Here is an 81739-nt window from a genome sequence, read left to right on the forward strand (position 1 = left end):
TCGCGCAAGCGGCCTTTTTTCTTTTCTATCGTTGAGTTTTTCACGGCCCAGGGCCTTGTACCGGTTATATTTAATGTTCCGGAGTAATCCCATCCGGGAGTTGTGCAGTACAAACCGCACATTCATTAATTGGAGATAACCAATGGCTAAACGCATTCTCATGGTGATGACTTCTCATGATATTCTAGGCGATACGGGCAAGCCTACTGGCTTATGGCTGGAAGAGTTCGCTTCCCCTTACTATGCTTTCCTTGATGCTGGCTATACCCTAACACTTGCCTCTACGTTAGGCGGACAAGTACCTGTTGATCCTGTTAGTCTTACCGATGATGCCCTGACAGCAGATACAAAGCGCTACGCTGAAGATGAAGCTGCGCGATCGGCATTAAGTGCTACAATACCTCTTGAAGATGTAAAAACCGACGAGTTCGACGCGGTGTTTTATCCCGGTGGTCATGGCCCTTTGTGGGATCTCTCCGACAATGCTCATTCAAAAATGCTTATCGAATCCATGTTGGGGGCAGGGAAACCTGTTGTGGCTGTTTGTCACGCACCGATCGTACTGAAAGACGTGAACGATAGCCAAGGGCAACCGTATATAAAAGGGCGTGCGGTAACAGGCTTCTCCAATTCCGAAGAAACGGCAGTAGATCTCATCGACGTGGTGCCTTATCTGGTTGAAGATGAACTGGTTAAACGAGGTGGAGAATTCACGAAAAAAGGTGATTTTGAACCCTACGTTGTTGAATCTGGTCATCTCATCACTGGGCAAAACCCCGCAAGCTCACGGCCCGCCGCACAAGCCTTAATGAAGCGTCTCGAAGGCTAAACAGCAACACCTCACCTGTGCTCCCTTCGCTGTGAAAAGGGAGTACTTTACTCACTCTCTATTGTGTTGAAATAACTGTACTTCCATACGGTTATTTGCGTGTTCCGTTTCACGTAATGTATGTGTAGCTAGCTGGTTTAGCTTGTGTAAACCGCATTCTACACAGAGGGCATTACGATGGCATTGCACATTACTCTTTTTCGAAAGCCTCAGAGATCGCGTCTTTGGGAGCTGAGTTTTCGTTCGCGTTATGTACTAATGAGCGTTGTGTTCACGCGTTTATCTGGTATTGCCCTGAACTAAGCACATGGCGAATTTATTCAGAAAAGAAGCGATTGCCCACCAAAAGCAGAAGCTAGACGGCGAAGTGACCATTGTGACGCACTTTTCCTTCAACGTTATTCTGGCTATTATTTTGTTTACCGTTGCGGTGGTGCTGATATTTCTTGCGTGGGGGGAATACCATCGCAAAGAAGTGGTTGCAGGATACCTCAGACCGACAGCGGGCCTAACAAAAATATATCCAGTGGCCCCCGGTATTGTCGATAAGGTCTATGTCAAAGAAAATGAAAACGTGCGGCAGGGGCAAGCAGTAGCACGTATAAGACTGGACCGGCAGCTTTCAACAGGTGTCGCGCTGAACGAATCTATCACGCAGGAATTGATAGTACAGAAACACCTGCTGATGGCAAAAATAGACAATCAGCGCGCATTATATGCGGTAAGCCGCGAACAACACACAGAAAGTATATCTAACCTCGAGTTAAAGATATTCCAGCAAACTAACCAGCTTAATACCCTGGAAGAGCGCATCGCACTGCGTCAAAAAAAGTTAACTAAACTGGCGCGGTTGTTTGAGAAGGGCTACGTTAGTCAATTGGATATGACAGAGCAAAAAGACAGCTTACTAGCCATCCGTCAGCAGCGGGATGATTTGCAGATGGCAGTAAATAGCAGTAAGGCACAACTACGGGAGTTACAGTTTCAGCTCCAGCAATTGCCTATTGAGCTAGATAGTGAAATGGCACAACTGGATGCCGAACTCTCTGGTATCAAACAAAGCTTGGCTCAAGCTGAAGCTCAGCGTAGTTTTGATGTGGTGAGTCATCGCGACGGTGTTATCACTAACATATTAACTACCGATGGTACTATGGCCAGTACCAACAAACCCATACTTACCGTACTTCCCTTAGATGCATCCCTTGAGGCTGTGTTATTTGTTCCTACCCGTGCCTTCGGGTTTGTGGCGCCAGGACAGCATACACGCATCCGCTATCAGGCATTCCCATACCAGCGCTTCGGCATTTACCGCGGGGTGATTAGCCGTGTGTCGAAGTCGGTGATCCTACCCACAGAAACGTCCGCGCCCGTGGCAATACAAGAGCCGGTTTATCAAGTGGTGGTGCGATTAGAGCAGCAGTCCGCAAAAGCATATGGCACTGCAGTGCCGTTGCAAGCGGGGATGTTACTGGAGGCCGATATTATCATAGACAAACGCAGCTTGTTGGAGTGGTTTTTTGAACCCTTGATCAGCTTGAAAGGGGGCGTATAGATGGAGAACGCAAGTGACTTACTTCGCTTTGGCGGGATGAAACGTTTGCCCGTTATTCTGCAAACGGAAGCGGCAGAATGCGGGCTGGCATGCCTTGCTATGGTGGCAAATTATCATGGGTATAAAACCGATCTGGCCCATTTTAGGCAAACCTTCGCGTTGTCTTTGAAAGGGGCAAGTCTTGAAGCATTAATGAACATGTCAGATAAAATGCACCTTCAGGCCAGGGCGCTCAGACTTGAACCCTCTGAGCTGGCAAAACTTCAGACGCCGTGCATATTACACTGGGATCTCTCCCATTTCGTGGTATTGAAAAAAGTGAGGAAGGGGAGTGTTGACATTCACGACCCGGCGCTGGGCGCCCGTACATATACCCTTGATGCATTTTCCAAACACTTTACCGGGGTTGCACTTGAGTTGTTACCAACTCGCGCTTTTCGGTCGAAAGACAAGCGTATAAAAATTGGCTTGTCAGATTTTTACACAGTAATTAGCGGGCTTAAATCTGCACTGGCTAAGGCCTTTCTTTTATCCCTGTTACTACAGGCTTTTGTCATTGCTGGCCCTTACTACATGCAACTGGTAGTCGATGAGGTGATATTAACTCACGATAAAAACTTGCTCCACGTACTGGCTATCGGGTTTGGATTACTCCTTGTGATCGAAATGATCACCAGTGCGGTGCGAAGTACGTTGCTTTTACATTTTGGCAATCTAATGAGCATCCAACTGGGTGCAAACCTGTTCCATCATTTGGTGCGTTTGCCCCTACAGTATTTTGAAAAACGTCACATGGGTGATGTGGTGTCGCGGTTTGGTTCTCTTCAACAAGTGAGACAATTATTAACTGAAGGCATTATTGAAGCGATGATTGACGGCGTTATGGCCATTACGACGCTTGTAATGATCTTTTTGTATAGCCCTCTGTTAAGTGCAGTAGTATTGATATCCATTTTTCTTTATGCAGGGTTTCGCATTGTAATGTTTCGTCCTTTGCGTCAATTGTCGGAAGAAATGATTGTAAGCCAAGCCAAAGAGCAGTCGAACTTTATGGAAACAGTTAGGGGGATTCAAGCCATAAAACTGTTTGGAAGGGAAGTTCAACGCCAGGGGATTTGGCAGAATCGATTTGCTGACAGCCTCAATGCCGCAATTAAGGTTGGGCACTTGAACATTGGCTACGACACCTTCAACAAACTGGTGTTTGGTATGGAAAACGTACTTGTGGTGTATTTGGCTGCCTTACTTGTGATGGGGGGAGATATCACGGTGGGTATGCTCTTCGCTTTTATGTCTTACAAGAGGCAATTTACCGAAAAAACCGCTGCGCTGATAGAAAAGGTGATTGAATTTAAAATGATCGGTTTGCACTTAAATCGATTGGCCGATATTTCGCTGGCAAAGAAAGAGATTAATTTAAGTGGTAATGTACCAACTCATTCACTGACAGGCGCACTGACGTTAAATAACGTGTCGTACCACTACAGCGAAAGTGAGCCACCTGTAATTAAACGCCTCCGACTTGACGTTCGCGCCGGCGAATCTGTGGCAATTATCGGTCCGTCCGGAGGTGGAAAAACGACACTGTTGAAACTGATGCTTGGTTTATTTACCCCTCAGGAGGGAAAGATAGAAGTTGATGGCGTGGACATCAGGCACATAGGGTTAATTCAGTATCGTCAGCAAGTAGCAGCGGTTATGCAAAACGATCAACTACTGTCGGGGTCGGTGGCCGACAATATTTGTTTTTTTGAGTCGGTACCAGATATAGAGAAAGTTGCATGGGCTGCCTCTGTTGCCGCAATACATGCAGACATAATGGCGATGCCTATGGGCTATAACACATACGTTGGAGATATGGGCGCGGCGCTTTCTGGTGGGCAGATCCAGCGTATACTGTTAGCCAGGGCGTTATATCGTCAACCCAAAATTCTCTTTATGGATGAAGCAACCAGCCATCTTGATACACAGTTAGAAGCGTCGGTAAACAGGGCGATAAAGGCGCTGAATATTACCCGAATAATTATTGCACATCGACCGGAAACCATTGCCAGCGCTGACCGCGTTGTTGCTTTGGTGAATGGTGAAGTGGCAGCATTGCCCGAACATGAAAGCACCATGTCTGCGAGCAGCACATATGCGGCTAACAGTCAGGTTTGTTAGCCGCTATAGGTTTTTATACGTTTTCGAATAAATCCTCAACGCGTTGTCTTAGATCTTCAATTTCGCTCACGTCAGCCGGGGCAATAAATATGGTGTCATCACCGGCAATCGTGCCGAGTACGCCATCTTTTTGACTCAGTGAGTCCAGCAGACGCGCGATAAGCTGCGCAGCGCCCGGGCTGGTTCTTATGATTACCATCACATTATTGTGTACAATGTCCAGAACGAGTTGCTTAAGTGGGCTTTTGGCGGTTGGCATGCCAAGCTCAGGCGGTAGGCAATACACCATATCGCCTCTGGCATTTCGGGTACGCACAGCACCAAATTTGCTCAACATACGGGATACTTTTGATTGGCTGATGTTGTCAAAGTTCTGAGATTTTAATGCATCGACGATTTCACCTTGAGAGCCATAGCATTCTGCTTTTAGGATCTCTTTAAAGGCTTTGATCAGTTTTTCTTGTTTTAAATTGGCCATATTTTCCTGTCGTTATTGGTGTTAACGGGTACTTAACGTTATTATTGTGCCGTAGCCTTCAGTTAATCGCAATCAAAATGCATATTCATTCATTAAAATGCATAAATTTGCGGTGAATACCCGATATTCATGCATAAGACCATTGTGTGATTGAGTTTTTACGAGCGTTGATTTACTGTGACGCTCCGTTTTTTGACGAGTATATATCCATAGGAGAAATGGTATGAAAGTAGCCGTGTTAGGTGCTGCCGGTGGTATTGGTCAAGCGCTGTCATTGTTGTTGAAAACACAATTGCCAGCAGGTTCTGAGCTAGCGTTGTACGACGTTGCACCAGTTGTTCCTGGTGTTGCCGTTGACCTGAGCCACATCCCCACCGCGGTGAAAGTTACCGGTCATGGTAAAGATGATCTGGGTGGCGCACTGACTGGTTGTGACGTGGTTTTAATCCCCGCTGGTGTTCCGCGCAAGCCGGGTATGGATCGTTCAGACTTGTTTAACATTAATGCAGGTATTGTAAAAGCGCTTATCGAAGGTGTTGCCGACCACTGTCCTTCAGCGTGTGTGGGTATTATTACTAACCCGGTAAACACCACAGTTGCCATTGCTGCTGAAACATTGAAAGCCAAAGGCGTGTACGACAAGAACAAACTGTTTGGTGTAACTACCCTTGATGTAATTCGTGCGGAAACCTTCGTTGCGGAGCTTAAAGACCTGGACGTTTCCAGCGTTCACGTCCCTGTAATTGGTGGTCACTCCGGAACTACTATTCTTCCTCTCTTGAGTCAGGTTGAAGGTGTTACTTTCTCTGATGAAGAAGTTTCCAGCCTGACTACTCGCATTCAAAATGCAGGCACTGAAGTTGTCGAAGCGAAAGCCGGTGGCGGTTCCGCAACCCTGTCTATGGGCCAGGCGGCTGCGCGTTTCTGTCTGTCTTTGGTTGCAGCAATGCAGGGCGAGAATGTCGTTGAGTACACTTATGTACAAACTGACGAGAGTGAAGACGCTGCGTTCTTTGCTCATCCCGTTCGTTTAGGGCCGAATGGCGTTGAAGAAATATTGCCGTATGGCGAACTGAGTGATTTCGAACAAAAAGCGAAAGAAGACATGCTGGAAGGCTTACGTGGTGACATCAAAATTGGTGTTGAATTCGTAAACGGCTAAGGCAAACAGGTCGTATTTGTAAAAAACCGGCGTAAGCCGGTTTTTTTGTGCAAGCTTTAAAGAACCGGTAAGGGTGTTAGTATATGTCTCTGTGATAACGGTGATGATCAGTCAGCATTTGTAAATCATCATCACCCAGAATATCAATAAGCGTCGCATGTACGCTTTCTCCCATACCTGCATAACTGCCGCACACATAAATTTGCAGGCCCTGCATTATCAACTGCTTTATTTCTTCTGCGTGCTGTCGAAGTTTATCCTGTACGTATTGGGGGTTATCAGGGCAACGTGAAAACACACTGTCGACGCGAATATTATCGTTGTGACAGTTTGGAATAGGCAGGGTAGCTATCGCTATGTCATCGTGGAGCGGATCCCGTTCGCCATATATCACCCATAACAGTGCCGGCTTTATTGCTGATCGTGTATCGGTAAACTTTGCGACTTGTGCCCTGAGTCCGGCTATTCCACTGCCAGCGCCAATGAGAAGAAGCGGCCCATTTCCTACCGATAAATGGCAAGCCGGATTAACTCTTATTCTGCCTTGTATGGCCGAGTGTTCCTCGGCAAATGCCGTTAGCCACCCTGACGCAATCCCGGGGTTGTTTCCATCGCGCATATGGCGCCGGACAATGAGAGTTATTACACCCTCTTTAGGAATGGATGCGATAGTGTAGCTTCTTGTAGCCAGCCTCGGTAGTGCGGTCAATGTATCCGAGAGGCAGGCGTCCGGACCCGGCGTATTGAGTTGCCTTGTTGCCAACCACTGGCGGGCAGTCCAGTTCTGATTATTGATTTCAAAAGTATAGCTGCCGTCTATATCGTGGCTTTGCAGCCATGTTTCGATAGCATCAGCGCTGTTCTGAGGCATGACATCAAGAATGTCGCCAGCTTGCCAGTCACTATTTCCTGGCGTAAGTGTGATCTCAAATAGCGGATGTGCTGTGCCATGGTTCAACTGCTGTCGGGACGACAGCACAAATTCGTCTAACGGGCTGTGGTTGCGTTCTGTGTCATCTTGCAGCCCGTCTTCTCCTTTGGCGTGATCTAAGCGGGTGATGGATGATGCCGGTATTGCGCCCCATACTTGCAACTGTTTATACAATTGCTCGCCAAATGCACAGAAGTGGGGGTATTGGCTGTCGCCTAGAGCCACAACATCAAAGACAAGAGATGACAAACAGCCGGGTTCCTTATTTGTTTTTCTCAGCATGCGAAAAAAAGAGCGGCCGTTGTCCGGCGGTTCACCGTGACCATATGTACTAACGACGAATAACGCCCGTTTTGCCTGTTGTAAGCGCTCCAGGGTGACAGACGACAACGGCAATAAAGCAACGTTGTGGTGTTGTGCTTTCTCGTTGGCATGCATTTCAGCCAGTGCACGGGCGTTGCCTGTTTGACTGGCATAAGCAACGAGAAAATCTGTTTTGTCAGTATTACCTGGCCGCAAGCCAGGTTTATTGTGTTTCCAAAGTAGCACGCAAACCCATAATATATATAGGGTTAAAAGCGCCAGTGCCAGAAGTAGGCGGTCTAATTCAGTCACAGTGTACTGCCCTCACACTCAATGAATAAAAACCAGCATGATGAAAACCGGTATGAGAAGTCCCAGTGCGGTCACAGGCCAGGTTGAAGCCTTATGTGGCGCTTGTTTGATGAGCAACTGCAGGCCGGTAACGGTAAAAATAATAACAATCACCGAAAAAATATCTAAAAACCACTGCCAGAATACGCCGGTGTTGCGGCCTTTATGGAGATCATTGAAATAAGCAATCCAACCTCTGTCGACGCCTTCGTAAATCATTTTGCCGGTTTCCCCATCTATGGCAAACCAGTGATCCTGTCCCGGTCCGGGCCAGGACATATACAATTCTACGCCGTCCCATTCCGCTTCTTTATTTGAAGGGGGGTTAATACTATGGCTGTTTACCAGCCAATCAGTTAGTTCCGACGGTAAACCGGCGTTGCCTTGCGGCAGTAATGTCAGACTTTCCAGTACATTGGCAGGTAGTGTAGCCTCGATGTTTCGGGTCTCAGGCTCTACCTCTATATCGGCGGCGTGATTCAGCGTAATGCCGGTGACAGCAAACATGAGCATGCCAGCTAAACATATTGCTGCGGATATCCAGTGCCATTGGCGGGCACTGCCCAGTGAAATTCGCATGTTTGTCCTAATAGCGCGTATATTGCTTTAAAATAACTAACTATGATAATAGGAATTATTTCTTTTTAGAAGAGCGACCAGCCCGGAATGCAGTCTGGTCGCCGGATTCTCAGAATGTGTAAGAGATATAAACGCTGGCACTTCGGCCTGGCTCAGAAAAACGTTGATATCCATTGTCACTTACCCCAGAAAAGAAACCGCCGTTACCTGCACGAAGGTTTTGTACCACACTCCAGCGATAATATTCTTTGTCTGTCAGGTTGTAGATAGCGCCGGTTAACCTGAGGTTTTCAGTGATATCGAAATAGGCCGTTAAATCGAACACGGTATAACTAGCGGGATAATAGAATGGTCCGCTGCCGTTATTCAACGACGTAAAGCTTTTCTGCGTACTCTTGTTTACACCATCAGAATACACCATGTGGGCTTCAATGCCCCAGTCACGATCATCAGACCGGTAACCCAGTGATACAACCGCGGAATCTGGCGCCAGGGTTTCAAGATCATCTCCTTTGTCGTAAAAATCGAAGTCTGCCTCTGATGCGGGGGTGTATTCAGACTCGTACTCGCCATTGAGCGACGAATAGCTGAACCTGCCAGAAACATTGGGGGTGAAAAAATAGCTACCACTCACTTCAATACCCTGAACAGACACTTCTCCGGTATTTTGCGCTTGCGTGTAGGTATCGAGGGTTGTTATTTCGGTGACGCATTCTCCGGTAAATGCACTACAACTCTCTGTGGTTACATCGGTGCCGTAGGGAGTGGAAAAGGTTTCGCTTTGAATTAAGTGCTTGTAGTTGGTTCTGAACACGTTAATACTCAACTCTCCGTGTTCAAATTCGCCGAGATATCGCACCTCATAACTTACAGATTCTTCTGGATCGAGGTTTGGGTTAGCAACTTCGTCCAGATCGGCGTAGGTCAGCCCAGTTACGCTGTCGGTAATTTCCTCTCCCGAATTGGTACCAAAATAAAGCTCTTGCATGGTAGGCGCTTTGTAGCCCTGAACGGCCTTAGCGATCACCTGATGACCTTCTGCAAATTCATAACTGATACCTACTTCACCAATGAGGGCGTTAAACGACGCATCGGAAACACTCTGCCCGGTGGGGTCTGAAAACCCCTCGTCGAGTTCAGGTTCAAATTTCGTGCTGTCATAGCGGCCCCCGAGACGCAGATTAACCTGGTCAGTGATAGATATCGTATCTGCAAGGTAAACAGAGAATAGGGACTTGCCGGTTTTAGGTACAAACCCCTGATCCCGAATGGGATAGCCATCGACAATATCCGCGTCTGAAGTCTCGCCGTTATAACGACGGTCGTACATGATATTCTCAACGGCAGTATCTTGATAGTTAAAGCCGTATTCCACTACATGGTGAAGACTACTGTGGAAGGTTTTAGTCAAATCGGCGGTAACGTTCAGTGTATCCTGCTCAAAATTTCTGTCTTCAGCACGAAGAATTGCCGGGCCACCTCGGGAATATAAAAAGTCTGTGATGCCAGATGTATATAATTCCTGATAGTCGATGGCAACCGACAGTGAGTCGTAAAATACCTGGTTTGCGTTATCTTGTTTTAAAAACACACCGAAGCGTTCACGATTGTTTTCGTCTTTGGCGCCGAAATTCCAGTAACTGCCACTTTCGCCTTCATTTGGCTCTCTGGAAAGGGGAGAGCCGTCGTTGCTGCGGTCAGACTTCTCATACACAACACCCATTTGCGTTTGGTCATTTACGTGGTAGGCAAGCTTAAAAAGCAAGGCGTTTGACGTGATATCAAAAGGGTCTGCCTGCCCCCTGGCTGGGCCGACAATATCTGCACCATTGTTATGAGCCTGGGTTTCATTACCCTGACGACGGGTAAATTGCAAAAGTGTTTCTAGCTGGCCTGTCCGGTTGGCCACTGAGCCGTGAATGAGCCATTCATTTGACCGGGAGTCAAAACCAGTTTTAACCCGACCTGCAGTATCGTCACCTGTTGCAGATACAAAGTCTGCCGCGTCGTTTGTGACATAAGTGACGGCTCCTGCCAATGCTCCTGAGCCATTATCAACTGCACTGGGGCCACGGGAGATAGTCACGGTTTTGACGTGTTCAACCTCAACGTCACTGCGGCTTGAGCCGAACATGCCATATGCTGCGAACGATGCGGGATTTAAGGTCTCTCCTTGTGCCACACCATCTACTGTAACGGCTACTGCATCTCCACTGAAACCGCGAATATTAAAACCGTCACTCCCAAACCGATTACCAGTGTCATTTACCTGGATACCCGCTACGTAGCGCGCGGTGTCTTCAATATTGGTAATGGAAGCTTCCGATAATGCTGTTGCATCCATGGTTTTTTCGTTGGCGGGAATTTCCGCTGATGCTTCGCTTTGAACCTTTGTCGTGTCTAACTCCGCCTGCGCCTGCGCCTGTGCCGACGTGCTCAAAGCGAAAAGGGTAGAAAGGGAAACAGATAAAGCAGAATGCCTTACATTCATGTGTGACTCCATATCAATAATAAAAGTGCTAATGATTAGTATTTTTATCTGTGTGGTGAGAAAAGGCGGGAAATACTTAGTAAAAAGCCGATCTATAACAACCCTTCCAATCAGATTTGACAACAATGATATTGATAATGATTATCGTTTGCAATATTATCCTGTTAACTTTTACTCGGATATTTGGTCACCATGAATAAAAAAATATTCTTCACTACCGGTGTTTTACTACTGGTCTCAACCTTGTCTCATGCTCACGTACCGTATTTGAAACCGCTAAGCTTTGAGCCAGCGGGGCGCGATATGATTACATTGGATGCCTCTTTTGCGGAGCAATTTTTTGTTCCGGAAGTCGCTATCAGCAAAGCCCTATTTGATGTCGTTGCGCCTGATGGTGTGAAATCTGATGTTGAGACTGTGGTTAATTTAACTACCCGAAATGTCCTTGAACACGAGCTTGATCAGAATGGTACCTATCGATTTTCTACCGGCAATCGCAAAGGCGCTATTTTTCGCGTGTACGAATTAAACGGAGAGCGAGGCTCGGTGCGCGGCAATGATGAACCTTTACCGGAAGGTGCCGAGCTTAAGTCTCATTTTCAATCGGTAACCAGCGCAGTGACTTATGTGACCAAAAAGGGACCTACAAATCAAGCGCTTAAAGCAACCGGGGTGGGGTTGGAAATGGTGCCTGAAACACACCCAAACAGCCTGTTTACCGGTGATACCTTCACCTTTACGCTTACGTATGATGGCGTACCCGTTCCGAATCACGACATAACGCTTTACCAGGGCCATGACCAGTTCTCTGAAGAGTCTGATTCGCAAAACTTAACCAGTGATAACAACGGTAAAGTGTCTGTGACCTTGTTGACGCAAGGCGTATACCTTGTGATGGCCCGTTTGCGTGCTGATTCTCCCGAGGGCGCACCAGTACCTGCTTACAGCTATACCACTACATTAACGATTGAAGCATTCTGAGGATCCCATGTTTAAGAAAATACTTACCGTATCCATCGTTGCCATGGCATTTAATGGTTACCTGGAAGCTGCCCCCCACAGTGCCAGTGGCATTATTCTTACCTATGACTTAAATAGTGATGAAACGCTGTCGATGGAAGAATTTGTAGCCGCCAGACGCGCGCGGTTTATCGCCACCGATACCAACAAAAACGGCACTATAGAAGAAGGTGAATATGTGTACGAATGGGAGGGAACGCTTTCTGCACGCATGGCGGCTGACAGAAAAGCATCAGTGAAACAGACGCACATCCGGTTCAATGCCATTGATAAAAATGATGATGGTTTTATTGCCAAGTCCGAGCTGGATGCTGTAGGTGAAAAAGGGTTTACCCGTCTCGACAAAGACAAGGACGGAGTGATTCGCGCAACGGATCCTGATCCGGAAAACACATCAACCAGCGACAAACCCAGGCTGGAACAAAGGGCCATGCTACGCATGCCTACCACACATAATGTGGCCGGTTTTATGGGCCTTTACGATACAAATGGCGACGATGTTGTGGACAGCGCCGAGTTTCAGGCCGTCAGAGACGCACACTTTCAGCGCACAGATGAAAATGGTGATGGCAAACTTACCGAACAGGAATACGTACTTGAGTTTGAAGATCGCCTGGATAAACAGTACGAAAAAACCTACGACCGTCAGATTAAACAGACCTATGTGAGGTTTGGCGTGTTAGACACCGATGAAAATGGTCGTATGACGTTCAATGAGTACATGCGTTCAGGCATGCGGGCATTTATGCGTTACGACACTAGCGGGGACGGTATACTATCTCTGGCTGACCCTGCGCCTGTTAGAAAAGCCCCAGTTGATACGGCCAGCGATCCTCGACAAACCAACACAGCACAAGTGACGCGATGACGGGCGGAAAGTATACCTGTCTGGTCATTTTGTTGTGTCTGTCATTTGTCGTACAGGCAGGCTCGGCAGAGGATTCGGTATCCGTGCCATTCAATGGTCAAACGTTGTATATCGACGGCGATGCAACGTTTTTGCGTACTGTAAATGTACCTCAGATAGAAGCACTTTGGCGTGATACCCAGGCTGAACTGACTGGCGACAAGGCAGAGAGCGCAGTAGCCCTGCTCAATGAAAAGGGCGTTGCCATCCTTTCTCCATGGCTATTTCAAGCCCTAAGCTTGTGCGAAAAATGGTTTGCACGAACAGAGGGTAAAGTGAGTTGTAGAAACGGAGCGTTACTCAGTTATTGGCAACAACACATTTACGACGATGGGCCAATGGAGCGCAGGGAAGCGCGGCGATTAGCTCGTCAGTCAAGAGTGGCCAAAGTGCAACTGGACAAGACAACACTCACCGCTAACGTGCTCTCAGGTGAACAATTGATATGGAACCTCACTTTTCTGAACGACGGTATCGTACTGGATAGAATTTATCAGTACTTAAGTAGTCTCGGTGCGCCCACTGGTCTCCGTTTACGCCTTAACGGATTGACGGTGAATTTGCAGGAGAGAGGGGCAGAAAACGGCAAGGCAGAAGAACGGCAAATTATATTCGCCGCTTCCCTCAACGGACGTGCCCGGAAGATAATGCCAGGCGCGGCGCAATTCGGTGTGCTCGATCACAGCGACGGTTGGCCAGTGTCGGAACGGGATGTCCGCGGGGTGGCCAACTCGGCTACGGAAGCTGCGATGGTGGCGTATCTTGGTGCTGTAGCCAGTACGCGCGAGTTGGCGCAATTCGCAGACGAAAAGTCGCAGGTATACATTCAGACTATTGATCGACAAGAACGGGTATTTGCTACGCCGGGATATTATTCCAAGGTGGGCATGGCGAATGAGACCCGCAGTTTTGATATGACAATGACATTGCCTGAATTCAATATTCCCAATTACCATGGCCCGTATGTCGCAGTTTGGTTGACGAACAACAGACTGGAAATAGTGAAGCATCTTGCCATTCGCGGTAATAGTGAACGTTGGCTCAGTGAGTTGCGTACCTGGTGGCGGAAGGTCGGGCGGATGAACAGTGACTTGATCGACGGTTTTGCAGGAGCAACGAGAAAGAATCACTCTCTGACACTGCACTGGGATGGTTATAATGAAGCTGGAAAACCAGAACCCGACACCCTTTTAGTCTTGCACATTGAGGTGGCACGGGAAGAAGGGGGGAGGGACTACATTAAAGTGCCGCTTGATTTGTCGGCTCCGTGGCAAGATAAAATCGTCATAACCGGTACCGGCGAAATTGGCACAATAGCACTTTGGCAATGAATGGATAGCAATAAAAAAAGGCCTTAAAGGCCTTTTTTATTGCGGTATTGTGTATTGTTACCCTGTATTGCGCATACCAATGGCAATTCCGGCGATGGTTACCATCATGGCGCGTTCCAACACCGGGTTGTGAGCGTCGTCGCCTGCTTTTCTAATGCGGTCGAGCAACTCAATTTGCAAATAATGCAAAGGTTGCAGATAGCCGGCGCGAATGTTCATTGATTCCTTGCCTTGGGGGTCCTTGTCCATAATGCTTTCCTGGCCAGTGAGGGCGAGCAGCGAGTTAATGCTCTCTGTGAGCTCTTCTCGCAAGGCTTCTCCGAAGTGCTTTAACTCATCGGGAACAAGACGGTCATCATAGGCCTCACTTATCCTAGGGTCAGACTTTTGGAATACCATGTCCAGCATAGACAACCTTGAGCGGTAGAAGGGCCATTCAGTGAACATTTCTTCCACTACTTTCTGATCGCTTTTTGCCTTAACCGAGTCGATGGCACGCATTACACCCAGCCATGAAGGCAATACCAATCGAGTTTGCGCCCAGGCAAATATCCATGGAATGGCGCGCAAACTTTCTATTCCACCTGACGGCTTGCGTTTAGCAGGTCGGCTGCCCAATGGCAATTTACCCAGTTCTTGTTCCGGTGTTGCCACTCTAAAATAAGGCACAAAGTCCTTGTCGTGGCGAACGGTATTGCGATAGTTGTCACGGCCTTCTGCTGCCATTCTGGTGATGAGATCACGCCACTCTGGTTTTGGCTCAGGGGGCGGGAATAACATGGCTTCAATAATGGCAGAAGCGTAAATGCCTAAGCTGCGTTTCGCCAGTTTAGGCATGCCAAATTTGTAGCGAATGGTTTCGCCTTGCTCGGTTACGCGAAAGCCACCTTCCAGCGAACCTGGAGGTTGAGAGTGAATGGCGGCGTGAGCAGGCAAGCCGCCGCGGCCGATAGTGCCACCGCGACCGTGAAAAAGAGTCAGCATAGTTTCAAATTCGTCAGCCACTTTCACCAAGGCTTCCTGAGATTCGTATTGAGCCCAGCCCGCAGCCAGCGCACCAGCGTCTTTTGCAGAATCAGAATAGCCAATCATGACAAACTGACGACCTTTGATGTAACCGCGGTACCAGTCGATAGAGAGCAATTTGCGCATCACCGATGGTGAGTTGTTTAAATCGTCCAGTGTTTCAAACAGAGGTGCTACTGGCATGGGCCAATCTACACCTGACTCCTGCAACAATAACTGCACAGCAAGAACATCGGAAGGCTCGCTGGCCATCGAGATAATGTAAATGCCGAACCCTTCCTTGCGATGCTGAGCGATGACTTTACAGGTATCGAGAACTTCTTTTACATCGTCCGATGCATCCCATTGAGCCGGGAAAAGCGGTCGTTTGGAGCTGAGTTCACGAAGCAAGAAGGCCTGTTTGTCGGCCTCACTCCATTGTGCGTAGTCGCCCAGTCCGAGGTAGCGGGTAATTTCGCTAAATACATCTGCATGGCGCTCGGAATCCTGTCGAACGTCGAGGCGTAACAAATGAACACCGAAGCATTTTACCCGACGTATGGTGTCAAGAAGCAAACCATTTGCCGTGACTTCCATTCCGCACTCAACCAGCGATTCATAACACAACAGCAGAGGCTCAAGTAATTCGTCGTTGCTTTGTATCCATTCTGACTGGTCGACTTTTTTGCCCGACAGATAATCAGCAATACCGTCTCTGGTGACGCTACAACGTTTGACCAACGGACGCAATAAAGCGCGATATGGTTCGTTTGCGTCGTCGCCGGCAACGCTGCGAAGAGCGTCGCTGCAATCGAACATTGAAAGCTCAACCTGCAAACGGTCGAGGTCGGAAGCAAAGAGTTTAGCTGCACGTTTGCGCGCTAACAACAATACTTGTTCTGTGACTTTGGCGGTAACAAACGGGTTTCCGTCGCGATCGCCACCCATCCAGGAGCTGAACTGAACCGGTGCAGCATCGAGAGGCAGACCTACGTCATAATCGTTTTTAAGACGGTTATCCAGCTCACGCAGGAAATCAGGTACCGCTTCCCACAGCGAGTTTTCGATAACAGAAAAACCCCAACGGGCTTCATCGACCGGTGTGGGCCGCACAGAACGGATTTCTTCAGTATGCCACGCTTGACTTATCAGGTCGGCAATTCGGGTTTCAATGCGCTCGCGTTCGTGGGCGTCAAGACTTTCCTGATGAATACTCTGTAAACACTGAGCCAGTTCTTTTTGCTTGTGGATAAGTGTGCGTCGGGTTACTTCCGTTGGGTGGGCGGTAAGTACAAGATCAATATTGAGCTTTGACACCGCTTTTTGTACGTTGTCCGCCGAAAGTTCGGCTTTGTCGAGATGCTCAAAAAGTGCATCCATGGATGCATCCACACTCATCGCACTGTTGTATTCCTGCTCGGCAATATTCCCCAGGGTGAGGAACTGCGCAAAAGCTCGGCCAACTGTCAAAAGATCAGAATCTTCCAGTTTTTTGAAAATTTCTTTCAGGTTTTCACTTTTGGTATTGTCGCCTTGATAAGAGGCTCTCCCGTCTTTTCTGATCGTTTCAATACGCTCAAGCCACTCTTCGCCTAATTCAGCTTTAATGGTCTTGCCCAGGACTTTTCCCAGGTACCGCACTGTGTCTCTCAGTTCGGCGTCATAGTGTGATTGCATAGCATCCTCCTATATTGTATGGCCATAACCTTACTCCATTATGATTTAAATTGTCTAACCACTTTCAGTTATAAATTAAACCTTAATGAAAAGTTCACTTAACGGAAAGTTAAGCCCCAAGCATGTTTGCGAGGGATATGATACACTGCGCCACAGCAAAATTAGCATACTGTTAATTCGCTCTTTGTCGTTCAATTTTTGAACGTATCTCGTAATTTAATTTCAGGAGTCAATGTGTCTGACAAATTTACCAGCGTAGAAACGCAAGCAAGCTATGGTGTTGGTTTCCAAATGGGAGAGCAACTAAAATCTAACCCTTTCGAAGGGCTCTCTCTGGACGCTGTAGTTGAAGGACTTCGCGATGCGTTTAACGGTGAAGCTTCGCAGGTTGACACCGACACGCTGCGTAATGCGTTTGGCGAAATTCATCAGCGTATGCAAGCGGCTAAAGCCGAAGAGAGCAAAGCCGTAATCGAAGAGGGAAGTGCGTTTCTGGCGAAAAATGCTGAGCGAGACGAAGTGTCCGTTACAGATAGTGGTTTGCAATACGAAGTGATTGAAGCCGGTGAAGGCGACAAGCCCGCTGCTGACAGCACTGTACGTGTACACTACCACGGTACACTCATCGATGGCTCGGTGTTCGACAGCTCATACAAGCGCGGACAACCTGCAGAGTTTCCTGTAAATGGCGTTATTCGCGGTTGGACAGAAGCCTTGCAAATGATGCCTGTTGGCGCGAAGTGGAAATTGTACATTCCACACGAGCTGGCATACGGCGAACAGGGTGCTGGTGGCGCAATTGCCCCTTATAGCACCTTAGTGTTTGATGTTGAGCTACTCGACATTCTGGGGTAATTTCCCTTCCGATGGCAGTGCACACTGCCATCATTAAATTTTTTTGTCTTACACCATCTGCTCAGAGTTGTTATCCCGGATGACACAATTACAATACCCGCATTGTTTATGAAGGAAAAAGAATATGGTTATCAAGCCTAAAGTGAGAGGCTTTATCTGCACAAATGCGCACCCTGCTGGCTGTGCTGCTTCAGTTGCCGAACAAATCCGCTATATCAAAAAACAAGGCGACCTGGGTAAGGGCCCGAAAAACGTATTGGTAATTGGCTCTTCCACAGGGTATGGCCTTGCGTCCCGAATTACAGCAGCGTTTGGCTATGGCGCGAAAACCCTGGGCGTTTGTTTCGAAAAAGCACCCACAGAGCGTAAAACCGGCACTGCCGGATGGTATAACACAGCCGCGTTCCACAGAGAAGCAGCAGAAAGCGGTTTATATGCGCAAACACTCAATGGCGACGCCTTTTCTGATGAATTGAAAGACGAAGCGATTGCGAAAATTAAAGCAGACCTCGGTCAGGTTGACCTGGTTATTTACAGCCTTGCTTCACCCCGCCGCACTGACCCGGTTTCCGGCGAGACTTTCAAGTCTACCTTAAAGCCTGTTGGTCAGTCGTACACCACGAAAACCTATGACACAGACAAAGACAAAGTTCACGATGTCACACTGGAACCCGCTTCAGACGATGAAATTTACAACACCATAAAAGTGATGGGCGGTGAAGACTGGGAACGTTGGATGGATGCCTTGGCTGATGCTGGTGTATTGGCTGAAGGCTGTAAAACCACAGCATATACGTACATTGGTAAAGCCCTGACCTGGCCAATTTACGGGCAGGCGACCATTGGGAAAGCGAAAGAAGATCTCGACCGCGCTGCCGCAGCGATCATTGGCAAGCATACTGACTTGCTGGTAGAGGCGCATGTTTCTTCGCTAAAAGCGCTGGTGACACAGGCGAGTTCTGCTATTCCCGTTATGCCACTTTATATCTCTCTCATATATAAAGTGATGAAGGAAGAAGGCACTCACGAAGGTTGTATTGAACAGATATATGGTTTGTTTAATCAGTGCTTGTACGGTGATACACCAACATTAGATGAAGCAAATCGCTTTCGCATGGATGGCAAAGAAACCAACGATGCCACACAGGCTAAAATTCAGGCGCTGTGGGATGAAGTGACGCAGGAAAATTTCCACACGCTGAGTGACTACGCAGGCTATCATCACGAGTTCCTCAAGCTGTTCGGCTTTGATATTGAAGGTGTGGATTACGACGCCGATACAGACCCAATGGTCAGCTGGTAAATAAAGAGTACAGAAAAAAGCCGTCGATGAAGTGACGGCTTTTTTACGCCAGTAACATTAAATTGAACCCAGGTTGTGTGCTGTGCAGCAAAAAAATGTGATAAAATCCTGCCGCGCTGGTGTTCGTCAGCCCGGCAGCAGTGTCCGAAGAGGGTTACGCGTATGGGTTACGCGGTTGGAATAAATAAGGGTACTGCCGCTCAGAGACTGGCCATGTAACGAATTGTTTGCGAAAAATGGGTTTCGGTTATTTTAACTATTAACAAAAATTGTGATTAATCCATTATTTGCATAGCCTATTTCGCGAAATTGGTGCTAAAATCCCGTAGTTAAGTGGGGGAGTCGCCTTCTCCGCTTTTGTTGTTCTACGGGTTAACAGTCTTGAAAGGTCCGTCGGCCAGACAGCAATTCAACAATAATTATATTCTTGGCACGTTTAGTACGGGCAGGTTCGAAAACCGACCAGAACGCTGCAACGGAAAATCTAAACAGGGAATTGATCCTGACAAAGAGCGCTTCTGCATGCAGGCAGCGATGCTGCAGTTATGCATAAGGGTTCTTCTATTAGAGTAGTGCGATTACGTATGATAAAAATCAAGAAAGGTCTCGACCTCCCTATCAAGGGAGCGCCGGAACAGCAGATCTCCGATGGAGCTGCTGTCACGCGCGTTGCCATTCTGGGAGAAGAATATGTTGGCATGCGTCCTACCATGCATGTCCAGGTTGGTGACAAAGTGAAGAAAGGTCAGGTTCTTTTTGAAGACAAAAAGAACCCCGGCGTTAAATTCACCGCGCCAGCTTCAGGCGAAGTGGTAGAAATTAACCGCGGTGCCAAGCGTGTTCTTCAATCTGTAGTAATTAAGTCTGAGGGCGGCGAAGCTGTCACTTTCGACAAGATTGCAGCAGACCAGATTGCCAGCGCTTCAATTGAACAACTGCAAACCACACTGGTGGAATCTGGATTGTGGACAGCGCTCCGCACCCGCCCATTCAGTAAAGTTCCAGCCGTTGGTTCATCACCTCGTTCCATTTTCGTCAACGCGATGGACACCAACCCGTTGGCCGCAGACCCAACCGCCATTATTGCCGAACGCAATGAGGACTTCGTTGCCGGTTTGAAAGTGCTCAAACGGCTTACCGAAGGCAAGGTCTACGTTTGTAAAGCGGCAGGTGTATCTGTGGCAACAGGCGATGCCCAGGTAGATGTCGCTGAATTCGCAGGCCCGCACCCAGCAGGTCTTCCCGGCACGCACATTCATTACCTCGACACGGTGGGTGCAGGCAAAGTCGTATGGACAATCAATTACCAGGACGTGATGGCATTCGGTGCCACAATCACTTCCGGTGAGCTAGATGTACGTCGCGTCGTTTCTCTGGCGGGCCCTGCGGCGAAGCAGCCTCGTTTGGTTCGCACCGTTGTCGGCGCTGACATCGCAGAACTAACTGCCGGTGAGTTAGTAGAGGGCGATGTACGTGTAGTCTCTGGCTCTGTGTTAAACGGTACTACTGCACAAGGCGTACACGGTTTCCTTGGACGCTATCACTTACAAGTTTCCGTTTTGAAAGAAGGGCGTGAGAAAAAGCTGTTCGGCTGGATCACACCTGGTTCAGATAAACACTCGGTGACACGGGCTTATCTCGGTCACCTGGGCAGCAAAGAATTCGACATGACAACGACAACCAACGGTTCAGAGCGCTCCATGGTGCCAATTGGCAACTACGAGCGAGTGATGCCGCTGGACATTCTTCCTACGCTATTGCTGCGTGACCTGATTTCAGGTGACACGGATAGTGCTCAGGCAATGGGGTGTTTGGAATTGGACGAAGAAGATTTGGCTCTGTGTACTTACGTATGCCCTGGCAAATACAACTATGGTCCAATTTTGCGCAGTTGTTTAACTACCATTGAGAAAGAGGGTTAAGTCATGGGTTTGAAGGCATATTTGGAAAAAATCGAACCAAATTTCGAACCGGGTGGCAAATACGAAAAGTGGTATGCGCTTTACGAAGCAGCTGCAACCATTTTCTACACACCTGGTAAGGTGAATAAAGCCGGTACACACGTTCGTGACAGTATTGACCTGAAACGCATCATGATCATGGTCTGGATTGCGACCTTTCCAGCCATGTTTTTTGGTATGTACAACATTGGTTTACAGGCACAGGATGCGATAGCAGCTGGCGCAGGTACTGTACCTGATGCTTGGCAGGCTGCGCTTTTCTCGGCGCTTGGTGGTGATTTGGCTAATGCTGGCACACTGGGTCTGTTTTTCTACGGCGCCTGTTTCTGGTTACCAATCTATGCAGTTACCTTTGCAGTTGGTGGTTTCTGGGAAGTGCTTTTTGCATCGGTGCGCAAGCACGAAGTGAACGAAGGCTTCTTCGTAACGTCAGTTCTGTTTGCTCTGACATTACCAGCCACTATTCCACTGTGGCAGGTGGCGTTAGGTATCACCTTTGGGGTTGTTATTGCCAAGGAAGTGTTCGGTGGTACGGGGCGTAACTTCCTCAATCCGGCTCTGTCTGGCCGTGCGTTTCTATATTTCGCATACCCTGCGCAAATCTCAGGCGATCAAGTCTGGGTAGCTGCCGACGGTTTCTCTGGTGCTACGTCGCTAAGTCAGGCGGCATCCGGAAATCTGGATTACAGCAATATGGATCAGTGGATGAGCAGCTTCATTGGAACCATTTCTGGTTCTGCTGGTGAAGTATCAGCACTGGCAATTATGATTGGTGGTTTGTTCATCATGTATATGCGCATTGCAAGTTGGCGTATCGTTGCCGGCGTTGCAATCGGGGTTGCTTTCTTCGCCACCTTACTGAACATGATTGGCAGTGACACCAACCCCATGTTTGCTATGCCTGCACACTGGCACTTTGTCATCGGTGGCCTGGCATTTGGTATGTTCTTTATGGCAACCGACCCGGTTTCAGCGTCATTCACCAATAAGGGTAAATGGGCTTACGGTATCTTCATCGGTTTTATGACGGTCCTTATCCGCGTCCTCAATCCGGCCTTCCCTGAAGGTGTAATGCTGGCGATTCTGTTCGCTAACTTGTGGGCGCCACTGTTCGACTATTTTGTCGCGCAAAGCAACATCAAGCGGAGGGTAGCACGTGTCGGCTAAGAAAGAATCATTAGGAAAAACAGTCGGCATCGTTGTCGCCGTCTGTCTGGTTTGTTCTATTGTGGTATCTGGTGCGGCGGTAGGCTTGCGCGAACTCCAGCAAACCAATGCAAAACTCGATAAACAGACGAATATCCTTGTTGCTGCAGGTCTATACGAGACTGGCATGAGCAACGATACCATCGAAGCAAAGTTCGAAGAGTTCGTTGTACCCCGTTATGTCGATTTGGATTCTGGTGAGTTTACTGAAGCACCTTCGCCTGACTACGATATGTACAAGGCGGCTAAAGTCACTGAAACCAGCACGCCTGTAACCAATAGCAATGTGGGTTTCCAGCGTCGCCCTAACGTAGCCAGTGTATATTTGGTACGCGACGAAGCTGGAAAAGTAACACGCGTAGTTCTGCCCGTTCACGGCAGTGGGCTGTGGGATTTGATGTACGGTTTTCTGGCTGTTGACGCCGATGGCAAAACAGTAAAAGAACTTATCTACTATCAGCAAAAAGAAACGCCAGGGCTGGGCGGTGAAGTGCAAAACCCTGCATGGCAGGAAAAGTGGGACGGCAAAAAGTTGTATGAAAACGGCGAAGTTGCTATCAAGGTTAAGAAAAATGCTAACCCTGACAACCCACATTCAGTTGATGCACTGTCCGGCGCAACCCTAACCAGTAATGGTGTTCAAAACACCATACAGTATTGGGTAGGTGAGCAGGGCTTCGGTCCTTTCCTTAAGAAACAAGCATGGCGTTCATAAAGGGGTTTTCTCGTGGCTGACACTAAAGAAATGAAAAAGGTCCTCTTTGGACCGATTTTAGATAACAACCCGATCGCCCTGCAGGTACTGGGTATCTGCTCTGCGTTGGCGATCACCACTAAGCTGGAAACGGCCTTGGTTATGTCACTCGCGCTGACAAGCGTTGTGGCGTTTTCCAACCTGTTTATTTCGGCTATTCGCAACCAGATCCCATCGAGTGTGCGTATCATCATTCAGATGACGATCATCGCCTCTTTGGTAATCGTCGTTGACCAAATCCTGAAAGCTTACTCCTATGAGATTTCAAAACAGCTTTCGGTATTCGTGGGACTGATTATTACCAACTGTATCGTAATGGGTCGTGCAGAAGCGTATGCGATGAAGAGCCCACCGCTGATGAGCTTCCTCGACGGCATTGGTAATGGTTTGGGTTACTCTTTCATTCTGATTTGTATTGGCACAGTCAAAGAACTGTTCGGTTTCGGTACCATACTGGGTTTCGAAATTCTGCCGTTGGTACAAAACGGTGGCTGGTATCAGGGCAATGGCCTGTTGATCCTGCCATTTAGCTCATTCTTCCTGATTGGCGGTATGGTATGGATTATTCGTACTTTCCGTCCGGAACAAGTAGAGCCTAAGGAGTAATTCATGGAACACTATTTGTCTTTATTCGTTCGTTCGATTTTTATCGAAAACATGGCGCTGTCTTTGTTCCTGGGGATGTGTACTTTTCTGGCGGTATCCAAGAAAGTAAAAACCGCCATGGGCCTGGGTGTTGCTGTTGTGGTGGTATTGGGTATTTCCGTGCCGGTTAACCAGGTCATCTATGTAAATATTCTTGCTCCTGGTGCATTGGCCTGGGCGGGTTTTCCTGATACAGACTTAAGCTTTCTGAACTTCCTGACGTTTATCGGTGTTATCGCAGCGTTAGTGCAAATTCTGGAAATGACGCTGGATAAATTCTTCCCTGCTTTATACAACGCATTGGGTATATTCCTGCCGTTGATTACCGTTAACTGCGCCATCTTCGGTGGTGTGGCGTTTGCGGTCCAACGGGAATATAACTTCACCGAGAGTATTGTTTACGGTGTTGGAAGTGGTCTTGGTTGGGCGTTGGCAATTGTATTGCTGGCCGCTGTACGTGAGAAACTGAAGTACGCCGACATGCCAGACGGCGTTCGCGGCCTGGGCTCGGTGTTCATGATTGCAGGTCTGATGGCATTAGGTTTCCAGTCTTTCACTGGTATAGCACTGTAATAACGCAAAGGAGCATAAAATGAATGTAGAAATGTTACTTGGCGTTGGCATGTTCATTGTCATCGTACTGGCGTTGGTGTTTATCATCATGTTCGCCAAATCCAAGCTGGTACCGAGCGGTGATGTCACTATCATGATCAACGGTGATCCAGATAAAGCCATCACTACGCAGCCTGGCGGCAAACTGCTGGGCGCATTAGCCGAAGCAGGCATTTTTGTATCGTCAGCGTGTGGAGGCGGTGGCTCTTGTGGTCAGTGTCGGGTAGATGTTAAATCTGGTGGCGGTGAAATTCTGCCTACCGAACTCGACCATATCACTAAACGCGAAGCCCGTGAAGGTTGCCGCTTGTCATGTCAGGTTGCTATTAAACAGGACATGGAAATTGAACTGGAAGAAGAAATCTTCGGTGTTAAGAAGTGGGATTGTGAAGTTATTTCTAACGACAACAAAGCTACTTTTATCAAAGAGCTGAAGCTGAAAATTCCAAATGGCGAAAGTGTACCTTTCCGCGCTGGTGGTTATATTCAGATTGAGGCGCCACCTCATCACGTGAAGTACAAAGATTTCGATATTCCTCAAGAGTATCGTGCTGATTGGGAGCGTTTCGGTTTCTTCGACATCGAGTCAAAGGTAGATGAAGAAACTATCCGGGCGTACTCCATGGCGAACTACCCGGAAGAAGAAGGCATTATTATGCTGAATGTGCGTATTGCTACGCCGCCGCCTAATAATCTGAGTCTGCCAGCAGGCAAAATGTCATCGTATATCTGGAGTTTGAAAGAAGGTGATAAAGCCACTATTTCAGGCCCGTTCGGTGAATTCTTCGCGAAGGATACTGAAGCTGAAATGGTATTTGTTGGCGGTGGTGCAGGTATGGCACCTATGCGTTCACACATTTTCGACCAGCTTCGCCGTTTGAAAACTAACCGTAAGATCACGTTCTGGTACGGTGCGCGTTCGCTTCGCGAAATGTTCTATGTTGAAGACTTCGACGAATTGGCGGCAGAAAATGATAACTTTGAGTGGCATGTGGCGTTGTCTGATCCACAGCCGGAAGACAACTGGGAAGGCTACACTGGCTTTATCCACAACGTGTTGTTAGAAAATTATCTCAAAGACCATCCGGCGCCAGAAGATTGTGAGTTCTACATGTGTGGGCCTCCTATGATGAACGCTGCGGTTATTAACATGCTGAAAGATCTTGGGGTAGAAGACGAAAATATCCTGTTGGATGACTTTGGCGGTTAATAGTGAAAAGGTATAATTAAAAAAGGGGGCACAGCCCCCTTTTTTGATAACTGAGGAATACAAGTGATAACACACGTTTTGCGAAGCAGTATTGTTCTGTTGTTGCTTCTTGTCGTCAGTGGTTGCGCCCGAGAGGCCAAGCAGGTTGCTCATTTGCATGGCGAAACCATGGGCACCACTTATAACGTAAAATACGTGGTTGACGAGCGCGGTCAAATTGACGGCTTACAGGAAGCCATTGACGAACGACTTGTTCACATCAACAAACTGATGTCTACTTACGACCCAACGTCTGAATTGTCTCGCTTTAACCAGCGTCGCTATACAACGCCTTACACACTTTCAGATGAGACGGCCAAAGTTGTGAAAGAAGCCATTCGGCTGGGTAAATTGAGTAACGGTGTGTTAGACGTTACCGTTGGGCCGTTGGTAAATATGTGGGGCTTTGGCCCCAACAAACGGCCGGAAAAAGTTCCATCAGCAGAGCAAATTGCCGATGTACGGAAATACGTCGGTCTCGATAAGCTCACCTTGAATGGCAATGCGCTGAGTAAAACTCATCCTATGCTATATGTTGATTTATCTACAATAGCAAAGGGCTATGGGGTTGATCAGGTGGCTGATATAATGGAATCACGAGGTATCAGTAACTACCTGGTGGAGATTGGTGGAGAAATGCGTGTGAAGGGCGAACGGGGCAACGGGGAAGCATGGTTAATTGCTATTGAAAAACCCGTTACTACGGAACGCGCAGTGCAAAAAATTGTCTCAATAGGCACCAATGCGATCGCTACGTCCGGTGATTACCGCAATTATTACGAGGTGGATGGCAAGCGGTATTCTCATTTGATCGATCCGCGAACTGGGCAGCCGATTACGCATAATTTAGTTTCAGTTACAGTCGTTCACCCTTCGTCGATGACCGCAGATGGTCTTGCGACAGCGTTTAATGTTATGGGGTGGGACGAAGCAATAGCACTGGCCAAACAGGAAGGGTTAGCCGTGTTTCTTATTAAGCGCACTGAAGATGGCTTCGAGGAATATGCGTCGCCGCATTTTGAAGACATCGTGAGTGTTAAAGATTAGGAGAGGTCATGTCTACTTTTATTCTCGCGTTTGGTTTTTTTCTCACCATGGTCTTGGCTATGGCCATAGGGTATGTAGTTCAGAAAAAGTCGATTTCCGGTAGTTGTGGTGGCTTGGGAGCGTTAGGTATTGATAAGGCCTGTGATTGCCCTGAACCCTGTGATCGCAAAAAGGCGCGCACTGAGCGGGAAGAAGCCCGTCAGAAACGCATTGCTGAATGGAAAGACAACCAAATCATGTAATTAGTATTAGCGCGCTTTGGCGCGCTTTTTCATTTTATTGCAACCTGCCTCAACCCCTGCAAATTTGTCATGTGACTTTACTCCGTTTTATCGTAAAATGCTGTTTGAATATACAGTGTTGGCTATGTAGTGAAAAAAATTATTCACGTTGATATGGATTGCTTTTACGCTGCGGTTGAGATGCGTGACAATCCATCGTTAACCCATAAACCCATCGCTATCGGCGGCAGCGCCGACAGGCGAGGCGTGATCTCAACCTGTAATTATCCCGCCAGAAAGTTTGGGGTGCGCTCAGCCATGGCGACGGCGTATGCCAAGCGGTTATGTCCGGATTTAATTTTACTCAAAGGGCGAATGGAGGTTTACGTTAAAGAAAGTCAGCGGATCCGAGAGATCTTTGCCGACTACACGCACCTGATTGAACCCTTGTCCCTAGACGAGGCTTACCTCGACGTCACCAATACTCAATTGTTCAATGGCAGCGCAACACTGATTGCAGAAGACATACGCCGACGCATTAAAAGTGAGTTAAATCTGACCGCATCGGCGGGAGTTGCACCCTGCAAGTTTGTTGCTAAGGTCGCCAGTGATGAAAACAAGCCCGATGGCATTTGTGTCGTGACACCTGAGTATTTAGACACCTTTGTGAAAGCTATGCCTCTGGGAAAAATACCCGGCGTGGGCAAGGTAACGCAACAAAAGTTACAACGCATGGGCTTGCAAAATTGTGCCGACGTCAGGGCATATCCTTTTGAGAGGTTGCAAAAAGAGTTGGGCAAGTTCGGTACTGTATTGTGGAATCGCGCCCACGGCGTGGACGAAAGAGATGTAAATGTAAGCCGGGAAAGAAAATCCATTGGCGTAGAGCGAACATTTAGCGAAGATTTACACACGTTAGAAGCGTGCCGGGAAGTCATGCCTATGTTGTGGGATAAGCTACAGGAAAGGGTAGCGGGATACCTGGCAAAGACTGGTGCTAAACGTTGTGCCATTCGCTCGCAGGGTGTGAAGCTGAAATTCAGTGATTTTCAGCAAACCACCGTCGAGCACCGGCATCACGATATTGACGAAGGTTTTTTTCACACGCTGCTTGACGAGGCCTGGATGCGGGCCCGGGGCCGGGGCGCCAGGCTGGTGGGTATTCATCTTGGGCTGGCCGATGATGCGCCTATTCAACAACTTACACTTCCTCTGGAGGATTAACTATGACTAACGATGTAAAGCCTGGACGGTATCAACACTACAAAGGAAACTACTACACCGTATTGGGAGTGGCAACGCATTCTGAAGACGAATCGAAACTGGTGGTCTATAGGCCAGAGTATGGCGAGAAAGCGCTTTGGGTCAGGCCGTTAGATATGTTTTGTGAAACAGTCATCATAGATGGAACAACCGTGCCTCGTTTTGCCTTCATCGATGAATAATTACCCGCTTTCGTCATAGTATAGATCTTACATTCCCTACGCGCATAGCGTTTTGTTATTCCTCTTCTTGTTGAGTAACATTAGGTGGTTGAAGTAAGTAGTCGGTCTGCCATACTTCCTGCATCGTGGCCTGACTTATGTTACCCCCGGTAAGGATAACAACAGCGGTTTGTCCGGGAGGGGAATTTACGGCCCAAGACGCAACAGCGGCCATACTCATGGCGCTGGTGGGCTCAATATGCAGTTTTAATAAATGTTGTAGCCATTGTGTCCAGTAGGCGATTTGTTCTTCATTTACTTCGTAAAAATCGTCGAGCTGCTGCAATATTGGAAAGGTATTCCTACCAACTGAAGGCGTAGCAGCACCATCAGCCAGTGTGGTTGGGGTGCCGGCAAGGGATTCAATAATTCCACTTTGCAAAGAGCGTGATGCGTCATTAGCGTTCAAGGGTTCTGCGCCGATCACCTTTGCGTTGGGCTGCAAATGGCGGGCAGCGATGAGTGTGCCACTGAGTATTCCACCGCCGCCACATGGGGCAAATACCGCCTCTACGCTTCCGGCGTCTTCAAGGGCTTCAAGACAGGCGGTACCTTGCCCGGCGATAATATCCGGGTGATCAAACGGTGGGATCCATACTGTACCTGGTGTGTTTGCCGCTTCTTTCACTGCAGCATCAGCTTCAGGGCGAGTGGGGTAAAGCGCAAGCTGTGCGCCATAAGCTTTGGTGGCTGCGGCTTTTACCGGAGAAATAGACTCGGTTGCATAGATGCATGCGGGAATGCCAAATTGACTAGCTGCATAGGCGACAGCCTGAGCGTGGTTGCCCGAGCTGTTGGCGACGATACGTTCGGGCAATTCACCTTTCTCCTTAAGGCGAATAAGAAAGTGAGTTGCCCCCCGCAATTTAAAAGCGCCTGTTCTCTGTAAACACTCGGCTTTAAATAAAATACGTTGACCCAGCCATTGATTTAATAAGGTACTTTCCAATAGTGGGGTTCTGGCAACACAGCCATCTAGTCGTTTAGACGCGGCGTAAATATCATCAAAAGTGGGCTGTGCAGGGATGTTCAAAACAAGGTCCTTACCGATAGAGCACTACAACCGCATACCCTACCATTCTTTTAGGGCCCCGGCGAATTAATAAAAATGTCATATATCATTACTAAAATGGTAGGTATTTACTACATTAGTCGCCCACATGCCCCGAGAGAAAAAGAACAGAATTTATCTTTTGCCGTTCGTTCTGTTCACAATGTTAAGTGGCGTTTTTGTCGTCGCTGGTGCGTTTCTCATTCAGGACGACCTCGATTCCCGTGTGTCGAAAGCGGCATCGCTGGCCCGTCAGGTTGAGAACAGCATGTCGCTGTTTGCCTCCGAGCGACGGCAGGCTATGATTAATCTCATGCAAAGTTGGCCTGCATTTTCCGCCAACGATATCGATTGGTTTAATGCCCAAGCCGTTTCTCTAATGAACATGCAGTATGGGTATACATCGTTAGCGGTTACCGATGAACAAGGCAGTATCCGTTGGATAACATTACCAAACAGCCAGGGAATATCCAGCACGGGTTTCTCTATGATGAGTACTCCGTTGCAAGATTTAGGGATTACATCATTTTCTGTCTCCGATGACTTCCATAGTACGTTAATTCAATCCGGAGAGGGCGGTCACTACTACTTAGTCTACTCCCGGGCTATCAGCCCTCAAGAGCCTCATTTTGGTTTTCTTATTGCTAGCTTTGATGTTAGCGAAATTCTGGACATGATCATCGGTGATTTGGTGGGGCCGCAGTTTAATTTCATGATCCTGGACGGGCAGGCGCACTTACTGGAAGAAGGTGAATTTGAAAATGATGGCTCTACTGTCACCACTGAGGGGATAGATTTTCTTGGTCGTCAGTGGACATTACACATTCAAAGTCAGCCGGGAAGGTTCAATGCAGGTTGGTTGATTGCCATAGTGGGCATTGCCATGTCGCTGTTGGTGAGCTGGGTGTTACACAAACAGCTGAAAAGTGCTCTCAACCTAGTGTTGAGCCAGCGTCGCTATCAAACCGCCAGTGACGCGGCACTCGATGGACTCATGATTTACAAATCCGCTGGCGATGATTTTCTCTTGCTGGAAGCAAACAAAGTTAGCTATCAGCTATTTCCACGTCTGGGTAATCAACAAAGCGAAAAGTCGTTAAAAGTTCACCTCGATTATCTGGGCCACAGCGCACTCTTGGAAAAAGCGTTTGAGGTGGCAAAAACCGGTGAACATCACGAAACTTATCTGCATACAGAAAGCGATGCCACAGAGGCGGAATGGCTAAAAATACAAATGGTAAAGGCGGAAGAAACCCTGGCAATGACCGTCAGGGATGTGTCTGAGCGATTTCGCGCTCGCATGGCCCTGCAAAGAAGTGAAGAACGCTATCGCCGGCTTGTGGATAACATGCACAGGCACTTTGTATACACTAAAACCCCGGATCATCAGTTTGTATACGTCAGTGCGGGGCTACAAACTATTCTCGGGATCAGTGAGGCCGAGTTTTGTCGTCGGTCGTCGCAGATGGTATGTCAGGTGCCTGACAATTATGGAGAGATCACCGAGCGAATTCAGAGAGGTGAGAAGCCAGAGCCTTACTTCGTTCATTTTAAAGGCGCTGACGGCAAAGTATTTATTATCGAATTTACCGATACACCTATTTGCTCGCAAACCGGTGAATTGGAGGCAGTGGAAGGTATCGCCCGGGACGTAACAAAGGAACAGGTACTGCAAGATGAAGTGGCTTATCAGGCCAGTCACGATCAACTCACCGGATTGATGAATCGTTACGCCTTTGACAATGAATTGCACTTGTTGCTGGAGAGCGTGGAGCGGGATGAGCAGTTTGGGGTAATGTGCTTCATCGATATGGATCGTTTTAAGCTGGTAAACGACAGCTGCGGGCATCCGGCTGGAGACAAGTTACTCAAAGAAGTGGCCGATTTATTCCGCCAACAAGTGACTGACCAGGAACTGTTGGCTCGTATCGGCGGGGATGAGTTTTGTATTATATTCCGCAATCAGAAACTGACTACGGTCACGGCCAAGCTCGACAACATGCTACAGGCGATATCAAACTACCGCTTTATTCACGAAGACAGGTTGTTTTACGTGGGCGCCAGCATTGGTGTGATCCCGGTAGAGAAAGGAAGCGGTACTGCTGCAGAGCTTATAAAAGCGGCGGACAATGCTTGTTACCAGGCGAAATATGAAGGGCGAAACCGCTACTACGTTCACCGAGGCAACGGGGATACCGAGGGCCTATCTAGCGAGAGCAATGTATTAAACGTCCTGAATACAGCAGTACAGAATGGCAAGTTTGAGTTGTTCAGCCAGTCGATAATGCCGATGAAAGCGGGTAAAAACGATTTGCTCCACTATGAAATATTGCTTCGTCTTCCCGATGGCAACGGTGGGCTTATCAGCCCCGCCTTGTTTATTCCCCTCGCGGAAAGACATGGTTTGATGAACAAAATTGACTGGTGGGTGGTCGATAAAACACTCACTATACTGGAAGCTCACCCGGCTCATATCAATCGCTTGGGGAAAGTCGCCATAAACCTATCAGGCCTCACACTCGGCGACAATTCGCAATTGCAGAAAATTGTCGACCGGGTCGTGCGTTCGACTGTACCGCCAGAAAAAATTTGTTTTGAAATTACCGAAACCACGGCAGTAACCAATATCGGTGCGGCGAAGCATTTTATGGAAACGTTAAAAGACAAAGGTTGTCGATTTGCTTTGGATGACTTTGGCGCTGGTATGTCTTCCTTTACGTACCTGAAAAATTTAGACGTGGATTATGTCAAAATTGACGGCTCTTTTGTAAGAAATATGGCCCGTGACAGTATTGATCATGAAACAGTGAAAGCCATCAGCGCCATTGCACACAGTATGGGAAAACAAACTATCGCGGAGTTTGTCGCAGATCAGGAAACGTGTGACGCGTTGCGAGAATTACGTGTGGATTACGGCCAGGGATATGCGCTAGGGAAACCTATACCATTGATGAATCGCCTCGCACCGGTTAATAATGTTACTCTGTTGCGAGCTTAATGATTACAAGGAACTATTATGGGTTTATTCGATGCATTATTAGGTAACGCAAGCGAAACGGATACGGCTGTGGTGGCTGAAGAGCTGGCACCTGTACTTTCTTCGAGTGAGGAGGTTGTGAGTGCTTACAAACTTGTCAGAGATTTGGTTGTGTTCACGACCGGTCGGATGATTCTTATTGACAAACAGGGTATTACGGGGCGCAAGGTTAATTATCACTCTGTTCCGTATAAATCGATAACACAATTCGTTGTGGAAACCGCCGGTCACTTTGATACTGACTCAGAGCTCAAAATTTGGGTGTCTGGTCAATCTCAAGCTATCGAAATTGAACTTAGTAAAAACGCAGCACAAGGGGTTCAGCAAGCCTTAGCGACACAGTTATTTGGCTAATACCGGATTAAACAAAAAGGGCTGAATTCACAGCCCTTGTTGACAAGGTAAAGGTTACTCTTTTTCAGGATGCAAATTGCGATTGAAAAAGCGAGTAATAGTTTTGTACAGATGAATGCCTGTCTGTTTTCCCCTAATACTGTGTTTTTTACCCGGATAGTCCATGGTTTCGAATGGAATTGCCATATCCTGTAAATGCTTGTAAAGCTTGGTACTGTGTGTAAACAGCACGTTGTCGTCAGCCATTCCGTGATAAATAAGTAGCTCACCTTTCAAATTCTTCGCGTATGGGAATACACTCGAGGCCGTATATGCGTCGTCATCGGTGCCAGGGTTACCCATGTAGCGTTCGGTGTAATGGGTATCGTATAAACGCCAGTCTGTTACCGGCGCTCCTGAGACGCCAGCCGCGAAATAATCACCAGCCTTAAACATACTCATGAGGGTCATGTAACCGCCATAACTGTGGCCATACACGCCGATGCGATTGCCATCAACGTAGGGAAGGGTGCGCAGGAATTTCACCCCAGCAACCTGATCGCTGACTTCTATGCTCCCCATTTTTTTGAAAATAGGATCTTCAAATGCCTTGCCGCGATAGTTAGAGCCCCGATTGTCGATACTGAACACCACATACCCCTGATCTACCCAGTATTGCATAAGCAGACCGCGATTACCGCCCCAGCTGTTCGTCACTACCTGTGCGTGGGGGCCGCCATATAAATACACGATAACCGGATTTTTTCTCTTCATGTTCTCAGGTTTGTACAAACGGTAATACAAGGTAGCATTGTCGTCGGTGGTGATAGTGCCAAACTCGGGTTTGGTCCAACTATCCTGATAAACATATAATGGATGTGATTTATTGATTGCGTTTTCTTCGAGCCACGTGATTTGCTCGCCACTGGCATTGTGAAGGCTTACCTGTGGTGGATTGTTGGCGGTTGAAACCGTATCTACGTATATAGACGCGTCACTGGAGAATGCAATGCCGTGAAAACCGGGTTGCTCGGTAACTTTGGCAATCGTGCTGTCGTGTAAATCCACACTGTATAGATGCCTTTCCAGTGGTGTGTCTTTGCGACCGGTAAAAAAGAGCTTGTTGGCTTTCAGGTCAACAGCTTCTAATTCGTCGACGACCCACTTGCCTTTCGTGAGTTGTTTTACCAGCGAACCATCGTTGTTATACAGGTATAAGTGCTTAAAACCATCCCGCTCAGATGCCCAGATAAACTGGTTCCTACTGGGTAAAAATGTCAAATCATCATGAAGGTTTACCCAGGTATTGCTGGTTTCTGACAGCAGCAATTGTTGGGTTTTACTTTCGAGGTCGTAAGCGCGTAGTTCGAGTTTTTGCTGGTTGCGGCTTTGCCATTGATAAGTGAATACACCGGCAGACATCCATTGGCCACGGGCAAAATAGATGTCTTTTTCTTTCCCTAAGTCAATCCATTCTCTGGCACCCGTTTCAATGTTTTGCACCGCCAGTGTTATTGCTACATTGGGGGTGCCAGCTGCAGGGTATTTTTGCTCGATTGTTGTAATGCTGTCAGCATAAATTTCTGAACGGGTAATAATGTCTACCGGTTTTTCATCAACACGGGTAAACGCGATGTGGCTCTCATCGGGTGACCACCAGTAACCGGTCATCCGGTTCATTTCTTCTTGCGCTACGAATTCAGCCATGCCGTATTTGATGTCGCCACCGCCATCTTCTGTAATAGCGATTTCTTTTCCGCTAGTGATGTGTTTGATATACAGGTTTTGATCGCGAATGAATGAAATGTAGTTCCCTTTAGGCGATAATTTAATGTCGGTTTCAAACGCCTCGGTATCTAGTAATTGTGTTGCGCCACTTTTGCCCAATTCGTGGTAAAACACGTTGCCACCCATGGGAAAGAGCAGTGCTTTGCCATCTTTAGACCACTGGTAGCTGACGATACCGGAGCCAGATAGACGCATACGTTCACGACGTGCTTTTTCTTCGTCAGATAATTCGCTGTTGCCTTGTTGTAAGGCAGCAGAGTCGAATAACATACGGGTTTCACCAGATGCTATATGGTATTCCCATAAGTCGAGCTGGTCGTAATCTGTTTTTTTACCTTTTAGGAAGGTAACTCGCTGCCCGTCTGGTGACACTTGCAAATTTCGGGGTGCATCACCGTCGAGAGAGGGAGAGTCAAAGATCCGCTCTATAGTGAGCTCTTTGGCGTGTAGTACAGAACTGAGCATAAAGGCTCCGAATAGCAGTGTTTTTTTCATTGTGTTCTAAACGTTTTCAGGTTGTCAGTTAGGTGAATGAACAGGGTGTCACAAGGTGAGTCGTAATAAAACCGCTTTAGTTTTAGGTGCAACCGGCCTCGTCGGCAGGGCGCTTATACAGCAATTACTCGTGGACCCAAGGTATGATGCCATCACACTGTTAATACGCAAGCCCTTGCCGTCCCGTTTGTTTGTCGATCCGTTGAAAAAACTGGTGCCTATTGTTATCGATTTTGCGCATTTTCAGGATTATCAGGGGTATTTCGGCGTGAATCACGTTTACTGTTGTCTGGGTACCACCCCAGGGCAAGCCGGCTCAAAAGCTGCCTTCAGGCAGGTTGAGTTCGAATATATACACGTTGCGGCACAACTAACCCGTGCCCAGCGAGCGGATAGCTTTGTGTGGATTTCATCTGTAGGGGCAAATGCAAAAAGCAGTAATTTCTATCTCAAGGTGAAGGGGGAATTGGAAAACGCCTTAATGAGAATGCCCCAGTTGCACAATGCCTCGGCGGTTAGACCTTCTTTACTTCTGGACGAGAGGGCTGATTTACGGCCATTGGAATATATTGCTAAAAAATTTGCGCCTGTGTGGAGTAGGGCCATGCGTGGTCCTTTGGCTAAATACAAACCCGTCCGAGCTGCTGAGGTGGCGAGAAAGATGATGTCACTACAGGTGTTTTGATGGCAAGAGGATTTCAGTGCAAACAGTTTTTTGTAGCCCAGGACAAGTGTGCCATGAAGGTGGGTACCGACAGCCTTGTTTTGGGGAGTTGGGCGCAAACGGGACACGCATCTAACATACTGGACATCGGCACTGGAACGGGCATTCTGGCGTTAATGATGGCGCAAAAAAATAAATTGGCACACATTACGGCCATCGATATTGATGATGACGCTGTTCGCCAGGCTAAAGCTAATGTCGCTGGTTCGTTATGGTCACATCGCATTGAAGTCGTGAAGGCGGATGTTGCCGCATTCCAATCACAGAAGGCCTTTGATGTTATTATTAGCAACCCGCCGTACTTCCATCACGCGGCATCTCCAACCAATGCGTTTGACAACGCAAAAGATAAGCGTTTAACGGCGCGTCAGGACGAGACACTTACGCCTGGAGTGTTATTTTTCAACTGTAGCCGATTATTGAAACCGGTGGGCCAAATCTATTGCGTTTACCCGGCTACTCGTCATAGAGAAGTTGTCGATGCTGCAGCAACCCAAGGTTTTTATCTCAGCGCCTGCCTGGAAGTAACAGCAGCGCCCGGACGCTCACCTTATTTACACGGGCTTTGCTTTAGTAGCTCTGTGTCAACCTTGCGCCATGAGCAACTCGTGGTAAGAGATGAGAACAACGTATATACGCCGGAATACAAGCGGTTATGTGAAGCTTTCTATTTGAATTTTTAATGTCCTGCAGATTACATCACCGGTAGTTATGTGGCCTTGCCAGGTGTATTCGACGAGGCAGGCTGGTGGGCAGACAGAAAAATAAGGTGAGTATAACAATGGTAAAAGTTTGGCAGGTGGTTAGCGTAATTGTTTCCGCGTTGCTGATTGTGGCGTGCGCTGAGAAGCCCCTCTCGTCGTTCGATATTGCATGGCGTCAATACAAAGCGCGTTTCTATGAAAACGGGCGTATTGTCGATACGGACAATGCTGATGTGTCCTGCGCCGAAGGACAAGGATACGGCATGCTGTTTGCCGTCGCAGCGGATGATCAGGCACAATTTAGTCGCTTGTGGACATGGTCGCAGACTGGATTACAGCGTGAAGACAGGCTCTTTCGCCGGCTATCCCGGCCGTGTTTGGTCAAAGATAGGGGCTGTGTGTATAACCGCTACAGCGATACCGGGGGGGATATACTCATTGCATGGGCGCTGTTAAAAGCCGCACATAAATGGAATAAACCAGACTATCAGCTCGAGGCAATGGCGATTATTCATGCCCTGAGTAACCATATGGTCATCTCTCGTCATGGCGAAACACTATTATTGTCTGGTGGCCCTAAGGGAGTATTTTCTAACGGCGACGTGCAGGTAAATCTGTCGAATTGGGTGTTTCCAGCATTACAGGCTTTCGCAGAGGCTACCGGAGATGAAATATGGGATGACATAGCGGTGTCAGGTATCGCACTTATTGCGCAAAGTGAAAGTAAGTGGCAGCTCGTCCCCGCCTGGCTTCGCGTTAGCCGACAAGGAGTGTCACTTAACGGGGTGGTTTCTCCCGAGTTTGATGCTGACGCCTATCGCGTGCCGCTGTATTTGGCATGGCAGGGAGTCAATGTTTCTTTGGTCGCGCCATTTCTGCGGTATTGGAATGAAGGTCGCGCACCGGCTACCTGGAATTTACTCTCCAATGAAAAAGCTGGATATCCAATGACCGCCGACATGCTGGCAGTAGAAGCTGCGGTGAGGACGCTCTACCGGGTTAACGGAACTCGGGACGCGGCACTGACGAATACATTGGTCTTGCGGGATGATATGGATTATGTTTCCGCCAGTTTAGTGATGCTGAGCTTACTGGCCGTTGGTGAGGGGATCAGGCAATAGCGCTTTGGCTTAAATGTACCGAGTCATTTATTTAAAACTGGCACAAAAAACGCGGCAATTGCCGCGTTTTAAAAACTCAAAGCGATAGTGAAAAACTCAGGCGTCTTTAACCAGTACAGAAATTTTTTCGATACCTGCAATTTTTACCTGGTTCATGACTTCAACAACAATACCGTGTTCAGTATCCTGATCTGCCTGAATAGCTGCAGAATCCGTGTTGTTTTCAGCAAGAAACGTTTGCGCGTTGGCTACAACACGACGAATGTCAACTTCACGGCCACCCATACTGATAATACCATTCGCATCAATGCGAATAGACAGGGATCTTGAAGGCTGATTGTTATTCGACTTGTTATCCTCCGGCCGGTTTACGTCCAGACCTTTCTCTTTCACAAAAGAGGTTGTAACAATGAAGAAGATCAACATGATGAACACGATGTCCAACATGGGGGTCATGTCAATCTGTGCCTCGTCATCGGCACTGGTATGCTTTTTTCTTTTCATCTCGTAGTCTTTCTTCTCTTTAAGTTCGAGCACCCTAGTATACTGTTTGTTATCAAAACTGATAGCATTTTGTAAGAAACAGACACCGTTATTAACACTTGTTGGTGGCTTTTTGGCCACTATCACCGGAGAGTATCGTTATTGCGGTGATTTTTTCGTCAGGGCAACCCCGAGTTGGTAAAAATACAACATTAACGAATCATTAAGCTGTATACGCAAATTACCATGAGGATAAATACCAAGTCTAGCCTCTGCAGACTTTTTTGTTCCCTGAACAAGAAAGGCGTTCTTCAATGGGTTGTCCTGAATGCATGCTTCAAAAGCCCGGGCAGCCATTTCCTGAGGCGTAGCATAATAATACATTTTTAACGCGCGATCAGCTTCAATTGATCGCAAAAGGTACGTGCTGGGGTTATTTTGATCGTTCAAAAACATCAGTTTAAAACAATCGCATAGCACGTCATTCAAGGGGTGAGAGCGAATGGGGGCATTGTCTAACCACGCTTTTGAAGCAAAGGATCCCGTCGGTAGATCATCGAAAACGTAAGATGCAATGTAATGATCGAAAGCGTGAAACCACTCGTGGGCTAATGCGCCGCCGCCTGCGTTTTTAGCCAAGGCGAGTTGGCGCTTCGCACTGTTGTAATGGGCACTGGCGTGTTTCTGACCGCCACTGCCAAATGCCAGTGAAAGGCTACCGTTTAGCGAAACAACCTGTTCGCTAACATGTAAGATCTCTGCCAGATCGTACAATGCATCGAAAAATAGATTTGCCGCTAATTGTTGCTCTTGTGGAGTAACCCATTTTCCTACGGTAATACTCGCGAAGTTAAAGAGCTTGCGAATATCCTGAAAGCTCACGTCGGCTCCGTCGCGGTGCGATGGGCCATTGCGAAAATACTCCCGATGAAGCCTGCCAGGTTTGTTGTTATCCGAGTTCATCTAAGAGTTGGTGACACCAGGTTTGAATGCGATCATCGGTAAGATCGTACTGATTTTCGTCATCCAGGCTAAGCCCAACAAAATGACGTTTATCTTCCGTAAGCCCTTTGGATGCGGCAAAATCGTAGCCCTGATTAGGCCACAGCCCGATAAACTCGCAGCCGGACTCCGATAGTGCGTCGTGCAACATACCCAGCGCATCCTGAAACCAGTCTGCATAACCTAGCTGATCACCCAGTCCAAAAAGAGCGACGGTTTTATCTTTCAGGTTGAGTTGGTAAACGTCTTCCCAGCTTGATTCCCAATCTTCCTGAAGCTCGCCAAAATCCCATGTGGAAATACCAAAGACGATAATGTCGAACGCTTCGCACTGCTTCAGCGCAGTCTCTTTGATGTTGAACACACTGACAACAGGCGCTTCAAAGAGCGCATCTAGCTGAGCCTGAATTTTTTCTGCCGCCATTTCGGTGTAGCAGGTTGTAGACCCATAAAACAACCCGATAGACAGACCTGCGTCACTCATTCATCACCTTTCTTATCTTCCTCGCGGGGAGGGAATTCTACCGTATCTCCATTCCCGCACAATGCTCTGCACGTAACAGTGGTGTCATTTTCCCTTAAAACAAGTTGTCCAATGGCAGAACAGTTGAGCAGCGCCTTTCTGCCCCTGCCATTGGGCGGGCGTGAACGCACCGCCATATTTCGTCGTCTGGTAAAGACGTTTAGCGGCGACTTATGACCATAGAACCAGCGATTGAGGCGTTCCAGCCATTTCAGTAAGCCCGGGGGAAATGTGTTTTTAATACCGCTACAGGTAAATTGTGTGATGTGCGGGCTATTTCGCCTAAACCGCAACCGCACATCGTAAACGAATGAGTAGTGCACATCACCTGACAATATAATGAATTCAGGCGGCGTTTTGTAGTGTCTGAAAATATTCAGAATGACGTTGGCAGTGCCTTTGTGTGCCATCCAGTTTTCGGCATCAACTGTCAGTGCCTTCCCAAAGAAGGTAAATACTTTTTGAATGGCTTCTATCATTTTTACCCCGTAAATTGGCGCCGCAGACACAACAATAACGGCATGCTGGCCAATCAACGCCTGTTGAAATTCACACAGGGCTTCCCAATCCATGAGCCCGGACGGCTTGTTTAAGCTCGATTCTGAACGCCAACGACGGGTTCGCGTGTCCATGACATAAACCGGTGGGGAGGTGTTTAGGCTGTAGTGCCATTCTTCAAAATCAAACAACGTGCTGATGAAAGTGTCTTGCTCAACCAGACCTTCTGAGGTGAATACCGTGCGTGCCTGCTCTTCAATATGAATGAATTTGTCGGGTTGATTTCCCCAGCCCTGGCAAAGCCAATAGCCAACCAGTGCGTTGCCTACCATTCGTCGGGAGAGCGGATGACCGTATACTTCCTGCTCCCATCCCCGGGTCAGATTCCAATCGTCGGTAACATCGTGATCGTCGAAAATCATGTAAACAGGGATGTGGGCTAATGCCCGTCGAATCCTGGGCAGGGTTTCGACAAACTTTTGAATGACCGTTTGTTCCCGCTCGAACTGCTGTTTGTACTCATCAGGTACTTCGTCGACAGACAACCGGATACAGCGCCACAATGACGGCGACCATACCAATAAATACATGGCGAGTATTTCCGCCAGACTGATCAGGTGATTTTTGGCATTCACCGATGTGAAAACGGGTTTTTGCTTGGCGCCGAAAAACAGCTTTGACAATGCAGTATTAGTGGCAATACTGGGAAGGATGCGGTCGCGCTGGTAGTAGTTTAACGGGTGATCCGCTAAGGCACTGCTGTGATCGATAATTGCCCCTTCCAAGGGTTCAGGATGAAGTTCAAGGAGACTTATGACTTTTTGAATGGCTTGAAGAGTAGGGCCTGCCACGTCGTCGCTATAAACCTGGTCTCCGGTGAGCAGTAATATATCTGGCCGTGTCAGGCCGCCGTTTAGCTCTTCAGCTATCAGTTTGTCTACTCTGGTGAGCGCATCGGTTTCAGGGTGATGGGGTTTGCGACACGAGCCGTGGAGTACGTTGTTGAGTGTGGGTTGCCAGTAAAACGAAAAGGCGTTTTCATCGGGATAGCAAAATTCTGCTTTTTCACGGTCCCAACGGCTTTGTTGATCGGTGGCGGAAAAGGTGAGGTCATAACTGTATCGCTCACCGGCTGAGAGCCCGCTTTCTGGTGTCGCTGTAAGCAAATAGACAAAGGCCTTTTTTCCAATACAAACTGTGTGTACAGATGTTGTGATGCGCTCGCCGTTTAGGGTAAGTGACGGGGTACATGCTTCCGTGCTCACGCACCATACGGTGAAACCGTTGTTGTCGGTATGTCGCAGCAGCGGCCCGGCTATGATCAGGGGAAGCAATGACATCTGTTTGTAACGCTCCTTTGCGATAAACGTGAAACGTTTTGCACATTGGCCCCTTGCCTGGCCACTTGCAATACGCGATGATGGGAATTATTTCTGAATTCCTCAATCAGTTAAAGGAAAACAATGAAACAAAATATTGTTTTAGCCATCTTTGCTTTGTGCGCATTGATCGCTTGCAGTGAAGCGCCAGAACACATTGATGTTCAGTCTATCCAATCGTCTTTAGCTGTCGAGGGAAAATGGATTAAAAATAATCAGGGTGAGATTATGGCCGATCCACAGACCTCTGGTCTGACCCTGTGGAACGGTCAGTTGGTGACGCTTTCCGATGCCAGTGCCACAGAAGATATGCAGCGCAAACTCCACTATATTGATGCAGAGCAAGCGGTATTCTCCAGCGACAGTGAAAAAATGCGCATGGCCAATATTGTTCGTCGCAGTTGTTTTAGTGCTTATTTGGCGGATAAACCTGATTTGGAAGCGCTGGTAGCGGATCCGAATCAGCCTGGCGTGTTTTACACGGTGACAGAAGACGCTACCCGAACCGGAGCACTGTCTGTGCGCTGTCAGCAGAAGTACCAGGAGACAGGATCTACCGATTATCCCACGTTGTTGGTTCGACTGGAGAAAACTGAATTTGGCACCACTATGACAGGCGTCAGGCCCATTCAGTTTGATATGGCTATGCAAGTAGGTGATTTTCCTAACGACGGCATTGAAGGTATGGCGATGAACGAGGAAAGAACCTTGTACCTGGGCCTTGAAAAAGATGCCAACGGGCAACCGCGTATTTTTTCTGTGCAATTGGATGACGGGTTTTGGGACAGCACAGATTTTGTGGCCGTGAGCGAACCTGCCTTAGCTTTACCAGCTTTTAGCAGTGGTAATCATCCCATAAATGGTTTGGCTTACTACAAACATGACGATGAAAAAGGGTATTTGTTGGCAGCGGCGCGCAACGATAACGAATTGTGGATCATTCCTGAGGACGGCTCGCCCTTCAGACGCATTCTGATGCACTTTACGGCACCGGTGGACAGCAAAAGTTCAGCCTGTCAGTCGCCTGAAATCATGGACAATGCCTCTATCGAAGGGCTTGTCGTTGTGGATAATACGCTGTGGATGCTGAATGACCCCTGGAAAGAAAATTATTTAAAGAATATTCGTTGTGAAGCGAACAAAGGACATTATGAAGCCATGGCGCCGTTGTTGTTTTCCACTCCCCTGCAATCGGCTTGGTTTAACGATTAATCGTACTTACCGGTGTGCTCTGTGCACACCGGCGGGCAGGAGAAAGCACTATCTCAGGCGTTCTGCAAAGGTCTTTTTAAATTTAGCCAGTTTAGGGGCCACTACCATCGCGCAGTATTGATTTTCAGGATTATTTTTGAAATAACTTTGATGGTAGTCTTCCGCCGGGAAGTAGTTATTTATTTCGGTGACTTCGGTAACGATGGGGTCTGGCCAGACTTCATCATTCGTCATTTCCTGAATGATGTTCTGTGCTTCCCGCTTTTGATCATCGTTGTGATAAAACACCGCGCTTCTATACTGAGGGCCTACATCGTTGCCCTGTCTGTTAATCTGAGTGGGATTGTGTAGCGCAAAAAAAATCTCCAAAATTTCCCGGTAGCTAATTTTGCTGCTATCAAAATCGATCCTGACAACCTCTGCGTGCCCGGTATCACCTTTGCAAACCGCTTCGTAACTGGGGTTGTCGACATGGCCCCCAGCGTAACCGGATATAGCACTTTCCACTCCATCGACACTGTTAAACGCCGACTCTATACACCAGAAGCAACCACCGGCAAGGGTGGCAGTTTGTGTTGTTGACATGGTTTATCCTTACAATATTCTGATGACTATAATGTGGTCATACAGACCGTGTTCTTCAAGGGAAGCTTACACATTTTTAATTATACAATGGCACAGAAATCGTAAACTGTAAGTAGTAAGCGACAACGCAACCATCAACAAGCGCCGAGGCGATGATATGAAAATCTTTTACGACAGTACATGCCCGTTGTGCTGCGCCGAAATGCGGCATTTAAAGAATCGGGACGGCGACAATGTGATACAACTGGTGGATATAAACGGGGCTGATTTCCCGCGACAATATCCGCAATTGGATTGGCATGCACTGAATGCCCGTATTCACGTGATGCTGGAAAACGGGCGTCTGGTGTCTGGGCTCGATGCTACTCACGCAGCTTGGAAAACGGTGGGCAGGGGGTGGTTCTATGCCCCTTTGCGCTGGCCGTTAATTCGCATTCTAGCCGACCGTGCTTATGAGCTTTTCGCCAAACACCGCTATACCATTTCGTTTTTACTTACGGGCAAACGCAGAGACTGTAGTAGCGGCCAGTGCGTCACAACAATGAAAAGTGGTGGGAAGCGCACTGATGAGCGAAGTTAAGGCCGCACATTTGGTTATCGGGGCCGGCGGTGCCATTGGCAAGGCCGTAGTTGAAAAACTGTTGGAAGATACGCCGGAGACCGTTATTTATGCGGTGTCCAGAAAGCACATAGACAGCCAGAGAGAAACTGGCGTCGTATATGTGGAACTTGATACGACGGACGAGCAGGCCGTAACCGACTGGGTCGGTGAGCGGAAAAAACAGGGAGTACTGTTTCACAAAGTCATTTGCACTATCGGTATGTTGCACGGAGACGGTGCCTGTCATTCTCTGTTTCCAGAGAAGAAAGTTGAGGATATTACCGGTCAGGGTTTACTCAATTATTTTGCTGTAAATGCCGTTCTTCCGGCTTTGTGGTTAAAAGCCTTAATAACCGCCATGGCACCGTCGCGCGGAGTGATTTGTTGTCTCAGTGCCCGTGTAGGCAGTATTAGCGACAATCAGCTGGGCGGTTGGTATGGCTATCGCGCATCGAAGGCGGCATTGAATATGCTGCTGAAAACGGCGGCTGTGGAGTACGCCCGCAGAAGTAAAAACACCGTCCTGGTGAGCTACCACCCAGGTACGGTTGAGAGTAACCTCTCAGCCCCTTTCCAAAAGAATGTTCCTGAGGGGAAATTGTTCAGTCCGGTCTATACGGCGTCACAGTTGTTGGCATTCATCAATAACGTTCACCGCTCAGAGGGCAACATCCATTTCGTTGATTGGGCCCATAATACTATTCCTTGGTAGAAGCCTGTAAAATTTGCAGTGGTCAAACTTCGCGTTTCACGCGTTCAAGTTCGAGACATTCCGTGCTGACGCTGATAATATTTGCCATTACCCGTGGTGGAAGCTGCGCGATGCGTTAGTCTGACAGGGTGTTTGGGGAAGGTGTAAAGCCGGAATAACGACATATAAAACCGGCGCATAGCAATTAATTACATTGTGATTGTCACAACCGTCATCGCCACCCAATTATAACAATAAGTGAAGAGGAAGATGATATGAGCGGGACCAGAGAACAGTTCGGATCGCGCATAGGTTTTATTTTGGCTGCCGCTGGTTCAGCGGTGGGGATCGGCAATCTCGTAGGGTTCCCGGTGGGTGCAGCGAAAAACGGCGGCGGCGCATTCCTGCTGATGTATGCCATTTTTGTTGTTGCGATATGTTTACCCGTGATGCTCGCGGAAATGTCAGTGGGGCGCCATGCGAGAAAAGATCCCCTCGGCGCCTATCGCGAGATTAGCAATAACAACGGTGCCTGGAAGGTGGCCGGATGGCTGTCTATTATTACCCCCTTTATGATTGCCGTATTTTATTTGGTGATTACGGTTTGGATATTCGGTTATCTGTATGAAGTGTTAACCGGTGGCCTGGATGTTTTGGCGAATCCGGAAACCTTTGACGCCTTTATAAATAGTGAAAAAATCTTTATCTATATGGCTGCGGTACTCGTTGTGGTGTACCTCATCTTGCAAGGGGGCGTAAAGGAAGGGATAGAAAAGGCTGCTAAACTGCTGATGCCTACCTTGTTTATCATGTTGTTGTTATTGGTTGGTTTTGTGCTCATGCAGGACAACGCCATGAAGGGCGTAGAGTTTTATTTGGTTCCGGATTTCAGCAAGATCAACGCTTCCGTTATTAATGGTGCACTGTCGCAGGCATTCTTTTCTTTGTCGTTGGGCATGGGGATCATGATTACCTATGGCAGTTATATTGACAAACGCGCCGATGTTCCAGGCTCTGCGAAATTAGTGGCCCTCACCGACACAGCCGTGGCTTTCACGGCTGGCCTGATGATTTTGCCTGCCATCTTTTCTTTTGATCCCAACACGAATCCCGACGAACTCAGCGAGTCTTCCATTGGTATGATTTTCACCTTTTTACCGAAAATTTTCCTCGCCTTGCAAGACTCGATCGGGTACATAGGTGCGAGTATTGTGGCTGCCATTTTCTTCCTGCAGGTCTTTTTTGCTGCCATCACGTCATTGGTGTCGATTTTCGAAGTTCCGGTAGCGGCGTTGATGGATGAGAAAGATATGGAGAGAAAGCCTGCACTGTTTATTCTAGGCTCCCTCATGGTTATTCTTGCGGTGTTGTGCGCCCTGTCTTTTGGCTACAATCAATTTTTTACTGGTTTTGTCAGTTATGCCGGAGCCAGTAAGTCATTCTTCGACGTGATTTACGATGTGTTTTACGACACAATTTTACCGTTAAACGGTTTCCTGATTTGTATCTTTGTGATTTATCGCTGGAAAAAGGTAAATTTTAACAAGGCGTTAGACCAGGGGGCCGAAAGTTACAAAGGCAGCTTCTTCGAGAAATACGTGGATATTTCTGTGGGCACCTTTATTCCGGTAATTTTGCTGGTGGTGTTCATAAATACGGTAGCCGTGAAATACTTTGGTACCAGTTTATTCGGATAAGCAGTCTGGCAACATGCCATAGGGGCTGGCGTATTTTAGCGATAGCCCCAGCTTTTTTAAGCTCGAATGACAGTCGATGACTTTGCTGTTTACACCGGCTTCATCATTGAAGATCGGAGACGGCAAGGAGAATTGTCTGGCAGCTTCGGTGTAATATGCCTTGCGGGTCGGATGAACAGTGCTACACAAATGAAATACATTTGGTTGTCTCGTCTCTAGTTTTTGAGTTAACACGTTTTTTAACGCCGTGATCACGTCATCTACATGGACTAAATTGACGGGTTGGCCGCCATTGACAAGTTCCTTTCCAGCGAGAAACTTGATCGGGTGACGGTCTTGACCAATCAGGCCAGATAGTCGTAACACCGATATGCGGGCATCTTGTTTTGCCAGCAAGTGGTCTTCTATTTCACAATGCGCTTTGCCCGAAGCTGTATCGGGTGCCCGTTCGCTGTTTTCTGAAACGAGTCCTTCGCGTTTGCCGAATACCGATGTGGTGCTGATAAAAATTAAACGCTGGGTTGAGGATAAAAGCAGAGTATCAACCAGCTTTGTCACGTGGTTGACAAAGTCGCTATCAATGGAGCCTTTTCTTCCCGGGGGAATGTTGAGCACCAGGTTGTTGTGCGCAAGAGACGAGGTTAAACGATGGGGATCATCGCCTAACGCATAAATAAGGGGAGTAACGCCAAGTGTTTTTAACAGACGAGCTTTGTCTTTACTACGCGTGGTGCCGGCAATTGTCCAGTCTGTAGATTGTCTCGCGAAATGTTGACCTAACCAACCGCATCCGCAAAAGGTGACCGATTTCCCGGTGGTGGTGAATGTAGACAATGACATAAAATAAAGCCGGAAAGATGTTTCCGGCAGTATAGCAAAAAAACGTCAGGTAAACGGCGGATTACATTTTCATCATGCTTTTACCATCGATGGTGAACATATCCAGGTTTTCCAAACCCGCAATGTGTTTTTGCATTTTGGATTCTACGTAGTCTGCCTTTTGCAGAACCTCACACAATGCGTCGGCGCGTTCCTCAATTGCCGTGGCTCTCTGTTCTATTCGTTGTTCGAAATCGTCTTCCCAATTTTCCATTCGATCGGCAAAGTCGTCCATATCACCATCACTGGAGAGCATCTGTGTACCAAGGGCAATGAGCAACCGGCCGGCGGATTGTTCAATGATATCTTCTACCTGGGATTCCAAACGATTTTCCCAGCTTTGTGCGAACCAGCCATCGTCCTGGAAGTCCGCTGAGTTCACTCTGATTTGGCCATTGTCATCGTAGAAGTGGGCATCCATATCCCGACGCAGATCCGCAAATAAAGCATCGACATCATCTACCAATCCATTGTCTGTACCGATTAATTCGCCAAACGCTTCGTTTAATGCTGATCCCGCCAGTTCCAGTGCATCATAGGTAATATCCAGTGTCATGGGAATAGCGGTATTAATGTTGTTGTAATACATTGCGACCCATTCCTTTTCCTCGTCATTGAGTGCAACGGAATGACCATTGATGGTGAGTGTGTGCGCGGGCGTAATAACCATTTTTTTGTCGTCCTGAATGTGCACGGCAAGTACGCCTGCGTTCCATGACATGTCGCCTTTCACGGTGATATCACAACTTTCGTTATCAATCTCAATGGCCGTGGCAGATGAGGCTAAAACGGTTGCGGCTAGAGCCGTTGACAAAGCTGACATTTTCATGAAGAGTTCCTTTTTTTGGGTATTTGACATAAGTTACGCTAGAAGTCTAAGCAATCGATGGGCCATTAATTTAAATCATTTAATTTCAATATGTTGTGTTAATTATTGGGGTTGCTAAGACAAGCGTAGGAATAACAATTAGTGGTTTTGTTAACTATTTAGCGGTTTTGACTAAGATCAAAAAAAATGCAGCCTACGGGGATTTTTCGTACGCAAAAGCTCAATTTTGTTGCATACTACACTTCACTTACTGTGGTTTGATGCGTCAGTGCGAAGATATCCGGGCAAACACAGTGACAGAATGATTTTATGATGGCTGCAAAGTGTGCGGCCACTGAGACAGTGCGAAGGGTTGAATGTATGAATGAGTGGATCAGTGCTATTGGTTTTGGAGCAGGCCTTGTGGCGTTTGTTCTGGGTTTAACCAGTATCATTATGGGTTTTATGACGGCGAAATCAGGTGCTGAAGGTATGCAGGAAAAAATCGAGTACGGCTTTTTCGGCGTGTCTGGTTTGGTTGTTTGTGTTCTCATGGCATATGCGCTGTCTTAACCGGGCAGATTTCAGTAAAAAAGGCGCATAAGCGCCTTTTTTACTTCAGTCTTTACTAACGTCGTCCACAGTAGCTTTGTTCCCATGAGATGAAAGGGCTGAAGCCAGACCGGGAATATAACCGTCTCTTTGATACGCTCGCAGGTCGAAAACGGGCAGCATGGCCATGATATGGTCAAAAATGTCGGCTTGGATTTTTTCGTATAACACCCACTCTTTCTTTGCACTGAAGCAGTATATTTCCAGCGGTAAACCCAGCTCGTTAGGAGGCAGTTGTCTAACCATTAACGTGAGGGACTGATTGATGTCCGGGTGTTTTTGCAGGTATGCTTCCAGATAAGCCCGAAAGGTGCCGATATTGGTCAGGCGACGACTGTTAAGCAGGTCCGACTCGTCAATAGAGTAATCTTTGTGATAGCTCTGTAACTCCTTCACTTTTCTTTCGATATACTCTGATATGTAACGGATGCGGCTAAAACGTGTCATCATGTCGCTGTCGCATAACCGGATGCTGTGAATATCTATGTACACTGACCGTTTAATGCGTCGTCCACCAGATTCCTGCATACCCCGCCAGTTCTTTACCGCTTCTGTGGTAAGGGCGTAGCTGGGCAGGGTAGAAATAGTTTTGTCCCAATTCTGTACCTTAACGTTTGTCAGGCCTATTTCAAGGATTTCGCCGTCCACTTCAAACTTGGTAATTTGGATCCAGTCACCGGTGTTGAACATGCGATTGGCGGCAATTTGAATACCGGCTACAAAACCGAGAATGGTATCCCGAAAAATGAGCAGCAATACGGCAGCCAGTGCAGTTAGTCCGGACATTATGATAATTGGACTTTTGTTGACGATGAGGGAAATGGACAACAACAGTACAATAACCGCAAAAACCAGTTTGGCTACCTGAATAAAACCGGTAATTGACGCGCGTTTCGCAAGATATGAATCGTTGTACACATCCTGAACTGTGTTCAGCAGTGCATAAATGGCCAGTAGAGCGGCTACCATCATGTAGAGCTGAGAAGATTTTAGCAGGAAGCCCAGGATGACGTTGTCATCGCTTATCAGTACCGGGGTCATCAGGAATATTACGACGGCGGGAACGAGATGAGTCAGACGTCGAAAGAAACCGTGATTGAGCAAAGCATCATCCCAGTCGTTCTTGCTTCGCTTTACTAGATGAGCTATCTGGATTTTTAGCACCACTCTACTGATAAAATAGGCAATTAGCGCAACGGTGAGGATAGCGCTAACCGCGAGTGTATTGTATAGCAACATATCCGTGGTGACATTGGGGAACACATCATTAATGAGATGAATAAAAGTGTCTCTGATTGAAGAAGCTATTTGCATAATTTAACGCCCTAAAAGCTGACTAATGCGGCTGTCTTTGGTTAACCATAAATCGTTCAGCCACTGTTGGAAACGAGTGCGAAACGCATTATCTTCGAAATAGTCTCCCTGCACATCACTAGTAACATTCAGAACATTTACATCAACTACAATATGGGTCATCTGGCCACTGAGCATGGCTATCATGGGGTACCTGGGGTTGTTTGGGTAAAGTAAAGATACGTCGAGTATATTGGTAAACAGCTCACCCATGGTTGCCAGGGTGAAGGCAATGCCACCGGCTTTCGGGGGCAGTAAATGGGTAAACTGACTGCCTTTGGCCTGATGTTTAGCGGGCGTAAATCGCGTGCCTTCTACAAAATTAATCACCGTGGTAGGTTGGGTTTTAAACTTCTGACAGAACCGTTTGGTTGTTTCGATGTCCTGACCTTTTTTCTCTGGATGTTTGGCAATGTAAGCTCGGGAATAGCGCTTCATAAACGGCATATCCAGAGCCCACGCGCCCAGCCCGACGAAGGGCAGCCAAATAAGCTCTTGCTTTAAGAAAAACTTAGGAGGCGGAATACGCCCGCGGGTAAAGTCAATGAGTAATACAATATCCAGGTAGCTTAAATGATTTGCAATAAGTAAGTACCAACTTTCTTTCGAGAGTGTACCCTCGGTATTGTAGTCGATGTTAACCTTGTTAAACCCTTTTATCATCATCACACTGATACGGCCAAAACAATGCATAAAGACATGCATAATGTTTAACAACTGCCTCTGTAACCTTGGAGCGGGAAGTAGAAACTTAACCAGCCCGACACTCACTACCAGCGTGGCCCATAATGCCAGATTAGCAATCTGTAGTGAGGTATGCACAACAAATATGAGGGGAGCGAGGTATGTTCTCATAACGGTGCCTGCGATGAATTCATGGCATTGAGTTGCGCATCCTTGACTTTCCAACGCGCGTTTAACCATTGTTGAAACCGGGCTTTCTGCATTGGGTCTGAGAAATAGGTATCATTAAATACTCCCTCCTCAATGATGTCTTTGATAGGCGCGACCGACACTTGAACCCGCACTTCTTTGACTTTTCCGCAGGTAAAATCCCAAAAGCTCGGTACGCCATTCGGATAGTCGATTGTCACGTCGATAAGCTTGTGCAGTTGATCACCCATGGCACTTAGCACAAATGCCATACCACCGGCTTTAGGTTTTAGGAGGTGGGTAAAAGGCGACGCCTGACGAGCGTGTTTATCCGGTGTGAAGCGGGTGCCCTCGACAAAGTTCATGATACTGACAGGCTTGGATTTAAATTTCTCGCAGGCTTTGCGGGTGGTCTCCATATCCTTGCCCTTTAAGTGAGGATTTTTGGCGAGAAATGACTTGCTGTACCTACGCATAAAAGGGAAATCCAAAGCCCACCAGGCCAGCCCCAAAAAAGGTACCCATATGAGTTCTTGTTTGAGAAAAAATTTAAGAAAGGGGATGCGCCGGTTGAAAATGCGTTGGAGTACCAAAATATCTACCCAGGACTGGTGATTGGCAATGACCAGATACCAATCGCTTGGTTCGAGGGATGCGAGGCCATCGACGTACATTTTTGTACGACTGAAGATGTCCTGATTAATACGGTTGATGCTTATCCACATGGTTGCGCAGGCATCGAGGGGGTAAGACACAATCCGACGCCACCACGAAATGGGGAGCAACTTTAAAAGAGAGAGTACAAAAATGGGAAAAAACCAAAATACGGTGTTGATAAAATAGCCCGTCACTGACAGAGTGCCACGCAAGTGATAGCCAATTGTTTTGAACATCGTTATTTACCTCTTAAATTTGTGCATTAGTGTAAACGATGTTGATCTAAAAGCCGATACGCCCTTTACTGAGACAGTGTCGAAATGACTAAAAAATCGCAGGAGACACTCGTGTAAGGGCAGGGCATTTTATGTAGGGCCACGGTGGCGTGGATTTCTCCTTTGAACGCAAAGGTAAGGTAGATGTTATGCGCTCTGAATTGCCAGAAATTGTTGGGCAGTTCCTCAACGGCGACATAACCTGAAACAAATTTAGTACCCATATCATGCCGTTGGCAGATATTAACGACGCTTTCACACTGTGATGCATGAAGACAGGAGCATTCAAAGCGTCATCCATTTCTAGGAGTCATAGGAAAGATGGACTTAATTAGCGAAAACAAAGTTTTTGGCGGTCGCCATTGTCGCTTTAAACACCAGTCTGAAACCACCAGTTGCGAGATGACATTTGCCGTGTTTTTGCCGCCATTCGCGTCAGACGAGAACCCGGTGCCTGTGCTTTACTGGTTATCTGGCTTAACCTGCACAGACGAAAACTTTATGCAAAAAGCTGGGGCGATGAAGCGTGCCGCTGAGTTGGGTATGGCCATTGTTGCCCCGGATACCAGCCCCCGCGGCGATGACGTGCCCGACGACGAGCAACAAGCCTACGATTTTGGCAAAGGGGCCGGTTTTTATGTTAATGCAACCCAGGATCCCTGGAAAACCCATTATCAAATGTATGATTACGTCGTAACAGAATTACCCGCAGTGGTGGAAGCAAACCTTCCTGTGACCAGAGAAAAAGCCATTAGCGGGCATTCCATGGGGGGGCATGGAGCCTTGGTTATAGGCCTGAGAAACCCTGAACAATACGTATCTGTGTCGGCATTTAGTCCTATTGCGAATCCATCTGATTGTCCTTGGGGCGAAAAAGCGCTGGGGCAGTACTTGGGAGAAGATCGTGCAGCTTGGGAACAATACGATGCATCTGTACTACTTTCTCAAAAGCAACATTATGTGCCACTCCTCGTGGAACAGGGGAAGGCAGACCAATTTCTCGAAGAGCAGTTAAAACCTCAGGCATTGCTCAATGCCGCACAAAAAAGCGATACGTCACTTACGCTAAACATGCATGAGGGATACGATCACAGCTATTTCTTTATCGCGACGTTTATTGACGAACACCTCGCATTTCACGCCAGTCACTTAGGGATTGGCAACGCGTTGTAGTCAAACAGTATTGCGCAGAACTTCTATTTGAACCGGGTGATAAACGCGTCTACGGGCATGGGTTTGTCGAAAAGATAACCTTGCCCTAAGATACAATTTTCCCTGCGCAAAAAGTGTTGTTGCTCGTCACTTTCCACCCCTTCGGCTACTACAGCTAGATCGAGGTTTGCGGCTAGCGCCAAAATGGCCTGTATGATCGCTTTATCGTCAGCATTGACGGTAAGATCTCGCACAAATGCCCGGTCAATCTTTAGTTCGTCTATGGGCAGCCGTTTGAGGTATTCCAGCGAGCTAAAACCGGTACCAAAGTCGTCGATGGATATAGTAACCCCCATAGCGCGCAATTCTGTCAGGGTAACGGCTACGGTATTGTTGTCCTGAATGAATATGGTCTCTGTGATCTCAATAGACAACTGAGAAGGTGAAATGCCGTGTTTTTTTACCGCAGCAGACACTATTTTCAGGAAGTCTGGGTCGGCGATTTGTCTCCCTGAAATATTGATGGCGATGCGCAGCGTTGGGAAGTCTTCTTGAAACTGTTTCGCGATAGTACATACTTCTTCCAGGAGCCAATCACCAAACGAGAAGATAAGATCGCTGTTTTCAGCAACAGGGATGAAGGTGTCCGGCGGTATCATTTGCCCGTCTTTCGTTTGCCATCGGGTCAAAGCTTCGCATTTGACAAGGTTACCTGTTTCCAGTTCAACAATAGGCTGAAGATGCAGGCTAAGTTGACCGTCCGCAATGGCAATAGTCAAAGCGGATTCCAGTTCTGCCACTTCCTGTTGTTTCTGCTTTAATTGATCCCGATAAATAACCACCTGATTGCGGCCGTTGGACTTGGCAAATTGCAGGGCAAGCCCCGCATTGTGGAACATGGTATCGGCGCTATCGCCGTGTTTTGGATACTGAGCGACACCCATGTTCACGGCGAGAATGGTTTTGGTATTTCCCAGACTGACAAAGGCATGGTCGAAATCGCCCTTTAATAGACGCGCAGCTTCTAGCAATGCAGATTCGTTTTCTTCGGCTAGAGGCATTAACAACGCGAACTCATTACCGGAAATACGGGCCAGGAAACTGCCTTTTGACGTGTGTTTACTCAGCCTTTTGGCAACATTTTTGAGAATGTCATCGCCGATGCGATAGCCAAGATTTTCATTTATGCGTCTAAACTCGCATACATCAATGATAAACAATCCAAAGCAGCGCTTTTCGGTGATCCACCGCGTTATTTCGTTTTTAAAGGCTTGTCGCGAAGCTATTTGGGTTAAAGAGTCGCGCCCAAAGGTCGGTTCGGCTTGTTCGCTGGATTGTTGAAGTTTACTGATATCAGAAATCAAAAATACCCAGTGAGTCAGTGTATCGTCGGCAAACACAGAGGCTATCGTCAACTGTAGCCAGCGACCTCCCCCAGGGGCGTTATGCCAATATACCTCGCCTCGCCAGGAGTCCTTTCTGGCTTCAAGGGTACTTAAAAAGGAAGCGCTAATGTGTACATCCTGCAATAGCTGAAACAGTTGTCGCGTGCTGTTGGTGTCGTCTGCACGCAACATCTGTCTGGCCACGCTATTGTCCAGAAACAGTTTTTTCGACGCATCGGTAATAAGTACGCCGGTATGCAAATGCTGTATAGTTTGTTTAATGGCATTTTGCTGTAACTGACAATCTTCCGCTTCGCTCAGTACAGTGCGCAGTTTGTCGTTCAGATAGTCCTGCTGACTAATCACTGCATGGTGGGTGAGAAGCAATTCTCGGGCGGTTTGCAATGATTGCTGTCGGTACTCGAATTCCTTACTGACATTTTTGATCGCGAGATAGCGATCGTGGGGACCTTTTTGAATTGCTATTGCTTCTAAGCGCAGTTGTGTGGAGCTGGTGGTTTCTGTCCAAAAACCCGATGATACCTGACGCTTTTCAGCGCTTTCCCAGCAGGTTTGCGCATCAATCATAAAGTCGTCTAAAAACAAGCTTTCGACGGTATCGACAAATAGCGAGTTTTCTTTAATTTTTATGATGTCAGCAAGCCAGTGAACGGTGGGAGTTAAACAGCGCAACTCATTGCCACTGGTGAATTCAAACAATGCACAGTCGGTGATGCCTAGCGCGTTAAGCTGAAAAATATCCATGATCAGAGCGTCACTTTGGCAATGGCTTGAAAGAGGAATTCAACATTGTCCCCCGTTTTTGCGCTGGTGCGAATGGTTTCGGTAAAGGCATTTTCATATTCGCTGACCTCGTCTTCACTCCAATACCACTCGCAATTCAAGTCAGTTTTGTTGATAACAAAAAACGCTGGTGTATCGGGAAATTCCTGACGCGCGGATTGCAGAATATCTATGCCCTCCAGCAATGATTGGGAACGGGTATGGTCAACGACAATAATGAATGCAGACGCCCCACGTAAATAACGGGGATTAAAACCGCAGTAGCGGTCGACGCCTTCGATATCCCAAATGAGAAGTTGTACAGTTTTGTCTTCCACCAGTACCTGTTTCTTATCAATTTTGACACCGATGGTAGTGAGATACTTATCTGAAAATATCCCGTCAACAAACTGCCTTACAAGACTTGTTTTCCCTACTCCAGTGGGACCAAGCAGGCATACTTTTTTCTGTATCACCGCGCTATTCCTTTACTTTCGTCGCTCTGTGTTAACAGGACATGCAGAAAAACCATTCGACTGGCGTCTTCCTGTGATAATTGCATTTGGCCAATCCCTCTCGTGTGAAGGCCTTTTTCTTCTACGCCTGCCTCAATAAGCGCGCGCTTCACTGCCTGGGCTCTCGCCTGACTCAATTGCGCATTTTTCACTGCGGAGCCGCTGTTGTCACTAACACCGATAATAAACAAGTCTAAACCCGCACTGAGTTTGTCGCTTATATTTTGCAGTGTTACATAGCGTTCGGCAATATGTTCAATAGTTGAAAGTGCGGCTGAAGACAATGAGGCTTCATTAGTTTTAAAGTGTACAGACAATGCTGCTATTTCTGCCATGAGGGTATTGGCTGAGTAGGTTAATGCTTTCTCTTGGTCAATGGCCTGATCGGTGATTACGGATACATTTGTTGTATCAAGGGGGTAGTTACCGATACCGGGCACTACCCGCAATTCCCGCCGAAACCTGTTCCAATCCTGTGTTGTGATGGAGCCGGACAACACAGGTTCGGGAGTTTGTTGCAGGTTTAAACTGGCGTAGTTGCTTACCAGTTTGCTGACCCTTGCAGCTATAAGGGATTTGTCTAACGACAGGTACGGTTGTGAATTAATTTGCACCTTATCCACATCTATCCCCAGATCCGTCAGCCAATCAGAAGCGCTTACTGAAGCTTCGTCTTTAAGCAGCGACAAGACGATTTTCCCTTTGTCTATTCTGGTGTCAAGTACTGCGATTCCCGCGGGTGCTGAAGCTTGCTGAATTTCTGACATCAACAGTGAAAGCTGCAAACGGAAGAAACTCAAATATCCGAGAAAACCAATAGCACAAATTAACAGAATGGCTCCAACGCCAAATCTTTTCTTTTTCTGTTCCGGCTCTCGGCGGGCACTTACCAGACAGTCGTGCAAAAGGGAGTCTGAGGCGAGAAACGGTTCAGTATTGCCATCGTACTCTAGTAACGGCGTTTGGTAGTAGCGATGAAAGTCTTCTAAAACCACTTGTAATTTACCGCGCACATCGGGTGGAATTGAACCCGTTACAGCAGCAACTAGTATGGCCTGGGGACCCACTTTTATAATCAGGGTGAAATCGTCCGTACGAATTTCATCGAGATCGGTGTCGGCCTCTGGGTTTGCTGAACCAAAGGCATCAGCGACAAAATCATTCATGGCAACCAGCATAGAGGAAATCAGATCGCCATCTTTACTGCGAGAGGGGTCGGAAGCGGCACTATTTAACAAGGTACCGGTTTCTCGGTGAATAATGAAAACCTGGTGTATTTGATACTGATAAATTTTGGTGGCCACATAATCGGCATAACTAATGCCAGCCCGCCAGGCTTCAAAGCGCCACTTGATGCTTCTAAAAGAAAAACTGTTTTCAATCAGTGCATTGGTGCGTTCAACAAATTCAACCAAAAACGCGGCAACGGCTTTTCGAATTAAAGAACCTACTAACGGATAAAGTACGCCGACGATCTTGTCACTATTCGCTTCAACTGAACGATGCAATGATTTTTCAACCAAGGGGACCAACACCCGATTAACCGAACCGTCTCGGGTTTCCCGGTCGTTCAGTGCTTCAGATACCACCTCGGAAACCAGCCCTTTGGCGTTGCGGCGAACAACATTTTCTATCTGTTTTTCATCGCCGCCAATAATAAGCGTACGCACTGCATCCATAGCCCGAGCGTCAGAATCCTTTTGGTACGCAGACGTCTCCATGACTGTTACGACTGATCAGTGGCGAGGTTGGTAGCCATGGTAGAAAGTAAGCTCGCCAGCGTTTTACGATCGGTTTTGCTGGTGGATAACTCGTCGGTAACTTGTTGTAAGCGCGCCAACAATGCCTCATGACGTTGATTAAACAGCGTTTCCATTTCATCCAGCTCTTTGGAGAGTTTAGACGCCAATTTGCTTGTATCATCCTGGGCGGCGGCTTCGGCAACTTCCAATTCCGATCTGAGGGTATCGTGGAGTCCTTTCAATTCTTCTTCGGCGCGTTGGTGCTGATGGCTGTCGTCAGAAAGTTGTGCTGAAAGTGTCTTAACGTGCTGATCAAGGGAAGCTGTTAACTGGTTCACGTTATCTTCTAGCTGATGAGATAGCGCTTTGAATTGTTCATCAAATTTATTTTCTAACCGGCTCAGCTGTTGTTGGAATTCGCGGTTAGTTTGGCCGAATAGTATTTCTCTGAGTTGTCCGATTTCAGAGTTTTCGTCGGCTATTTCGGGCTGCTCAGCCTTTTTATTTTCTTTTGCCATTGTTCTCTCCTGGTGGCAAATAAACACTATCCTGACACGATAAAACAGGCAATAGGTTAAGTAATTTAAATGTAACCCTAAATTCTGGAGTAATCCAGTGAATAAGCCAACAAAAGTCACAATTGTTCAGTGGGGTTAGGAACGGGAGACCATCGCCTTGCTGAGTGCGATCCATTCATTTTTGTTGCGCGCAATAGTGCGGTTGATCGGCGCAGATGTCACCAAGAAGTGACGCATGTTCATTTTTTTCAATGAAGACAGGGAATATGCTTCAGGTAAACCAGCAGCGCTCAGGAAGCTTGGAAGCAAAGGGGGGTAGGCGCTTTTCAGAAGCGAGGAATCACTGTGACTGATCAGCATGAAAGCAACCAGTGCCAAGCGTTCTTGAGCACGCTTTAAACACAGAAATGCAATGCCATTGGCCAGGCTTACTATGCCAATCACGGTCATGTTTATGGGGGAAAACACAGTGCTGACTCGAGGGTAAGCACTGAGATACGGGTCGTACAAGCTGTCAAAATTAAGCCAGGTATAGCTAAAAACCGCGAGTAGGGTTACTGTGCTCGCGGCCAATACACCCGCAAGCCAATATTGTCTGGCGGTTTTCCGCTGAAGGGCATCTTCCAATTCAGTCATATCGGCCCGCAAAGTGATGTGAAAGATGCCCATAGGTATCTCTCCGTTTTTAGTTCTAGCCACATCTTTTTTTCCAATTGCGTGCCGGCCAAAAATAACGCGCTCTAAAATTAGTGGTAACGGGGCAATACACCCTGTTACCTGACAATATAATCGTCCACGAGTCCTCTTCTCATATAGCCAGCGGTGAAGCGGCGTTTATAAGCCGAATGTCGTGAAGGAAGCCATATCAGTTTGATTCAGACTTCGAGAAAACTATCTTACCTTTGTTTTTTCGCTCAACGGAAGTAGAATGTGCGGTTCGTTCTCCGCGAAGCCGCTAGTTGATTGAGTAAAACACCACGGAAATGTCACTAATTTTGAAATCGGTAAAAATGCGATGAGATTTACTTTTTTAAATATTAATCAAGGTTTTAATATCTATGTCTGACATCTCATTAAATCGTAAATTCTCAGTCGCCCCAATGCTGGATTGGACTGACAGACACTGCCGATATTTCTTGCGTCAATTGTCGAAAGAGGCGCTGCTTTACACCGAAATGGTTACCACAGGCGCGCTCATTTTCGGAAAAGGTGATTACCTGGTATTTAATGACGAAGAGCACCCGGTGGCATTGCAGCTTGGCGGCAGTAATGCCTCAGATATGGCCAGATGTGCTGAATTGGCGCAACAGCGCGGGTATGACGAAGTTAATATTAATGTTGGTTGTCCGTCAGATCGGGTAAAAAATGGCGCTTTTGGCGCATGTTTAATGGCACAACCAGAGGTTGTGGCTGAATGCGTAAGAGAAATGCAAAAGCTGGTGGATATACCAGTGACGGTTAAGTGTCGCATTGGCATTGACGACATGGATGAATACGACGATTTCGCTCGTTTTATAGATATCGTTGCCAACGCTGGCTGTGACACCTTTATCGTACACGCGAGGAAAGCATGGCTACAGGGGTTGAGCCCGAAAGAAAACAGGGAAATACCACCACTTAATTACCCGCGGGTTTATCAGCTCAAAGCGACGCATCCCGAGTTGTCTATCAGCATTAACGGGGGCATTACAACTATTCAACAGATGCAGCAGCATTTACAGCACGTAGATGGTGTGATGGTAGGAAGAGAAGCTTATACCAACCCTTATCTGCTCGCCTCTGTGAGTCAAACATTGTTTGGTTCCCCATTGCCCCTCCCCAGTAGAGCTGAGCTGGTAAATACTATGCAGGCTTACATTGAAAGACAAACTGATGAATGGTTTAAACCATGGCATGTGGCCAGGCACATGTTGGGACTTTATCAGGGCCAGGCTGGCGGGCGTATCTGGCGACGCTATTTAAGTCAAAATGGCACAGGCAAGTCTCCCGATCCACATCTATTGCGTAATGCTCTCGAGCAAGTTGAGCAGGCACAGGCAAATGCGGAAAAATTTGCCAATACGAAGTTTGGCTAAAATCACACACGGGTTGGTTAATTTAACCATTACTTGGCCTGTTTGTTTTTTGTGCTTTTTCATTATTTTTGCCGCATGTTATAAAATTATAATTATTTCAATGCGTTAATAAAATTTCTCTGGTTGGCACAGGTTTCGCAATACCTGTATCAAATGCACTTATGCTTTGTTAATACGACACTTTACAGAGGAAAAAATGATGAAATTTAAAATGTTAGCTGCAAGTTTGGTATTGTCTTCAACTTTTATTGCATCGTCGGCGATGGCCAACGAAAGTCCGCTGGAATCTTTTCTGAGTCATATGGTTGAGCGGGCAGTGACAGTGGCTGGAAATGAAATTGAGTCAGGAGTTCGCCAGTCTGTTGTGAATGCGACTTACCATTTTTCACTGGATAGCGACCAGCAGCGCGGCTCAGTAAGCGTTACAGATATCGCTGATAGCGGCAAAGAGGCACAACCGTCTTCTCAACTTTCAGAAGATGAGTAATATGTGGCATACATTCCACACTAGTGGATGTCACCCGCTTAAAATTTATTTTCGAAGTTACAGGCAATCGCAAAGCTGATTGCCTGTTTTTTTATCCTATTTGTGTAAAGCTGGTAATTTCAGCCTATCTAACGCTCAGCTCTCCGTCTCGCAATAAATAACGCGCTTTTTTCAGCTAAACGGATATATTCTTTTCACTTATAACTATCTCTGTTGTTGTTTGCAGCATTCTTCTGGTTTATTTAATTATCACCTTTTCTCTGAGCCACCTCATTGGGGAAAAAGCGAGTAATAAACATATAATTCCCATTGGTCAAAACAACCACTTCTTGTGGCGCATTTAACCACATAGTTGTTTCTTGTATATCTCACTTGGTTCTTACTTCAAACTTAAATGCAAAAAAAGTTTTAAAATCAATTTGTTATATTTTTGGCACGTTGATTGATTAAGTAATGGTGTAATTGAAAAAAACAGATTAAGTAAAGTGAAGGAGAGAGAGAATGGGTATGTTTTCACGTATGTCGGATATCGTACAGTCAAACATCAATGCCATGTTGGATAAAGCCGAAGACCCTGAAAAAGTTATTCGTCTTATTATCCAGGAAATGGAAGAGACTATGGTTGAAATGCGTTCGGTAGCAGCAAAGTACCTTGCCGAAGAAAAGCACCTCAACCGTCAAGCGAGCGTCCTGCAAAACGAAATGGATGGCTGGCACGCTAAAGCAGAACTGGCTATGGATAAAGAAAAAGAAAGTCTCGCCAGAGCCGCGTTGGTGCAAAAGAAGAGTGTTGCAGATAAGTTGATCGGCATTGATGAGCAGAAAGCGCAAATCAGCGAAATGTTGAGCAAAGTACAGGAAGACACCGGCCGTCTTCAGGAAAAACTGTCTGAAGCACGCAGTAAGCAAAAGTCCCTGGCATCGAGAAAACACAACGCCAGCGTACGCCTGAAAGTGCGCGCTGTCACTCACAGCTCGCACGTTGAAAACGCGATGAATCGCTTCGACAGTTACGAGCAACGCATTGAGCATTTGGAAGCTCAGGTCGATGCTTACGATGTCGTTGGTACTCAGTCCGACGGGACTTCACTAGAGGCACAGTTCAAAGCCCTGGAAGACAACGACGGGATAGAACAGGAACTCGCGGCGCTGAAAAAAAAGCGCGCTGCCTAAATTGAATGCTGTGTTGTTAACAGCGCAGCCTCATGTGACCAATAAATACAGACAGGAGTATTGACATGAAATTTCCCGAAACTGACAAAAGAATTTACCGCGATCCAACGAATGGCATGATCAGTGGGGTTTGTGCAGGACTAGCCAAATACCTGTCTGTTGATGTGATGTGGGTGCGTGTCGCAGCAGTTGCGGCACTGGTGATGGTGAGCGTTCCTGCACTAATTGCCTATGTAGCCGCCACGTTTTTACTGCCGAGGTGGGTGTAATGAAAAATGCACTGGTAGCGATATTCATTGGCGTATTGTTGGCATACGCGTTTGGTAATCTGTTTTCCGAATGGTGGGGGATCCACCTGATGATGGGTGATAATATGCTTTCGCCGCTGGAAAACCTGTTTGCCTTTTCCATCGTAGGTGTTGTGTTTGTGATGGTGGGCCTTATTGTGGCATTGAGCGTGTTCGGCACGATAGCCCTTGCCATATTCGCCTGTATTGCAGCATTGGTGTTTGCTGGTATTAGTGCCATTTGGCCCGTCGCCCTGGTTTGCGCAGGCTTTTGGATCTACCGCAAAGGTCAGCACTCGCAAATGTCGTCTTAAGGGCTATTTAACGAGAAAAAACGCAAATAGGGTGCTAACATGCAGGCAAGATCGTTATAAATGAGCGTTTATACGCTCATTTGTTTATAGAGAAGGAAACTGACGTTGAGCATAAAAGCGAATATAAACACCAAGTCTATCTCGGGTATCATCTTGTTACTCGTATTTATTTTCTGGCTTATCGGTGTGTTCTGGAGTGTAGAACCGGACACGTTTGACGTAAAGCAGCGGGTGGCAGCCACAGCGGCAAACCAAACCCACGTTGACATTCCCGGATACACTGTAACGTCGACACTTATTCTGGTGTCAGAAACGTTACTTGATAAGACCGGTGGTTATCTGTCTAACGATGTAACGCCACCAGGCGTTTTTCTGGACAATATGCCGGCCTGGGAATACGGCGCTTTGGAAATGGTTCGCGATTTGTCTTTGGCTATGCGCAAGGACTTTAGCCGCTCTCAGTCTCAGTCTATTGAAAATCCCAACCTGATGAAGGCCCAACCAGAATTCAATGTAAATAACAGAAACTGGGCGCTGCCATCTGCGGAATCTTCTTACCGCAAGGGGATTAAGAATTTGCTTCAGTATCGCAATGAACTGGTGGATCCAACGTTAGGAGAAAGTCAGTTCTACACGCGTTCTGACAACCTGCGCGATTGGTTAAAACAGGTGGAAAAAAGGCTGGGGAGTTACTCTCAGCGTTTAAGTGCCAGTGTTGGCTCCGCAAAGGTTAATACTGACCTGGCCGGTCAGCGAAATGCTAAGCAATCCACCCCTGTTGTGTCTGAACGGGTATTAAAAACAAGTTGGTGGAAGCTCGATGACAATTTTTATGAAGCTAGGGGCGCTACATGGGCCTTGCTGCATTTCCTGAAAGCTGTTGAAATTGAGTTTGCCGATGTTCTGGAAGACAAGAACGCCCTTGTTAGTCTTCGACAAATCATCCGTGAACTGGAAGCTACACAACAAACTGTGTGGAGCCCTATGATACTGAACGGTGATGGCTTCGGCATGATGGCTAACCACTCACTGGTTATGGCTAATTATATCTCTCGTGCTAATGCAGCACTAATCGAACTGACCGAACTTCTAAATCAAGGATAATTCATGAAAAAATGCATTTTGGCGGTAGTGACCACGGCCGCTTTATCTGCATCACCGGCTATGGCAGACACCCTTGCCGGACTTTACGTCGGCGCACAGGGTTGGAGAACCAGTACCTCCGGGGGCTTTGCTGACAACAGTACGTTCTTGGATGGCAGCACGATGGCTGATTTCAATTTCGATAGTCAGGTGAACAATGCGTTTTATGCCGCCATTGAACACCCTGTTCCTTTTCTTCCAAATGTGAAGGTGAATTACACCACCCTCGACAGCGACGGAAACACCACACTGCAAAGCACATTTACTTTTGATGGCGAGTTGTATACCGCAGGTACTAATCTTTACACTGAAACAGAGTTAACCACAACAGACTTTATCCTTTACTACGAGCTGTTTGACAATGATCTGGTTAGTTTCGATGTAGGTATTAATGGCAGGTATGTTGATGGCACTGTATACGCCATTGACACAAGCAGTAATACCGAGGGCAGCCAGGCTTTCTCTGGTGTTGTACCCATGGCGTATTCCCGCGTGCAGGTAGGTTTGCCGTTTACCGGTTTAGGTGCCTATGCCGAAGGAAGTTATTTGTCCTTCGACGATCACAAATTTAGTGACTATCAAATCGCACTGACTTACTCATTTATTGAAAGTTTGGCGATAGATATGACTATTCAGGCTGGTTATCGCAGTGTAGACATCGATATTGAAGATCTCGACGATATTTACGCAGACATGACTTTCGATGGCCCTTTTGCGGGTATTGAAATTCACTTCTAAATCCTGCTTCTTTCTCTATATATGAAAACCCGGCACGGTTGTCGCCGGGTTTTTCTTCTCAATTTTTGTCGTTTTAGACATAAATTTCACTTTTTTAAAAACTTTAGAGAATAAAAAAGTGTGATTAATTCTTTTCGCTTATAGCAGAAAGTCGCTAGCCTTGTGGGCAATTAACTAAGGCTTATGGTTTATGTCAGCGAATTCAAATCAAAATCAGGCACCCGGTGCGGTGCTCAATGAAACACAATGGAATGCGATAACGCAAGCCATTGCAGGATTAAACAAAGACCAGCTTACCTGGGTGAGTGGCTACGTTGCCGGTATGGCTGCTGCGCAGGGCGCTGCAGTGGTGCAGGATGCAGGTATTGCAACAGAGAGTGACAGCAAGGCCTCTATAACCGTATTGTTCGGCTCGCAAACCGGAAATGCAAAGGGCGTGGCACAGCAGTTTCACGCACAGGCTGAAGCGGCAGGTTATGCCAGCAAACTGGTTAGTATGGCTGATTTCAAGCCCCGCCAACTTAAAAATGAAACTCACGTGGCTATTTTCGTAAGTACCCATGGTGAAGGGGATGCACCTGACGATGCCGTGGAATTGCACGAATTCCTTGCGAGTAAAAAAGCCCCGAAACTGGCAGGATTAAAATTTGCCGTGCTTGGTTTGGGCGACAGTAGCTATGAGTTTTTCTGTCAAACCGGAAAAGATTTCGACGAACGGCTGAGTAAATTAGGGGCAACTGCGATTGCACCACGTCTCGACTGCGATGTTGATTACGAAGACGCGGCGGCTCAGTGGTCTGAAAAGGTCATTGGAGCATTAAAAGACGATCTCGGCGCAGCGGGTTTTGCACAGGGGGCTGCGCAACCGGTATTAGCGGTGCAGACAGGTGAGTCGGTATACACGAAAAAGGCTCCCTTTACTGCCACACTGATGGAGTCTCAAAAAATCACTGGTCGGGATTCTGTAAAAGACATTCGTCATATTGAAATCAGCTTGGAAAACTCTGGTATTTCGTATCGCCCCGGTGATGCTTTGGGCGTTTGGTTTAAGAACGGCGACGAGCTGGTTGCAGAGGTATTGGCATTAACTGAACTTGATGGCAGTGAATCTGTAACGGTTGGGGGAGACGCGCTCACACTGAGAGATGCCTTGACGGACAAACTGGAATTGACCTTGAGTTACCCGACTTTTGTCAAGGCGTATCAGGCCGCTACGAGCTCAGAAGCGCTAGGGGCTTTGCTTGCCGAGCCTGCCCAGTTGCGAACGTACCTCGCCGAAAGACAGATTATTGATATTATTCGTGACCACCCAGCGAAAGTACCTGCACAAGTCCTGGTGGATGCATTGCGCCCCATGACGCCGCGTTTATATTCCATTGCTTCCAGTCAGGCTGAAGTTGATGAAGAAGTACACCTGACCGTAGCCCATGTTGACTATGAAGCATTTGGAAAGCGTCACCAAGGTGGCGCCTCGAGCTACCTGTGTGAGCGTCTGCAAGAGGGCGGTTCGGTAGAGGTTTATATCGAAAAGAACGACAACTTCCGTTTGCCGGAAAACCCGGACACCCCCGTGATCATGGTGGGACCGGGCACGGGTATTGCGCCATTCCGCGCATTTATGCAGGAACGGGATGCTCAGGGCGCTGAGGGTAAGAACTGGTTGTTCTTTGGCAACCCTAATTTCACTCAGGACTTCCTGTATCAAGTTGAGTGGCAAGGTTATGTGAAATCTGGTTTGCTCGACAAGATCACACTGGCATTTTCCAGAGATCAAAAAGAAAAAATTTATGTTCAACACCGTTTGTTGGAAAACGGTAAAGCGGTGTATGAATGGCTTGAGTCCGGCGCACATTTTTACGTGTGTGGTGATGCAACGCATATGGCTAAAGACGTAGAAGAAGCGCTACTTTCGATAATTCGAGAACACGGTGGCAAGTCTGAAGACGACGCCAAAGCTTATCTTGTTGCAATGCGTAAAGCCAAACGTTATCAAAAGGATGTCTATTAATGAGTACCGAAAAATCTCCTTTCATTGTTGAAGGCAAATTGGCTGACAATGAACGCTTGAAGCGCGAGAGCGACAATTTGCGGGGCACAATTGCCCAAGACTTAAAAGACGATCTGACCGGTGGTTTTACTGCTGACAATTTCCAGCTCATTCGCTTTCACGGTATGTACCAGCAGGATGACCGCGATATTCGGGCAGAGCGCGCCAAGCAAAAGCTTGAGCCGTTGCACAATGTCATGTTGCGAGCGCGTTTGCCTGGTGGAATTATCACTCCAGAACAATGGCTGGTAATCGACAAATTCGCTGAAGATCATTCCATTTATGGCAGTATCCGTCTTACTACGCGTCAGACTTTTCAGTTTCACGGCGTATTAAAGCCGAACATTAAACTGATGCATCAAACGCTCAATAGTACGGGGATTGATTCTATTGCCACCGCCGGCGACGTCAACCGCAACGTATTGTGTACGTCTAACCCTATCGAATCTGAACTTCATGTAGAAGCGTACGAATGGGCGAAAAAAATCAGTGAGCACTTGTTGCCTAAAACCCGAGCTTACGCAGAAATTTGGTTAGATGGCGAAAAAGTAGAAACCACAGAGAAGCCCGTTGAACCGATATTGGGTGATACCTACTTACCGCGCAAATTTAAAACCACCGTGGTTATTCCGCCGCAAAATGATGTAGACGTACACGCTAATGATCTGAACTTTGTGGCGATTGCCGACAATGGCAGACTGGTTGGCTTTAACGTATTGGTAGGCGGTGGTTTAGCCATGACTCACGGCGATAAATCAACATATCCACGGAAAGCAAGTGACTTTGGGTTCATTTCACTGGCCGATACGCTGGCCGTAGCCGAAGCCGTTGTTACCACCCAACGGGATTGGGGGAACCGAGTTAATCGCAAGAACGCGAAAACCAAATATACCCTCGAACGCGTTGGTGTAGAGAACTTTAAAGCGGAAGTCGAGAAGCGGGCTGGCATTGCGTTTGCCGAAAGTCGCCCCTATACATTTACCAGCCGCGGAGATCGTTTTGGCTGGGCGGAAGGTATTGACGGCAAGTTTCACCTGACACTTTTTATCGAGAATGGACGGATCCTGGACTTTCCTGACAAGCCACTGAAAACGGGGTGCAGAGAAATTGCCAAGGTGCACAAAGGTGATTTCAGATTAACTGCCAATCAGAACCTAATCATCGCCGGCGTACCAGCCGATCAGAAAGATATTATCGAGAAGTTGGCCAGAGAACACGGGCTTATTCAGGATGATACTTCCAGGCAGATGCTTGATTCTATGGCTTGCGTTTCACTGCCTACTTGTCCGTTGGCCATGGCTGAAGCTGAGCGTTATCTGCCAGAAGCGGTAACCAGAATGGAAGAAATACTGGCTCTGCACGGTTTGCAGGAAGACAGTATTATTTTCCGAATTACCGGGTGCCCGAACGGTTGTGGACGGGCTATGCTGGCGGAAGTCGGCTTGGTAGGCAAGGGACCAGGAAAGTACAACCTTCACATCGGTGGTAACCGCGAGGGCACGCGTATTCCAAAGATGTATAAGGAAAATATCGGTGAAGATGAGATTTTCGCGGAGCTGGATAGCCTTGTTGCCCGTTGGGCAAAAGAAAGAGAGCAAAGCGAAGCCTTTGGTGATTTTGTCGTGCGTGCCGGCATCATTGCACCTGTCATCGATTCAGCAAGAGATTTCTATGACTGATACCCTAGTAGAGTTGCCCTCTTCTCTGTCTTTGGAGGCGAGTGCATCAGACATCGCTGCAATTAACGAGACGCTGGAAACCATGGACGCGGCCGCCCGCATCCAATGGGCGTTACACGCGTTGCCGGGAAACGCCATTGTGTCCTCCAGTTTTGGCGCACAATCAGCGGTCATGCTGCATTTGTTAACGCAAAGCAAGCCTGATATTCCGGTTGTGTTAACCGATACCGGCTACCTGTTTCCGGAAACCTATCGCTTTGTTGATGAGTTAACAGAAAAGCTGGCTCTCAACTTACACGTGTATCGAAACGATGTGTCTCCGGCGTGGCAGGAAGCGCGCTTTGGCCGCTTGTGGGAAAAGGGGGTTGAAGGCATCGAGCAATACAACCGCATGAACAAGGTTGAACCCATGCAACGGGCCTTGAAGGAGCTGCAAGCCAATACCTGGTTTGCGGGGCTAAGACGAAGTCAGTCTGATACCCGTGAAAAATTGCCCGTACTGCAAAAAGTCGGTGGCCAGTACAAAGTGTATCCCATTATCGATTGGAGTAATAAGGATCTGCACTATTACCTGAAAGACAATGAGCTTCCCTACCATCCACTTTGGGAGGAAGGTTATGTGTCTATTGGTGACTGGCATACCACCCGGTCGCTCCAAGAGGGCATGAGCGAGCAGGATACGCGCTTTTTTGGTCTTAAACGAGAATGTGGTTTGCACGAATTCGGCGATGGTATATAGGCTTCAGTGACCATCAACGACGGCAAACGGGCCGTTGAGCTTTTGTTTCAATGCGGCCAGATAGGATGCATTGTCTTTCTTGCTGATAAGCTTCGCGAGTTCAGCACCTACTGCGGTGAATTTTATGTAAACTAAAGCCAGTCCGGTACGGGCTGGCTTTAGCATAAACGACGATGTGCCAACGCGCCATCTCGAAGCCTGTTCACTGGGTAACTCCCCACTTTCTATCTCACTGTTATAAATTAATTTCATGTCTGACAGGGCGAGTAAATCTGGATAACCCACACCGAACTCCGCCAGATTGACGGGATCTGGTTGTCGGTGTCCGAGCAGTGAAAATAACCCTGGTTTTTGATGGTAGCCAATGAGTATGCGGGGGACGGTATCTCCGGGTCGGGTGGCGGAGATGGAGACCACTTTGGAAAATACATCGGCATCCCGTTGCGTGAGAATTTTCAGGGTTTCCAAACTTCGCAGGGAAAAAGACCCGGGGCAACTGATTTCCACCGCCAGGATTTTCCCCCATAGTGTCTGCATGGTTTTGGAATAGATATTCTCGGCCATGTGAGAAAACGCGAAAAACCAATCCGGGTCGAGGTTTTCGCTGCTGATATCAGTGAGCGCTGTACCCAAGGCTTCTTCCATAATATTTTGCAGGTTTTTTATTCGTTGCAGGGCTAACATTTCGCGCCGTCGTTCGATAATATTCCGTCGCCGTGCTGCATCGTGTAACGTCATATTGTCGGCTACACCTATGCGGCTAAACCAGTGGCGAATACGATCTGCATTGTGTGCCGCAGCGTGATTGGCTCTGCCCGCTGTCGTCGATCTCACGCTGTCTGAGTCACTGCGTTTTTTCGCTGTGGCGTTCACGTCTTTTACCAGAGACGCGGTGGCAATTTCACTAGTCTGATCGATTTTCATCGCATTACCCAAAAACTTTGCAACTTTGTGTTTATGAAACCATACTTTTATTCAGAGTGGTATCAGGTATTAACTTGCAAATACGAAACCACCGAGTACGATTAGATTAGGCAGTTAAATAGGACAAAACGGAAATGTCATCCTCTGGATATGAGAACGATGAGTTAATATTCCTCGACGAGGATACACACCCCGAACTGGAACCCGCATTTTCTAAGGTTTGGAACGTTCTCATTGTGGATGACGACGAAGAGATTCACACGGTTACCCGTTTGGCTCTAGCGGACTTAACCTTTGCTGAACGCCGGTTAAATTACATTCATGCCTATTCAGGTGAGCAAGCAAAAACTCTACTCGCTGAATTCGGCAGAGATATTTCCATTATTTTACTTGATGTGGTCATGGAAACAGATGATGCCGGACTTTCTGTCGTTCAATATTTACGTGAAGAGTTAAACTTGCACGAACCGCGGATTATTCTGCGTACTGGTCAACCGGGTTATGCTCCGGAAGAAGATGTTATTCGAAATTACGACATCAACGATTACAAAACTAAAACGGAACTCACGCGCAGTAAGTTACTCACTACTGTTTTGTCCTCTATTCGATCTTATCAGCAAATTCTCACCATTAATCAGAGCCGATTGGGTTTGCAAAAAATTATTGCCTCTGCGGCGAACCTGTTAGAAGAGCATTCTATCAAGGGGTTTTGTGAGGGAATTGTCACACAAATCAGTTCGTTACTTGGGCTGGAGGCTGAGGGGGTGGTGTGTGCCCGTGCAGGCTCAGTATTAGACCGCGATGACGATGGCGTATACGTGCTTGGCGCAGCAGGGCATTTCGCGTCCTTCATAAATAAGCCGGTTGAAGAAATTAATAATGAATCGATTGTTGAGAATATCAATCGAAGCTTGCGGCTAAAGCGTCACATTGTGGAAGATAGCCTGACGGTACTGTATCTAAACAGTTCTGGCTTCGAGGCGGCGGTTTATATCGATATGGTAAATCCACTGAGTGTTGTGGACCGTCAGTTGCTCGAAGTGTTTTTGTCTAGTATTTCGGTAGGGTATGAAAACGTTAATTTGTTTCACGAGTTGAGAAATGCCGCTTTCCGTGATTGGCTAACTCGCCTGCCAAACCGAAATGAATTCATTAATATGCTGGACAGGCCATCCGTATTGGGGGCTGCTGATTTATGTGTAGCAGTGATTGATGTTAATCACTTTTCAGATATAAACGATGGGCTTGGCCAGGAAGCCGGGAATGAATTGTTGCGCGCCATTGCCCGGCGTCTTGAGAAAAGCTTACCCAAAGAAGTGCGAAAAAGTCGCATTGCCGCTGATGTATTTGGTCTGATAGGGCCGTCAACTCTGGTTAGCGCAGAAAATATTAATGCGGTGTTTGCCTCCAGTTTTCGGGCTGGAGATCACACGTTGCCTGTCAATGTGACCATGGGTTTTTACAAAATAGACAAAGAGAAAAAAACAGGTATAGAACTGCTGAAACGAGCCAACATTGCATTAAATCGGGCGAAAAAGAACATCAGTGACAATTTTGAATTTTACAAGCCTGAATTTGAAAAGCGCACGACTTATCAGTTGAATATGATCCGCAGCCTTCGCGCTGATTTCCACGAGCGGAAGTTGCAATTGTGGTTTCAACCACAGGTTGAGCTAGCAAGCGAAAAGGTCATTGGTGTGGAAGGGTTGTTGCGATGGCCGGATGGGAATGGAGGTTACATTTCTCCCACTGAATTTGTGCCGTTGGCGGAATATTCCGGGTTAATTGTGGATATTGGGAAATGGGTGCTAGATGAGTCGTGCAAACGAATTCGGGAGCTCGACAAACGAGGCTACGGCGACATTAGGGTTGCGGTGAATGTTTCCATACCTCAGTTTCGCGATCGATTGTTTGTCGATAAAGTGAAAGGTGCGCTAGAAAAATATGATTGTGCGCCGCACAAACTGGAATTGGAAATTACCGAGAGTGTGGTAATGGACGAGCCTCAAATTGTTATCGATGCTCTTACCAGTTTAAAGGAATTTGGTGTATCTATCGCCATCGACGATTTCGGCACCGGTTTTTCTTCTATGAGTTATCTGCAGAAACTTCCCTTAGACAGGCTTAAAGTAGACCGTTCCTTTGTCAAAGACATTAAACCTGGAGAAAGTGCCGTCATCGCTGAAACCATTGTTACGCTAGGTAATAAACTTGGCTTAATAACAATTGCCGAAGGTGTTGAGAAACGGCAGCAGGCAAGCTACATGATCAAACTGGGTTGCGATGAAGCTCAGGGATATTTGTTTGCCCGTCCTATGCCGTTTGATGATTTGCTGACATTCTTGCAGAACAGCAATAAAGACTAGCACGTTTTATTGTGGTAGTTGTCGTTTCACCGCGGCACGCAGGCTGGGAATAACTTCAGCCTCAAACCAGGGGTGGCGGCTAAACCAGCGATTATTTCTCCCAGATGGATGTGGCAAAATATATTCTGTTTGCGCGTGCTCGTGACCAACTGTTCGCTGGTGTTCGATGGCAGCGGTCAAGGTGTTAAATTGCGGTAAATAATATTGCTGTGCATATCTGCCGACATACAGTGTTAAGCCGGGATTAACATGTGACAATAGCTGTTGATGCCATGCGGGAGCGCATTCTTTTCTAGGTGGTCGGTCACTGCCTTTGTTGTAACCTGGGAAACAAAAGCCCATTGGCACCACAGAACATATGTTTTTATTATAAAAAGTATTTTTATTTATACCCATCCAGTTTCTGAGACGGTCTCCGCTGACATCGTTCCATGGTGTCTGACTTTCGTGCGCTTTTAATCCTGGCGCCTGACCAATAATGAGGATGCGACTCTCTTCAGCTACTGATAGAACGGGCCTTGGAGGGTATGGCAGAGCCGCAACACAGCGCTGACACTGATAAATTCTGGTAATAAGATTATCGAATTGAGATGAAGTTTTTGACATATATTGCAAAGAATATCATTGTTGTCACATTGCTGTCATCTTGGTGTGATCCAAATTTGACCAATGGCCGTTTTTACAGTATGCTAACAAATACAGTATCCACTGTACCACAGGAGTAATCACATGCGTAAAACATTAATCGGCTTGGCGCTGGTAACTACGTTTGGAGTTGCGCATGCGGAGTCTGGCGACAACCAGCTTTTCGATTGTATGGATGCGAAATCATTCGAAATGAATAACCAATGTATGGCTGACAAAATCAGCAGTAACATTCGTTACCGCGATGCAGAGAACCAAATGGCTGAGCTAGCCAGTGATAATCTGGGCGACTACGCCATTGCGACAATGACCTTCGATCAGGAAAAAATGCAGATCGATATTGTTGCTCACAGAGATGCACTTCAAGCAAACAATACCCTTGTAATGACAAGAAACTAAAAAAACCGGTCTGAGACCGGTTTTTTTATGTCAGCTAGAAAATCCTGTTCAACCCGTTGAGTGCCGCCACCCGGTATGCTTCTGCCATAGTGGGGTAATTGAAGGTGGTATTGACAAAGTAATCGATAGTATTCCCCGGTCCTTTTTGTTGCATAATAGCCTGACCGATATGCACAATCTCCGAAGCACGTTCTCCAAAGCAGTGAATACCTAATACCTCTTTGGTTTCGCGATGGAACAAAATCTTAAGACTGCCCACGGTGGTCGATGCGATCTGCGCTCGGGCGAGGTGCTTAAATTGCGCTCGTCCAACTTCGTACGGGACTTTTTGCGCTGTGAGTTCTTGTTCTGTTTTGCCCACCGAGCTAATTTCAGGAATCGTGTATATCCCTGTTGGGATATCTTCTACCAGTTGGGAATCCGCTTTTCCTGATATCATTGATTCGGCTGCAGACCGCCCTTGGTTATAGGCCGCTGAAGCGAGACTGGGATAACCAATTACGTCACCCACTGCAAAAATGTTTTCCACGGTAGTGCGATAATTTGCGTCAACTTTCAATTGTCCGCGGGAGTCAGCTTTTAAACCAACCGCTTCCAGGTTCAGCATATCTGTATTACCCGTTCGACCATTGGCAAATAAAAGGCAGTCAGCGCGCATGCGTTTGCCTGATTCCAGGTTTACAATTACAGAGTCTTCTCGCCCTTCAACAGATTTGTAGCTTTCCATATGTCTTATTACTACGCCATTGTTCCAAAGGTGATAGCTCAGTGCATCTGAAATTTCTGTATCCAAAAAGGAAAGTAATCTGTCACGCATATTGACCAGATCTACTTTTACACCCATTCCTCTGAAAATACTGGCGTACTCAGAACCAATTACACCGGCGCCGTAAATAATGATGTTTTGCGGTTCGTGTTTTAATGAGAGGATGGTGTCAGAGTTGTAGATCCGTGGGTGGTTAAAATCTATGTCTTTTGGGCAATAGGGACGGGAGCCGGTGGCGATAGCAATTTGCGCTGCCGTAATTTGATCTGTTGAACCATCAGCTTTAACGATCTGAATAGTATTTGCGTCTACAAAGCGGGCTTCACCATGAATAAGTGTTACGCGATTGCGATCGTAAAACGAAGCTCTGAGTTTTGACTGACTGCGAATAACTCCACTGGCATGGCTCATAACTTCAGCAAATGTCATATGCCTGTTGCGCAAGCTGTCGGAAAACAAAGGGTTACTGTTGTATTCTATCAGGCGACTCACGGAGTGGCGCAGCGCTTTAGACGGAATCGTTCCCCAATGTGTACAACCGCCACCTACGGCGCTATATCGCTCAATCACCGCAACCGTTTTTCCTGCTTTAGCCAGTTGCATGGCTACCCCTTCACCTCCAGGACCGGTGCCGATTACAACGGCATCATACTGGTATACAGGTGCAGATTTTGTACTTTTTTTTGTCATAACAAATTACACTCAGACTAATGAGGTTCCCGATAAGAGAGGTTAGGAGGAGACAGACTGTGTTCCGGCCCACGTGAATAAAGTCTAGCAATATTTTCATCATCTTAGCAAAAGTATTATTGTGGTGAAGTATTTGACGGAACGATATTTTCCGGCAGTATCAGAACAATTTCTGTACCTCCCTCTGCGGTTGAAGTAACGGTGATTTGACCGTTCAGGATATGGGTCACCCAGAAGTGAACCAAGTACAAATGCTGGTCAAGTTTACCTGTGCTGGCAGACGGTTCTGATGAGCCAGCGCTTATCAGTGTATCGCTTTCAATGTCATCGTTGCGCAGACGAAGTTCAATCGCCCCTCCCGGTGTTTTGGCGACTTTCAGCGAAATATGGCTGCAATGATTTGCGGTACTGTTGTTGTCCAGTGCATTGTAAATAAGGTTTTGAATAATTTGCGCGTAAAGTCCGGGGAGGCTGTGCGTATTGATGTCTCCGTCGATGTCAACACGAATGTCTACCTGTTTGTCATGGGCGTGTTTTTCGATCGTTTTTATAAGGTCGTTCACCACCCGATTTACTGAAAACAGGGTGGGGCTGCTGTGCCTTCTGTCACGAGCCAAACGACTAAAACGTTTAACGAGTTCATCTGCGCTGTGTAAATTGGCAACGGATAAATCGGTGCTTTCTTTACTGTAAGCGATAAAATCGAGTAAATCACTATGTCTCAACTCGTGTTGCGAAGTGTTCTCAAGATGAGTCACTTTGTCTTGCAGCGCACAGGTGTACATCATGGCATCGCCGATGGAGTTGCTGAGTTCATCTGTCACATTGGTCAACAGTATGCTTAACGACGCCATTTTTTCAGACTCCATGAGCTCGCTACGCAGTTGGGTTTGGCTATTCAGTGCTGTTAATAATTCAGTTTTTTCTACAAGCAGTTGCTTGTTTAGTTGTGCAAGTGTTGTCTGGCGTTTTAGTTCTCTTAAAATTAGCAAGCTCAGGAACGAAAATACGCTAATGAACACGACAAAAGCCGGTATGAATGCCGACTTTTTTATGAGGTGGTAGTCAGACGCATCAGTGTAGGTCAGAACGATGTAATGATCAGTAAAATAACCCTGGCGCACTTTTAGATGCAGTTGCAAGGCACTGTAAAGGGCACCGTTACTGTCTTCTGTGATCGACATTTGCGGTGTTTGGAGGATATATTGTTGTAAGGCTGAGTCTTCTAGCGAAATTTCATTTGCCAGGCCTCGACTGCGTTGCCAGGTTAACTGACTATTCGGATGGAGCATCCATTCCTTGTTTCCTGAGGCGACTAGCAATTTAGTATTGACGGTTTCCAGTGAGGTAAAATACCTCAATAGGTAGCTGAGGTCGAAATTGAGGATAAGAAAGCCCTCTCCTAATGGGTGAGAGGGAAAGGTGTGCAGAATAACCCGCAACGTGGGCTGATAGGGCGTAGTTATTTCACCCCTTTCGACATTCAGGTCAATAGATGAAAGGATGATACTTCCCTGAGGAGTATTCTGCGCTCTTGCAACATAATCTCTGTGTGATTTGTCCTGAAGGTCTTCCAACGGGGTAATTTGTATTCCATCAGCACGAAAATCTACCCGTATTTTTTCCACGCCTGATAAATTAAGCCAGCGCATTTGTGATAGGTTATTCAGCACACGACCGATGTGAAGAAAATGTTCTTCATAACTCGAGCCGTCGTTGTTTTTAGACCGGTCAATAAGATGTTCATTTGCCAGACGCACAATGTTGGTTATATCTCCGACTTCCTGACTAAAAGCCGAGTTCACACTGGAAATGATGGCCGAATGCTCTTTTTCGATGATAGACAGTTCTTTGTCGTGATACCACTGATACACCATCAGGGCGGACAAAAATGATAAGGTGATGTTCAGAGCATACAACAGGACGTGGTTGAGCCCCGTTTTTAGGCCGGATACAGGGGGTTTTTCAATGGGAATCACTCAACATGGCACCTAAGAATGACACAGCAGCTAAAATCGCGTTGCGTCTGTATCTGCAAACGTTATATTGAGTTTCGACTATTTTCTTGAATTTGCAAGTGGAGAGGTGATTAATACGCCACCCAATGGATGGCGTATTAGATAATAAGGACTAAGCAAATTGAGGGGCTAAAGATTGCAGTTGTAACCACTTTTCTTTTTGCAGCGCCAACGCGTGCTTTAGTTCTTTGTAGTGAAAATCGATTTCCAAGCGTTCTACACTTCGTGTCAGATGCCGTTTTCGAATAGCCATGAGGCGCTTCTTAGCTTCGTAATAGGCAGTCATTTTCTGTACCAGTAAATCGTATTCCTGCTGTACTTTTACCAGCAATTCGTCGGCATCAGGTATAGCGGCGAGTTTGGCACTCGTTTTTTGAAGTTGCATAGCGGCTCTGGCTTTTTCAATTCGCTCTTCGGGAACCTGCCGCAAATTGGATGTGAGCCCCACAAACGAGAGCCCTTTAATCAGCCATTTTGTGGGGTCAAACTGCCACCAGTGAATACCATTGCGGTAGTCGTATTCGAAAATATGGTGGTAGTTATGGTACCCTTCACCGAATGTAAAAAAGGCCAAAATGCCGTTGTCTCGCGCAGTATTCTTATCGGTATAGGGCTGGCTGCCCCAATAATGAGCCAGAGAATTAATAAAAAAGGTAACATGATGGACGAGAAACAAGCGAAATACGCCAGCAAAAAGCATCATACTCAACACGTCACCGTTGAGCCAGCCCAGTAGACCAGTGATACCGAAATTAGCGGTTAAAACTATAGGCAGATAATACTTGTGCTGCCACACTACCACTGCATCTTTTTGCAGGTCGCGGCAATTGCTGTAGTCATCATAACGGTGAGACTGGTATTCCCGCAACATCCATCCGATATGGGCGAACCACAATCCGCGTTTGGCAGAGTATGGATCCCGTTCGTTATTGTCTACATGGCGATGGTGGACTCGGTGATCTGAAGACCAATGCAATATGCTGTTTTGCAACGCCATTGCACCACCAATAGCAAGAATGACACGGACGACAATATTGGCGTCATAGGTTTTGTGGGACCACAAGCGATGATATCCAGCGGTGATTGACATACCTGTAAAGTAAAAAAGGCAGATAGCAACAATCACTTCTGTCGTATCGAAACCTATGGTCATGGCCCAGAGCGGAACACCGAGCAGGGCGATTGTACCGGTAATAATGAATACCAGTACATTTGTGAGAATAATTCGAGGTTTTTTCATGTTCACAACTCAGCTTACAACTGTACGCTAATTTAGCGTTTTCCCTTCCATCAAGCAAGGAAAATGACGGTTTTTACCACTAAAGCATAGTCCAGTCTTTTCATCTGGCACAGGAGGAGTTTTTAACTCTTTGAGTTTGTACCGTTTTTAATATTGGGCTAACCCTTAACAAGGCTCGCATCACAGGCGTTATCAGGTAAACTATGATTTGAGAATCGCAGGGGTAGGAGTACAGGGTGACGAGACAGGAACAAAAGCTAAAAACGCGACAAAATATAATTGATGCTGCTTTTGGCTTGCTTGATGAGCAGCGCAGTTTGTCCGCCGTCAGTTTAAGAGAGGTCTCACGAGCTGCGGGTATTGCCCCTACGTCTTTTTATCGTCACTTTAAAGACATAGACGAACTGGGGCTAACGCTGGTGGACGAGGCGGGTTTAGCACTTCGTCAGCTAATGCGTCAGGCGCGACGAAGAATCGCGTCGGGAGGGGGGGTAATTGACACGTCGGTAGATACCTTTATGGAGTTTATAACTGCTAATACGAATGTATTTCGTCTGTTGTTAAGAGAGCATACCGGTACCTCTACGGCCTATCGAATGGCCGTACTGCGGGAGATTCAGCATTTCATCGAAGAGCTGGCGGATTATATTGTGGAAAGTCAGGGCGTTGAGCATCAGCTTGCCAGTCTGCAGGCGGAAGCAATGGTGAGGTTGGTTTTCAGTGCTGGTGCTGAAGCTCTGGAAGTTGATGTGGCGTTGAGACAGGATATTGGCAGGCGGGTGAAGGCCCAATTGCGATTTGTACAATTGGGCGCAACCCATTACCGGCCAAAAGGTGATAGCTAGCTAAACGTTGGTTTTCCTCACTAGTTTCACACCGGCTTCGATATGGTGGGTAAAAGGGAATTGGTCAAACAGGGCTGTTGCTTCCACCCTATGGGTTTGTGTCAGGACCTGGAGGTTAGCTGCCAGCGTATCTGGATTACAGGATATGTAAATAATATCGTCATAATCCTGAATCATTTTTAGCGATGCGTCATCAAGCCCCGCCCGCGGCGGGTCGACCAATACAGTGGTAAAGTTGTAACGTGATAGATCGATACCATTCAAACGGGAAAACGTCCGACCGGTTTTTAGGGCCTCAGTAAATTCCTCGGCAGATAATCGGACAATATCAACATTTTCAATGTTATTGATGTCGATGTTAAATTGCGCAGCTTGTACTGAGGGCTTGGCTATTTCTGTTCCGATAACCCGTCTGAAGCGACTGGCTAAGGGCAATGAGAAATTCCCAGCACCACAATACATTTCCAGCAGATCGCCTTCACTTGATTCACAGACGGAAAGCGCCCACTCTATCATCTTGCAATTTACTTTCGCGTTGGGCTGGGTAAAGCTGTTCTCGATATGCTTAAACTGAAACTCACGATTATTCACTGGCAGCGATTCAATGATAAAGTCGTAGCCCAATATTTTTTTTTGTTTCCTAGCCCGACCAATAATATTCACAGTGCCAAACCGTTTTGACAGTGTTTCTCTTAGCGCTGCGGCGGTGCTTTCCCATTCATCATCAAGCTGGCGATGGTACAAAAGACTGATTACTAACTCTCCAGACAAACCCGTCAAATAATCTATCTGAAAGAGCTTTTTTCGCAGCACGGGTTGCGGGCGAATAGTCTCCATCAGTGCCTCCATCACGGCATTGATGGTTGCACTGGCTGGCGGAAATTCATCAACGCGATATTTTTCTTTGGTCTCGCTGTTAAACATAATGTGATACAGATCATCACCGTCGTGCCAGACGCGAAACTCTGCTCGCATGCGATAGCCGGTTTCTTCTGAACTAAAAACAGACAACGGAGGGCTGTCAAAGCGCGCCAGTAAACTCGCTAAGCGGTGGGTTTTTTCTTCAAGTTGCGCTTTGTATTGCTGACTGTGATTTTGCATGGTAAACAAGTTCGTTTTGCGTTGCCGTCTGGGCTGCGCATTGTAGAGTGTTTCTAATATTGTGCAATCCACAAGAATATATTGCATTAAAATTAAACAATTTCTCTTCGCTGCCGATATCAAGAGAGAGGATAGTGAGGACAAGATTATGAACGTAGGTGATATTAAGGCATTTGTTAGTGAGCAAAAGCCCGTTGTTACTGAACAAAAATCAGTGGAAGACCCCGTTAAAGCAATGAAAAAGCAGTTGCAGCAAGAAGGGCTTCGACAAGCGGTTGAGTTTCAACAAAGCCAAAATGCTTCGGTTAGTATGAGTACTTCCCAGACATCCATCGGTTTAAAGGTTTACAGTTCATCGATGGAATCACAGGTCACCGTGGATGGTCAGAAAGGGAAGTTTGGTAAAGAAACCGATGAGACCAAAGAAAAAGAAGCTTCATTGTTTGATTTTGAAGCTGTTGCAAAAAATGTTATGCGCTTTGTAGGAGGCGTAATTCAAGGGGCTGCCGATAGTGGCGCGGACGCTGATAAGTTAAACGGCCTTTTCTCCCAGGCAAGAGACGGTGTGGCGCGTGGCATAGCATTAGCTCAGCGAGATATTGGCGGGCTTATGAATGACGAGATTTCAACAGGTATTGATCGCAGCCAATCGTTAATTGAGAACCGACTTACTGATCTAGAGAATAGATTACTCGACAAGGCAAGCGACTCGTCAGCACATGCTGTTGAAAATGAGTTGAATGCTGGCATTGCTAACGCGGCATCGGCCAGTTTACTTATTCGCACTCGAGACGGTGATGAAGTAACGTTGAGTTTTGAAAGCAGTCAGTCTTACCAGTATCAACGGCAGTTAAACAGCAATGAAGTTGTTTCTGGCGAAATCGGTTCTGCAAGTGAGCAGCCGGTGGATAGTACACGGTATTCTGAGAATTACAGTTTCTTTGAGAAACAAGGAATTAGTTTTTCTCTCAAAGGTGAATTAGATGATGGGGAATTAACGGCAATTGCTGATCTGGTGGGGTCTGTTAATGACCTTGCTGATACGTTCTACTCTGGTGATATCGACTCGGCCTTTGAACAGGCGTTGGAAATTGGGTATGACGACGAAGAGTTGGTTGGCTATGCACTTCAGATGAATCGAGTACAGCAAACTGAAGTGGTTAGAACCTATGGCGAAATACAACATTACAAAGAAGGTTCTGAAAGTGGCACTCATGGCGATGAGGCTCGTCCAATAGCGCAGTATCTCGATAAGATGCTCAGCGTGTTTGAAAGTGCCGTTGATAAGCTGGCATCAGGTGAAGATTTCAATTCTTTAATCAACGGGCTTATAAATGAAATGAAAGATGTTCAGGTACCGGATTTAGTTTCCGCAATAAATCGCTTTCATACCTTCAATCAGCGATTGTTAGAAGCAGTGCCCGAACAACAAAAAACACAACCGATTAAAACGCCAAGTGCAGAGCAGTAGTAATAAATAACTGCGTGACAGATATAAGAAACCCGGGCATGCCCGGGTTTGTTTTAAATTGCAGTTCTATTCTTCGGAATCAGATTCACCTTTCTCCCTTGCTGCTCTTACTTTAAGCGTTCTTTCTAAAAACACCTTGTCGTTTAACTGACCAATAGCAGCATCTACATCGGCGGTTACCACTTCTATAAAACCGTAACCTTTGCGTTTACCTGTTCGGCGATCTTTCATTAAACGAACACTTTGCACATTGATATAATGATTAAAGTACTCTTTAACCGCATCTTCATTTGCCTTATAAGGCAAATTGCCCACATATAGCGTTGCCGTTTCAGCGTTAGCTGATGGGGCACTGCGAGTGGGGCCAGGAGTATGTTGCGAAGAAGCACTTAGTAAAGAAGCCAACCATGGCGTAACAATACCACTAACCAATAAAGAAATAGCAACAGTGATCGGTAAGGAATCTTCAAAACTGGCCGAAGAAAAAATCACATAGCCTGCTACAGCGAAAACCGCGCTAATAATTGCGCATGGAACGAAGCCTACTTTCATATACCTACCTTAATTATTTTTAGTGAACGGTGGAGGCTGCTTATAGTTTACTCATTTGTTACAAATTGAACAACGATCTGTTGAAATAGTATACTAAAGGCTAGTCCGCAACGAGCATTTGTAGGAAAACTAGACGTTTAACCCTGTTTTTGTAGAAAATCACTAAAAAGGATAAAAAAGGGGTTGACGAAAAAACTCTAATGCGTAGAATGCGCACCACTTCGACGGGGAACGTCAAACGGGCCGCGAAGAAGTCGTTATAAGAGCTTTAGTAAAGTGTCTGGTAGCGGTTTTCACTGAAAACACTTTAGAAAATAAATTTCAAAAAGTTGTTGACACTGAAAACGAAGCGCGTAGAATGCGCGTCCCGCTTCAGGGGAAACCACTGAAGCTGCTGACAAAAGTTAGCAAAAATGTTCTTTAACAAATTATAACAAGACAATCTGTG

At 47.0% G+C, this 81739-nt stretch carries 73 protein-coding genes; 44 read left to right on the forward strand and 29 right to left on the reverse strand.

All coding sequences use genetic code 11. From position 1 onward, the window contains the following. Positions 1-142 precede the first annotated feature (142 nt). The 3 genes from KO518_RS08970 to KO518_RS08980 all read left to right on the forward strand — a co-directional run bounded on the left by KO518_RS08970 (position 143) and on the right by KO518_RS08980 (position 4544). Positions 143-829: a type 1 glutamine amidotransferase domain-containing protein gene (locus KO518_RS08970; RefSeq protein WP_216025518.1), complete on the forward strand. Its 687-nt coding sequence runs from the start codon at positions 143-145 to the stop codon at positions 827-829. Between the two features lie 307 nt (positions 830-1136). Further along, positions 1137-2381 (forward strand): HlyD family secretion protein, encoded by a 1245-nt coding sequence (locus tag KO518_RS08975; RefSeq protein ID WP_216025519.1) that lies wholly within the window; start codon positions 1137-1139, stop codon positions 2379-2381. Continuing rightward, positions 2382-4544: a peptidase domain-containing ABC transporter gene (locus tag KO518_RS08980; RefSeq protein WP_216025520.1), complete on the forward strand. Its 2163-nt coding sequence runs from the start codon at positions 2382-2384 to the stop codon at positions 4542-4544. Between the two features lie 13 nt (positions 4545-4557). Here KO518_RS08980 and argR read toward each other — a convergent pair whose 3' ends face one another. Beyond that, positions 4558-5022 (reverse strand): transcriptional regulator ArgR, encoded by a 465-nt coding sequence (argR, locus tag KO518_RS08985; protein WP_216025521.1) that lies wholly within the window; start codon positions 5020-5022, stop codon positions 4558-4560. A gap of 223 nt (positions 5023-5245) precedes the next feature. On the opposite strand from argR, the gene mdh reads away from it, so the two are divergent. Then, complete coding sequence (mdh, locus tag KO518_RS08990; RefSeq protein ID WP_216025522.1) at positions 5246-6184, forward strand: malate dehydrogenase; 939 nt, start codon at positions 5246-5248, stop codon at positions 6182-6184. A gap of 76 nt (positions 6185-6260) precedes the next feature. On the opposite strand, the gene KO518_RS08995 is transcribed toward mdh, so the two are convergent. The 3 genes from KO518_RS08995 to KO518_RS09005 form a co-directional block, all read right to left on the reverse strand. Next, positions 6261-7730, reverse strand: a complete 1470-nt coding sequence (locus KO518_RS08995) for a flavodoxin domain-containing protein (protein WP_216025523.1) — start codon at positions 7728-7730, stop codon at positions 6261-6263. Between the two features lie 18 nt (positions 7731-7748). Continuing rightward, positions 7749-8348, reverse strand: a complete 600-nt coding sequence (locus KO518_RS09000) for a PepSY-associated TM helix domain-containing protein (RefSeq protein ID WP_216025524.1) — start codon at positions 8346-8348, stop codon at positions 7749-7751. 109 nt (positions 8349-8457) lie between these two features. After that, positions 8458-10839: a TonB-dependent hemoglobin/transferrin/lactoferrin family receptor gene (locus KO518_RS09005; protein WP_216025525.1), complete on the reverse strand. Its 2382-nt coding sequence runs from the start codon at positions 10837-10839 to the stop codon at positions 8458-8460. Between the two features lie 192 nt (positions 10840-11031). Here KO518_RS09005 and KO518_RS09010 point away from each other — a divergent pair, with 192 nt between their 5' ends. From KO518_RS09010 to KO518_RS09020, 3 genes are read left to right on the forward strand one after another with little or no spacing between them, the layout of a single operon-like run. Further along, a complete protein-coding gene (locus KO518_RS09010; RefSeq protein WP_216025526.1) occupies positions 11032-11820 on the forward strand; it encodes a DUF4198 domain-containing protein in 789 nt (262 codons plus the stop codon). A 7-nt stretch (positions 11821-11827) separates the two neighbouring features. Beyond that, positions 11828-12727 carry a calcium-binding protein gene (locus tag KO518_RS09015; RefSeq protein WP_216025527.1) on the forward strand — a complete coding sequence of 300 codons (900 nt, stop codon included), beginning with the start codon at positions 11828-11830 and terminating at the stop codon, positions 12725-12727. Continuing rightward, positions 12724-14097, forward strand: coding sequence for a DUF2271 domain-containing protein (locus tag KO518_RS09020; protein ID WP_216025528.1), 1374 nt, complete (start codon positions 12724-12726; stop codon positions 14095-14097). The genes KO518_RS09015 and KO518_RS09020 overlap by 4 nt, the downstream gene beginning before the upstream one ends. Before the next feature lie 57 nt (positions 14098-14154). Here KO518_RS09020 and ppc read toward each other — a convergent pair whose 3' ends face one another. Then, positions 14155-16779, reverse strand: a complete 2625-nt coding sequence (gene ppc / locus KO518_RS09025) for a phosphoenolpyruvate carboxylase (RefSeq protein WP_216025529.1) — start codon at positions 16777-16779, stop codon at positions 14155-14157. A 234-nt stretch (positions 16780-17013) separates the two neighbouring features. Between ppc and KO518_RS09030 the strand changes: the two genes are divergently transcribed. From KO518_RS09030 to KO518_RS09085, 12 genes are all read left to right on the forward strand, one after another. Then, the gene (locus KO518_RS09030; RefSeq protein WP_216025530.1) at positions 17014-17634 is read left to right on the forward strand and encodes an FKBP-type peptidyl-prolyl cis-trans isomerase; all 621 of its coding nucleotides are present in this window, start codon (positions 17014-17016) and stop codon (positions 17632-17634) included. Positions 17635-17758: 124 nt separating this feature from the next. After that, the gene (fabV, locus tag KO518_RS09035) at positions 17759-18937 is read left to right on the forward strand and encodes an enoyl-ACP reductase FabV (protein WP_216025531.1); all 1179 of its coding nucleotides are present in this window, start codon (positions 17759-17761) and stop codon (positions 18935-18937) included. Positions 18938-19521: 584 nt separating this feature from the next. Beyond that, entirely contained in the window at positions 19522-20859 is a 1338-nt protein-coding gene (locus KO518_RS09040) for a Na(+)-translocating NADH-quinone reductase subunit A (RefSeq protein WP_216025532.1), read from the forward strand. A 3-nt stretch (positions 20860-20862) separates the two neighbouring features. Beyond that, positions 20863-22065, forward strand: coding sequence for an NADH:ubiquinone reductase (Na(+)-transporting) subunit B (locus KO518_RS09045; protein ID WP_216025533.1), 1203 nt, complete (start codon positions 20863-20865; stop codon positions 22063-22065). Continuing rightward, positions 22055-22819, forward strand: a complete 765-nt coding sequence (locus tag KO518_RS09050; protein ID WP_216025534.1) for a Na(+)-translocating NADH-quinone reductase subunit C — start codon at positions 22055-22057, stop codon at positions 22817-22819. The genes KO518_RS09045 and KO518_RS09050 overlap by 11 nt, the downstream gene beginning before the upstream one ends. A gap of 12 nt (positions 22820-22831) precedes the next feature. After that, on the forward strand, positions 22832-23464 hold the full coding sequence (locus tag KO518_RS09055; protein WP_216025535.1) for an NADH:ubiquinone reductase (Na(+)-transporting) subunit D: 633 nt from the start codon (positions 22832-22834) through the stop codon (positions 23462-23464). A 3-nt stretch (positions 23465-23467) separates the two neighbouring features. Further along, positions 23468-24076, forward strand: coding sequence for an NADH:ubiquinone reductase (Na(+)-transporting) subunit E (gene nqrE / locus KO518_RS09060; protein WP_216025536.1), 609 nt, complete (start codon positions 23468-23470; stop codon positions 24074-24076). A gap of 19 nt (positions 24077-24095) precedes the next feature. After that, complete coding sequence (gene nqrF, locus KO518_RS09065; RefSeq protein WP_216025537.1) at positions 24096-25325, forward strand: NADH:ubiquinone reductase (Na(+)-transporting) subunit F; 1230 nt, start codon at positions 24096-24098, stop codon at positions 25323-25325. A 90-nt stretch (positions 25326-25415) separates the two neighbouring features. Next, complete coding sequence (locus KO518_RS09070) at positions 25416-26411, forward strand: FAD:protein FMN transferase (protein WP_371742286.1); 996 nt, start codon at positions 25416-25418, stop codon at positions 26409-26411. An 8-nt stretch (positions 26412-26419) separates the two neighbouring features. Next, complete coding sequence (gene nqrM, locus KO518_RS09075) at positions 26420-26653, forward strand: (Na+)-NQR maturation NqrM (protein WP_216025538.1); 234 nt, start codon at positions 26420-26422, stop codon at positions 26651-26653. A gap of 129 nt (positions 26654-26782) precedes the next feature. Next, positions 26783-27856, forward strand: coding sequence for a DNA polymerase IV (gene dinB / locus KO518_RS09080; RefSeq protein ID WP_216025539.1), 1074 nt, complete (start codon positions 26783-26785; stop codon positions 27854-27856). 2 nt (positions 27857-27858) lie between these two features. Then, positions 27859-28077: a DUF1653 domain-containing protein gene (locus tag KO518_RS09085; protein WP_216025540.1), complete on the forward strand. Its 219-nt coding sequence runs from the start codon at positions 27859-27861 to the stop codon at positions 28075-28077. A gap of 55 nt (positions 28078-28132) precedes the next feature. On the opposite strand, the gene KO518_RS09090 is transcribed toward KO518_RS09085, so the two are convergent. Next, positions 28133-29143 carry a serine/threonine dehydratase gene (locus KO518_RS09090; protein ID WP_216025589.1) on the reverse strand — a complete coding sequence of 337 codons (1011 nt, stop codon included), beginning with the start codon at positions 29141-29143 and terminating at the stop codon, positions 28133-28135. 133 nt (positions 29144-29276) lie between these two features. Here KO518_RS09090 and KO518_RS09095 point away from each other — a divergent pair, with 133 nt between their 5' ends. Both KO518_RS09095 and KO518_RS09100 read left to right on the forward strand, forming a co-directional pair. Next, complete coding sequence (locus KO518_RS09095) at positions 29277-32165, forward strand: bifunctional diguanylate cyclase/phosphodiesterase (RefSeq protein ID WP_216025541.1); 2889 nt, start codon at positions 29277-29279, stop codon at positions 32163-32165. An 18-nt stretch (positions 32166-32183) separates the two neighbouring features. After that, entirely contained in the window at positions 32184-32558 is a 375-nt protein-coding gene (locus KO518_RS09100) for a PH domain-containing protein (RefSeq protein WP_216025542.1), read from the forward strand. Between the two features lie 54 nt (positions 32559-32612). On the opposite strand, the gene KO518_RS09105 is transcribed toward KO518_RS09100, so the two are convergent. Further along, a complete protein-coding gene (locus KO518_RS09105) occupies positions 32613-34820 on the reverse strand; it encodes a S9 family peptidase (RefSeq protein WP_216025543.1) in 2208 nt (735 codons plus the stop codon). Between the two features lie 55 nt (positions 34821-34875). Here KO518_RS09105 and KO518_RS09110 point away from each other — a divergent pair, with 55 nt between their 5' ends. The 3 genes from KO518_RS09110 (at position 34876) to KO518_RS09120 (ending at position 37369) form a co-directional block, all read left to right on the forward strand. After that, a complete protein-coding gene (locus KO518_RS09110; RefSeq protein WP_216025544.1) occupies positions 34876-35505 on the forward strand; it encodes an NAD(P)H-binding protein in 630 nt (209 codons plus the stop codon). Next, positions 35505-36227, forward strand: a complete 723-nt coding sequence (locus KO518_RS09115; RefSeq protein WP_216025545.1) for a tRNA1(Val) (adenine(37)-N6)-methyltransferase — start codon at positions 35505-35507, stop codon at positions 36225-36227. Before KO518_RS09110 ends, KO518_RS09115 begins: the two co-directional genes overlap by 1 nt. Before the next feature lie 98 nt (positions 36228-36325). Then, positions 36326-37369 carry a glycosyl hydrolase family 8 gene (locus KO518_RS09120; protein WP_216025546.1) on the forward strand — a complete coding sequence of 348 codons (1044 nt, stop codon included), beginning with the start codon at positions 36326-36328 and terminating at the stop codon, positions 37367-37369. Positions 37370-37465: 96 nt separating this feature from the next. Here the strand turns inward: KO518_RS09120 and KO518_RS09125 are convergent, their stop codons facing one another. From KO518_RS09125 to KO518_RS09140, 4 genes are all read right to left on the reverse strand, one after another. Further along, positions 37466-37873: a biopolymer transporter ExbD gene (locus KO518_RS09125; protein WP_216025547.1), complete on the reverse strand. Its 408-nt coding sequence runs from the start codon at positions 37871-37873 to the stop codon at positions 37466-37468. Between the two features lie 138 nt (positions 37874-38011). Then, positions 38012-38815 carry a CLCA_X family protein gene (locus KO518_RS09130; protein ID WP_216025548.1) on the reverse strand — a complete coding sequence of 268 codons (804 nt, stop codon included), beginning with the start codon at positions 38813-38815 and terminating at the stop codon, positions 38012-38014. Beyond that, positions 38802-39338, reverse strand: coding sequence for a flavodoxin FldB (gene fldB / locus KO518_RS09135; RefSeq protein WP_216025549.1), 537 nt, complete (start codon positions 39336-39338; stop codon positions 38802-38804). The genes KO518_RS09130 and fldB overlap by 14 nt, the downstream gene beginning before the upstream one ends. Then, positions 39335-41215 (reverse strand): alkaline phosphatase family protein, encoded by a 1881-nt coding sequence (locus KO518_RS09140; protein ID WP_216025550.1) that lies wholly within the window; start codon positions 41213-41215, stop codon positions 39335-39337. The genes fldB and KO518_RS09140 overlap by 4 nt, the downstream gene beginning before the upstream one ends. A 123-nt stretch (positions 41216-41338) precedes the next feature. Between KO518_RS09140 and KO518_RS09145 the strand changes: the two genes are divergently transcribed. Continuing rightward, the gene (locus tag KO518_RS09145; protein ID WP_216025551.1) at positions 41339-42466 is read left to right on the forward strand and encodes a hypothetical protein; all 1128 of its coding nucleotides are present in this window, start codon (positions 41339-41341) and stop codon (positions 42464-42466) included. Positions 42467-42514: 48 nt separating this feature from the next. Here KO518_RS09145 and msrA read toward each other — a convergent pair whose 3' ends face one another. Further along, positions 42515-43051 carry a peptide-methionine (S)-S-oxide reductase MsrA gene (msrA, locus tag KO518_RS09150; RefSeq protein ID WP_216025552.1) on the reverse strand — a complete coding sequence of 179 codons (537 nt, stop codon included), beginning with the start codon at positions 43049-43051 and terminating at the stop codon, positions 42515-42517. A gap of 157 nt (positions 43052-43208) precedes the next feature. Between msrA and KO518_RS09155 the strand changes: the two genes are divergently transcribed. From KO518_RS09155 to KO518_RS09165, 3 genes are all read left to right on the forward strand, one after another. Next, positions 43209-43631 carry a thiol-disulfide oxidoreductase DCC family protein gene (locus tag KO518_RS09155; protein WP_216025553.1) on the forward strand — a complete coding sequence of 141 codons (423 nt, stop codon included), beginning with the start codon at positions 43209-43211 and terminating at the stop codon, positions 43629-43631. Next, positions 43618-44364 carry an SDR family NAD(P)-dependent oxidoreductase gene (locus KO518_RS09160; protein ID WP_216025554.1) on the forward strand — a complete coding sequence of 249 codons (747 nt, stop codon included), beginning with the start codon at positions 43618-43620 and terminating at the stop codon, positions 44362-44364. The genes KO518_RS09155 and KO518_RS09160 overlap by 14 nt, the downstream gene beginning before the upstream one ends. A 254-nt stretch (positions 44365-44618) precedes the next feature. Then, positions 44619-46040: a sodium-dependent transporter gene (locus KO518_RS09165; protein WP_216025555.1), complete on the forward strand. Its 1422-nt coding sequence runs from the start codon at positions 44619-44621 to the stop codon at positions 46038-46040. Here the strand turns inward: KO518_RS09165 and KO518_RS09170 are convergent. Both KO518_RS09170 and KO518_RS09175 read right to left on the reverse strand, forming a co-directional pair. Then, complete coding sequence (locus tag KO518_RS09170; RefSeq protein ID WP_216025556.1) at positions 46029-46880, reverse strand: sugar metabolism protein; 852 nt, start codon at positions 46878-46880, stop codon at positions 46029-46031. The genes KO518_RS09165 and KO518_RS09170 overlap by 12 nt on opposite strands. A gap of 61 nt (positions 46881-46941) precedes the next feature. Further along, complete coding sequence (locus KO518_RS09175; protein ID WP_216025557.1) at positions 46942-47748, reverse strand: DUF2884 family protein; 807 nt, start codon at positions 47746-47748, stop codon at positions 46942-46944. A gap of 360 nt (positions 47749-48108) precedes the next feature. Between KO518_RS09175 and KO518_RS09180 the strand changes: the two genes are divergently transcribed. Further along, positions 48109-48300, forward strand: a complete 192-nt coding sequence (locus KO518_RS09180) for a hypothetical protein (RefSeq protein ID WP_216025558.1) — start codon at positions 48109-48111, stop codon at positions 48298-48300. Between the two features lie 45 nt (positions 48301-48345). Here the strand turns inward: KO518_RS09180 and KO518_RS09185 are convergent, their stop codons facing one another. The 3 genes from KO518_RS09185 to KO518_RS09195 are packed head-to-tail and all read right to left on the reverse strand — an operon-like array spanning position 48346 to position 51458. After that, positions 48346-49653 (reverse strand): mechanosensitive ion channel family protein, encoded by a 1308-nt coding sequence (locus KO518_RS09185; protein ID WP_216025559.1) that lies wholly within the window; start codon positions 49651-49653, stop codon positions 48346-48348. A gap of 3 nt (positions 49654-49656) precedes the next feature. Continuing rightward, entirely contained in the window at positions 49657-50547 is an 891-nt protein-coding gene (locus tag KO518_RS09190) for an acyltransferase (RefSeq protein WP_216025560.1), read from the reverse strand. Beyond that, positions 50544-51458: an acyltransferase gene (locus KO518_RS09195; RefSeq protein WP_216025561.1), complete on the reverse strand. Its 915-nt coding sequence runs from the start codon at positions 51456-51458 to the stop codon at positions 50544-50546. The genes KO518_RS09190 and KO518_RS09195 overlap by 4 nt, the downstream gene beginning before the upstream one ends. Before the next feature lie 360 nt (positions 51459-51818). Here KO518_RS09195 and fghA point away from each other — a divergent pair, with 360 nt between their 5' ends. Beyond that, positions 51819-52670, forward strand: coding sequence for an S-formylglutathione hydrolase (gene fghA, locus KO518_RS09200; protein ID WP_216025562.1), 852 nt, complete (start codon positions 51819-51821; stop codon positions 52668-52670). A gap of 23 nt (positions 52671-52693) precedes the next feature. Here the strand turns inward: fghA and KO518_RS09205 are convergent, their stop codons facing one another. The 5 genes from KO518_RS09205 to KO518_RS09225 all read right to left on the reverse strand — a co-directional run bounded on the left by KO518_RS09205 (position 52694) and on the right by KO518_RS09225 (position 58291). Next, the gene (locus KO518_RS09205; RefSeq protein ID WP_216025563.1) at positions 52694-54799 is read right to left on the reverse strand and encodes a bifunctional diguanylate cyclase/phosphodiesterase; all 2106 of its coding nucleotides are present in this window, start codon (positions 54797-54799) and stop codon (positions 52694-52696) included. A gap of 2 nt (positions 54800-54801) precedes the next feature. Further along, on the reverse strand, positions 54802-55293 hold the full coding sequence (locus KO518_RS09210) for a Rab family GTPase (protein WP_216025564.1): 492 nt from the start codon (positions 55291-55293) through the stop codon (positions 54802-54804). Next, positions 55290-57053, reverse strand: a complete 1764-nt coding sequence (locus tag KO518_RS09215; protein ID WP_216025565.1) for an OmpA family protein — start codon at positions 57051-57053, stop codon at positions 55290-55292. The genes KO518_RS09210 and KO518_RS09215 overlap by 4 nt, the downstream gene beginning before the upstream one ends. A gap of 5 nt (positions 57054-57058) precedes the next feature. Continuing rightward, entirely contained in the window at positions 57059-57592 is a 534-nt protein-coding gene (locus KO518_RS09220; RefSeq protein ID WP_216025566.1) for a hypothetical protein, read from the reverse strand. 135 nt (positions 57593-57727) lie between these two features. Beyond that, complete coding sequence (locus KO518_RS09225) at positions 57728-58291, reverse strand: hypothetical protein (protein ID WP_216025567.1); 564 nt, start codon at positions 58289-58291, stop codon at positions 57728-57730. Between the two features lie 359 nt (positions 58292-58650). On the opposite strand from KO518_RS09225, the gene dusA reads away from it, so the two are divergent. The 10 genes from dusA (at position 58651) to KO518_RS09275 (ending at position 68274) form a co-directional block, all read left to right on the forward strand. After that, positions 58651-59667, forward strand: a complete 1017-nt coding sequence (gene dusA / locus KO518_RS09230) for a tRNA dihydrouridine(20/20a) synthase DusA (protein WP_216025568.1) — start codon at positions 58651-58653, stop codon at positions 59665-59667. A gap of 196 nt (positions 59668-59863) precedes the next feature. Further along, the gene (locus KO518_RS09235) at positions 59864-60154 is read left to right on the forward strand and encodes a hypothetical protein (RefSeq protein WP_216025569.1); all 291 of its coding nucleotides are present in this window, start codon (positions 59864-59866) and stop codon (positions 60152-60154) included. Between the two features lie 501 nt (positions 60155-60655). Then, positions 60656-61327, forward strand: coding sequence for a phage shock protein PspA (pspA, locus tag KO518_RS09240; RefSeq protein ID WP_216025570.1), 672 nt, complete (start codon positions 60656-60658; stop codon positions 61325-61327). 65 nt (positions 61328-61392) lie between these two features. Continuing rightward, entirely contained in the window at positions 61393-61596 is a 204-nt protein-coding gene (locus tag KO518_RS09245; RefSeq protein WP_216025571.1) for a PspC domain-containing protein, read from the forward strand. Then, complete coding sequence (locus KO518_RS09250) at positions 61596-61928, forward strand: hypothetical protein (protein ID WP_216025572.1); 333 nt, start codon at positions 61596-61598, stop codon at positions 61926-61928. The genes KO518_RS09245 and KO518_RS09250 overlap by 1 nt, the downstream gene beginning before the upstream one ends. 111 nt (positions 61929-62039) lie before the next feature. Next, positions 62040-63032, forward strand: coding sequence for a DUF2333 family protein (locus KO518_RS09255; protein ID WP_216025590.1), 993 nt, complete (start codon positions 62040-62042; stop codon positions 63030-63032). 3 nt (positions 63033-63035) lie between these two features. Further along, positions 63036-63809: a TIGR04219 family outer membrane beta-barrel protein gene (locus tag KO518_RS09260; RefSeq protein ID WP_216025573.1), complete on the forward strand. Its 774-nt coding sequence runs from the start codon at positions 63036-63038 to the stop codon at positions 63807-63809. 190 nt (positions 63810-63999) lie between these two features. Then, the gene (locus KO518_RS09265; RefSeq protein ID WP_216025574.1) at positions 64000-65817 is read left to right on the forward strand and encodes an assimilatory sulfite reductase (NADPH) flavoprotein subunit; all 1818 of its coding nucleotides are present in this window, start codon (positions 64000-64002) and stop codon (positions 65815-65817) included. Further along, positions 65817-67535: an assimilatory sulfite reductase (NADPH) hemoprotein subunit gene (gene cysI / locus KO518_RS09270; RefSeq protein WP_216025575.1), complete on the forward strand. Its 1719-nt coding sequence runs from the start codon at positions 65817-65819 to the stop codon at positions 67533-67535. Before KO518_RS09265 ends, cysI begins: the two co-directional genes overlap by 1 nt. Beyond that, positions 67528-68274 (forward strand): phosphoadenylyl-sulfate reductase, encoded by a 747-nt coding sequence (locus KO518_RS09275; RefSeq protein ID WP_216025576.1) that lies wholly within the window; start codon positions 67528-67530, stop codon positions 68272-68274. Before cysI ends, KO518_RS09275 begins: the two co-directional genes overlap by 8 nt. Positions 68275-68277: 3 nt before the next feature. On the opposite strand, the gene KO518_RS09280 is transcribed toward KO518_RS09275, so the two are convergent. Beyond that, positions 68278-69198 (reverse strand): TIGR03899 family protein, encoded by a 921-nt coding sequence (locus tag KO518_RS09280; protein ID WP_216025577.1) that lies wholly within the window; start codon positions 69196-69198, stop codon positions 68278-68280. Positions 69199-69332: 134 nt separating this feature from the next. On the opposite strand from KO518_RS09280, the gene KO518_RS09285 reads away from it, so the two are divergent. Beyond that, positions 69333-71564 carry an EAL domain-containing protein gene (locus KO518_RS09285; RefSeq protein ID WP_216025578.1) on the forward strand — a complete coding sequence of 744 codons (2232 nt, stop codon included), beginning with the start codon at positions 69333-69335 and terminating at the stop codon, positions 71562-71564. A gap of 6 nt (positions 71565-71570) precedes the next feature. Here KO518_RS09285 and KO518_RS09290 read toward each other — a convergent pair whose 3' ends face one another. Beyond that, positions 71571-72170 (reverse strand): uracil-DNA glycosylase family protein, encoded by a 600-nt coding sequence (locus tag KO518_RS09290; protein ID WP_216025579.1) that lies wholly within the window; start codon positions 72168-72170, stop codon positions 71571-71573. 123 nt (positions 72171-72293) lie between these two features. Here KO518_RS09290 and KO518_RS09295 point away from each other — a divergent pair, with 123 nt between their 5' ends. Next, the gene (locus tag KO518_RS09295; protein ID WP_216025580.1) at positions 72294-72608 is read left to right on the forward strand and encodes a pyridine nucleotide transhydrogenase; all 315 of its coding nucleotides are present in this window, start codon (positions 72294-72296) and stop codon (positions 72606-72608) included. 34 nt (positions 72609-72642) lie between these two features. On the opposite strand, the gene sthA is transcribed toward KO518_RS09295, so the two are convergent. From sthA to KO518_RS09310, 3 genes are all read right to left on the reverse strand, one after another. Beyond that, positions 72643-74064, reverse strand: a complete 1422-nt coding sequence (sthA, locus tag KO518_RS09300) for a Si-specific NAD(P)(+) transhydrogenase (protein WP_216025581.1) — start codon at positions 74062-74064, stop codon at positions 72643-72645. Between the two features lie 116 nt (positions 74065-74180). Beyond that, positions 74181-76043, reverse strand: a complete 1863-nt coding sequence (locus KO518_RS09305; protein WP_216025582.1) for an ATP-binding protein — start codon at positions 76041-76043, stop codon at positions 74181-74183. A 151-nt stretch (positions 76044-76194) separates the two neighbouring features. Next, positions 76195-77322, reverse strand: coding sequence for a fatty acid desaturase (locus KO518_RS09310; RefSeq protein WP_216025583.1), 1128 nt, complete (start codon positions 77320-77322; stop codon positions 76195-76197). A gap of 236 nt (positions 77323-77558) precedes the next feature. Between KO518_RS09310 and fabR the strand changes: the two genes are divergently transcribed. Continuing rightward, positions 77559-78167: an HTH-type transcriptional repressor FabR gene (gene fabR / locus KO518_RS09315; protein ID WP_216025584.1), complete on the forward strand. Its 609-nt coding sequence runs from the start codon at positions 77559-77561 to the stop codon at positions 78165-78167. Here fabR and trmA read toward each other — a convergent pair whose 3' ends face one another. Beyond that, positions 78168-79268: a tRNA (uridine(54)-C5)-methyltransferase TrmA gene (trmA, locus tag KO518_RS09320; RefSeq protein WP_216025585.1), complete on the reverse strand. Its 1101-nt coding sequence runs from the start codon at positions 79266-79268 to the stop codon at positions 78168-78170. It lies immediately after the preceding gene. A gap of 148 nt (positions 79269-79416) precedes the next feature. Between trmA and KO518_RS09325 the strand changes: the two genes are divergently transcribed. Continuing rightward, the gene (locus tag KO518_RS09325) at positions 79417-80739 is read left to right on the forward strand and encodes a DUF5610 domain-containing protein (RefSeq protein WP_216025586.1); all 1323 of its coding nucleotides are present in this window, start codon (positions 79417-79419) and stop codon (positions 80737-80739) included. A gap of 66 nt (positions 80740-80805) precedes the next feature. On the opposite strand, the gene KO518_RS09330 is transcribed toward KO518_RS09325, so the two are convergent. After that, positions 80806-81291: an RNA-binding protein gene (locus tag KO518_RS09330; RefSeq protein ID WP_216025587.1), complete on the reverse strand. Its 486-nt coding sequence runs from the start codon at positions 81289-81291 to the stop codon at positions 80806-80808. Between the last annotated feature and the right edge of the window lie 448 nt (positions 81292-81739).

The organism is Aestuariibacter sp. A3R04, assembly GCF_018860805.1.
GTDB lineage: Bacteria > Pseudomonadota > Gammaproteobacteria > Enterobacterales > Alteromonadaceae > Alteromonas.

Bases quoted from the DNA above. Each gene is read 5' to 3' on its own strand.
- KO518_RS09105 (WP_216025543.1), bottom strand. From the start codon at position 34,820: ATGAAAAAAACACTGCTATTCGGAGCCTTTATGCTCAGTTCTGTACTA.
- KO518_RS09100 (WP_216025542.1), top strand. From the start codon at position 32,184: ATGGGTTTATTCGATGCATTATTAGGTAACGCAAGCGAAACGGATACG.
- KO518_RS09160 (WP_216025554.1), top strand. From the start codon at position 43,618: ATGAGCGAAGTTAAGGCCGCACATTTGGTTATCGGGGCCGGCGGTGCC.
- KO518_RS09185 (WP_216025559.1), bottom strand. From the start codon at position 49,653: ATGCAAATAGCTTCTTCAATCAGAGACACTTTTATTCATCTCATTAAT.
- ppc (WP_216025529.1), bottom strand. From the start codon at position 16,779: ATGCAATCACACTATGACGCCGAACTGAGAGACACAGTGCGGTACCTG.
- KO518_RS09220 (WP_216025566.1), bottom strand. From the start codon at position 57,592: ATGGCAAAAGAAAATAAAAAGGCTGAGCAGCCCGAAATAGCCGACGAA.
- fghA (WP_216025562.1), top strand. From the start codon at position 51,819: ATGGACTTAATTAGCGAAAACAAAGTTTTTGGCGGTCGCCATTGTCGC.
- KO518_RS09155 (WP_216025553.1), top strand. From the start codon at position 43,209: ATGAAAATCTTTTACGACAGTACATGCCCGTTGTGCTGCGCCGAAATG.
- KO518_RS09125 (WP_216025547.1), bottom strand. From the start codon at position 37,873: ATGAAAAGAAAAAAGCATACCAGTGCCGATGACGAGGCACAGATTGAC.
- KO518_RS09165 (WP_216025555.1), top strand. From the start codon at position 44,619: ATGAGCGGGACCAGAGAACAGTTCGGATCGCGCATAGGTTTTATTTTG.
- mdh (WP_216025522.1), top strand. From the start codon at position 5,246: ATGAAAGTAGCCGTGTTAGGTGCTGCCGGTGGTATTGGTCAAGCGCTG.
- KO518_RS09180 (WP_216025558.1), top strand. From the start codon at position 48,109: ATGAATGAGTGGATCAGTGCTATTGGTTTTGGAGCAGGCCTTGTGGCG.
- KO518_RS09275 (WP_216025576.1), top strand. From the start codon at position 67,528: ATGACTGATACCCTAGTAGAGTTGCCCTCTTCTCTGTCTTTGGAGGCG.
- KO518_RS09145 (WP_216025551.1), top strand. From the start codon at position 41,339: ATGAAACAAAATATTGTTTTAGCCATCTTTGCTTTGTGCGCATTGATC.
- KO518_RS09310 (WP_216025583.1), bottom strand. From the start codon at position 77,322: ATGAAAAAACCTCGAATTATTCTCACAAATGTACTGGTATTCATTATT.
- KO518_RS09095 (WP_216025541.1), top strand. From the start codon at position 29,277: ATGCCCCGAGAGAAAAAGAACAGAATTTATCTTTTGCCGTTCGTTCTG.
- KO518_RS09085 (WP_216025540.1), top strand. From the start codon at position 27,859: ATGACTAACGATGTAAAGCCTGGACGGTATCAACACTACAAAGGAAAC.
- KO518_RS09170 (WP_216025556.1), bottom strand. From the start codon at position 46,880: ATGTCATTGTCTACATTCACCACCACCGGGAAATCGGTCACCTTTTGC.
- KO518_RS09020 (WP_216025528.1), top strand. From the start codon at position 12,724: ATGACGGGCGGAAAGTATACCTGTCTGGTCATTTTGTTGTGTCTGTCA.
- KO518_RS09010 (WP_216025526.1), top strand. From the start codon at position 11,032: ATGAATAAAAAAATATTCTTCACTACCGGTGTTTTACTACTGGTCTCA.
- KO518_RS09175 (WP_216025557.1), bottom strand. From the start codon at position 47,748: ATGAAAATGTCAGCTTTGTCAACGGCTCTAGCCGCAACCGTTTTAGCC.
- KO518_RS09115 (WP_216025545.1), top strand. From the start codon at position 35,505: ATGGCAAGAGGATTTCAGTGCAAACAGTTTTTTGTAGCCCAGGACAAG.
- KO518_RS09040 (WP_216025532.1), top strand. From the start codon at position 19,522: ATGATAAAAATCAAGAAAGGTCTCGACCTCCCTATCAAGGGAGCGCCG.
- KO518_RS09140 (WP_216025550.1), bottom strand. From the start codon at position 41,215: ATGTCATTGCTTCCCCTGATCATAGCCGGGCCGCTGCTGCGACATACC.
- trmA (WP_216025585.1), bottom strand. From the start codon at position 79,268: ATGCAAAATCACAGTCAGCAATACAAAGCGCAACTTGAAGAAAAAACC.
- KO518_RS09245 (WP_216025571.1), top strand. From the start codon at position 61,393: ATGAAATTTCCCGAAACTGACAAAAGAATTTACCGCGATCCAACGAAT.
- KO518_RS08970 (WP_216025518.1), top strand. From the start codon at position 143: ATGGCTAAACGCATTCTCATGGTGATGACTTCTCATGATATTCTAGGC.
- KO518_RS09250 (WP_216025572.1), top strand. From the start codon at position 61,596: ATGAAAAATGCACTGGTAGCGATATTCATTGGCGTATTGTTGGCATAC.
- KO518_RS09005 (WP_216025525.1), bottom strand. From the start codon at position 10,839: ATGAATGTAAGGCATTCTGCTTTATCTGTTTCCCTTTCTACCCTTTTC.
- KO518_RS08980 (WP_216025520.1), top strand. From the start codon at position 2,382: ATGGAGAACGCAAGTGACTTACTTCGCTTTGGCGGGATGAAACGTTTG.
- KO518_RS09215 (WP_216025565.1), bottom strand. From the start codon at position 57,053: ATGGAGACGTCTGCGTACCAAAAGGATTCTGACGCTCGGGCTATGGAT.
- fabV (WP_216025531.1), top strand. From the start codon at position 17,759: ATGGTTATCAAGCCTAAAGTGAGAGGCTTTATCTGCACAAATGCGCAC.
- KO518_RS09235 (WP_216025569.1), top strand. From the start codon at position 59,864: ATGATGAAATTTAAAATGTTAGCTGCAAGTTTGGTATTGTCTTCAACT.
- KO518_RS08975 (WP_216025519.1), top strand. From the start codon at position 1,137: ATGGCGAATTTATTCAGAAAAGAAGCGATTGCCCACCAAAAGCAGAAG.
- KO518_RS09295 (WP_216025580.1), top strand. From the start codon at position 72,294: ATGCGTAAAACATTAATCGGCTTGGCGCTGGTAACTACGTTTGGAGTT.
- KO518_RS09000 (WP_216025524.1), bottom strand. From the start codon at position 8,348: ATGCGAATTTCACTGGGCAGTGCCCGCCAATGGCACTGGATATCCGCA.
- KO518_RS09265 (WP_216025574.1), top strand. From the start codon at position 64,000: ATGTCAGCGAATTCAAATCAAAATCAGGCACCCGGTGCGGTGCTCAAT.
- nqrM (WP_216025538.1), top strand. From the start codon at position 26,420: ATGTCTACTTTTATTCTCGCGTTTGGTTTTTTTCTCACCATGGTCTTG.
- sthA (WP_216025581.1), bottom strand. From the start codon at position 74,064: ATGACAAAAAAAAGTACAAAATCTGCACCTGTATACCAGTATGATGCC.
- msrA (WP_216025552.1), bottom strand. From the start codon at position 43,051: ATGTCAACAACACAAACTGCCACCCTTGCCGGTGGTTGCTTCTGGTGT.
- KO518_RS09130 (WP_216025548.1), bottom strand. From the start codon at position 38,815: ATGAACTCGGATAACAACAAACCTGGCAGGCTTCATCGGGAGTATTTT.
- KO518_RS09195 (WP_216025561.1), bottom strand. From the start codon at position 51,458: ATGTTCAAAACAATTGGCTATCACTTGCGTGGCACTCTGTCAGTGACG.
- pspA (WP_216025570.1), top strand. From the start codon at position 60,656: ATGGGTATGTTTTCACGTATGTCGGATATCGTACAGTCAAACATCAAT.
- KO518_RS09190 (WP_216025560.1), bottom strand. From the start codon at position 50,547: ATGAGAACATACCTCGCTCCCCTCATATTTGTTGTGCATACCTCACTA.
- fldB (WP_216025549.1), bottom strand. From the start codon at position 39,338: ATGAGTGACGCAGGTCTGTCTATCGGGTTGTTTTATGGGTCTACAACC.
- argR (WP_216025521.1), bottom strand. From the start codon at position 5,022: ATGGCCAATTTAAAACAAGAAAAACTGATCAAAGCCTTTAAAGAGATC.
- nqrF (WP_216025537.1), top strand. From the start codon at position 24,096: ATGAATGTAGAAATGTTACTTGGCGTTGGCATGTTCATTGTCATCGTA.
- KO518_RS09280 (WP_216025577.1), bottom strand. From the start codon at position 69,198: ATGAAAATCGATCAGACTAGTGAAATTGCCACCGCGTCTCTGGTAAAA.
- KO518_RS09330 (WP_216025587.1), bottom strand. From the start codon at position 81,291: ATGAAAGTAGGCTTCGTTCCATGCGCAATTATTAGCGCGGTTTTCGCT.
- nqrE (WP_216025536.1), top strand. From the start codon at position 23,468: ATGGAACACTATTTGTCTTTATTCGTTCGTTCGATTTTTATCGAAAAC.
- dusA (WP_216025568.1), top strand. From the start codon at position 58,651: ATGTCTGACATCTCATTAAATCGTAAATTCTCAGTCGCCCCAATGCTG.
- KO518_RS09045 (WP_216025533.1), top strand. From the start codon at position 20,863: ATGGGTTTGAAGGCATATTTGGAAAAAATCGAACCAAATTTCGAACCG.
- KO518_RS09290 (WP_216025579.1), bottom strand. From the start codon at position 72,170: ATGTCAAAAACTTCATCTCAATTCGATAATCTTATTACCAGAATTTAT.
- KO518_RS09285 (WP_216025578.1), top strand. From the start codon at position 69,333: ATGTCATCCTCTGGATATGAGAACGATGAGTTAATATTCCTCGACGAG.
- KO518_RS09015 (WP_216025527.1), top strand. From the start codon at position 11,828: ATGTTTAAGAAAATACTTACCGTATCCATCGTTGCCATGGCATTTAAT.
- KO518_RS09260 (WP_216025573.1), top strand. From the start codon at position 63,036: ATGAAAAAATGCATTTTGGCGGTAGTGACCACGGCCGCTTTATCTGCA.
- KO518_RS09120 (WP_216025546.1), top strand. From the start codon at position 36,326: ATGGTAAAAGTTTGGCAGGTGGTTAGCGTAATTGTTTCCGCGTTGCTG.
- KO518_RS09205 (WP_216025563.1), bottom strand. From the start codon at position 54,799: ATGGATATTTTTCAGCTTAACGCGCTAGGCATCACCGACTGTGCATTG.
- KO518_RS09325 (WP_216025586.1), top strand. From the start codon at position 79,417: ATGAACGTAGGTGATATTAAGGCATTTGTTAGTGAGCAAAAGCCCGTT.
- cysI (WP_216025575.1), top strand. From the start codon at position 65,817: ATGAGTACCGAAAAATCTCCTTTCATTGTTGAAGGCAAATTGGCTGAC.